105 protein-coding genes, 1 tRNA gene, 1 pseudogene and 1 other annotated feature (2 of these 108 cut by a window edge) are annotated in these 113420 nt (G+C 64.3%); of the genes and pseudogenes, 49 read left to right on the top strand and 58 right to left on the bottom strand.

Annotated features, from left to right (window positions below; translation table 11 throughout):
* The 5 genes in view from NKJ00_RS04645 to NKJ00_RS04625 are tightly spaced (at most 35 nt apart) and all read left to right on the top strand, a layout consistent with a single transcriptional unit that may run on beyond the window.
* Positions 1-548 carry the 3' end of a Tm-1-like ATP-binding domain-containing protein gene (locus NKJ00_RS04645; RefSeq protein ID WP_352628949.1) on the top strand. 733 nt of this gene lie to the left of the window's left edge, so 548 of the gene's 1281 nt are visible here — the last part of the coding sequence; its start codon lies off the left edge, out of view; the stop codon is at positions 546-548.
* Positions 545-1213 carry an HAD family hydrolase gene (locus NKJ00_RS04640; protein ID WP_352628947.1) on the top strand — a complete coding sequence of 223 codons (669 nt, stop codon included), beginning with the start codon at positions 545-547 and terminating at the stop codon, positions 1211-1213. Before NKJ00_RS04645 ends, NKJ00_RS04640 begins: the two co-directional genes overlap by 4 nt.
* 20 nt (positions 1214-1233) lie before the next feature.
* Positions 1234-2583: an aminotransferase class III-fold pyridoxal phosphate-dependent enzyme gene (locus NKJ00_RS04635; protein WP_352628945.1), complete on the top strand. Its 1350-nt coding sequence runs from the start codon at positions 1234-1236 to the stop codon at positions 2581-2583.
* Positions 2584-2618: 35 nt separating this feature from the next.
* Positions 2619-3911 carry an aminotransferase class III-fold pyridoxal phosphate-dependent enzyme gene (locus NKJ00_RS04630; RefSeq protein ID WP_352629076.1) on the top strand — a complete coding sequence of 431 codons (1293 nt, stop codon included), beginning with the start codon at positions 2619-2621 and terminating at the stop codon, positions 3909-3911.
* Entirely contained in the window at positions 3908-4930 is a 1023-nt protein-coding gene (locus NKJ00_RS04625; protein WP_352628943.1) for a phosphotransferase enzyme family protein, read from the top strand. The genes NKJ00_RS04630 and NKJ00_RS04625 overlap by 4 nt, the downstream gene beginning before the upstream one ends.
* A gap of 30 nt (positions 4931-4960) precedes the next feature.
* Here the strand turns inward: NKJ00_RS04625 and hpaH are convergent, their stop codons facing one another.
* The 5 genes from hpaH to NKJ00_RS04600 form a co-directional block, all read right to left on the bottom strand.
* On the bottom strand, positions 4961-5767 hold the full coding sequence (hpaH, locus tag NKJ00_RS04620; RefSeq protein ID WP_023810842.1) for a 2-oxo-hept-4-ene-1,7-dioate hydratase: 807 nt from the start codon (positions 5765-5767) through the stop codon (positions 4961-4963).
* Positions 5764-6636 carry a fumarylacetoacetate hydrolase family protein gene (locus tag NKJ00_RS04615; protein ID WP_352628941.1) on the bottom strand — a complete coding sequence of 291 codons (873 nt, stop codon included), beginning with the start codon at positions 6634-6636 and terminating at the stop codon, positions 5764-5766. Before NKJ00_RS04615 ends, hpaH begins: the two co-directional genes overlap by 4 nt.
* 322 nt (positions 6637-6958) lie before the next feature.
* Positions 6959-7939, bottom strand: coding sequence for a 3,4-dihydroxyphenylacetate 2,3-dioxygenase (hpaD, locus tag NKJ00_RS04610; protein ID WP_023810844.1), 981 nt, complete (start codon positions 7937-7939; stop codon positions 6959-6961).
* 14 nt (positions 7940-7953) lie between these two features.
* A complete protein-coding gene (hpaE, locus tag NKJ00_RS04605; protein WP_352628939.1) occupies positions 7954-9471 on the bottom strand; it encodes a 5-carboxymethyl-2-hydroxymuconate semialdehyde dehydrogenase in 1518 nt (505 codons plus the stop codon).
* Positions 9472-9482: 11 nt separating this feature from the next.
* On the bottom strand, positions 9483-9869 hold the full coding sequence (locus NKJ00_RS04600) for a 5-carboxymethyl-2-hydroxymuconate Delta-isomerase (RefSeq protein WP_023810846.1): 387 nt from the start codon (positions 9867-9869) through the stop codon (positions 9483-9485).
* A gap of 214 nt (positions 9870-10083) precedes the next feature.
* Between NKJ00_RS04600 and hpaR the strand changes: the two genes are divergently transcribed.
* Positions 10084-10479 (top strand): homoprotocatechuate degradation operon regulator HpaR, encoded by a 396-nt coding sequence (gene hpaR / locus NKJ00_RS04595; protein WP_127276380.1) that lies wholly within the window; start codon positions 10084-10086, stop codon positions 10477-10479.
* An 88-nt stretch (positions 10480-10567) separates the two neighbouring features.
* Here hpaR and NKJ00_RS04590 read toward each other — a convergent pair whose 3' ends face one another.
* The 4 genes from NKJ00_RS04590 to NKJ00_RS04575 all read right to left on the bottom strand — a co-directional run bounded on the left by NKJ00_RS04590 (position 10568) and on the right by NKJ00_RS04575 (position 16495).
* Positions 10568-11698: a glycine cleavage T C-terminal barrel domain-containing protein gene (locus NKJ00_RS04590; protein ID WP_031213091.1), complete on the bottom strand. Its 1131-nt coding sequence runs from the start codon at positions 11696-11698 to the stop codon at positions 10568-10570.
* A gap of 52 nt (positions 11699-11750) precedes the next feature.
* On the bottom strand, positions 11751-12527 hold the full coding sequence (locus NKJ00_RS04585) for an ABC transporter substrate-binding protein (protein ID WP_031213093.1): 777 nt from the start codon (positions 12525-12527) through the stop codon (positions 11751-11753).
* A 124-nt stretch (positions 12528-12651) separates the two neighbouring features.
* Positions 12652-14394: a hydantoinase B/oxoprolinase family protein gene (locus NKJ00_RS04580; RefSeq protein WP_352629074.1), complete on the bottom strand. Its 1743-nt coding sequence runs from the start codon at positions 14392-14394 to the stop codon at positions 12652-12654.
* 16 nt (positions 14395-14410) lie between these two features.
* Positions 14411-16495 carry a hydantoinase/oxoprolinase family protein gene (locus NKJ00_RS04575; RefSeq protein ID WP_352440645.1) on the bottom strand — a complete coding sequence of 695 codons (2085 nt, stop codon included), beginning with the start codon at positions 16493-16495 and terminating at the stop codon, positions 14411-14413.
* Between the two features lie 220 nt (positions 16496-16715).
* Here NKJ00_RS04575 and NKJ00_RS04570 point away from each other — a divergent pair, with 220 nt between their 5' ends.
* From NKJ00_RS04570 to NKJ00_RS04550, 5 genes are all read left to right on the top strand, one after another.
* Entirely contained in the window at positions 16716-17543 is an 828-nt protein-coding gene (locus NKJ00_RS04570; RefSeq protein ID WP_127294708.1) for a ferredoxin--NADP reductase, read from the top strand.
* A 153-nt stretch (positions 17544-17696) separates the two neighbouring features.
* Complete coding sequence (deoC, locus tag NKJ00_RS04565; protein ID WP_352628937.1) at positions 17697-18746, top strand: deoxyribose-phosphate aldolase; 1050 nt, start codon at positions 17697-17699, stop codon at positions 18744-18746.
* Positions 18747-18811: 65 nt separating this feature from the next.
* The gene (locus NKJ00_RS04560; protein WP_352628934.1) at positions 18812-21184 is read left to right on the top strand and encodes an aldehyde dehydrogenase family protein; all 2373 of its coding nucleotides are present in this window, start codon (positions 18812-18814) and stop codon (positions 21182-21184) included.
* 268 nt (positions 21185-21452) lie between these two features.
* Positions 21453-22184 (top strand): SDR family oxidoreductase, encoded by a 732-nt coding sequence (locus NKJ00_RS04555; RefSeq protein ID WP_352440647.1) that lies wholly within the window; start codon positions 21453-21455, stop codon positions 22182-22184.
* Positions 22185-22402: 218 nt separating this feature from the next.
* Complete coding sequence (locus NKJ00_RS04550; protein ID WP_127294714.1) at positions 22403-23248, top strand: fumarylacetoacetate hydrolase family protein; 846 nt, start codon at positions 22403-22405, stop codon at positions 23246-23248.
* Positions 23249-23522: 274 nt separating this feature from the next.
* Here NKJ00_RS04550 and NKJ00_RS04545 read toward each other — a convergent pair whose 3' ends face one another.
* From NKJ00_RS04545 to NKJ00_RS04520, 6 genes are all read right to left on the bottom strand, one after another.
* The gene (locus tag NKJ00_RS04545; RefSeq protein ID WP_023810856.1) at positions 23523-24521 is read right to left on the bottom strand and encodes an ABC transporter ATP-binding protein; all 999 of its coding nucleotides are present in this window, start codon (positions 24519-24521) and stop codon (positions 23523-23525) included.
* A gap of 58 nt (positions 24522-24579) precedes the next feature.
* Positions 24580-25641 carry a Gfo/Idh/MocA family protein gene (locus NKJ00_RS04540; protein ID WP_352553262.1) on the bottom strand — a complete coding sequence of 354 codons (1062 nt, stop codon included), beginning with the start codon at positions 25639-25641 and terminating at the stop codon, positions 24580-24582.
* On the bottom strand, positions 25638-26477 hold the full coding sequence (locus tag NKJ00_RS04535; RefSeq protein WP_352628931.1) for a carbohydrate ABC transporter permease: 840 nt from the start codon (positions 26475-26477) through the stop codon (positions 25638-25640). The genes NKJ00_RS04540 and NKJ00_RS04535 overlap by 4 nt, the downstream gene beginning before the upstream one ends.
* Before the next feature lie 223 nt (positions 26478-26700).
* On the bottom strand, positions 26701-27630 hold the full coding sequence (locus tag NKJ00_RS04530) for a carbohydrate ABC transporter permease (protein ID WP_352553266.1): 930 nt from the start codon (positions 27628-27630) through the stop codon (positions 26701-26703).
* Between the two features lie 239 nt (positions 27631-27869).
* The gene (locus NKJ00_RS04525; protein ID WP_352553268.1) at positions 27870-29129 is read right to left on the bottom strand and encodes an ABC transporter substrate-binding protein; all 1260 of its coding nucleotides are present in this window, start codon (positions 29127-29129) and stop codon (positions 27870-27872) included.
* Positions 29130-29131: 2 nt separating this feature from the next.
* On the bottom strand, positions 29132-30091 hold the full coding sequence (locus tag NKJ00_RS04520) for an N-acetylmuramic acid 6-phosphate etherase (RefSeq protein ID WP_352628928.1): 960 nt from the start codon (positions 30089-30091) through the stop codon (positions 29132-29134).
* 198 nt (positions 30092-30289) lie between these two features.
* On the opposite strand from NKJ00_RS04520, the gene NKJ00_RS04515 reads away from it, so the two are divergent.
* The 5 genes from NKJ00_RS04515 to NKJ00_RS04495 are packed head-to-tail and all read left to right on the top strand — an operon-like array spanning position 30290 to position 36277.
* Positions 30290-31171, top strand: a complete 882-nt coding sequence (locus tag NKJ00_RS04515; RefSeq protein WP_352628926.1) for a glucosamine kinase nucleotide-binding domain-containing protein — start codon at positions 30290-30292, stop codon at positions 31169-31171.
* Positions 31168-31950 carry a GntR family transcriptional regulator gene (locus NKJ00_RS04510; protein ID WP_027040192.1) on the top strand — a complete coding sequence of 261 codons (783 nt, stop codon included), beginning with the start codon at positions 31168-31170 and terminating at the stop codon, positions 31948-31950. The genes NKJ00_RS04515 and NKJ00_RS04510 overlap by 4 nt, the downstream gene beginning before the upstream one ends.
* 17 nt (positions 31951-31967) lie before the next feature.
* Positions 31968-33002: an SIS domain-containing protein gene (locus NKJ00_RS04505; RefSeq protein ID WP_352629072.1), complete on the top strand. Its 1035-nt coding sequence runs from the start codon at positions 31968-31970 to the stop codon at positions 33000-33002.
* Positions 32999-34204 (top strand): N-acetylglucosamine-6-phosphate deacetylase, encoded by a 1206-nt coding sequence (nagA, locus tag NKJ00_RS04500; protein WP_352628924.1) that lies wholly within the window; start codon positions 32999-33001, stop codon positions 34202-34204. Before NKJ00_RS04505 ends, nagA begins: the two co-directional genes overlap by 4 nt.
* A gap of 33 nt (positions 34205-34237) precedes the next feature.
* On the top strand, positions 34238-36277 hold the full coding sequence (locus NKJ00_RS04495) for an ABC transporter ATP-binding protein/permease (RefSeq protein WP_352628922.1): 2040 nt from the start codon (positions 34238-34240) through the stop codon (positions 36275-36277).
* Between the two features lie 21 nt (positions 36278-36298).
* On the opposite strand, the gene NKJ00_RS04490 is transcribed toward NKJ00_RS04495, so the two are convergent.
* The 5 genes from NKJ00_RS04490 to NKJ00_RS04470 all read right to left on the bottom strand — a co-directional run bounded on the left by NKJ00_RS04490 (position 36299) and on the right by NKJ00_RS04470 (position 45769).
* Positions 36299-37813 carry a malonate--CoA ligase gene (locus NKJ00_RS04490; protein WP_128305143.1) on the bottom strand — a complete coding sequence of 505 codons (1515 nt, stop codon included), beginning with the start codon at positions 37811-37813 and terminating at the stop codon, positions 36299-36301.
* Between the two features lie 177 nt (positions 37814-37990).
* Positions 37991-38731: a GntR family transcriptional regulator gene (locus tag NKJ00_RS04485; RefSeq protein ID WP_128305144.1), complete on the bottom strand. Its 741-nt coding sequence runs from the start codon at positions 38729-38731 to the stop codon at positions 37991-37993.
* A 410-nt stretch (positions 38732-39141) separates the two neighbouring features.
* Positions 39142-39819: a ribulose-phosphate 3-epimerase gene (rpe, locus tag NKJ00_RS04480; RefSeq protein ID WP_023810869.1), complete on the bottom strand. Its 678-nt coding sequence runs from the start codon at positions 39817-39819 to the stop codon at positions 39142-39144.
* Between the two features lie 216 nt (positions 39820-40035).
* Positions 40036-43773, bottom strand: coding sequence for a DUF7929 domain-containing protein (locus NKJ00_RS04475; protein WP_352628920.1), 3738 nt, complete (start codon positions 43771-43773; stop codon positions 40036-40038).
* A gap of 10 nt (positions 43774-43783) precedes the next feature.
* Positions 43784-45769: an NHL repeat-containing protein gene (locus tag NKJ00_RS04470; protein ID WP_352628918.1), complete on the bottom strand. Its 1986-nt coding sequence runs from the start codon at positions 45767-45769 to the stop codon at positions 43784-43786.
* Positions 45770-46259: 490 nt separating this feature from the next.
* Between NKJ00_RS04470 and dnaK the strand changes: the two genes are divergently transcribed.
* The 9 genes from dnaK (at position 46260) to NKJ00_RS04425 (ending at position 53716) form a co-directional block, all read left to right on the top strand.
* Positions 46260-48176: a molecular chaperone DnaK gene (dnaK, locus tag NKJ00_RS04465; protein WP_023810872.1), complete on the top strand. Its 1917-nt coding sequence runs from the start codon at positions 46260-46262 to the stop codon at positions 48174-48176.
* Positions 48177-48388: 212 nt separating this feature from the next.
* Positions 48389-49519 (top strand): molecular chaperone DnaJ, encoded by a 1131-nt coding sequence (gene dnaJ / locus NKJ00_RS04460; protein WP_013528587.1) that lies wholly within the window; start codon positions 48389-48391, stop codon positions 49517-49519.
* A 167-nt stretch (positions 49520-49686) separates the two neighbouring features.
* The gene (gene pmtA / locus NKJ00_RS04455; RefSeq protein ID WP_023810874.1) at positions 49687-50292 is read left to right on the top strand and encodes a phospholipid N-methyltransferase PmtA; all 606 of its coding nucleotides are present in this window, start codon (positions 49687-49689) and stop codon (positions 50290-50292) included.
* A 305-nt stretch (positions 50293-50597) separates the two neighbouring features.
* Positions 50598-51194, top strand: a complete 597-nt coding sequence (locus NKJ00_RS04450) for an NADPH-dependent FMN reductase (protein WP_127266740.1) — start codon at positions 50598-50600, stop codon at positions 51192-51194.
* The gene (gene pyrF, locus NKJ00_RS04445; protein ID WP_352628915.1) at positions 51191-51904 is read left to right on the top strand and encodes an orotidine-5'-phosphate decarboxylase; all 714 of its coding nucleotides are present in this window, start codon (positions 51191-51193) and stop codon (positions 51902-51904) included. The genes NKJ00_RS04450 and pyrF overlap by 4 nt, the downstream gene beginning before the upstream one ends.
* 32 nt (positions 51905-51936) lie before the next feature.
* Positions 51937-52224, top strand: coding sequence for a DUF1330 domain-containing protein (locus tag NKJ00_RS04440; RefSeq protein ID WP_292636273.1), 288 nt, complete (start codon positions 51937-51939; stop codon positions 52222-52224).
* 258 nt (positions 52225-52482) lie between these two features.
* Complete coding sequence (locus tag NKJ00_RS04435; RefSeq protein WP_127321643.1) at positions 52483-52803, top strand: ArsR/SmtB family transcription factor; 321 nt, start codon at positions 52483-52485, stop codon at positions 52801-52803.
* Positions 52800-53264 carry an SRPBCC family protein gene (locus NKJ00_RS04430; RefSeq protein WP_013528593.1) on the top strand — a complete coding sequence of 155 codons (465 nt, stop codon included), beginning with the start codon at positions 52800-52802 and terminating at the stop codon, positions 53262-53264. Before NKJ00_RS04435 ends, NKJ00_RS04430 begins: the two co-directional genes overlap by 4 nt.
* A 41-nt stretch (positions 53265-53305) precedes the next feature.
* Entirely contained in the window at positions 53306-53716 is a 411-nt protein-coding gene (locus NKJ00_RS04425) for a GFA family protein (RefSeq protein WP_023814191.1), read from the top strand.
* A gap of 43 nt (positions 53717-53759) precedes the next feature.
* On the opposite strand, the gene NKJ00_RS04420 is transcribed toward NKJ00_RS04425, so the two are convergent.
* The 6 genes from NKJ00_RS04420 to NKJ00_RS04395 form a co-directional block, all read right to left on the bottom strand.
* On the bottom strand, positions 53760-54833 hold the full coding sequence (locus NKJ00_RS04420) for a D-alanine--D-alanine ligase family protein (protein ID WP_023814192.1): 1074 nt from the start codon (positions 54831-54833) through the stop codon (positions 53760-53762).
* A 126-nt stretch (positions 54834-54959) separates the two neighbouring features.
* Positions 54960-55841, bottom strand: coding sequence for an SMP-30/gluconolactonase/LRE family protein (locus NKJ00_RS04415; RefSeq protein WP_023814193.1), 882 nt, complete (start codon positions 55839-55841; stop codon positions 54960-54962).
* On the bottom strand, positions 55838-56479 hold the full coding sequence (locus NKJ00_RS04410) for a 2-dehydro-3-deoxy-6-phosphogalactonate aldolase (RefSeq protein ID WP_023814194.1): 642 nt from the start codon (positions 56477-56479) through the stop codon (positions 55838-55840). The genes NKJ00_RS04415 and NKJ00_RS04410 overlap by 4 nt, the downstream gene beginning before the upstream one ends.
* Positions 56476-57429, bottom strand: coding sequence for a 2-dehydro-3-deoxygalactonokinase (locus NKJ00_RS04405; protein ID WP_023814195.1), 954 nt, complete (start codon positions 57427-57429; stop codon positions 56476-56478). Before NKJ00_RS04405 ends, NKJ00_RS04410 begins: the two co-directional genes overlap by 4 nt.
* Positions 57426-58193 carry an SDR family NAD(P)-dependent oxidoreductase gene (locus NKJ00_RS04400; protein ID WP_023814196.1) on the bottom strand — a complete coding sequence of 256 codons (768 nt, stop codon included), beginning with the start codon at positions 58191-58193 and terminating at the stop codon, positions 57426-57428. The genes NKJ00_RS04405 and NKJ00_RS04400 overlap by 4 nt, the downstream gene beginning before the upstream one ends.
* Before the next feature lie 267 nt (positions 58194-58460).
* The gene (locus NKJ00_RS04395; RefSeq protein WP_023814197.1) at positions 58461-59810 is read right to left on the bottom strand and encodes a putative bifunctional diguanylate cyclase/phosphodiesterase; all 1350 of its coding nucleotides are present in this window, start codon (positions 59808-59810) and stop codon (positions 58461-58463) included.
* A gap of 230 nt (positions 59811-60040) precedes the next feature.
* Here NKJ00_RS04395 and gshB point away from each other — a divergent pair, with 230 nt between their 5' ends.
* The 4 genes from gshB to NKJ00_RS04375 all read left to right on the top strand — a co-directional run bounded on the left by gshB (position 60041) and on the right by NKJ00_RS04375 (position 64402).
* Complete coding sequence (gshB, locus tag NKJ00_RS04390) at positions 60041-60985, top strand: glutathione synthase (RefSeq protein ID WP_352442625.1); 945 nt, start codon at positions 60041-60043, stop codon at positions 60983-60985.
* Positions 60986-61218: 233 nt separating this feature from the next.
* Positions 61219-61809, top strand: coding sequence for an NAD(P)H-dependent oxidoreductase (locus NKJ00_RS04385; RefSeq protein WP_128305158.1), 591 nt, complete (start codon positions 61219-61221; stop codon positions 61807-61809).
* Positions 61810-62052: 243 nt separating this feature from the next.
* A complete protein-coding gene (locus NKJ00_RS04380) occupies positions 62053-63585 on the top strand; it encodes a YifB family Mg chelatase-like AAA ATPase (RefSeq protein WP_352628910.1) in 1533 nt (510 codons plus the stop codon).
* Positions 63586-63862: 277 nt separating this feature from the next.
* Positions 63863-64402: a DnaJ domain-containing protein gene (locus NKJ00_RS04375; RefSeq protein WP_127296986.1), complete on the top strand. Its 540-nt coding sequence runs from the start codon at positions 63863-63865 to the stop codon at positions 64400-64402.
* A 66-nt stretch (positions 64403-64468) separates the two neighbouring features.
* Here the strand turns inward: NKJ00_RS04375 and NKJ00_RS04370 are convergent, their stop codons facing one another.
* From NKJ00_RS04370 to cysK (NKJ00_RS04340), 7 genes are all read right to left on the bottom strand, one after another.
* Positions 64469-66637, bottom strand: coding sequence for a malate synthase G (locus NKJ00_RS04370; protein WP_352628908.1), 2169 nt, complete (start codon positions 66635-66637; stop codon positions 64469-64471).
* A 98-nt stretch (positions 66638-66735) separates the two neighbouring features.
* A complete protein-coding gene (locus tag NKJ00_RS04365) occupies positions 66736-68778 on the bottom strand; it encodes a hydantoinase/oxoprolinase N-terminal domain-containing protein (protein ID WP_352628906.1) in 2043 nt (680 codons plus the stop codon).
* Positions 68779-69089: 311 nt separating this feature from the next.
* Positions 69090-69716 carry a CDGSH iron-sulfur domain-containing protein gene (locus NKJ00_RS04360; RefSeq protein ID WP_352628904.1) on the bottom strand — a complete coding sequence of 209 codons (627 nt, stop codon included), beginning with the start codon at positions 69714-69716 and terminating at the stop codon, positions 69090-69092.
* A gap of 114 nt (positions 69717-69830) precedes the next feature.
* On the bottom strand, positions 69831-70202 hold the full coding sequence (locus NKJ00_RS04355; protein WP_352442630.1) for a hypothetical protein: 372 nt from the start codon (positions 70200-70202) through the stop codon (positions 69831-69833).
* A 124-nt stretch (positions 70203-70326) separates the two neighbouring features.
* Positions 70327-70683 carry a hypothetical protein gene (locus NKJ00_RS04350; protein ID WP_352628902.1) on the bottom strand — a complete coding sequence of 119 codons (357 nt, stop codon included), beginning with the start codon at positions 70681-70683 and terminating at the stop codon, positions 70327-70329.
* 49 nt (positions 70684-70732) lie between these two features.
* Positions 70733-72220 (bottom strand): pyridoxal phosphate-dependent decarboxylase family protein, encoded by a 1488-nt coding sequence (locus NKJ00_RS04345; RefSeq protein WP_352628900.1) that lies wholly within the window; start codon positions 72218-72220, stop codon positions 70733-70735.
* Positions 72221-72233: 13 nt separating this feature from the next.
* On the bottom strand, positions 72234-73322 hold the full coding sequence (gene cysK / locus NKJ00_RS04340; protein ID WP_352628898.1) for a cysteine synthase A: 1089 nt from the start codon (positions 73320-73322) through the stop codon (positions 72234-72236).
* A 254-nt stretch (positions 73323-73576) separates the two neighbouring features.
* Between cysK (NKJ00_RS04340) and NKJ00_RS04335 the strand changes: the two genes are divergently transcribed.
* The 3 genes and pseudogenes from NKJ00_RS04335 to NKJ00_RS04325 all read left to right on the top strand — a co-directional run.
* Positions 73577-75562, top strand: coding sequence for a BTAD domain-containing putative transcriptional regulator (locus NKJ00_RS04335; RefSeq protein WP_352629070.1), 1986 nt, complete (start codon positions 73577-73579; stop codon positions 75560-75562).
* 126 nt (positions 75563-75688) lie between these two features.
* Positions 75689-75871, top strand: coding sequence for a hypothetical protein (locus tag NKJ00_RS04330; RefSeq protein ID WP_013528612.1), 183 nt, complete (start codon positions 75689-75691; stop codon positions 75869-75871).
* A gap of 105 nt (positions 75872-75976) precedes the next feature.
* Positions 75977-76291, top strand: a pseudogene (locus NKJ00_RS04325) (YkvA family protein); the annotation flags it as partial.
* 133 nt (positions 76292-76424) lie between these two features.
* On the opposite strand, the gene NKJ00_RS04320 reads toward NKJ00_RS04325, so the two are convergent.
* The 12 genes from NKJ00_RS04320 to NKJ00_RS04265 all read right to left on the bottom strand — a co-directional run bounded on the left by NKJ00_RS04320 (position 76425) and on the right by NKJ00_RS04265 (position 89104).
* Positions 76425-76730 (bottom strand): UBP-type zinc finger domain-containing protein, encoded by a 306-nt coding sequence (locus NKJ00_RS04320; protein WP_352628896.1) that lies wholly within the window; start codon positions 76728-76730, stop codon positions 76425-76427.
* Positions 76730-78415, bottom strand: a complete 1686-nt coding sequence (locus NKJ00_RS04315) for an FAD-dependent oxidoreductase (RefSeq protein ID WP_352628894.1) — start codon at positions 78413-78415, stop codon at positions 76730-76732. Before NKJ00_RS04315 ends, NKJ00_RS04320 begins: the two co-directional genes overlap by 1 nt.
* A 151-nt stretch (positions 78416-78566) precedes the next feature.
* Positions 78567-80051 (bottom strand): SulP family inorganic anion transporter, encoded by a 1485-nt coding sequence (locus tag NKJ00_RS04310; RefSeq protein WP_352628892.1) that lies wholly within the window; start codon positions 80049-80051, stop codon positions 78567-78569.
* 72 nt (positions 80052-80123) lie between these two features.
* Positions 80124-80179, bottom strand: a sequence feature (sul1 is cis-regulatory element that is thought to sense ions involved in sulfur or methionine metabolism; They are found in Alphaproteobacteria).
* A 185-nt stretch (positions 80180-80364) separates the two neighbouring features.
* Positions 80365-80449 (bottom strand) — tRNA-Leu (locus NKJ00_RS04305).
* Between the two features lie 73 nt (positions 80450-80522).
* Positions 80523-81143 carry a 2,3-bisphosphoglycerate-dependent phosphoglycerate mutase gene (locus NKJ00_RS04300; protein WP_127268270.1) on the bottom strand — a complete coding sequence of 207 codons (621 nt, stop codon included), beginning with the start codon at positions 81141-81143 and terminating at the stop codon, positions 80523-80525.
* 41 nt (positions 81144-81184) lie between these two features.
* On the bottom strand, positions 81185-82006 hold the full coding sequence (dapB, locus tag NKJ00_RS04295; RefSeq protein ID WP_352628890.1) for a 4-hydroxy-tetrahydrodipicolinate reductase: 822 nt from the start codon (positions 82004-82006) through the stop codon (positions 81185-81187).
* Positions 82003-83862 (bottom strand): ABC transporter ATP-binding protein, encoded by a 1860-nt coding sequence (locus NKJ00_RS04290; RefSeq protein ID WP_352628888.1) that lies wholly within the window; start codon positions 83860-83862, stop codon positions 82003-82005. Before NKJ00_RS04290 ends, dapB begins: the two co-directional genes overlap by 4 nt.
* Positions 83863-84000: 138 nt before the next feature.
* Positions 84001-85026 carry a glucokinase gene (locus NKJ00_RS04285; RefSeq protein WP_352628885.1) on the bottom strand — a complete coding sequence of 342 codons (1026 nt, stop codon included), beginning with the start codon at positions 85024-85026 and terminating at the stop codon, positions 84001-84003.
* Between the two features lie 200 nt (positions 85027-85226).
* Positions 85227-86315 carry a penicillin-insensitive murein endopeptidase gene (gene mepA / locus NKJ00_RS04280; RefSeq protein ID WP_352628883.1) on the bottom strand — a complete coding sequence of 363 codons (1089 nt, stop codon included), beginning with the start codon at positions 86313-86315 and terminating at the stop codon, positions 85227-85229.
* Between the two features lie 65 nt (positions 86316-86380).
* Positions 86381-87280 carry an SDR family oxidoreductase gene (locus NKJ00_RS04275; protein WP_352628881.1) on the bottom strand — a complete coding sequence of 300 codons (900 nt, stop codon included), beginning with the start codon at positions 87278-87280 and terminating at the stop codon, positions 86381-86383.
* A complete protein-coding gene (gene queG, locus NKJ00_RS04270; RefSeq protein WP_352628879.1) occupies positions 87277-88431 on the bottom strand; it encodes a tRNA epoxyqueuosine(34) reductase QueG in 1155 nt (384 codons plus the stop codon). The genes NKJ00_RS04275 and queG overlap by 4 nt, the downstream gene beginning before the upstream one ends.
* The gene (locus NKJ00_RS04265) at positions 88412-89104 is read right to left on the bottom strand and encodes a glutathione S-transferase family protein (protein ID WP_013528622.1); all 693 of its coding nucleotides are present in this window, start codon (positions 89102-89104) and stop codon (positions 88412-88414) included. Before NKJ00_RS04265 ends, queG begins: the two co-directional genes overlap by 20 nt.
* Before the next feature lie 160 nt (positions 89105-89264).
* Between NKJ00_RS04265 and NKJ00_RS04260 the strand changes: the two genes are divergently transcribed.
* Positions 89265-90071, top strand: a complete 807-nt coding sequence (locus NKJ00_RS04260) for an undecaprenyl-diphosphate phosphatase (protein WP_023814166.1) — start codon at positions 89265-89267, stop codon at positions 90069-90071.
* Between the two features lie 277 nt (positions 90072-90348).
* Here the strand turns inward: NKJ00_RS04260 and NKJ00_RS04255 are convergent, their stop codons facing one another.
* Positions 90349-90726, bottom strand: coding sequence for a YraN family protein (locus NKJ00_RS04255; RefSeq protein ID WP_127269758.1), 378 nt, complete (start codon positions 90724-90726; stop codon positions 90349-90351).
* Entirely contained in the window at positions 90719-91648 is a 930-nt protein-coding gene (rsmI, locus tag NKJ00_RS04250) for a 16S rRNA (cytidine(1402)-2'-O)-methyltransferase (RefSeq protein WP_352628877.1), read from the bottom strand. The genes NKJ00_RS04255 and rsmI overlap by 8 nt, the downstream gene beginning before the upstream one ends.
* Positions 91649-91782: 134 nt before the next feature.
* Here rsmI and NKJ00_RS04245 point away from each other — a divergent pair, with 134 nt between their 5' ends.
* Positions 91783-91974 (top strand): hypothetical protein, encoded by a 192-nt coding sequence (locus NKJ00_RS04245; protein ID WP_352628875.1) that lies wholly within the window; start codon positions 91783-91785, stop codon positions 91972-91974.
* Between the two features lie 73 nt (positions 91975-92047).
* On the opposite strand, the gene NKJ00_RS04240 is transcribed toward NKJ00_RS04245, so the two are convergent.
* The 6 genes from NKJ00_RS04240 to rph form a co-directional block, all read right to left on the bottom strand.
* Complete coding sequence (locus tag NKJ00_RS04240; RefSeq protein ID WP_127297006.1) at positions 92048-92485, bottom strand: EamA family transporter; 438 nt, start codon at positions 92483-92485, stop codon at positions 92048-92050.
* Positions 92486-92510: 25 nt separating this feature from the next.
* On the bottom strand, positions 92511-92834 hold the full coding sequence (locus tag NKJ00_RS04235; RefSeq protein ID WP_352628873.1) for a low molecular weight protein tyrosine phosphatase family protein: 324 nt from the start codon (positions 92832-92834) through the stop codon (positions 92511-92513).
* A gap of 4 nt (positions 92835-92838) precedes the next feature.
* Positions 92839-94002: a radical SAM family heme chaperone HemW gene (hemW, locus tag NKJ00_RS04230; protein WP_352628871.1), complete on the bottom strand. Its 1164-nt coding sequence runs from the start codon at positions 94000-94002 to the stop codon at positions 92839-92841.
* Complete coding sequence (rdgB, locus tag NKJ00_RS04225; RefSeq protein WP_352628869.1) at positions 93999-94646, bottom strand: RdgB/HAM1 family non-canonical purine NTP pyrophosphatase; 648 nt, start codon at positions 94644-94646, stop codon at positions 93999-94001. The genes hemW and rdgB overlap by 4 nt, the downstream gene beginning before the upstream one ends.
* Complete coding sequence (locus NKJ00_RS04220) at positions 94646-95056, bottom strand: VOC family protein (protein ID WP_352628867.1); 411 nt, start codon at positions 95054-95056, stop codon at positions 94646-94648. Before NKJ00_RS04220 ends, rdgB begins: the two co-directional genes overlap by 1 nt.
* 182 nt (positions 95057-95238) lie before the next feature.
* A complete protein-coding gene (rph, locus tag NKJ00_RS04215; protein WP_013528632.1) occupies positions 95239-95955 on the bottom strand; it encodes a ribonuclease PH in 717 nt (238 codons plus the stop codon).
* Between the two features lie 198 nt (positions 95956-96153).
* On the opposite strand from rph, the gene hrcA reads away from it, so the two are divergent.
* The 6 genes from hrcA to NKJ00_RS04185 all read left to right on the top strand — a co-directional run bounded on the left by hrcA (position 96154) and on the right by NKJ00_RS04185 (position 101542).
* Positions 96154-97236 (top strand): heat-inducible transcriptional repressor HrcA, encoded by a 1083-nt coding sequence (gene hrcA, locus NKJ00_RS04210; protein ID WP_027040272.1) that lies wholly within the window; start codon positions 96154-96156, stop codon positions 97234-97236.
* A 24-nt stretch (positions 97237-97260) separates the two neighbouring features.
* Positions 97261-97446, top strand: a complete 186-nt coding sequence (locus tag NKJ00_RS04205; RefSeq protein WP_352628865.1) for a hypothetical protein — start codon at positions 97261-97263, stop codon at positions 97444-97446.
* A gap of 98 nt (positions 97447-97544) precedes the next feature.
* Positions 97545-98897 carry a PQQ-dependent sugar dehydrogenase gene (locus tag NKJ00_RS04200; RefSeq protein WP_352613483.1) on the top strand — a complete coding sequence of 451 codons (1353 nt, stop codon included), beginning with the start codon at positions 97545-97547 and terminating at the stop codon, positions 98895-98897.
* Between the two features lie 111 nt (positions 98898-99008).
* A complete protein-coding gene (locus tag NKJ00_RS04195) occupies positions 99009-99626 on the top strand; it encodes a LysE family translocator (protein ID WP_352613481.1) in 618 nt (205 codons plus the stop codon).
* 177 nt (positions 99627-99803) lie between these two features.
* Complete coding sequence (gene cysK / locus NKJ00_RS04190; protein WP_352613479.1) at positions 99804-100784, top strand: cysteine synthase A; 981 nt, start codon at positions 99804-99806, stop codon at positions 100782-100784.
* Positions 100785-100915: 131 nt separating this feature from the next.
* On the top strand, positions 100916-101542 hold the full coding sequence (locus NKJ00_RS04185; protein WP_352613477.1) for a glutathione S-transferase family protein: 627 nt from the start codon (positions 100916-100918) through the stop codon (positions 101540-101542).
* A gap of 3 nt (positions 101543-101545) precedes the next feature.
* Here NKJ00_RS04185 and NKJ00_RS04180 read toward each other — a convergent pair whose 3' ends face one another.
* On the bottom strand, positions 101546-102790 hold the full coding sequence (locus tag NKJ00_RS04180; protein ID WP_352628863.1) for an RNA polymerase sigma factor: 1245 nt from the start codon (positions 102788-102790) through the stop codon (positions 101546-101548).
* 5 nt (positions 102791-102795) lie between these two features.
* Complete coding sequence (locus NKJ00_RS04175; protein ID WP_031213674.1) at positions 102796-103164, bottom strand: YciI family protein; 369 nt, start codon at positions 103162-103164, stop codon at positions 102796-102798.
* Between the two features lie 260 nt (positions 103165-103424).
* Here NKJ00_RS04175 and NKJ00_RS04170 point away from each other — a divergent pair, with 260 nt between their 5' ends.
* The 3 genes from NKJ00_RS04170 to NKJ00_RS04160 all read left to right on the top strand — a co-directional run bounded on the left by NKJ00_RS04170 (position 103425) and on the right by NKJ00_RS04160 (position 107109).
* Complete coding sequence (locus tag NKJ00_RS04170; RefSeq protein WP_352613439.1) at positions 103425-104384, top strand: TAXI family TRAP transporter solute-binding subunit; 960 nt, start codon at positions 103425-103427, stop codon at positions 104382-104384.
* A 227-nt stretch (positions 104385-104611) separates the two neighbouring features.
* Entirely contained in the window at positions 104612-106729 is a 2118-nt protein-coding gene (locus NKJ00_RS04165) for a TRAP transporter permease (protein ID WP_352613441.1), read from the top strand.
* Complete coding sequence (locus tag NKJ00_RS04160) at positions 106726-107109, top strand: DUF1850 domain-containing protein (protein ID WP_352628860.1); 384 nt, start codon at positions 106726-106728, stop codon at positions 107107-107109. Before NKJ00_RS04165 ends, NKJ00_RS04160 begins: the two co-directional genes overlap by 4 nt.
* Before the next feature lie 180 nt (positions 107110-107289).
* Here NKJ00_RS04160 and NKJ00_RS04155 read toward each other — a convergent pair whose 3' ends face one another.
* Complete coding sequence (locus NKJ00_RS04155) at positions 107290-107751, bottom strand: thiol-disulfide oxidoreductase DCC family protein (protein ID WP_502895849.1); 462 nt, start codon at positions 107749-107751, stop codon at positions 107290-107292.
* A gap of 180 nt (positions 107752-107931) precedes the next feature.
* Positions 107932-108072 (bottom strand): hypothetical protein, encoded by a 141-nt coding sequence (locus NKJ00_RS04150; protein ID WP_023813501.1) that lies wholly within the window; start codon positions 108070-108072, stop codon positions 107932-107934.
* Between the two features lie 149 nt (positions 108073-108221).
* Here NKJ00_RS04150 and NKJ00_RS04145 point away from each other — a divergent pair, with 149 nt between their 5' ends.
* The 3 genes from NKJ00_RS04145 (at position 108222) to ligD (ending at position 111854) form a co-directional block, all read left to right on the top strand.
* The gene (locus tag NKJ00_RS04145) at positions 108222-108386 is read left to right on the top strand and encodes a hypothetical protein (protein ID WP_164893053.1); all 165 of its coding nucleotides are present in this window, start codon (positions 108222-108224) and stop codon (positions 108384-108386) included.
* Between the two features lie 63 nt (positions 108387-108449).
* On the top strand, positions 108450-109319 hold the full coding sequence (ku, locus tag NKJ00_RS04140) for a non-homologous end joining protein Ku (RefSeq protein WP_128305295.1): 870 nt from the start codon (positions 108450-108452) through the stop codon (positions 109317-109319).
* Between the two features lie 12 nt (positions 109320-109331).
* The gene (gene ligD, locus NKJ00_RS04135) at positions 109332-111854 is read left to right on the top strand and encodes a DNA ligase D (protein ID WP_352613447.1); all 2523 of its coding nucleotides are present in this window, start codon (positions 109332-109334) and stop codon (positions 111852-111854) included.
* A 23-nt stretch (positions 111855-111877) separates the two neighbouring features.
* On the opposite strand, the gene NKJ00_RS04130 is transcribed toward ligD, so the two are convergent.
* Positions 111878-112552, bottom strand: coding sequence for an ArsR/SmtB family transcription factor (locus NKJ00_RS04130; RefSeq protein WP_352613449.1), 675 nt, complete (start codon positions 112550-112552; stop codon positions 111878-111880).
* A gap of 68 nt (positions 112553-112620) precedes the next feature.
* Between NKJ00_RS04130 and NKJ00_RS04125 the strand changes: the two genes are divergently transcribed.
* The 3 genes from NKJ00_RS04125 to NKJ00_RS04115 form a co-directional block, all read left to right on the top strand.
* Positions 112621-112833 (top strand): DUF1127 domain-containing protein, encoded by a 213-nt coding sequence (locus NKJ00_RS04125; RefSeq protein ID WP_352628858.1) that lies wholly within the window; start codon positions 112621-112623, stop codon positions 112831-112833.
* Positions 112834-112897: 64 nt separating this feature from the next.
* Positions 112898-113230, top strand: a complete 333-nt coding sequence (locus tag NKJ00_RS04120; RefSeq protein ID WP_127261220.1) for an NIPSNAP family protein — start codon at positions 112898-112900, stop codon at positions 113228-113230.
* Positions 113227-113420 carry the 5' portion of an antibiotic biosynthesis monooxygenase family protein gene (locus NKJ00_RS04115; protein WP_352628857.1) on the top strand. 151 nt of this gene lie beyond the right edge of the window, so 194 of the gene's 345 nt are visible here — the first part of the coding sequence; the start codon lies at positions 113227-113229; its stop codon lies beyond the right edge, outside the window. Before NKJ00_RS04120 ends, NKJ00_RS04115 begins: the two co-directional genes overlap by 4 nt.

The following is a 113420-nucleotide window of genomic DNA, read 5'->3' as shown; positions in this document are numbered from 1 at the left end:
TCTGCGCGGTCTTCGACTTCAGCCTGCAGGAAATCACCAATCATCTCGCGGGATCCGTCGTCAGTTCCGGCACCGACCGGCTGGAGAATGCCGGCGCTCGCGGCACTCCGCAGATCGCCGCCCCCGGGGCGGTCGACATGGTCGATCTGCCGACCTGGCAGGATTTGCCGGCTAAATTCTCGACGCGGCCGTTTCATGCCCACAACAGGCTGATCGCTTCGGTCACCGTCGATGCCGACGATCGCCGCCAGGTCGCCAGGACCATCGCCGCCAAGCTCGGTGCCGCGAAAGGCCGCTCCGCCTTCATCCTGCCAACCGGAGGCATCCAGGAATGGGACGTGCAGGGTGAGCCGCTCTATGAACCCGAGGCTCTCGCGGCCTTCACTGACGAAATGCGCAGGGCTATTCCCGCCGGGGTCGAGTTCCACGAGATCGACGCTCACATCAACAGCGACGACTTCGTCGGCAAGGCGCTCGAGATCTTCGACCGCTGGGTCGAGGAAGGCATCGTCCCGCGCGGCAAGCCGGCCAAGGGAGTGGCAGCGTGAGTGCTGTTCCCGCCCAGGCGCTTGTCCTTGATTTCGGCGGCGTCGTCACCCGCACACTGTTCGAGACCCACGCCTTGACCGAACAGGCGCTCGGCCTCACGCCGGGGACGCTGCAATGGCGCGGGCCGTTCGATCCGGACAGCGATCCGCTGTGGCGCGCCATGCAAGCCGACGAGATCAGCGAGCGCGACTATTGGCGCACCCGCACAAGCGAGGTTGGCCTTCTCGTCGGCGAGGACTGGCAGGCGATGGAAACCTTCGTCCGGCGCGCGCGTGGCGCGGAGCCGGAAAAGGTGGTGCGGCCCGAAGCCGACAGCGCCATTCGCACGGTGCATTCGGCCGGCTTTCGACTGGCCATCCTGTCCAATGAACTCGACCTGTTCTACGGCGCCGACTTCCGCCAGCGGCTGCCGTTGCTCGGCCTGTTCGACACGATCGTCGACGCCACTTACACCGGCATCCTCAAACCCGACCCCCGCGCCTATGCCTTGGTCACCGAAGCGCTCGGCCTGCCGGCGGGTGCTTGCGTCTTCGTCGACGACCAGCAGCGCAATGTCGATGGCGGCTGTGCTGCCGGCATGCGCACGCTTCATTTCGACGTTGCTCACCCGGCCCAATCCTATGCCGAAGCACTCGGCCATTTCGACCTCGTTTCAGCTGCCTGAGATTTTTGCGGAGCCCTTTCATGCGCGACATCAATTTTCTCACCGAAACCAACGCCAAGCCGATCTGGCACCCAATGGCGCATCCGGCCGAGATGCGGGCCAACCCGCCAAAGGTGATCATGAAGGGCGAGGGCGTGATGGTCACCGACATCGCCGGCAACACCGTGCTCGATGCCGTCGGCGGCCTGTGGAACGTCAATCTCGGCTACAGCTGCGACCCGATCAAGAAGGCGATCGCCGACCAGCTTGGCGCGCTGCCCTATTATTCCGGCTTTCGCGGCACTTCGACCGGACCGTCGATCGAACTCGCCTACGAACTCTGCGAATGGTTCGAGCCAGAAGGCATGGTGCGGACCTTCTTCACCTCGGGCGGTTCGGATTCGGTCGAAACGGCACTGCGACTGGCCAGGCAATATTGGAAGATCCGCGGCCAGGCCGACCGCACCAAGTTCCTGGCGCTGAAGAAGGGCTACCACGGCACCCATTTCGGCGGCGCGTCGGTTAACGGCAACGCCAATTTCCGCCGCAACTACGAGCCGCTGCTGCCCGGCGTCTTCCACATTCCCGCGCCCTGGACCTTCCGCAACCCGTTCGATGAGACCGACCCAGTGCGGCTGGCAAAACTCTGCGCCAGGGCGCTGGAGGACGAAATCGCCTTCCAGGGCGGCGACACCATCGCCGCTTTCATCATGGAGCCGGTTCTCGGCGCCGGCGGCGTCATCGTTCCGCATGAGAGCTTCATGCCGCTGGTGCGCGAGATCTGCGACCGCCATGAAATCCTGCTGATCGCCGACGAGGTGGTGACGGGCTTCGGCCGTACCGGCGCCTGGTCGGGCTCGCGGCTGTCGGGTGTGAAGCCGGATTTCATGACCATCGCCAAGGCGATCACCTCGGGCTATTTCCCACTCGGCGCCACGCTGATCGGCGGCAAGGTAGCCGATGTCTTCGAGGCCGACAAAACCAGCTTCGGCGCCATCGGCCACGGCTATACCTATTCCGGCCACCCGGTCGGCTGCGCGGCGGGTCTGGCGGCGCTTGCCGAGACCAAACGGCTGCGCCTGAACGAGAACGCGGCGGCACGGGGCGTCGAACTCGCGGCCGCGCTGGAGGGGCTGAAGGCGAAACACTCGATCGTCGGCGATGTCAGATACAAGGGCCTGATGGCGGCGCTGGAACTGGTCTCGGACCGTGCCACCAAGAAGCCTGCCGACAAGAAGACCATGGCCCTGGTTTCGGAGGCGGCCTATGAGGCCGGTGTCATGCTGCGCGTCTCCGGCAACGCCATCATCCTGTCGCCGCCGCTCATCATCACCGCCGCCGACGTGACGAAAATCGGCGAAGCATTGGATGCAGGCCTGTCGAAGGTCTGACGGTTTAGTGGATGGAACGGAGTTTCGAGATGCAAATGGCTCAATCGCAGGAAGCTCTGGTTAGCCGGCGTTCCCGCCTGCTCGGGGGGAAATCGCAATTGTTCTATGATGAGCCCGTGCACCTGGTGCGCGGTGAAGGCGTCTGGCTCTACGATGCCGACGGCCGCAAATACCTCGACGCCTACAACAATGTCGCGCATGTCGGCCACTGCCACCCGCATGTGGTCGAGGCCCTTTGCCGGCAGGCAAGCCTGCTCAACACCCACACACGCTATCTGCACACCGCCATCCTCGACTATGTCGAGCGGCTGACCGCGACCTTCGATGCCAGCCTGTCGACCGCCATCCTGACCTGCACCGGCAGCGAGGCCAACGACATCGCGCTGCGCATGGCGCAGGCCGCGACCCGCCGCATGGGCATCATCGCCACCGACGCCACCTACCATGGCAACACCACGGCGGTTTCGCAGCTCAGCACCCGCATGCCGCCGGTCGGAGGCCGCGCCCGCAACGTCAGGCTGGTGCCGGCGCCCGACAGCTATCGCCATCCGGATGCGATGGCCAACGGCAAAGCCTTTGGCGACGCGGTGCGCGAAGCCATCGCGTCGCTGGAAGAGAACGGCATCGGCCTGTCCGGCATCATCCTCTGCCCGCTGCTCGCCAATGAAGGCTTTCCGACGCTACCCAGCGGCTTCTTCGACGGTGCCATGCGCGCGGTGCGCGACGCCGGAGGACTGGTCATCGCCGACGAGGTGCAGCCCGGTTTCGGCCGAACCGGCAGCCATTTCTGGGGCCACCAGCGCGCCGGCTTCGTTCCCGACATCGTCACCATGGGCAAGCCGATGGGCAACGGCCATCCGGTCGCCGCCGTGGTCACCACCAAGGACACATTGGCGACCTTCCGCAACGCTTTCCGTTACTTCAACACCTTTGGCGGCAATCCGGTTTCCTGCGCGGTGGCCAATGCCGTCCTCGACGTCATCGAGCAGGACGATCTCGTCGCCAACTCACGCGATGTCGGCGCCTATGCGCTCGGTCTGCTGCGCCCGCTGGCCGAGCGCCATGAATGCATCGGCGAGGTCAGGGGCGCCGGCCTGTTCTTCGGCGCCGAACTGGTTCACGACCGCGAGACGCGCGAGCCGGCGCCCGACATTGCCGAGCAGGCCGCCAACCGCATGCGCCATCGCGGCGTGCTGATGGGCAAGACCGGCATCCACGGCAATGTGCTGAAGATCCGCCCGCCAATGCCGTTCTCGCGCGACAATGCCGACGTCCTGATCGGCGTCCTCGACCAGGTGCTGGGTGAAGTCGGCGGAGTGAAGGCGTGAACGCTGTTTCCACGCAATCCGAGCCCGAGACGGCAGCCGATGTCACCGAGCTTGCCAAGCGCGCGCTCGAACATTGGGGCATTCGTGAGGGTGAGCCGGAGCTGCTGAAATTCCGCGAGAACGCGGTGTTTCGCGTCATCTTGCCAACAGGCCAGCCGGCCGCCATGCGCATTCATCGGCTTGGCTATCACACGGACGCCGCCCTGCGCTCGGAACTGCAATGGATGGGCTTTCTGCAATCGGCCGGCATCGCCACACCCTCGCCGGTCGCCACGCCGGCCGGCGATCTGTTCGTGCTTGTCAGCGCCAACGCCTCAGTGCAACCCCGTCAAGTCGATTGCTTGAGCTGGCTGGGAGGCCGCGCCGTCGGCGCGCGAGGCGTGCCGCTGGATTTTACGCCCGAGCAGGCAAGACAGGTCTTTACCGCGATGGGCCGAACCATCGCCCACATGCACAATGTCACGTCTGCCTGGACGCCGCCCGCCGGCTTTGCCCGCCATGCCTGGGATTTCGACGGCTTCTTCGGTGCGAACCCGATTTGGGGCCGTTTCGAGACCTCGCCCTTCCTCGACGGCCCTCGTCGCGAGCTGGTTTTCCAGTCGCGGGGAAAGGCCGTGAAGGCGCTGTCGGAGCATGAACGCAGCACCCGGAACTTCGGCATCATCCACGCCGACCTGGTGCGCGAGAATGTGCTCGTCCATGACGGCGCGATCCGCATCATCGACTTCGACGATTGCGGCCATGGCTGGCACATGTACGACCTTGCCGTCGCGCTGTACCAGAACCGCGAGGAGGCGATCTATCCGCTGATCGAGGCCGCTCTGCTCGACGGCTATCGGCAGGAGCGGGAGCTGACGGCGCGCGACATCGCCGCGCTGCCGCTGTTTTCGGCTCTGCGCGCCTTCGCCTTTCTTGGCTGGGTGCAGAGCCGCGTCGAAGGCGACATCCCCAGGGATGTCGGCATGCGCATGTCGGCCATCGCAGCCGATGTGGTGGTTGCCTATCTGCGTGGCGAATAGAGGCTGCCGTGCGGGTTGGCGGCGGAACCGTCAGCCCTTCGCGAAGTGAATGCTGACCGTGCCCGAACTGCCGAAATCGGCGACGATTGTGTCGCCGGGCCGCGCCTCGACCGGGCGCACGAAAGAGCCTGACAGCACCACCTCGCCGGCCGCGATCGACATGCCGTAGCGGGCGAGCCTGTCGGCCAGCCAGGCAATGCCCATCGCCGGATGGTTGAGCACGCCGGCGCCGAGCCCGGTTTCCTCGACCTCGGCATTGCGCGAAACGATGGCGCCGATCCAGCGCATGTCGGCCTCATCAGGCCGCTGCGGCCGGCCGCCGATGACGATGCCGGCATTGGCGGCATTGTCGGAAATCGTGTCGAAGAAGGTGCGTGCCTTCTTCGTCTCGGCATTGATGCGTTCGATGCGCGTGTCGAGGATTTCCAGCGACGGGGTGATGTAGTCGGTGGCGTTGAGCACATCGGAGATGGTCACGCCGGGGCCTTTCAGCGGCGCCTTCATGACGAAGGCGATCTCGGCCTCGACGCGAGGCTGGATGAAGCGGCCGGCCGGCACCGTCGCGCCGTCATTGAAGAACATGTCGTCGAACAGCACGCCCGAATCCGGCGTGTCGATGGCAAGCGCGTACTGCATTGCCTTCGATGTCAGCCCGATCTTCCAGCCCTTCGGCTTCAGCCCGGCATCGATCTTGCGCGTCACCAGCGCCGCTTGCACGCGGTAGGCGTCCTCCATCGTCGCATCGGGAAAATCGAGGCTGAGCAGACGGATCTGGCGGCGCGACCGCTCGGCCTCGAACAGCCGTGCCGCGGCGTCTTCCACTTGCTCCGGGGTCATTGCGCTGCCTCGTCGACGACACCGTTTCTGAGCACGCCGATGCCATCGGCCTCCACCTCGATCACATCGCCGGGCTTCAGCCAGATCGGCGGATCGAAGCGGGCGCCGGCACCCGTCGGCGTGCCGGTGACGATGATATCGCCCGGCACCAGTGTGGTGAAGGTCGAGACATAGGCGATAATCTTGCGAAACGAGAAGATCATCCGGCTGGTGCGGTCCTGCTGGCGCAGCTCGCCATTGACGCGGGTGGTCAGCGCGATGTCGGCGATCTGCGCCTCGTCGGTGAACGGTACCAGCCACGGGCCGATCGAGCCGCTGCGGTCGAAATTCTTGCCTTGCGTGACGTTGAACTTGGCGTGCCGCACCCAGTCGCGGATGGTGCCCTCGTTGCACAGCGACAGCGCCGCGATGTGGCCGAGCGCATCGGCCTCCGCGATGCGGCGCCCGCCCTTGCCGATGACGATGACGATTTCGCCCTCATAGTCGAGTTGCGGTGATTCCGGCGGCCGCACCAGCGGCGCGCCATGGCCGACGAAGGAGCGGGGAAAGCGGATGAACAGCGACGGATTCGCGGGCGCCGCCTGGCCGTCCTTGTACTCCTCGTTGCGGTCGGGATAGTTGACGCCAACGCAGATGATCTTTTCCGGCGATAGGATCGGGATTTCATAGGCGATGGCGTCGAGCGGGAAGTCCGGGGCGAAGGCCTCGGCCTCTTCCGCCAGCCGCCGCAAGGCGCCGGCCTCGATCACTTCGCGCAGCGTCGGCCACTGTCTGTGGCGCGCCGACAGGTCGATGACGCCCTTGCTCGTGATCGCGCCATAGCGCGCCTTGCCGCCGGCGGTGAAGGTGGCGAGCCGTGCGGGGTTCATGCTGCGGCTCCGGCTTTGGTGATGTTGATTGCGGGCAAGGTTGGAGCTCTACGGCGCCCCCCTCTGTCCTGCCGGACATCTCCCCCTCTTGGGGGGAGATTGGATATCGTCTCTGCCTTCGCCAATTTCCAGCGTTGCGAGAAGGGCCCGGGCCGCGAGGCCAGCCAATCTCCCCCCTTGAGGGGGGTGAGGAGTGATCCGCGTAGCGGACGGGAAGCCAATTGCTTGGCTTTCCGGACGACGAACGCCCGAAGCGGCAGCGAAGGGCCGGGTCCGGCAGGACAGAGGGGGGCGCCAAGGAACGCAGACATCTCCAAATCCACTAAGGCGCAATGATCGGCGAAGCCGCCAAATCCGGCTGGCGCACCGCAGCTCCGGCAAATACACTACCCTCCTCGAACCAGCTTTTCGGCGCCGGCGCGCCCCACAGCGTCTGGCGCTGCGGGTCCTTGAGGTCCCATTTGATCGGCTCGAGGTCCGGATCGACCGTCTGGTAGTCCGAACAGTAGATCTCGATGCGGTGGTTGTCCGGGTCTCTGACATAGAGGAAGAAGGCATTGGAAATGCCGTGCCGGCCGGGGCCGCGTTCGATGTTCGGCAAATAGCCCGTCGTTGCCATCAGATCGAGCAGGTCGATGATGTTGAGCGGCGTCGGCACCCAGAAGGCGACGTGGTGCAGGCGCGGGCCGATGCCGTTGGTGAAGGCGATGTCGTGCACGCCGCCCTTGCGGTGCGTCCACGCCGCCCACAGTCTTCCGCTGCTGGCGTCCTCGGTATACTCGGTCACCCGGAAGCCGAGCTCGTTGTAGAAGGCGACGGACTCGTCGACATTGGGCGAGAAGCAGTTGAAGTGGTCGATGCGCAGCGGCTTCACGCCCTTGTACAGCGCGTATTTCTGGTGGATCGGCGGCAGCCGCTCCATCTCAGCGTAGAATTCGAGCGGAATGCCGTGCGGATCGCGGGTGCGGAAGGTTCGCGACTGGTAGGGTCGCTCGACCCATTTCACCGGCAGGCCTTTTCCCTTGAAGAAATGCACCGCTTTGTCGAGATCCTCGTCCGAGAAGACCTTGAAGCCGAGGTCGCGGGCTTCGGCCGTGGCCCCCTTCTTCAGCACGATACAATGGTGCCCGCGCTCCTCCAGCGCCCTGAGATAGATGGTGTCCGAAGTCTCGTCGGTGACCTGGAGGCCGAGCGTATCGACATAGAACGCACGGGATTTGGCGAGGTCGGTGACGGCCAGCTCGACATGGCTGAGGCGCACGATGTTGAAGGCGGGATAGAGATTGGGCTTGGGCAAGGGCATCTGATTTCCTCCGGTCAGCCGCCGAGTTTCTGGATCGCGTGCGCGGTCGTCGCGAAGGCTACGTTCTTCGTCTCCATGTAGAAGTCGAAGGAATGGTCCCCGCCGTCGCGGCCGATGCCGGAACTCTTGACGCCGCCGAACGGTGTCGGCAAATGGCGCACATTCTCCGAGTTGACCCAGATCATGCCGGCATCCAACGCATCGGTGAAGCGGAAGGCGCGGGTGACGTCGGACGTCCAGAGATAACCGGTCAGACCGTATTGGGTGTCGTTGGCCAGCGCGAGCGCTTCAGCCTCGTCCTTGAAGGGAATAGCGCTCAGCACCGGCCCGAAAATCTCCTCCTGCGCGATACGCATGCCGTTGGAGACGTTGGTGAACAGGGTCGGGCCGACAAAACAGCCGCCGCCCGGCCCATCGACCTTGCCGCCGCCGACGGCGAGCGTGGCCCCCTCCGACCTGCCGATCTCGATATAGGACAGCACCTTCTTTTCATGCACCGGATGGATCAGCGGCCCGACCACCGTTTTCGGATCGAGCGGATGGCCGACGACGATGCGCTTCGCCCTCTCCGCGACTTTGGCGGTGAAGCTTTCATAGATCGAGGCTTCGACCAGCAGTCGCGACGACGAGGTGCAGCGTTCGCCATTCAGCGAATAGATCATGAATACGGCGGCGTCGGCGGCGCGTTCGAGATCGGCGTCGGCAAAGACGATCACCGGGTTCTTGCCGCCAAGCTCGAAATGCACGCGCTTCAGCGTGTCGGCGCCTTGTTTCATGATCATCGAGCCGGTGCGGCTCTCGCCGACAAAGCCGATCGCCTTGATGTCGGGATGCTCGGTCAACGCCTTGCCGGCATCTTCACCCAGGCCGTTGACCAGGTTCCAGACACCCTTCGGCAGGCCGGCCTCCTCGGCGATCTCGACGAGCAGGCGGGCGGTCAGCGGCGAAAATTCAGCCGGCTTATGAACCACCGTGCAGCCGGCCGCCAGCGCTGGCGCGATCTTCCAGGTCGACAGCATGAACGGCGTGTTCCACGGCGTGATGATGCCTACCGGGCCGATTGGCACCCGCGTGGTGAGGTTGACCTGGCCCGTGGTCCGCAGCGTCTCGCCGTCGCGCGCTTCGGGCGCACGGTCGGCGAAGAAGCGGAAATTCTCGGCACCCCGCAACGCCGCCTTGGCCATAAATTTCAGCGCCTGGCCGGTATCCATGCATTCGACGAAGGCGATCTCCTCGGCACGCGCCTCGATCGCGTCGGCGATTCTGTGCAGCAGCTTCTTGCGTGCCTCGCCAGGCATGGCGGCCCAGGCCGGGAAAGCCGCCTTCGCCGCCCTGGCGGCGCGGTCGATGTCGGCAGCCCCGCCGCGCGCGACGCTTGCCAGCGGCTTCAGGTCGACCGGCGACAGCGTTTCGAACGTCGTGCCGTCGAGCGCCGGCACCGCCTCGCCGCCGATCTGGTTCAACACGCCATCGTGCTTGAAGCGGGCCAGATAGGCCTCGGCCTTATTCAGATTGCCTTGCAGGTCGGACATGTCGGGTTCCGTCACTTGCCGCGCAGTCGCGGGTGGATTGCGTTTCTCTTCCAGCTGAGCACCGGGTCGATTTCCCGGATTTCGAGCGACAGGGCGAAATGCGGGGTCTCGAACAGCGTGCCAAGGTATTCGCTCACCGCCGCGAAGACAGCCTCGCCAGTCCGCTTCTTGTCGTCGGCGCTGCGGCCGGTGCCGATGCGAAACGACATGTCGAGAAAGGCGTTTTCCGGCAGCCTGTCGGCCATCGCGTAGGCCTCGGCGCGAAACGCCCGCACCCGCACGGCGCCGGTTTCGAACAGCCCGGTGTCCAGCACTGTGCGCAACACCAGAGCGCACAATTCGCCCATATCGACCTTGGCATCGAGATTGGCCGAATACTCGATGGAGAAGTGAGGCACGGCGTTTCGTTCCCTGGGTTATTGCCTTGTTGTAGTTAACGCGTTAATTACATGCAGCATGCGCGAAGTCAAGCCTTGCATCGGGCTTGGCGCAACGATACGGGATGGCGGGAACGGGCCCTGGCAGGCGGATTCGGCCGAGGGAGGCCTGTTTCGATCGCAAGCGTGGGAGGCTCTTTTCTTGCTGCCGGAAAATACCCGTCGTTCTCTGCCGATGGCGCTGCTTCATGCCCGCGAAGCGGTGATGGCGCGGTTTCGGCCGATGCTTGCCGCGCATGACGTGACCGAACAGCAATGGCGCGTGCTGCGCGTGCTGAGCGAAGCCGGCCCGGTCGAGGCGACGGAACTCGCCGACCGCGCCTCGGTTTTGCCGCCCAGCCTGACGCGCATCATCAAGGCGCTCGAGGGACGCAAATTCATCACCCGCAACAAGGCCGAAGGCGACGGCCGCCGCGTCGTTCTAACCATTGCGCCCGCGGGTTCCGCCTTGATCGACGCCCTGTCGCCCGAGCGTCGTGTCATTTATGACGACATCGAACAGCGCTTCGGCCACGAAAAGCTCGAGCAGTTGCTCGATTTGCTGGAGACGCTGATCGATGGCGAAAGCTGATCGTTCCGGCTACCGCAGAAGTTTCGACGGTCGCTCGGGTTGACGGACCGCATACCTTGGACAGGCCGAAACACCCGATGGGGGTCAGCTAACCTCGCAACCTCACACCTTCCGGATCGAAGAACGGTATCGGCGCCACGACCGCACGCGTCGGCTGACCACCGATATCAATGTTCAATTCGGTGCCGACAGCCGTGAAGGGCAGCCGCAGATGCGCGGTGGCCAGCACCTTGCCGAGGGAATAGCCGTGGTCGCTGTAGGTGACGATGCCGGCGTCCTCGCCATCGGCCAGAACCTTGGCATCGGTCGCGGCCGGCTTGTCGCCGTCGAGGATCAGTCCGACCCATTGTTCGTCGAGGCCGGTGTCGCGGACCTTGAGAAGCGCCTCGCGGCCGACGAAATCGCCCTTGTCGAACTTGATCCAGCGGTCGAGGCCGACATGGAACGGGGTGCGGCTCTCGTCCATGTCGATGCCGTGCGCCGGGTAGGCCTTTTCCAGGCCCAGCGTGAACATCGCCAGCACGCCATAGGGTTTCAGGCCAAAGTCACGGCCGGTGCGCATCAGCGCGTCCCAGAGCGAGGCCGCCTCGTCGGCCGGCACGAACAATTCGAAGCCGAGTTCGCCGGTCACGCCGGTGCGCGAGATCAGCACCCGCGTGCCGTTGATATGGCCCGACGTGAACGACCAGCGCTTCAGTCCATCCAGATCGGCATCCGCAATCAACGCTTTCAGCAGTTCGCGCGAGCGCGGGCCCTGGATGGTCGGGAAGGCGATGGCCGCCGTGATGTCGGTGACATAGGCCTTGCGGCCCTGGGCGTGATGATGCAGCCAGGGCAGCATCTTCAGGCGGTTGACCGAGCCGGTCACCAGCATGAAGTGCTCCGGGCCCAACCGAAACACGGTGAGGTCGTCCATGATGCCGCCATCGTCGCGACAGACGGTGGAATAGCGCACCTGCCCCGGCTTCATCGCGGCGGCGTCATTGACGATGACATGGTTGACCAGCGCCTCGGCGTCCGGCCCCTTGACGTCCATCTTGCCCATCGTGCTGAGATCCTGCACGCCGACATTTTTGCGGGTGTTCAGGTGCTCGTCGGCAATGTCGGAATAAGTTTTGGCCGAGATGAAATCGCCCCCGACACGACCCATGGTCGCGCCCAGCCCGACGATGCTGCTGTAGAAAGGGGAACGCCGCTCAGCCAAGGAAGTCTCCATCATCCAAGAAAAACGGCAGCGCCAGGCGGCGCTGCCGAAGGTGATTGCGTCAGGATCAGCCGCCGTAGACGTCGAACGAGAAATATTTGTCGTTGATTTCCTTGTATTTTCCGTTGGCGCGCAGCGCGTCGATGGCCGTATTGAGCTTGTCGGCCAGTTCCTTGTTGCCCTTCTGCAGCGCGATGCCGACGCCGGGGCCGTGAATGGCCGGATCGGCCGTCAGAGTGCCGAGCAGCTTGCAGCAGGCGCCGTCGGGCTTCTTCAGCCATTCGGTCAAGATGATCGAGCCGTCCATCATCGCGTCGAGGCGGCCATTGGCCATGTCGGTGCGGGCGTCGTCGCCGGTCGGATAGGCCTTGACGGTGGAGCCTGAATATTTCTGCTCGGCGAATTTCTGGTGGATGGTCGCGGTCTGCACGCCGAGCGCCTTGCCTTTCAGGTCGTCCGGCGAGGTGCCCGCGACGGTTGAGTCCTTCGGTACGGCGATGGCCGGCGGTGTCTGGTAGTATTTGTGGGTGAACTCGACCTTCTCGGCCCGCTCGGGCGTGATGGTGATGTTGATGATGGCGTCGAACTTGCCGGCCTGCAGCGCCGGTATGGAACCATCGAAATCCTGCACGCTGAACTCACACTCGGCCTTCATCTCGGCGCACAGCGCCTTCCCCAAGTCGATGTCGAAGCCACCCAGCGTGCCGTCGGCACTGGCGTAATTGAAGGGCGGATAGGCGCCCTCGGTACCGATCCTGAGTTTTTTGTCCTGGGCGGAGGCGGCGCCCGTGGCAAGGGTGAGAGCGACGGAAGCGGCAAGCACGAAACGACCGGAAAGACGCATGTTCGAGTTCCCCGTTGAAAGCGGGAAGTCTACGGTCTTCCAGGCGTGTGACGGAGACGGAAACGACATGCGCTGCGGCGATCGCGGCGCGGCGGGCGATCCAGGCCAGGCGATCGGTGGTGCGTTACCCGGCGCGCTGCTTGTTGGTCGCCGCCCGGTCGATGGCCAACTCCCCGGCCGAGAGGACAACGCCAAACTTTTCGGTGGCTTCCTCTGATGTGTAGTACCCCAGCGCCACGTCGCGCAGCACCAGATCCGGATCGCGCTGCAGCGGATCGCCGTAGCCGCCGCCGCCCGGCGTGCCGACGCGCACGCGGTCGCCGGCCTTGAGCGCAATGTCCTGCTCCTTCGAAAGGTGCAGCGGCACATGTTCCTCGCCATTGCGGAAGACGGTCACCATGTTGACCGCGCCGTCCTTGCCGCCGAGTGCGCCTTGGGGGCCGAAACGGCCGTGATCCATGACGAAAGAAGCACGGGCGTCGCCGCGCAGGATTTCAACCTCATAGGCGAGGCCGAAACCGCCGCGATGCTTGCCGGCGCCGCCGGAGCCTTCACGCAAGGCGTAGTGGCGGTAAAGCACCGGGAATGCCTGTTCCATGATCTCGACCGGCGGCGATTTGGAAATGCCGATGGTCGAGCAGCCATTGGTCAGCCCGTCATGGCCTGAATTTCCGCCGTAACCGCCGCCGGAGATCTGGTACATGACGTAATCGCGGCCGCGCGCCGGGTCATTGCCGCCGAGCGCGAAATTGCCGCTGGAGCCGGCGGGCGCCGCCGTCACCTTGTCGGGCAGCGCCTGCACCATCGCCGCGAACACCGCCTCGGCGATGCGCTGCGACACTTCGGCCGCGCAGCCCGAGACCGGGCGTGGATATTTGGCGTCGAGGAAAGTGCCTTCCGGCCGCTTGACTTCAAGCGGTTCGAAGGCACCGGCGCTGATCGGCACATCAGGGAAAATGTGGCGCATGGCGAGATAGACCGAGGACAAGGTCGTCGCCAGCACGCTGTTCATCGGCCCGGCGCAGGGCTTTGACGAGCCGGTGAAATCGAAGGTCAGCGTGTCGCCCTGCTTCTCGACGGCGAGCGCGATGGTCAGCGGTTCGTTGACCACCCCGTCGGAATCGACAAACGCCTTGGAATGGTAAGTGCCGTCGGGAATGGCTGATATGTTGGCGCGCATCTGCTCAGCCGCGCGGCGGCGCAGTTCGGCGATCGCCTCGACAACCGTTTCGTCCCCGTAACGATCCAGGATTCCGTTAAGCCTGTCCTGGCCGATCAGCAGTGCGGCGGCCTGGGCCCTGATGTCGCCGATGCGCTGGTCGGCAACGCGGATGTTGGAGCAGATGATGGCGTAGATCTCCGGATCGAGCACGCCCTTCTTGAACAGTTTTACGGGCGGCAGCCGCAGGCCTTCCTGCTCGACCGCGGTCGCAGAGGCCGAAAAACCGCCCGGCACCGAGCCGCCAATGTCTGGCCAGTGGCCGGTGTTGGACAGCCAGCAGAAGATTTTTCCGGCCCGGTAGACCGGCATGGCGAAGCGCACATCCATCAGATGGGTGCCGCCGAGATAGGGGTCGTTGACGATGTAGATGTCACCCGGCTCCGGGGCTAGGCAGCGGCCGTCGGCGATCATCTCGATCACCGTCCTGGTCGAATATTGCATGACGCCGACGAACACCGGCAGGCCTTGGCTTCCCTGCGCGATCAGCGAACCATCGACAGCCGAATAGATGCCGTCGGAGCGGTCGTTGGCTTCGGCGATGACAGGCGAGAAAGCGGCGCGAGAGAACGCAAGGTCCATCTCGTCGCAGACCTGTTGCAGGGCCGCCTGGAGGACCGAAAGGGTGATGGCGTCGAGTTTTGCCATATCAATGTCAGGCATCTCAGGCCTCGCCGATGTCGATGATGATGTTGCCGTCGGCGTCGCAGCGTGCGCGGTCGCCGGGCTCGAGCACGGTGGTGGCGTCCATCTGTTCGAGGATCGCCGGCCCTTCGATTTCAGCGTCAAGCGGCAGTTTTTCGCGTGCATATACCGGCGTATCGTGCCAACGCCCGCCATACCAGACCGGCCGGATTTCGCGCCTTGCCTCATCCAGCGTTGTTGCGCGCCCCGCCGGATCGATCAGCCGCGACAGATCGATCGCCGGACGCACGCCGGTCACCGACGTGTTGAGATTGACGAGGTTGGCGCGGATTTCCGGCAGTTCGACCTTGAAGCGGGCGAAATAGGCCTTTTCGAAAAGCTGCTGCAGTGTTGCCCGCGTCACCGATGAGGACGGCAGCGGCACGTTGATGATGTGGGTCTGGCCGACGAACTGCATGTCGGCGGAGTGGGTAACGCGGATCGTCTCCGGCTTCACCGCTTCCTTGCCGATCAGCTCTTCACCTTCGTTTCGGTGGCGTTCCAATACAGTATGAAGCTGTTTTTCGTCGAGCACCGCCACCGGCTGGTTGATGGTGTTGACGAAGTCATGGCGCAGGTCGGCGACGACGCAGCCGAGTGCGTTGGTGATGCCCGGACGCGCCGGCACCAGCACCTTGGGCAGGCCGAGTTCGCGCGCCAGGGCGGTCGCATGCAGCGGGCCGGCGCCGCCAAAGGCGAACAGCGCGAAATCACGAGGGTCATGGCCGCGCGACACCGAGACCATGCGGATGGCGCCGGCCATCTTCATGTTGCCGAGCCGCAGCACCGCGCCCGCCGCCTCGACGCCGGACAGGCCGGTCGCCTTGCCGATCTTGTCCTCGAAAATGCTGGTGACGCGCTCTGATGTGACGGGATTTTGGACCGCCAGCAGCTTCTTCGGCGCCAGCCGGCCGAGCACCAGATTGGCGTCGGTAATGGTTGGCTCGAGGCCGCCACGTCCGTAGCAGATCGGGCCGGGATTGGCGCCGGCACTTTCCGGACCGATCTGGATCAGGCCGGCCGCATCGACGCGGGCGATCGAGCCGCCGCCGGCGCCAACCGTGTGCACCGCCACCATCGGCACATGGATCGGCATCGCATATTCGATCTCGATCTCGTTCGAGACTGCCGGCTCGGCATTGCGGATCAGCGCCACGTCGGTCGAGGTGCCGCCCATGTCATAGGTGACGAGGTTTTCGAAGCCGGCGCGTTTTCCGGTATAGGCGGCGGCGATGACGCCGGAGGCCGGGCCGGACATGACCGTCTTGGCCGATTCACGTGTGACGAAGCGGGCCGAGATCATGCCGCCATTGCCGTTCATGATCAGGAAGTCGCGGGCATAGCCTTTTGCGCCCAATTCCTTGCGCAGCCGCTCGACATAGCGCTCGAGGATCGGCTGCACGGAGGCGTTGACCGACGCGGTGACGCCGCGCTCGAACTCGCGCGCCTCCGACAGCAGCGCGTGGCCTGCCGTGATGTAGCCGTTCGGCCAGAGCTCGGCGGCGATTTCGGCGGCGCGCCGCTCATGTGCCGGGTTGGCGTAGGAATGCAGGAAATGGATGACGAGGGATTCGCAACCGGCCGCGATCAGCGTCTGCACGGCGTCGCGCATCTCGGTCTCGTCCAGCGGCGTGCGCACCGCGCCCGATGCTTCGACGCGCTCCGAGACTTCGAGCCTGAGATTGCGCGGAATGATCGGCACGAAGCTGCCGGTCATGCCATAGGCCTGCGGCCGCGTGCGCCGACCCAGTTCGATCACGTCGCGAAAACCGCGCGTGGTGATCATGCCGGTTTTCGCCAGCCGGCGTTCCAGCACCGCATTGGTGGTGGTGGTCGTGCCATGCACGATGAGGTCGATGCTATCGATGGCAAATCCGGTGGCGCCGAGTGCCGAAACGACACCGAAAGCCTGGTTGTCCACCGTGGTCGGCGTCTTGGCCAGATACACCCGGCCGCCGTCGCTTCCGTCGATCAGGAGCAGGTCGGTGAAGGTGCCGCCGACATCGATACCGGCGACGACATTTCCCCGGGAATTGCGCGCTTGCGCCGAAATATTCTCTTCCATCGTCGAAACCCGAAATGCGCGGACTACGGATATGCGCCAGTTTGGAAAGCTGTTTTAAGGGAGCATCTTGACGCAAATATCGTTTGTATACTAATAAATTCCGGACACAAGAGCTTGCCGCTTTGCAGTGTGCGAACAGCCCGCCGGGATCTGAATGGTCCGGGCGTGCAGGTGAAAGTTTGGCGCCCGCGTCCACGGTTGGGCCAGAAGGTTGGATTTGATGAACACCACATCCGCTCTCAACACCGTCGGCGCCCGACCGCTGCAGTTCCCGATTCCGGCCAACGTCTATGCCGAAACCGTCGTCTCGGTGAAGCACTACACCGACCGGCTGTTCTCGTTCCGCATCACCCGTCCGCAGTCGTTGCGCTTCCGCTCCGGCGAGTTCGTCATGATCGGCCTGCCCAATGCCGAGAAGCCGGTGTACCGCGCCTATTCGGTGGCAAGTCCGGCCTGGGACGAAGAGCTGGAATTCTTCTCGATCAAGGTGCCGGACGGCCCGCTGACCTCGGAGCTGCAGAAGATCCAGGTCGGCGACACCGTCATCATGCGCCAGAAGTCGACCGGCACGCTGGTGGTCGACGCGCTGACCCCGGCCAAGCGGCTGTTCATGATCTCGACCGGCACCGGCATCGCGCCTTTCGCCAGCCTGCTGCGCGACCCTGACACCTACGACAAATTCGATCAGCTGGTCCTGACCCATACCTGCCGCGACAATGCGGAACTCACCTACGGCCAGGAGCTGGTCGCGGCGTTGGAAAGCGACCCGCTGATCGGTGAACTGACCACTGGGCGCGTCACGCTCTACAATTCGACGACCCGCGAAGAGTCGGCACGCATGGGCCGCATCACCGCGCTGATCGGCTCCGGCAAGTTCTACAGCGATCTCGGCATCGACAAGCTCAGCCCGGAAACCGACCGCATCATGATCTGCGGCTCGATGCATATGCTGAAGGACGTCAAGGAACTGGCCGAAAGCCTCGGCTTCGAGGAAGGTTCGCTGAGCCACCCGGCGACCTTCGTGGTCGAGCGCGCTTTCGTCGGCTGAGCCGCACCTAACATCTCGAAGTCTGCGTTTTTGACCGCGCGGTCAAAAACTGCTGCTTTCGCCGCCTTTTTCGGCTATCACCGTCTGCAGGACTCGTGAAGTACGACTTCGCGGGCTATCTTCGGCACACGTCGCTGAATGAAAGGGCAGTAGATGAGCAGCACAATCCGAGAAGCCGATATCGGCTCGTCCAAGGTGACGCCGCTGCCGGCGCGTGCCGCCGCCAACACAGCCGTTCCACCGGACCATCGCATTGCGCGCAATCCCGGCATGAAGCTCGATCTCGGCTTCATGGAATCGGTGCGCAGCGTCAACCGCTCGGCGCTGGAACGGCGCGTCGCCAGCCTGACCAAGCGGCGCTCGATCAAGGCCGACAACCAGGCCGCCTGGCTGCTAAAGGCCGTCTCCTGCATGGATCTGACGACGCTGAATTCCAACGACACCGAGGAGCGCGTGCGCCGGCTCTGCGCCAAGGCGATCAATCCGTTCCGCCGCGACATCGTCGAGGGCCTGGGCATATCAGGTGAAACCATCCGCCCGGCCGCCGTCTGCGTCTACCATCCCTTCGTCACCACCGCCGTCGATGCCGTGCGCGGCGCCGGCATCCATGTCGCCGCCGTCTCCACCGCCTTCCCGCATGGTCTGGCACCCCTGTCGACCCGCCTGCAGGAAATCGAAGCCTCGGTCCGCGACGGCGCCGACGAGATCGACGTGGTCATTCCACGCGGGCTGGTGTTCGGCGCCAAATGGCGCGAGCTATACAATGAGATCGTCTCGATGCGCGCCGCTTGCGGTGACGCGCATCTGAAGGTCATCCTCGGCACCGGCGACCTCGCCACGCTGCGCAATGTCATGCTGGCCTCGATGGTAGCGATGATGGCAGGCGCCGACTTCATCAAGACCTCGACCGGCAAGGAAAGCGTCAATGCGACGCTGCCCGTCGGCCTCGCCATGGTGCGCGCCATCAGGGCCTATTTCGAGGAAACCGGCTATCTCATCGGCTTCAAGCCGGCCGGCGGCATTTCCACGGCCAAGGCCTCACTCGACTGGCTGGTGCTGATGAAGGAAGAACTCGGCCGCCCATGGCTGGAGCCGGACCTGTTCCGCTTCGGTGCGTCGAGCCTCTTGACCGACATCGAGCGCCAGCTCGAGCACCATCTGACCGGACACTATTCGGCCAATCATCGCCACGCGATGGCTTGAGCGCACCACACCCGATCGGCTTTGCCGATCGACCCTCCCAGGCGGGAGGGTGAAGGAGGCACCTGATGAACATCCTCGATCGCTATCATGCCATGGAGTACGGCCCGGCGCCGGAAGCCCGCAACGAGGCCGATGCATGGCTTGCCGCGCGCGATTTCGGCAAGGCGCTGTTCATCGGCGGCGACTGGAAAGCCGCGTCCGGCGGCAAGACTTTCGAAACCAGCGAGCCGTCTTCCGGCAAGCTGCTGGCCAAGATATCCGACGCCAATGCCGTCGACATCGACGCGGCGGTTGCGGCGGCCACCAAGGCGCTGCCGAAGTGGTCGGCAGCCTCGGGCTATCAGCGCGCCAAGGTGCTTTATGCCATCGGCCGCGCCATGCAGCGCCACCAGCGCCTGTTCGCAGTGCTTGAGACCATCGACAACGGCAAGCCGATCCGCGAAAGCCGCGACATCGACGTGCCGCTGGCGATCCGCCATTTCATACACCATGCCGGTTGGGCGCAGGCGCTGGACAAGGATTTCCCCGGCCACAAGGGTGTCGGCGTGGTCGGCCAGATCATCCCGTGGAACTTTCCGCTGCTGATGCTGGCCTGGAAGATCGCGCCGGCCCTCGCCGCCGGCTGCACCGTGGTGCTGAAGCCGGCCGAGTTCACGCCGCTGACATCAATCCTGTTTGCTGAGATCTGCGAGCGCGCCGGCGTGCCGAAAGGTGTCGTCAACATCGTGCAGGGCGGTCCTGAGGCCGGCGGGGCCATCGTCAACCATCCCGGCATCCAGAAGATCGCCTTTACCGGTTCTTCCGAAGTCGGCAAGATCATCCGGAAAGCCACCGCCGGCTCGGGCAAGAAACTGTCGCTGGAACTTGGCGGCAAGTCGGCCTTCATCGTCTTCGAGGATGCCGATCTCGACAGCGCCGTCGAAGGCTTGGTCGACGGTATCTGGTTCAACCAGGGCCAGGTATGCTGCGCCGGTTCGCGACTGCTGGTCCAGGAAGGCATCGCCGACGCCCTGATCGCCAAGGTCAAGACGCGGATGAGCCGGCTGCGCGTCGGCAGCCCGCTCGACAAGAACACCGATATCGGCCCGCTGGTCGACGCCACACAGCTCGAGCGCGTCAAGGGCCTGGTCGCCGAAGGTGCCAGGCAGGGCGCCGTCTGCTGGCAGCCGGATGCGGCGCTGCCGTCTTCCGGCTACTACCATCTGCCGACGCTCGCCACAGGTGTTTCGCCGGCTAACATATTGGCGCAAGAAGAGGTGTTCGGCCCTGTTCTGGCGACCATGACCTTCCGCAATACCGAGGAAGCGATCGAGCTCGCCAACAACACGCGCTATGGCCTCGCCGCCTCGGTGTGGAGCGAGAATGTCAACCTTGCCCTGCACGTCGCGCCGCAATTGAAGGCCGGCGTGGTCTGGGTCAACGGCACCAACATGTTCGACGCCGCCTGCGGCTTCGGCGGCTACCGCGAGAGCGGTTTCGGTCGCGAAGGCGGGCGCGAGGGCATGTTCGAATATCTCGCGGCGAAACTGCCGCTCGGCCAGATCATCAAGCCGGCGACGACCTCCGCACAGCCAGTCGAGCAGGCCGACGGCTCGGCAATCGACCGCACGGCAAAGCTATTCATCGGCGGCAAGCAGGTACGGCCGGACGGCAATTATTCGCTGGCTGTCGCCACCGCCAAGGGCAAGCTGGCCGGTGAGGTTGGTCTCGGCAGCCGCAAGGATATCCGCGACGCTGTCTCCGCAGCCCGCGCCTGTAGGGGCTGGCCCGAGGCGACCGCCTATAACCGCAGTCAGGTGCTTTACTATCTGGCCGAAAATCTCTCCGGCCGCGCCGCCGAGTTTGCCGCCCGCCTCACCGAGCTGACCGGCGCCAGCGCCAAGGCCGCGCGGGAAGAAGTAGAACAGTCCATAGAGCGCCTCTTCCTCTATGCCGGCCTTGCCGACAAGTTCGAGGGCCGCGTGCACCAGCCACCGGCGCGTGCCGTGACGCTGGCGCTTCATGAACCGGTCGGCGTCGTCGGCATCGTCGCCCCCGACAGCTCGCCGCTGCTCGGCCTGATATCGCTGGCCGCACCGGCTCTGGCCATGGGCAACACCGTGGTCGCCGTGCCGTCCGAGCGCTACCCGCTGCTGGCGACCGATCTCTACCAGGTCATCGAATATTCCGACATTCCCTCAGGCGCCATCAACATCGTCACCGGTCGCAGCGCCGAACTTGCCGGCGTGCTGGCCAAGCATGACGATGTCGACGGGCTCTGGGTGTTCGCCGATGCCGAGACCTGCGCCCAGGCCGAAGCCGAGTCCGTCGGCAACCTCAAGCGCGTCTGGAGCGGCAATGGCCGCGGCGTCGACTGGGCATCCGACGAAGCCGCCGGCGACGCCTTCCTGCGCCGCGCCGTCGAGGTCAAGAATGTCTGGGTGCCTTACGGCGATTAATGTATGTCGCCCAAAAGTGCGCAGCGGTTTTGGGGGCAACATATATAAAGGCAAAGAGCCAAAGCGCGTCGCGCGCTTTGATCTCCCCCCGGCGCTGTAGAGACCGTGTTCGGGGTTGACGCATGGACAGATGTTCTTTAACGAGAAAAAACATCTTTATCAGTGAACGATCAACGGGGCAGGCTGCACGATCATGCGCGACTGGCACATGACGCCTTGGCCAGCCGCGGGTAGACCCGGACTATCCCTAGCGGACGAGGAGAACAGTATGGCTGATCTGGCAGGCAAGGTCGTTGTCGTCACGGCAGCGGCGCAAGGCATCGGCAAGGCGAGCGCGCTGGCTTTCGCAAAAGCTGGCGCCACCGTCTACGCCACCGACATCAACGAGGCACTGCTGGCGGAGCTCGCCAAGACGCCGGGGATCAAGACCCGCAAGCTGGACGTGCTCAACGACGAAGCCGTCAACGCCGCCTTCGCCGAGATCGGCGTCGTCGACGTGCTGTTCAACTGCGCCGGTTTTGTCCATTCGGGCTCGATCCTTGAGATGAAGGACGGCGACCTCGATTTCGCGCTGAACCTCAATGTTCGCGCCATGATCCGCACCAGCCGGGCCGTGCTGCCCGGCATGCTGGAACGCGGCGACGGATCGATCATCAACATGGCCTCGCTGGCCAGTTCGACCAAGGGCGTGCCCAACCGGTTCGTCTATGGCCTGACCAAGGCCGCCGTCATCGGCCTGACCAAGGCGATCGCCGCCGACTATGTCGGCAAGGGCATACGCTGCAACGCCATTTGCCCCGGCACGGTCGAGAGCCCGTCGCTGCAGGACCGCATGCACGCGCAAGGCGACTACGATGCCGCCCGCGCCGCCTTCATCGCCCGCCAGCCAATGGGCCGGCTCGGCACGCCGGAGGAAATCGCCGATCTCGCCGTCTATCTGGCCGGCGCCACCTACACGTCCGGGCAGGCCTACAATATCGACGGCGGCTGGTCGATCTGACTGCGGAAATCATACGCGAGCAGGACGATCTGGCCCTTTCCCGGCGTTTAACAGGGGATCGAAGAGTCTGAAAATCCCGCGCGCCGGCTATCTTGTATGGCGATCGCGCTTGTCCGTAGTCAGGTCGATGGGTACGGTCCGCCGGTTCCTTAAAGGAGCATCGCCTTGGCGGAAAGTTTGCAAAGGGCCACGAGGCCGCAATCAGGAGAAGGATTTAGATGAAACTGCTGCGCTATGGCGAGGTGGGAAGCGAACGTCCCGGCCTGCTCGATGCGGATGGAACGATCCGTGATCTCTCCGCTCACGTCACCGATATCGGCGGCAAGACGCTCGACCCGGCATCGCTGGCTGCACTGGCCAAGCTGGATCCCAAGTCGCTACCGGCGGTTTCCGGCAGCCCGCGCCTCGGCGCCTGCGTTGCCGGAACCGGCAAGTTCATCTGCATCGGCCTCAACTATTCCGACCACGCCGCCGAGACCGGCGCCACCGTGCCGCCGGAGCCGATCATTTTCATGAAGGCAAGCTCGGCCATTGTCGGGCCGGATGACGACGTGCTGATCCCGCGCGGCTCGGAGAAAACCGACTGGGAAGTCGAACTGGCCGTGGTCATCGGCAAAACCGCCAAATATGTCAGCGAGGCCGATGCGCTCGACTATGTTGCCGGCTATAGCGTTGCCCACGACGTCTCCGAACGCGCCTTCCAGGCCGAGCGGCAAGGCCAGTGGACCAAAGGCAAGTCCTGCGACACGTTCGGCCCGACCGGCCCATGGCTGGTGACCAAGGACGAGGTAGCCGACCCGCAGAACCTCAAAATGTGGCTGACCGTCAACGGCAAGACGATGCAGAACGGCTCGACCAAGACCATGGTCTATGGCGTCAAATACCTGGTTTCCTACCTCAGCCAGTTCATGTCGCTGCACCCCGGCGACATTATTTCGACAGGCACGCCGCCCGGCGTCGGGCTCGGCATGAAGCCGCCGGTGTTTTTGAAGGCAGGCGATGTGGTGGAGCTCGGCATTGAAGGCTTGGGGCAGCAGAAGCAGACGTTCAAGGCTGACGTGTAGGCTTCTCTGTTCTCTCCTTGTGTCTCTGGAATGAGAAGAGGAAGGGGCGGTTTCGCGCCTTTCCTCTACCCCCGTCGATCGGGGGAGAGGTGGCGAGCGAAGCTCGACGGAGTGGGGGCTCGATCCGCTCGTCTGTCGAAGCGACTGTACTGACACGTCAGTCCCTATCCTATGGCGGTTTTGGCTTGGGTCCAGGTCTTCCCCCACTCCGTCGCCGCTTCGCGGCGCCACCTCTCCCCCCTCCGGAGGGAGAGGAAAGGAAGAGGGTGTCAAGCTACTTCAACACCTTCCCATCAGCGCCAAACCGATACGTCTTCGCCGGATCCGGCGTCGCATAGAGCGTCGCACCCGGCTCTGCATCATAGACGCCGAAAATGCGCACGGTAATCAGCCCCGCCTTCTCGCAATCGAGATACAGATTGGTGTCGGCGCCGAGGTGCTCGGCGTGCACCACCGTTCCCTTCCAGGCGCCGGATTTCGGATCGACGGTCAAATGTTCCGGCCGCACGCCGATGGTCTTGGCGGTTTCGCCGAGGCGGGCGCCGTCGACGAAATTCATCTTCGGTGAGCCGATGAAGCCGGCGACGAACTCATTTGCCGGCGAATTGTAGAGCTCCATCGGGCCGCCGATCTGCTCAATCCTGCCGGCATTGAGCACGACGATCTTGTCGGCCAGCGTCATCGCCTCGACCTGGTCGTGGGTGACGTAGATCATCGTTGCCTTCAGCCGGCGATGCAGCTGCGCGATCTCCAGCCGCGTGTTGACGCGCAGTGCCGCATCGAGGTTCGAAAGCGGCTCGTCGAAGAGAAAAAGCTTTGGCTCGCGCACCACGGCGCGGCCGATGGCGACGCGCTGGCGCTGGCCGCCGGAGAGTTCGGCCGGCCGTCTTTCGAGATAGGGCTCCAGCGACAGCATCGATGACGCGATGCCGATGCGGCGCTCGATTTCGGCCGCCGGCGTTCCTGCCTGCTTGAGGCCAAGGCCCATATTGTTCTTCACCGTCAGATGCGGGTAGAGCGCATAGGTCTGGAACACCATGGCGATGCCACGCTTGGCCGGCGGCGTGGCCGAGACGTCCGCGCCGTCGATGACGACGCGGCCCGAGGTCGAATCCTCCAGTCCGGCAATGACTCTGAGCAAGGTCGACTTGCCGCAGCCAGACGGGCCGACGAAGACGACGAACTCGCCGTCGTTCACTTCGAGGTTGATGCCCTTCAGCACCTCGACCGGCCCGAAGGCCTTCTTCACGTTCTCAATGTTCAGCGAGCCCACGGCAGTCCTCCAAATTGGAATGTGGGCGCGAATGCAACCCGTGACGACAATTCTGCGGTCACAATCGCACCGCCTTTCCACTGCGCACGCTCTCGTCTGCGGCAAGGCAGACGGCGAGCGATTTGACCGCGTCGTCCATATGTTTGGTGAGATCCAGATCCTCGCGGATCGCCTTCAGCACGAAGGCCTGTTCGAGGTCGCAGAGGTCCTGATGGCCGGGTTCGCCCTCCATTGACAGCATCTCGTCGGCTTTGAGAAACTTGCCGTCCGCGCCGGTCGCCGCATTGTGCAGGCGGATGGTGGAGGTCTTGGTGTGGGTGTCGATGTCGTCGGACTTCACACCTTCCTTCATGACGATCGACACGCAGCCATTGGGCGAGATGACGTCCTTCACAAAGAACGCCGTTTCCGAAATCATCGGCCCCCAGCCGGCCTCATACCAGCCGACCGACCCGTCATCGAACAGCACCTGCAGATGGCCGTAATTGTACATCGAGGGTGCCACCTCCTCGGTCAGCCGCACGCCCATGCCACGCACCTCGATCGGTTTGGCATCGGTGATCTGCAGCATGACGTCGAGATAGTGCACGCCGCAGTCGACGATCGGCGACGTCGTCTGCATCAACTGCTTGTGCGTCTCCCAGGTGTGGCCCGAGGATTGCTGATTGAGGTTCATGCGGAAAACGTAGGGGCCGCTTAGCTTGCGCGCTTCGGCGATCAGCCTGATCCAGGACGGGTGATGGCGCAGGATATAGCCGATCACCAGTTTTCTGCCATTGGCCTTCGCCGCCGCGACGACGCGCTTGGCGTCGGCCACCGTCGTTGCCAGCGGCTTTTCGACGAAGACATGGCAACCGGCCTCGAACGCCCTCACCGCATAGTCGGCATGGCTGTCGGAATAGGTGGCGATGCAGGCGACATCGGGCTTTTCGTCACGCAGGGCTTCATCGAAGGAGCGCCTTATGCCGTAACCCGACAGCCTGTCCGGCAGCGGCACGTCGGAGCGGTTGATCAGCGCTGCGATCTGAAAACCTGGATTGGCATGGTAGGCCAGCGCGTGGCTGCGGCCCATATTGCCGAGGCCGGCAACGACGACGCGAAGAGGTGTTTCAGAGTTCACTTGACGGCTCCCGACGTGATGCCGCGGATCAGCTGCCGCGAGAAGATGACGTAGAGGATCAGCACCGGCATGATCGCCAGCGACAGTGCGGCCAGGATGGCATTCCAGTTGGTGACGAACTGGCCGAGGAAGAGCTGTGCGCCAAGCGTCACCGTCTTGGTTTCCTCCGATGGCGCCAAGATCAGCGGGAACCACAGGTCGTTCCAGATCGGGATCATGGTGAAGACGGCGACGGTTGCCATCGATGGCCTGACCAGCGGCAGCACCAGGCGGAAGAAGATGGTGTATTCGGACAGGCCGTCGATGCGGCCGGCATTCTTCAGATCGTCCGAGACCTGCTTCATGAATTCCGACAGGATGAAGACGGCAAGCGGCAGGCCCTGCGCGGTGTAGACCAGGACCAGCGCCGTCAGCGTGTTGACCAGCCCGCTCACCACCATCAATTGCAGGATGGCGACGGTGCCCAGCCGGATCGGGATCATAATGCCGAGCGCCAGATAAAGCCCCATCAGCGAGTTGCCGCGGAAGCGGTATTCCGACAGCGCGAACGCCGCCATGGCGCCGAACAACAGCACGAAGAACAGCGAGGCGACGGTGACGACGAGGCTGTTCTGGAAATAGTGGATGAAGTCGCCCTGGCCGATCACCGTCGTGTAGCCGATCAGGTCGAAGGTTTTGGGCGTCGGCGGCGTCAGCGGCGCGCCGAAGATGCCCGCGCGCGACTTGAACGAGTTCATGATGACGAGGATCACCGGAAACAGCGCGATCGCCGTGTAGGTCAACAGGATCGCGTGGGCGCCGATGGTGCGGGGCACGGAACGGGTGGCGGTGCTCATTGGGAGGTCTCCTGACGCACACTTCCAAGGAATGGCGCCAAGGCACCCCCCTCTGTCCTGCCGGACATCTCCCCCGCAAGGGGGGAGATCGGATGTCGCGACTGCTTTCGCCAATCACCAACGCAGCAAGATGGCCGGCAAGGCCAACGCTGCCAATCTCCCCCCTTGCGGGGGAGATGGCCGGCAGGCCAGAGGGGGGTGTTCAAGCTCGACATCTCGCCCCTCAGAACTGGTAGCGACGCAGGCGCGTCTGGACGAGGAAGAGGTAGACGCAGACGCCGCCGAGGATGATCAGGAACATCATCGTGGCGATCGCCGCGCCCATATTGGGGTCGCCGACCTGCAGCTGGAAACCGAAGAAGGCGCGATAGAGGAAGGTGCCGAGAATGTCGGTCGAATAGTTTGGCCCGGCGAGCGCCCCTTGCGCGGTGTAGATCAGGTCGAAGGCGTTGAAATTGCCGACGAAGGTGAGGATCGAGATGATGCCGATCGATGGCAGGATCAGCGGCAGCTTGATCTTCCAGAACTGCGACAGGCCGGTAATGCCGTCGCATTCGGCCGCCTCGATCACCTCTTCGGGAATCGACAGCAGGGCTGCGTAGATCAGCATCATCGGGATGCCGACGAACTGCCACACCGAGATCAGGCTAAGCGCCGTCAGAGCATATTGCTCCTTGCCCAGCCACGGCGTGAACAAGCTTTTCAGGCCGACAAGATCCATCAGATGCGGCGCCACGCCCCACAGCGGCGACAGGATCAGCTTCCAGGCGAAGCCGACGATGACGAAGGACAGGATCGTCGGAACGAAGATCGCCGTGCGGTAGAAGGCCGCGAATCTCAGTCTCGGGCTGGACAGCAGCGCGGCCAGCATGACGCCGATCGGGTTCTGCACCAGCATGTGGATGATGAAGAACCAGGTGTTGTTCCTGAGCGCGTTCCAGAAACCCACCGACCAGTTGGGGTCGCCGAACAGGGTGCGGAAGTTTTGCAGCCCGACGAAGACCTGGTGCTGCTCGATGTTGCGGAACAGCGACAGCTGCAGCGTGCCGGCGAGCGGCAGGATCATGATCGCCGTGTAGACGAGCACCGCCGGCGCCAGGAAGATGCCGATGTGCCAGCGGAACGGTCTTTTCGGTCGTGTTTCTGCGGCCATGAGTTCGGTCCCCGCCGTCTCTCGGTTCCAAAGGGTATCGATCTAGATGATGCCTCGATGCACGGCCCGACCGTTCTTGCCCGATGCGGCAAGAACAAAGGCCTGCGACTGGTCAGCTAGCCTTTCCCCACAACAGCGAGGGTAAGGCCGAGAGGCGGTGCCGACAATCGCAATCTGAAAAACCAGGATAGTCCGAGACCGGCCAGGCATACGCCCGGCCGATCTCGTTGCCTGAGCGCTTACTTGGCCGGCTTGTACCAGCTGTCGAGACCGGTCTGCAGCTTCTTGGCTGCAGCGTCCGGGGTGTCGGTGCCGTTGATGACGTTGGCCGATTCAACCCAGGTCTCGTTCTCGAGGTTCGGCGTGCCGCGCGACAGGATCTGGTAGGTCGAGCGGATCGTCGACTTGCACTTGCCGCGCCAGGAGACGAATTCCTGCGCCAGCGGGTCTTCCATCTTCACCGGCGCGGAGTTCAGGCTGAAGAAGCCCGGCAGCGCGTTGGCATAGATGGTGGCGAAATCCGGCGAAGCGACCCAGGACAGGAAGGTCTTGGCCGCATCGGCGTTCTTCGAAGCCGCATTCAGGCCCATGCCGATATCGGTATGGTCGGAGATGTAGCAGGTGTCGCCGGCCTTTTCGACCGGCGGCGGGAAGGCGCCCATCTTGAACTGGGCCTGGGTGTTGAACAGGCCGATTTCCCACGAGCCGGCCGGGTAGATGGCGGCGCGGCCGAGCGTGAACAGGTTCTGGCTGTCCGGATAGGTCTGCGCCTCGAAACCGTCACCCAGATAAGGCTTCCACTTGGCCAGTTCCTCATACGGCGCGACCCAGTCCTTGTCGGTCAGCTTCTGATCGCCCTTGATCAGCGCTGCGCGGCCGTCCTCGCCCTTCCAGTAGTTCGGGCCGATGTTCTGGTAGCCCATGGTCGCGGCTTCCCAGAGATCCTTGGTGCCCATCGCCATCGGGATGTAGGTGCCGTCGGCCTTGATCTTCTCGAGCGCGGCGAAGAACTCGTCGCGGGTCTCCGGCACCTTGATGCCGAGCTTTTCGAAGGCGTCCTTGTTGTAGATGAAGCCGTGAATGACCGAGGCCATCGGCACGCAGAAGCTCGCCTTGCCGTCGTCGGTCTGCCAGGCGGACTTGGCCACCGGCGAGAAGTTCTCCATGCCGGGCAGCGCCGAGAGGTCGGCAAGGTTGCCCTTCTTGAACAGTTCAAGCGACTTGTCGAACGGGCGGCAGGTGATCAGGTCGCCCGCCGAGCCGGCGGCGAGCTTGGCGCCAAGTGCGGCGTCATACTCGGTCGGGGCCGACGGTGCGAACACCACCTTGATGCCCGGGTTCTTGGCTTCGAAGGCCGGGATCAGCTTGTCCTTCCAGATGGCAAGGTCGTCGCCGCGCCAGCTTTCGATGTTGAGTGTTACGTCGTCGGCATAAGCAACCCCGGCCGAGCCGAGAATGCTGGTGCCCAGAAGCAGTGCCGTCAGTAGTTTCGTTGTCATGCTCAGTCTCCCTGTTGACCTTTTTCAGGTTCGGTTTTGATGAGAACGGAGGCAGTGCGCCCCTTGCTCCCCTCTATAGCGGAAAGGGCCGGCCGCAGCTTCTGGCCGGCCTCTTCCAGTATTTTCTGCGCCGCGTCAGCGCTGGCGGCGCCGGCGGCGAGCAGAATGGCGGTCTTGACCGCGCCGCCGCTCTTCTCGAGCAGGCGGGCCGCCTCGTCCGTGTCGCGCCCGCTGACGGCGGCGACGATGCGCGCCGCGCGGTCGCGCAGCTTGATGTTGTCGGCCATGAGATTGACCATGTAGCCGTCATGCACATGGCCGAGATGGATTGCGGTCAGCGTCGACAGCATGTTGAGCGCGATCTTCTGGGCGGTGCCGGCGCCCATGCGCGTCGAACCGGCGATCAGCTCCGGCGGCGTTTCGAGCAGGATGGCGGTTTGTGCCTGGCGCAGCAGCGCACAGTCCCTGTTGTTGGCGATGCCGATGGTGGCAGCGCCACGGCGGGCAGCCTCCTCGATGGCCTTGACGGCATAGGGCGTCGTGCCGCTGGCGGAAATGGCGATCAGGCAGTCGCCCTTGCCGAGGCCCGCCTCGGCGACCGCTGCCGCAGCCTCCTCGGTATCGTCTTCCGGCCCGCCGGCCAGCGTGCGGAAAGCGTCGGCGCCGCCGGCGATCAGGATGGCAATACGGTCACGATGAATGCCGAAGGTGCCCGGAAGCTCCAGCGCATCGGCCAGTGCCATCAGGCCTGAGCTGCCGGCCGCGGCGTAGGCAAGCTTGCCCCCGCTCTTCAGCCTGCCCGCGATGATTTCGGCTGCCCTGGCAATGGATGGAATGGCATGGCGCACGACCTTCGCGGCTTCGATCTGCGCGTCGGCCAAATAGGAAAGGACGGTGTCCGGGGCCTGGATATCCAGCCCCTCGGCATTTTTGTGAAGCGCTTCGGTGCGCGTTTCGGCCATCCCGGTTCCTCCAATACCAGAACAATACCAAAAAAATACCACTTGTCCACACGCATTAACGAATTCGCTGGTCGGAAATCGCTGAGCCGACGAGATACGCAGATTTTCCAATAAAATACGGCTTAATCTTTTTGAAACGGAAATTAACCCTTGGCTATTGGTATTTTATTGGTATTATCCGCATGGAGGAGAAATCACGTGAATTTCGTGCTCGGAATCGATGGCGGCGGCACCAGCTGCAGGGCCGCCCTGGCAACGGCGGACGGCATGGTGATCGGCCGCGCCAAAAGCGGCGCCGCCAACATCCGCACCGACCTGACCGGCGCCCGCTCGAACATCGTCGAGGCCGCGCGGCAGGCGTTCCTCGCCGCCGGGCAGGATGCGGAATTGATCCCGCGAACTCCCGCAATTCTCGGCCTTGCCGGCGCCAATGTCGGCACCTACCGTCAGCAGCTCGAAGCGATCCTGCCGTTCAGCATCAGCCGCGTCGAGACCGACGCCGAGATCGCACTGGAAGGCGCTGTCGGCTCCGGCGACGGCGCCATGGCGATCCTCGGCACCGGCACCGCCTATATGGCGCGCAGACAAGGCAAATCGCGCGCCATCGGCGGCTGGGGCTTCCAGGTTGGCGACCAGGGCAGCGGCGCCCGTATCGGCCGCGACCTGCTCGAACAGACACTGCTTGCCTATGACGGCGTCCGCGAAGGTTCGCCGCTGACGCAGAGCATGCTGGCCGTGTTCCGCAACAACCCGGAGGACGTCGTCGAATTCACCACCAATGCCAAGCCGGGTGACTTCGGCGGCTTCGCACCCAAGGTGTTCGAGCATGCCGGGAAGGGCGACAGCGTCGCCAACTGGATCCTCGACAGGGTGGTCGCCGATGTCGAAGCCTCGCTCGGCGCGCTCGACCTCTCAGAAGACGCGCCGCTGTGCCTGCTCGGCGGGCTGGCGCCGCTCTACGCGCCGCGGCTGTCTGCCCGCTACCGGGCGCTGCTGAAGCCGCCGCTCGACGACGCGCTGGGCGGCGCGGTGCAGATGGCGGTTCGCCTTTTCGCCGGACACGCGGAGGCAACTCGATGAGCGAGGCCGCCGACCAGATCTTCGCCACGCTCAAACATCAGGCGCAAAGCGGCGCGCCGCTTTATCTGCAGCTTCGCAAGAGCATCGAGGACGCGGTCAATCGCGGCCTGATCGGGCCGGGCGACGCGCTGCCTTCCGAGCGCGACATCGCCACCAAGGCCGATATTTCGCGGGTCACCGTGCGCAAGGCGGTGCAGGACCTCGTCAAGGGCGGCATCCTGGTGCAGCGCCACGGCTCCGGCACTTTCGTGGCGCCGCGCATGGAGCGTGTCGAACAGTCGCTGTCGCGGCTGACCTCGTTCACCGAAGACATGGCGCGGCGCGGCATGGCTGTGCGTTCGGCATGGCTCGACCGAGGCCTTTACGCACCTTCGCCCGACGAGATGATGGTGCTCGGCCTGTCGTCGAGCGAACTCGTGGCGCGCGTGGCGCGCCTGCGCATCGCCAACGACACACCGCTGGCGATCGAGCGCGCCTCGCTGTCGGCCAGCGTGTTGCCCGACCCGGCCGATATAGGCTCCTCGCTCTATGCGGCGCTGGAATTGACCGGCAACCGGCCGGTGCGCGCCGTGCAGCGCATTTCCGCCGCCAATCTCGGCGACAGCGACGCGCGCCTGCTCGAAGTGCCGCCAGGCATTGCCGGCCTGCACATCGAACGCATTTCCTATCTGGCGAGCGGCAAGGTGATCGAATTCACCCGCTCCATCTACCGGGGCGACGCCTATGATTTCGTCGCCGAACTGCGGCTGACAGGGCCGAGCGAAGAGGGCCGACCATGAGCACGACAGAGCCGACCATGTCGGCAGAAATGACCCATATGCGGCGCGAGATCGAGGAGGTCCCGCAAGCGGTCGCCCGCCTGCTCGACGGCTCCGGCGCCGTGCTGACCGAGGCCGGGCGCGGCATCCGCGAACGCGACCCGCAGTTTGTCGTCACCGTGGCGCGCGGCTCGTCTGACCATGCCGCCACCTTCATGAAATATGCCGTCGAACTGACCGCCGGCCTCGCCGTCGCATCGGTCGGACCGTCCATCGCCTCGATCTATGGCCGCAAGCTCAGGCTGGCCGGCTCGGCCTGCCTGGCGATCTCGCAGTCGGGCAAGAGCCCCGATATCGTCGCCATGGCCGAGACGGCACGGGCGGGGGGGGCGCTGACCGTCGCCATCACCAACACCGCCGATTCGCCGCTGGCGCGTGCTTCGGACTATGCGATCGATATCCTGGCCGGCCCCGAGCGCAGCGTGGCGGCCACCAAGACCTTCATCAATTCGGCCGTCGCCGGCCTCGCTCTGATGGCGCACGCCACCGGTGACGATGCGCTGTTGGCCGCACTTGCCCGCCTGCCGGAGCATTTCGGCAAGGCGATCGCCTGCGACTGGATGAGCGTGCTGTCTGAGACGATCGAGAAGCAGAAATCGCTGTTCATCCTCGGCCGCGGACCGTCGGCGGCGATGGCCAATGAGGCGGCGCTGAAATTCAAGGAAACCTGCGGCATGCATGCCGAGGCCTATAGTGCGGCCGAAGTCATGCATGGCCCGCTGGCGCTGATCGGCCCCGACTTTCCGGTGCTGGCGCTGGCCGCGCGCGATGCGTCCGAACCGTCCATTGCCGAGGCCGCCGACAGCCTGGCGGCCAAGGGCGCGCCGGTGTTCGTCACCTCCGCACTAGCCCAGCGCGCCGTGCGCCTGCCGCATGTCGCTACCGGCCATCCGCTGACCGATCCGCTGACGCTGATCGTCTCCTTCTACATGTTCGTCGAGGCCTTTGCCCGCCATCGCGGTCTCGACCCGGACACGCCGCGCAATCTTCGCAAGGTGACGGAGACAGTATGAGCGATCGCTTTGCCCTGACTGGCGCCCGGATTTTCGACGGCGACGACTGGCATGAAGGTCACGCACTTGTCGTGCGCGACGGTCTCGTCGAGGCCATTTTGCCCACGGGCGCCGTCCCCTTGGATATCCGCGTCGTCGATACCGACGGCGGCCTGCTGACGCCGGGCTTTGTGGATGTACAGGTCAACGGCGGCGGCGGCGTCATGCTCAACGACCACCCCGATGTCGCTTCCATCGAGACCATCTGCCGCGCGCACGCGCCCTTCGGCACGACGGCGCTGCTGCCGACGCTGATCACCGACACGCCTGCAATCACGGCCGCCGCTATCGCCGCCGGCGAGGCAGCGGCGCGCCAGAAGGTGCCTGGGTTTCTCGGGCTGCATCTCGAAGGCCCGCATTTGTCGGTTGCCCGCAAGGGTGCGCATGATCCGGCGCTGATCCGGCCGATGACGGACGCCGACCAGGCGATGCTGATCGCGGCGCGGCAAAAGCTGCCGGTGCTGCTCACCACCATAGCGCCGGAATCCGTCGAACCGGCGCGTGTCTCGGCACTCGCCAAGGCCGGCATCGTCGTCAGCCTTGGCCATTCCGACACCGGCTACGCCACCGCCAGTACCTTTGCCGAGGCCGGCGCCTCGATGGTCACCCATCTGTTCAACGCGATGAGCCAGATCGGCAATCGCGAGCCCGGACTGGTCGGCGCGGCCATCGACATCGGCAGCTTGTCGGCCGGTCTCATCGCCGACGGCATCCATGTCGATCCGGCCACGATCAAGATCGCGCTGCGCGCCAAGCAAGGTCCCGGCAAAATCGTGCTGGTCACCGACGCCATGGCGACAATCGGCACCGACATGACGTCGTTCACGCTCAACGGCCGCACCATCTATCGAAGGGATGGCAGCCTGAGGCTCGCCGACGGAACGCTGGCGGGCGCCGATCTCGATATGATCTCGGCCGTTCGTTTCATCCACCGCGTCGTCGGGGTCGAGCTTTCCGAGGCCTTGCGCATGGCCTCGCTCTATCCGGCGCAAGCAATCGGCCAGTCGCACCGGCTGGGCCGATTCGCCAACGGCACGGCCGCGGACATGGTCGCGCTGTCGGACGATCTCGACACGAAGGGCGTCTGGATCGGCGGCGAAAAGGTTTTTGCGGCCGGTTCCGCCACTGCGTTGATTTCAGGTTCAAGTCGGCTGACGTCATGAAACCTTTTGATTTTGAGGTCGTTGTCGGAGCGTATGTCCGAGGCGAAACCCAAATTGAAACAGGCCGACGGCATCAAACCGCGCGGTGCCTTGAAGCCGCGACAGCAAGCGCCGCGTGACCAGAGGCCACGCCACGAGGAGTTGCGCGAAAAAAAGCCGTCGGCCGCCGAAGCTGCCCCCGAGGTCGACGGCCAGCCGGGACCGCCACCGGAGGCTGTCGAGCCCGATCCGCAACTGACGCTCGAAGAGGCCGAGCAGGCGCGCAAGAAATATCTGCTGCGGCGTTTCTGGATCAGCGCGCGCGGTTACTGGAGCCGGCGCGGCGACCGGCTCGCCTGGCCGTTCACGATCGGGGTTTTGCTTCTAATCTGCATCAATATCGGCTTCCAGTATGGCATCAATGTCTGGAACCGCTCGATGTTCGATGCGCTCGAGCAGCGCAACGCCCGCAGCGTCTACTTCCTCAGCGCGGTATTCGTGCCGCTGGTGATCTGCAGCGGCAGCCTTGTCGTCGCGCAGGTTTACCTGCGCATGACGATCCAGCGCCGCTGGCGTTCCTGGCTGACCACCGCGGTCATTGCGCGCTGGCTGGCAAGCGGTCGCTACTACCAATTGAACCTCGTCGGCGGCGACCACCAGAACCCCGAGGCCCGCATGACCGAGGATTTGCGCATCGCCACCGAGTCGCCGGTCGATTTCATCGCCGGCGTCCTCAACGCGTTCCTGTCGGCCTCGACCTTCATCGTCGTGCTGTGGACCATCGGCGGCGCGCTCACCCTGCCGATCGGCAGCGAGAGCATTACCATTCCCGGCTTCCTAGTCATCACCGCGATGATCTATGCCGCCATCACCTCGACCTCGATGGTGGTCATCGGCCGCCATTTCGTCCGGCTCTCCGAGCAGAAGAACCAGGCGGAAGCCGAATTGCGCTACACGCTGACGCGCGTGCGCGAAAACGGCGAGAGCATCGCCTTGCTGGGCGGCGAGGAGGAGGAGCGCAGCGGCATCGACAGGAATTTCGGCCATGTGCTCAGGCAATGGGCGCTGCTGACGGGCCAGCACATGCGCACGGCGGCGGTGTCGCAGGGATCGAGCCTGTTTGCGCCGGTCGTGCCGATCCTGCTGTGCGCGCCAAAATTCCTCGAGGGCTCGATGACGCTTGGCGAGGTGATGCAGGCAGCGTCTGCCTTTGGCATCGTGCAAGGCGCGTTCGGATGGCTGGTCGACAACTACCCGCGTCTTGCCGACTGGAACGCCTCGGCGCGGCGCATCGCCTCGCTGATGATGTCGCTCGACGGGCTCGAGCGTGCGGAGCAGAGCGACGCGCTCGGACGCATCCAGCACGGCAAAACCGAAGACGGTGCGATGCTCAGCCTCGACGATCTCTCCGTCACGCTCGACGACGGCACCTCCGTGGTCAAGGAAACCGAGGTTGCGATCGAACCGGGTGAGCGCGTGCTGGTGGCTGGCGAATCCGGCTCGGGCAAGTCGACGCTGGTGCGGGCCGTTGCTGGCCTGTGGCCATGGGGCGGCGGCAGCGTCAATTTCCACGCCGACAGGCGACTGTTCATGCTGCCGCAACGCCCCTACATCCCCTCGGGCACGCTTCGCCGCGCGGTCGCCTATCCCGCGGCGGCGGACAAGTGGACGATCAAACAGATCAAGGCCGCCCTCGACGAGGTCGGCCTTGCCTATCTTGCCGAAAGGATCAAGGAAGAAGCGCCATGGGACCAGACGCTGTCGGGCGGCGAAAAGCAGCGCCTCGCCTTCGCGCGCCTGCTGCTGCACCGCCCCGATATCGTCGTGCTGGATGAAGCAACCTCGGCGCTCGACGAGAAGAGCCAGGACACCATGATGGCGACGGTGATCCGCGAATTGCCTGATGTCACCATCATCAGCGTGGCGCACCGGGCCGAGCTGGAAGCCTTCCACAGCCGCAAGATCACCCTCGAACGGCGCGAGGGCGGCGCCAAGCTTGTCAGCGACATCAATCTCGCCCCACGCAAGCGCAACCTGCTGAAGCGCGCCTTGTGGGGTTCCGGCAGTCGGGCCGAAAGGCCGCGCAAGGAGTAAGGCGCCCCTGCCCCAGCGCAACTATGATGCGTATATGTCCTTGTAGGTATCGCGCAGCAGGTTCTTCTGTACCTTGCCCATGGTGTTGCGCGGCAGCTCATCGACGAAGATCACCCGTTTCGGGTGCTTGTATTTCGCCACCCGTCCGGCGATGGCGCCGAGAATTTCGGCACCGGTGATCCGCGATGACGGCGCCCGCACGACGACAGCGGTGACGCCCTCGCCGAAATCCGGATGGGCAACGCCGATGACGGCGCTTTCGCTAACCCCGTCGAGGGCGTCGATCTCGCTTTCGAGTTCCTTCGGATAGATGTTGTAGCCGCCCGATATGATCAGGTCCTTGCCGCGGCCGACAATGTGGACGTAGCCGTCGGCGTCGACCATACCGAGATCGCCGGTGATGAAAAAACCGTCGGCGCGGAATTCCGCCTTGGTCTTCTCCGGCATGCGCCAATAGCCGCCGAAGACGTTGGGGCCTTTGACCTCGATCATGCCGACCTCACCCTGCGCAAGTGCTGCGCCGCTGTCGGGATCGGCGATGCGAAGCGTGACGCCGGGCAAGGGGAACCCGACCGTACCGGCGCGCCGCTCGCCCTCATAGGGGTTCGAGGTGTTCATGTTGGTCTCGGTCATGCCGTAGCGTTCGAGGATCGCGTGGCCGGTGCGCTCGCGCCAGGCCTTGTGCGTCTCTGCCAGCAGCGGCGCCGAACCGGAAATGAACACGCGGATGTTTTTCGCCGCCTCACGGTCCAGTCCATCCTGCTGCAGCAGGCGTACGTAGAAGGTCGGCACACCCATCAGGGCCGTGGCACGCGGCAGCAGCGAGACGATGCGGGCCGGATCGAACTTCTGCTCGAACAGCATCGAGGCGCCGGCCATCAGGACGACGTTGGTGGCGACGAACAGGCCGTGCGTGTGGAAGATCGGCAATGCGTGGATCAGCACGTCGTCTCCAGTGAAACGCCAGTGCTCGACCAGCACGCGCGCGTTCGAAGCAAGGTTCTCGTGGCTGAGCATGGCGCCTTTCGAACGGCCGGTGGTTCCCGACGTGTAGAGGATTGCCGCGAGGTCATCCGACCCGCGCGCCACGTCATGAAAATCCGTCGGCAGCCGCGAGGCCTGGTCGGTCAGCGATCCCCGGCCGTCGCGGCCGAGCGTGACGGTGATGGCGCCCGTCTTTTCCGCCAGCGCGCCGATGTCGGCCGCTCTTGCCGGGTCGCAGACGACCAGGCGTGGTTCCGCGTCGCCGAAGAAATACTCCAGCTCGGCCAATGTGTAGGCGGTGTTGAGCGGCAGGAAGACGGCGCCGGCTCGCAGGCAGGCGAGATAGAGCATAATCGCTTCCGGGCTCTTCTCGACCTGCACGGCAATGCGGTCACCGGGCTCGACATCCAGTTGCAAGAGCGCATGCGCAAGCTGCGCCGAGCGGGCCAGCATATCGCCATAGGTGAGCAAGCGGCCATCATCGGTCTCCATCAGCAAGCGCGCTGGCGCCGGCATCCGGGACCGGAACGCATCGAACAGATGATTGCTCATGAAGACTTCCTGGGGTGCTACGGCGCTGAGCATGCGCCTGTCGCGGCATGCCTCGGCGGCGAGAGTTCGCGGTTCTTGGCCGCGCCGTCAAGCCCGCCGACAGCAGTTCACGCCAGCCGCTCTCCACGCAGGCTGAGCGCAAGAAACGAGCGCAAGAGACCCGCCAGGAAACGACTGCTATCGCCGAGCGCGTTTGCCGGCGAGTTCCTTCGTTTCGTCGTCCTGCTCGAAGCGCTTCATGCACATGGCGGCAGTCAACCGGTAGTGGTTGAGCAGTGCCTCGACGGCACCGTCGGCATTGCCGTCCAGGGCACATTCGGCGATCAGGCGATGCTCGCCGAAATCGTCGCGCTGGACGCCTTCGCCATCATTGGCCATTTGCCGGTAGCGATAGGCGTGATCGGAGAGCTGGTCGCAAAACCCCACCAGCCATTGCGACCGGCAGGCCGAAATCAGCACCCTGTGAAAGATGCGATGCAGCCTCTCCCAATCGGGATTGAGCGAGACGAGGTTCTGCGGCGAAAAACGTGACGCACGGCCCAGGCGATGCAGCGCCAGCACGAGTTGTTCTTCCCATTCGGCGGTGCGGTGGACGATGGATTCGCGAAGCGCCCGCTCCTCGAGCCAGCAGCGGGTGCGCGTCAGCTCTTCGAGTTCCGGCGCACTGACCGGCATGATGAAGAAGCCGCGCTGGTCGTGCCGGCCGAGAAGTCCTTCCGAGGCGAGGCGATTGAGAGCCTCGCGGACAGGTGAGGCGCCGGCCCCATATTTGGAGACAACCCATTCGACCCGCAGTTTGCTCTCGGTTTCAAGGACACCGCCGAGAAGATCGTCCCGCAATTGCTGATAGACCGTACTCGCAAGCGTGCTCTTCGGTCCCGCAGCGTCGTCGTTCAGATTGGCAGCTCCGTATGTCATAGCGACTCCTTGTCCCCAAGACTTGGCCTGGGCGATTCGAGTCTGAAAGCATTCGCCGTCTCGTACTTGTACCATACAGCGCGAGCATTCGCCTGCTCAAGCAGAAGATCACGCTATTGTACTTTAGCACGAAGGAATATGCGGCATTCCGGAGCTCAATGCTGTAATTCCGCGCATTTTCACAACCTGTGGAAACTTAACATGTTTTGTATGCACGCAGGAGAATCTGTCTTTCTGTTCTTTTGTATGCGCGCGAGATCAACTGTCTGCTTTGGGCATAGGCCGGCGGACCTTGAGACCGAATCAGGCAACCGCTCAGCCCGATGCCGTTGCGCATCAGATTTTCACAAGCCCCGCCCGGGACCAGAACCTTAGCCGGCATGTCGGGCCGACCGCGGGAACACCGCTGGTCAGCCGGCTGCGTTGTCGGCTGCCGTCCTGATCGCCTGGATGTTCTGACGATAAGCCTCGACGCTGCCGCCTTTGAAGATGGCGGCGCCCGCCACCAGCACGTCGGCGCCGGCAGCGGTGACCAGCGGCGCGGTCTCGGCTGAAACACCGCCGTCGATCTCGATGCGGATCGGCCGGCCGCCGATCAGGGCCTTGACCCGCTTCACCTTGTCGACGACCGCCGGGATGAAGGCCTGGCCGCCGAAGCCCGGATTGACGGTCATGATCAGGATCAGGTCGAGCCGGTCGAGCACGTATTCGACCACGCTTTCCGGCGTCGCCGGATTGAGCGACACACCGGCCTTCTTGCCAAGGTTCCTGATGGTCTGCAGCGAGCGGTCGAGATGCGGGCCGGCCTCGGCATGGACGGTCAAACCGTCGCAGCCGGCCTCGGCGAAAGCGGCCAGATAGGGGTCGGCCGGGGCAATCATCAGATGGCAGTCGAAGAAGGCCTTGGTGCGGTTGCGGATCGCCTTGATCACCGGCGGGCCAAAGGTGATGTTGGGCACGAAATGCCCGTCCATCACATCGAGATGGATCCAGTCGGCGCCTGCCGCCGCCACCGCTTCGACCTCATCGCCGAGTTTGGAAAAATCCGACGCCAGCACCGATGGTGCAATCAGGGTCTTTCTGCTCATGGGTGCGGCCTTTCCGAGTGTCCTTCTCGTTCGGCCACCCTATCGACTGCCTAATGCGCCACAGCCGACTTGTCGAGGGTGCAGGCGCGGGCACCGCGCAGGCTGACGTGCCAGCATCCCCGATCACGTGCGGCCAATTCCCGCTTGCCCCCACAGCTACGAAGAAAAACCCGCCGAATTGCTCCGGCGGGTTTCTGGTTTCGTGTCGAGCAGTGGTTATTGCTGCTGGAGTTTCAGGATTCTGTCTGGAACCGGATCCTGTTGCTGTTCGACCTGCGGCCTGCGCCGTGGCAATACCTGCTGCAGCAGCAGGCCGGGGTTGAGCTCCAGCGACGGTTGTCCGCGGACGGGCCGGCAGTTCGGATAGCGCCCGATCGTGCCTTCCGGGCAGCGCCGCCTGATGATCGGCTGGCATTGGCCATTGATCATCTGCGAGCCCGGTGCGCATTCCACCTCCTGTCTGGGCTTGCGGCATGCGCCGTTGATCACCTGCGTCCCACGCGGACAGACACACTCGCCACGCTTGTTGTGGACCTGGCCGCGTATGTCGCATTGCTCTTGCGCCGGCTGCTTGCGCCGGCAGGCATTGCCCCGCACCTCGGTACCCCTCGGGCAGACACAATTGCCGTTGGTGTCGTGGACCTGACCACGGATGGTGCACTGGTCAGGCTTTGGCCGGATCGGACGACAGGCGCCGTTGCGCACCTCGGTCCCTCTCGGGCAGACGCAGTCTCCATCCGCGTCGTGAACCTGACCACGGATCGTGCACTGCTCAGGCTTTGGCTGGATCGGGCGGCAGGCATTGCCCCTGATCTCGGTTCCCCTGGGGCAGACACAATCGCCATCCGCATTGTGGACCTGGCCACGGATGGTGCACTGCTCGGGCTTGTCGGTCCTGACACATCTGCCGTTCTCGAGCCCGGTTCCGCGTGGGCAGACGCAACGGCCGTCCTCGGTGCGGATCTGGCCTTCGAGCAGCACACAGCGCTTCGGCTGTTCCGGCTTCGGCACGATACCACCGCCCGGCGAGCACTGGCCGTTGCGGTAGGTGGTGCCTTCCGGGCAAACGCAGCGGCCGGCATCGTTCATGACGAAGCCTTGCGAGCATTCCTTCTTCGTCTCCTGGCCAATGGTGAAGGGATGGCAGGCATAGGCCTTGCCGCGATCGCCCTCGATGTTGGCCTGGTCGTCGGAAAGCACGTCGCCACCGCCTTGCACCCGTGTGTCGGGAGAGAGCACGCCGACGCAGTTCTGGCCGCTGACATTGCCCTGCAGATTGGCCAGGCGACCGTCGTCGGGAATGACCACGGTGACATGGTGCACCCGGCTTTCGCCGGCGCCGAGCGACAAATTGGCAATGCAGGATAGTGGCAAGATTGCCGGTTCCGGCGAACAGCCAAAGGGCGGATCGATCGACGTGATCTCAACGCCTTCCAGCCTGCCGAGACCCTCCACGCCGATCGCATCGCCAATGCGGACCGGCCCGGAGAAGGGGGTCGTTCCGTCATTGGTGATGGTGATCTCGAACGAACAGGGTTGGCCGAGCCTGCATTCACGGTCGCCGGTCTTTTCGACACGGATGGTCGAAGAACCGCCGCCCTTGGCGCAGGCCTGGCCAAAGGGATAGACGACATCGTCGCCCGGTGCCGGCCCATAGGAGCCGCGCGCGCAGTTTTCGAACGCGCCATTGGCCGAGACCGTCACGTCGAAGTGGCGGCTGGTTCCAGGTACCATGACGGCACCGGGAATCTGGCACGACAGCGCGTTGGCCGGAACCGGTCCACACGCCCATTCCGCACCGTCAGGGGTGACGGTTTGGATCTGGACAGGCGCGCCGCCGGCAACCAGCGTGGCGGCATCGTTGACCCGCACCGGGCCGGTGGGGGCAGCGGTGCCAAGGCTGATGACGGTGATGCGGCAAGAGATGACCGCAGCGCCGGCGAGCGAGCCGTTGCACACCTTGGTGATGCGCAAGGTCGGCTTGCCGCCATTGGGATGACGGAAGCGTTCCTTTGCGCAGGCCTTGTTGTTGGTGAGATCGTTTTCACCGGGGATGGGCTTCACCGTCGCGCAATTCTCGACAGTGTCCGACTGGTAGCCGGCCGGCATGACCGCCTTGACGACGATCGGCGTCGAGCCGCCCGGAGGCAGCGAGATGCCCGCATGGTCGCAGCGGAACAGGCCGGGACCTGTCGGTACGCAGGTCCATGGCGGGCTTGGGCCGAAGGTCGAGGAGGCCGGCGCGCCGGCCGGGTAGCTGTCGATCACCGTCAGCGGCCCGTTATAAGTCGATGTGCCGTTGTTGATGATGTCGATCACGAAGTGGCAGATGCCGTCGGCCGTGCAGACCGGGACGCGGGCACGCTTCTTCAGGATCAGGTCGACCTTCTTCTCGACCGGCGGCCGGCAGTCGCGGTCACGATCGCCACGCCGGCAGATCGGGATCGAGGCGCAGCCGCGATCGTTCGACTGGCTGCCGAACAGCGGCTTGCCGCTGGCGCCGTAATTATAGGTGGCGCAGTTACGCAAGACGCTGCCTTGCCAGCCTCCGGCCGGCTTGAAGCCGAGCTTGAGGTTGACGGAGGCCCCCGGATTGAGCGTGGTTACTGGGTAGGTGCAAATCATCGGGGTGGCGCCGGGTACGCAGACCCAGGGCGGATTGGGTCCTGAATCGAGCGTCGATCCGGCCGGCAGCGTCACCTCGTCGAGCACGATCTTGCCGTGGTAGGCACCGGTGCCGACATTGGTGACCCTGATGGTGAAGTCGCAGCCGCCACCCATCGTGCAACGCGTCACGTCGGCGCGTTTCTCGACCTTGAGGTCCGGCTCCTTGTCCTTGGGCGGGCACCTCTGGTCACGCGGGATGACGATGTCGATCGTCTGCGTGCAGCAAAGGCCCCAGCCTTCCTTCGGACCGGCATAGGTTTCGATGCCGGTGACGATGAGGTGGATGACGTCGCCGGGCGATGCGCCGACGATCTTCCAGTTGAGCACACCGCCGCCCGCCGGCACCAACTGGGTGTCGGGGATGATGGTGACGCCTGATGTGGTCGTCGACACCTGCACCCACTTGCCGCCCATCTCCGGGCCGACCGGCATATGGTAGATGAAGGCGCCGCCGCCGGGCACGCAGTCCACCGTGCCGCGTTCCACCTTGAAGCATTCCCGGTCGGGAGGCGGTGGCCGCTTATCACAGTTGGTGAGGTCGATCTTGATCGAGGTCTTGGCCCCGGACTTGTAGTCGCCATCGTCGGGCTTGCCCGGATCCTGCGACGGGATAATGGTCCCAGGGCCGGCTCCGTTGCTGACCTTGATCACACCCTGGTTGTCGATCACGGTCGGCGAAGGAAACGCCGCATGGTCGATCTTGGCCGTGATCTGGAAGTTGATGACGCGTTCATTGGCGGCACCGGCGCCGTCGAGATCAGCGGCGGAGAGCCGGAAATTGGACACCGTTGCCGTGTCGTTCGGACCGGCCGAGGTGCTGATCGAAACGCCGGGCAATGGTCCGCCCGAAGCGTCCGTGCCGTCGCCCGACACATTCGCGCTGACGATCGAAAGGCCGTGTGGAAGCTGGTCCTTGAACTCGATCTTGAGCGTTTTCAGCAAGGCTGTCAGGTCGGCGAAGGCTTGCGCATCGCCGCGCAGGCCAAAGCTCAGGGAGTAGACGACATAGTCGCAGCTCCGCTGGGTGCCTTTCTTGGTGAAGAAGGGCACCGCCCGCTCCGGCCTCGGATTGACGATCTTCGAATTGTCGAGATCGAGCCTCAGTTCCGGGGTGATCGGGGCGGCGTCTTCCGCGTGGCTTGCCACAGGGGTGAACATGGCGACCGCGATACCGGCCGCCATCAGCCAGCGCGCGCCGCGCCTGGCGTATGACAGGGGTTTCATGATCGTCTCCATGACGGTTTCTTGAGTGTTGGTTGCGAGCGGGGAGAGTGCGAGATTTTTCATCTTCCCCTCCTCAACGTTCGCAGCTGACGGCTGGGGTTCGGAGCGGCAAGATCATCTTGCAGCAAGGGTAGTAGCCACCCTTGTCCTTGTCGGACTTCCTGTAGAAGCAAAGTCCAACATCCACTCTGTCGCCCGGATAATGGCCGGTGATGTCGACCGTGTAAGGCTTGCCGGGCGCATGCGACTGGGATGATGTCACCCCGACGCCTGGCGTCCTGGACTTTGTCTCATTCGAAGGTTGGGCCTTGATCGAATCGCCGCCGAAGCCGGCATGGTCATGGAGATAGAGATCGGCCTGGAGGCCACGAGGCGTACAGTAATACCTGATATCCTCGACATCGATGCACGGGGGCAGGTTGCCGGGTGGTGGGAAATCCGGCGGGTAGAAGGGGGGCAGGTAGCCGCCCGGGATTTCCTCGTAATAGCCGGCGCGGCCTTCGCAAGGGCGCCAGACGGCAACGTCGCCGACATGGCCCTCGACCTCCGGGTCTTCAAAATAACCGTCGAAATCGACGAACCAGGAGCCGAAGGGCGGCACGTTGGCCGGCTTGACCAGCTCTTTCGGCGTGATCTGCACGCCATGCACGGCCAGTGGCCCGCCGGCGGCGAGCTGTTCGGCGAGTGAAGGATTGTCGCGCAGCTTGTCGCCTGTGTTGACCAGCGTCTGCGTGCACACAGACGTGTCGAGATTGCCGTCGGCATCATAGCCATATTGCAGGTCTAGACCGCCGGCCGACTGCCGGTTGTCCTGCGGGAAACCGACCGCATATTCCTGCGGCACTTCGACCCAGACCGATTCCGTTTCCGGATCGTCCGGGTTCTCTCTGAAGTAGCGGATGACCTCGCCTTTGCCGGAATCGGCGAACTGGCTGTAGTCGTAGCGGTTCTCGACTGGGCCGCGCTGGGCCAGGTACATGAAGCCGCTATTGTCGAAGGCGATGTCGGTGACGGCGTAGTCCTTGTCGGCCTTGACCGTCAGTTCCCAGCGCGGGTCGCCGGCAAAACTGCCATCGCGGGCAATGCCCACCGACCAGATTTCCGACTTTTCGCCGACCGAGTAGTAGAGCCGGCCGCCATGGTAGGAGACGCCCCAGACGCGGCGCTCATCCTGCGTGTAGCCCCAGCTGTCGGGGTCTTCGCTGTCGAAGGCCGCGCCCTTTATGTCCATCACCGAACCATCGTCGGCGACTGGAGCAAGCCCATGCGCGGGACGGCCGGCAACGCCGTGATCGAAGCTGTCGATCAGCCTGCCTTCGGCGTCGATGCGATGGATCAGGCCGGTATCGAGATCGGACGCGAAGAACTCGCGGTGAGTGGCGTCGAAAGTGAGATTGCCGATGCCGGGACCGCTGTTGGTGTCGATGTCGGCGAATTTGGAGACCTGGCCGGTGATGCCGTCGATCTTCCAGACGGTGCCCGGCCCGCCGCCGTTTTCGGTGCCGAACTGGCCATCCATGAAGGTGGCGCCGGCAGCGCCGCGGCGCTGCCGCTCGGGACGGCCGTCATCGTCGGCGTCCGGGGTTACGATACGGATGCCGTGCAGCGAGGTGGCGCCGGCATAGAGATTGGGAATGCCCGATGGAACGCCGTCGCGCATGCCGTCATCGTAGGTGACGCCGAACACCTGGCCGACCTGCTCCGCCGTCACCTCGAAGGGCGGTGGCGTGTTGACGAGCTGGCCGGAGGCTGGCCCACCCAGACGTGAGACGTCGAACACGCGCAAGGTAGCGCGCGTGGTGTCGATGAAGGTTTCGTCGACCGGATCGACGCCGGGCGGCAAGCCCCCTTTTTCGGAATCAGGGGGGTCGAAATTGGGAATGATGGTGCCGGAGAATCCGGTCACCGCCATCGAACCGGGATAGATGATCCGGGTTTCCTGCGCCTGGGCGGCGCCCAGCCACAGGCCGAATGCCAGCGCCAGCAACCCGCCTGGATGCACAGTGCGGCGCAAGCCGCCATCAAGAGACGACACGAACGAGCCGCGGATGCGAGACATGACACTACCCCCCGTAGTCGACGGGAGAACGTCGGGTCTGGCCGCGCAAATCAGGGCAAGGCGCGGCGGTCCGGCTCGTTCTTCCCTGATCGAATTGTCTGCTTTCCTCAAGATGACGATACGCCTGCTCTTACGCAGGGTCAACGGAATCAACAGAAAGCCCAGCGCATCGACCTCGTCCCGAAGGCGGTGGTCGCGCCGAGCTCCTGTTGTTCCCGGAGACCTGGGAGCCTCTGGGTTATTGGTCATGGGGGGCTTCCTTTCCGGGCCGCACCATGCGGCACCTGGAGATCAGTCGCAGGCGGAGGTGGAAAGGTTCATGGAAGCCTTGCGCAGAATGCTTGCGCGCGATGCCGCCTGTTCTTATATACGCGCCAAGCCGTTCGGCGCCGGAATGCCGGTTGCCGGAACGGGATTTCTTGTGAACAGGGGCTTTCGTCGGAACGCCTGTACGGGTCCTGAGAGCCTGCTTAGCGGAGAGACTAGAAAAATGGCAAAAGTAATCGGTATCGATCTCGGCACCACCAACTCGTGCATCGCCATCATGGATGGCAAGGAGCCCAAGGTGATCGAGAATGCGGAAGGCGCGCGCACGACGCCTTCCATCGTCGCCATCTCGGGCGACGACGAACGTCTGGTCGGCCAGCCGGCCAAGCGCCAGGCGGTCACCAATCCTGAAAACACCATCTTCGCGGTCAAGCGCCTGATCGGCCGCCGCTATGACGATCCGGTGACGGAGAAGGACAAGAAGCTTGTCCCCTACAAGATCGTCAAGGGCGACAATGGCGATGCCTGGGTCGAAGCCGGCGGCAGGAAGCAGTCGCCCTCGCAGATTTCGGCCATGATCCTGCAGAAGATGAAGGAGACGGCGGAAGCCTATCTCGGCGAAAAGGTCGAGAAAGCGGTCATCACCGTTCCAGCCTATTTCAACGACGCCCAGCGCCAGGCGACCAAGGATGCCGGCAAGATCGCCGGCCTTGAAGTGCTGCGCATCATCAACGAGCCGACCGCGGCAGCGCTTGCCTATGGCCTCGACAAGAAGGAAGGCAAGACCATTGCCGTCTATGACCTTGGCGGCGGCACGTTCGACATTTCGGTGCTCGAAATCGGCGACGGCGTGTTCGAAGTCAAGTCGACCAATGGCGACACCTTCCTCGGCGGCGAGGATTTCGACATGCGCCTGGTCGAATATCTGGCGGCCGAGTTCAAGAAGGAACAGGGCATCGACCTGAAGAACGACAAGCTTGCCCTGCAGCGCCTCAAGGAGGCGGCTGAAAAGGCCAAGATCGAGCTGTCGTCGACCACCCAGACCGAAATCAACCTGCCCTTCATCACCGCCGACGCGACCGGGCCGAAGCACCTGACGCTGAAGCTGACGCGCGCCAAGTTCGAGCAGCTGGTCGACGACCTGGTCCAGCGCACGATTGCCCCTTGCAAGGCTGCATTGAAGGATGCCGGCCTGAAGGCCGGCGAGATCGACGAAGTCGTCCTGGTCGGCGGCATGACCCGCATGCCCAAGATCCAGGAGATCGTGAAGCAGTTCTTCGGCAAGGAGCCGCACAAGGGCGTCAATCCGGATGAAGTCGTCGCTCTCGGTGCCGCCATCCAGGCCGGCGTGCTGCAGGGCGACGTCAAGGACGTGCTGTTGCTCGACGTGACGCCGCTGTCGCTCGGCATCGAGACGCTGGGTGGCGTGTTCACCCGCCTGATCGAGCGCAACACGACGATCCCGACCAAGAAGAGCCAGGTGTTCTCGACGGCCGAGGACTCACAGTCGGCCGTGACCATCCGGGTCTTCCAGGGTGAGCGCGAAATGGCCGCCGACAACAAGGCGCTCGGCCAGTTCGACCTGGTCGGCATCCCGCCGGCGCCGCGCGGCGTGCCGCAGATCGAGGTCACCTTCGACATCGACGCCAACGGCATCGTCAATGTTTCGGCCAAGGACAAGGGCACCGGCAAGGAACACCAGATCCGCATCCAGGCATCGGGCGGTCTTTCGGACGCCGACATCGAGAAGATGGTCAAGGACGCCGAGGCCAACGCCGAGACCGACAAGAAGCGGCGTGCGCTGGTCGAGGCCCGCAACCAGGCCGAAGCGCTGCTGCATTCCTCGGAGAAGTCACTGAAGGAATATGGCGACAAGGTTTCGGAAGGCGAGCGCACGGCGATATCCGACGCGATCGCGGCGCTGAAGACCGCGACCGAAGGCGACGACCCGGCCGACATCGAAGCCAAGAGCCAGGCGCTTGCCGAGGCTTCGATGAAGCTTGGCCAAGCCATGTACGAGGCTTCGCAGAAGGAAGCGGCGGAAGCCGACGCCAAGGCGGATGCCGCCAAGGACAGTGACGTTGTCGACGCCGATTTCGAGGAAATCGACGAGGATGACGACAAGAAGAAGTCGGCCTGAACCGTTTGACGGCAAGATAAAGCGAAAAGCCCGGCGAAGGCCGGGCTTTTTTGCAACCCCTTGCAGAAAAACAGCGGGCCTTGCTGAAAAAATGCAGGCAAAGCCGCGTCGACACTGGCATCCCCCTTCCATCGCACCTAAATCGAAGCGTCAGTGCCGGCAAGAGACGCAACAATGCTTCAAGACGTTGAGCATCCGGACAGCGGGAAAAAATGAAAGCTGATTTCTACGAGACGCTGGGCGTCCAAAAAGGCGCCGACGAGAAGGAGCTCAAGAGCGCTTTCCGCAAGCTCGCCATGCAGTTCCATCCCGACCGCAACCCCGGCGATCATTCCTGCGAGCACAAGTTCAAGGAAATCAACGAAGCCTACGAGACGCTGAAAGACCCGCAGAAGCGCGCGGCCTACGACCGCTTCGGCCACGCCGCTTTCGAACAGGGCGGCATGAATGGCGGCGCGCAAGGTTTTGGCGCCGGCGGTTTCGCCGATATCTTCGAGGACATTTTCGGCGACATGATGGGCGGGCGCCAGCGCCGTTCGTCGGGCGGCCGCGAACGCGGCGCCGACCTGCGCTACAACATGGAAATTACCCTGGAAGAGGCTTTTGCCGGCAAGACCGCGCAGATCCGGGTGCCGGCGTCGATCTCCTGCTCTGAATGTTCGGGCAGCGGCGCCAAGCCCGGCACCCAGCCCGTCACCTGCTCGATGTGCAACGGCCACGGCAAGGTGCGCGCCACGCAAGGTTTCTTCTCGATCGAGCGGACCTGCCCGCAATGCCAGGGGCGCGGCCAGACAATCAAGGATCCGTGCCCGAAATGCGCCGGCCAGGGCCGCGTCACCGAGGAGCGTTCGCTGTCGGTCAACATCCCGGCCGGCATCGAGGACGGCACCCGCATCCGCCTTGCCAATGAGGGCGAAGCCGGCCTGCGCGGCGGGCCATCGGGCGACCTCTATATTTTCCTGGCGGTCAAACCGCACGAGTTCTTCCAACGCGACGGCGCCGACCTGTATTGCAAGGTGCCGATCTCGATGACGACGGCCGCCCTTGGCGGCTCCTTCGAGGTGACGACGCTGGACGGCACGCAGACAAAGGTCAAGGTGACCGAGGGCACGCAGAACGGGCGCCAGTTCCGTCTCAAGGGCAAGGGCATGCCTGTGCTGCGTCAGCCCAATGTCGGCGACCTCTACATCCAGACCGCGGTCGAGACGCCGCAGAACCTGACCCGCCGCCAGCGTGAGCTGCTGGAGGAGTTCGAACAGCTCTCCTCGCAGGACAATTCGCCCCAATCGAGCGGCTTTTTTGCCCGCATGAAGGATTTTTTCGAGTCCTTTGGCGAACGTTGATGCACTTTGGCCAGCCTAAGCCGATTTGCAACGCGTAAATCCTTGAATCGCGTCACCCCTTGAGACGCGACGAAAATTATCTTATCCACGACATGCGTCCGGCCGCGCCTTGCCTAGCACCGCTCAGGTGCTAAGTAACTTTGCGGGGAGCGCTGAGGAGAGCTTGCATGACACGTGGCCCTGGACTGCGGAAGGCGCTTGTCGAAAAGTTCGACGACGAACTCAAATTCTTCAAGGGCTGGATTGACAAGCCGAAGGCGGTTGGTTCGATCGTGCCCACCAGTTCGGTCACCGCGCGCAAAATGGCCTCGATCGTCAATCCGAAATCCGGCCTGCCGGTGCTTGAGGTCGGCCCCGGTACCGGCGTCATCACCCGCGCCATCCTCGCCCAGGGGGTCCGGCCCGAAAACCTCTACGCGGTCGAGTATTCCGCGGATTTCGTTCGTCACCTGCGGCGGCTTTATCCCGGCGTCAACGTCATCGAGGGCGATGCCTTCAATCTCAACGCCACGCTTGGCGACAAGAGCGGGATGATCTTCGATTCCGTCGTTTCCGGCGTGCCGCTGCTCAACTTCCCGGTCGCCCAGCGCATTGCCTATATCGAGAGCCTGCTCGACCGCATCCCGGCCGGACGGCCGATCGTGCAGCTGACCTACGGCCCGATGTCGCCGATCCCGGCCGGCCGTGGCAATTATACGGTCAAGCATTTCGATTTCATCCTTCGCAACATCCCGCCGACCCAACTGTGGATCTACCGCCGCGAAGCGCATTAATTTCTCGGCGCGGGGTTGTTCGCGGATCGCCAGTGCTCACCGCATACCTTGGCAATGGCGGGAACGTCCCTCGCTTCGTCATCCACGGGCGGAGCAAGGAGCGTAGCGACGCAGCGCAGACCCGAGGATCCATGCCGCGACTTCCGAGCGCCGCTACGGCGCAGAATTCTGTTCCGCTGCACTCCTGGATAGCTGTCACGGAATGGATTCCAGGGTCTCCATGACGGAGCTTCGCCCAGGGATGACGAAGTTGGCGTTGATTTGCTCGGTCCTTGGCTGTACCTGTCCGGGAGCAAGGGTGGCCAATGGCAGTGATCCCGAAAATCCTCGTCTTCGCCGGCTCGGTGCGCAGCGGCGCCTATAGCGGCAGGACAGCCGACGTGGCGCAGAAGGAACTTGCCATGCAAGGCGCCGAGGTGACCCGCATCTCGCTTGCCGACTATCCCTTGCCGATCCTGGACGAGGATCTGGAAAAGGAAAAGGGTGTTCCCGAAAACGCCCAGAAACTCGGCCGTCTGGTGATCGCCCATGACGGGCTGCTGATCGCCACGCCCGAATATAACGGCTCCATTCCGCCGCTGCTCAAGAACACGATCGACTGGGTGAGCCGGGTGCGCAGGGATGGCGGGCGGCCGGTGAGGCCACTTGCCGGCAAGGTCGTTGGCCTCTGTTCGTCCTCCAGCGGGCACTTTGCCGGCATCCGCTGCATCAACCATCTGCGCGCCGTGTTGGTACGTTGCCAGATGGAGGTGGTGACGCCGGAATGCTCGGTGCCCGAGGGTGGCAGCGCCTTCGACGAGGACGGCAATTTCCGTGACGAAAGACTGTACAAATCGATGGAGCATCTATGCCGCACGCTGATCGAAACCTCGCGCATGCTGTCCACCCGGATAGAGACATGATTGCCAGCACCTTGCAGGCCCGATCCATGCAGGAAAGGCTGATCGTCGGCCTCGACGTGCCGACAGTGAGAGAAGCCGAGCAGGCGGTGCGCGAACTCGACGGCGTCGTCTCCTTCTACAAGATCGGCTACCAGCTTGCCTTCGCCGGCGGGCTCGATTTCGCCAGGGAACTGACCAGCGGCGGCACCAAGGTCTTCCTCGACATGAAGCTGCTCGACATCGACCACACGGTGGCCAAGGGCGTCGAGAACATCGTCAAGATGGGCATGACCATGCTGACCATCCACGCCTATCCGAAGGCTATGCAGGCCGCCGTAGAGGCGGCCAGAGGCAGCGACCTTTGCCTGCTTGCCGTCAGCGTGCTGACCTCGATGGACGAGCAGGACATGATCGATGTCGGTTACGAGTACGACCCGCATACGCTGGTGCTGCGGCGCTCGGAACAGGCGCTGCATGCCGGCATGGGCGGCATCGTCTGCTCGGCCGCGGAGGCCGAGGCGGTGCGCCACATCGTCGGGCCCGACATGGCGGTGGTGACGCCCGGCATCCGGCCGGCCGGCAGCGACCATGGCGACCAGAAGCGCGTCGTGACGCCGGGCCAGGCGATCCGCAACGGCGCCAGCCACCTCGTCGTCGGCCGGCCGATCATTGCTGCGGCCAACAAACGGGAAGCGGCCGAAGCCATCCTCGACGAGATGCGCTCGGCCTGAGATTTCCAAGAACAAGTTCGGAGACCAAGAAAATGCCCAAGGGATACTGGATCGCCCGTGTCGATGTGCGCGACGCGGAAGGCTACAAGGACTATGTCGCCGCCGCCAGGCCTGCCTTCGAGCGCTTCGGTGCGAAGTTCCTGGCGCGCGGCGGCGAGCATGAAAAGGCCGAAGGGCCCGGCCGCGCACGCAACGTCATCATAGAGTTCGAATCGCTTGCCGCCGCGCATGATTGCTACCATTCGCCGGAATACCAGCGCGCCGTCGCCATCCGTCAGAAGGTCGCCGACGGCGAAATCGTCCTGGTCGAGGGCGCCTGAGGTCCTTGCAAGCATAGTTCCGAAGAAAGTCATTCCGGTTTCACCGGAGATCATGCTCAAAATCGGATAAAGCCTGGCGGCGTTTGAAGCCCCGCAGGCCCATTTTACATCTCTTTGCTCCGCGATTTCACGGTGATCTGCCTGGCGCAGTTGCCGGGTGCGGAGCCGTGCCGACGAGCGGTCATTCAACGCGGGTCGGATTGCCGGTTGACATGCAGGTATTTACCTGCATATTGTGCCTACAACAAGGTGAGGCAGATGGACGCCGACAAGGTTTTCAAAGCGCTGGGCGATCCGACACGCAGAAGGCTGCTTGACCTTCTGTGCGAGCAGAACGGGCAGACGCTCAGTCAGCTTTGCGACCATCTGGACATGGCCAGGCAATCCGCCACCCAGCACCTCGACCTGCTGGAGGCGGCCAATCTGGTGAGCACGGTCAAGCGCGGCCGCGAAAAGTTGCATTTCATCAATCCCGTGCCGCTGCACGAAGTCTACGAGCGCTGGGTACGGAAATTCGAACGGCAGCGGCTCAGCCTGCTGCACGACCTGAAGCAAGAACTCGAAGGAGAAGACCGATGACCAGGGAAACGACCAGCTTTGTCTACGTGACCTATATCCGCTCGACGCCGCAGAAGGTGTTCGAGGCCATAATCAAGCCCGAGATCGCGAAGCGCTACTGGGGCCACGAGAACGTCTCCGAATGGACGCCGGGTTCGAAATGGGAACATATCCGCGCCAATGACGAACGGACCGTAGAGCTCGTCGGCAAGGTCGTCGAGATTTCGCCGCCGACCCGCCTTGTCATCACCTGGGCGAATGCTTCGCAGGCCGACGATCCGTCGAAAACCAGCCGGGTGACGTTCGCCATCGAGGAATACGACACCATGGTGCGGCTGACCGTCAGCCATGACGAGCTCGAAGCCGGCAGCGGCATGGCGAAGGGCGTCAGCCAGGGCTGGCCGGCGGTGCTGTCGAGCCTGAAATCTTTCCTCGAAACCGGCAGCGGCATCGACATTTTCGCCAAGCCGAAATCGGCCTGATGCTGCGACCTCAAGCAGAATCAGGCCCGTGGAGAATGACAATGACCAAGCGTTATACCGGCGGCTGCGCATGCGGCGCGATCCGTTACGAAACCAATGACGAGCCGATCTTCCAGAACCACTGCCAGTGCAGCGATTGCCAGAAGCGCTCAGGCACCGGCCACGGATCCTACCTGACCTTCGGCCAACGTGCCGATATGGCCATCACCGGGGAGGTGAGCACCTGGCGCGTGGCGGGCGCCAGCGGCAATGAAAAAATCCACACCTTCTGTCCAACCTGCGGAACGCCGGTCTTTCTGATACCCGTCGCCATGCCCGAGCTGATAGTGGTCCACGCGGCCAGCCTCGACGATCCGGAACAGTTCAGCCCGCAGATGGTGACCTACACGAGCCACGGCCATGCCTGGGACAAGATGGATCCGTCCTTGCAGGCGGTCGAGCGAATGCCGTAGTGGAACGCGTCCGCCGGTCGGCCCGCGATCTGCCGTCGCGCCTTCAGGCGCGATGCTCTTGGCCGATCAGCCGGCTCGCCGCTGTCTCGGCCATGGCGTCGGCCAGCTCGAGGCCCCATTGCTGGCGGCAATAGGCGCGAAAATCGAAGCAGGGCAGGCCGGGGCAGACCTCGAACTCGATGAGGTGGACGGTATTGTCGGCCTCTACCCTGAGATCGATCGAAAACACGTCGCGCAGGCCGAGCCCGCTCATCAGCCGCCCGGCGATCGCACGTATCGTGGCGTCGGCGGCCGGCTGGCTGTCGGCAACCGCGACGAGTTCCGGCTCGGCGTAATGTCCCGCCGCTTTCGCTGCCTCGCCGGTGTCGCCATAGAGCGCCAGGCTGTCGGCCATGGTCTGGAAATCGGCGCCTGAATCGACAAAGGCCACGCCAAGCGCTTCGACCCCGGCACCTGGCACCAGGCCGAGGAAACTGGCGCGCACGTTGCGGCCGGCGACATAGGGCTGGACGACGACATCGTCGCGATAGGCCGAAAAGACGCGCCGGCTAAGCTCCAGCGCATGGCCGAGGTCGGCCACACGCGAGTCCGGCCAAATACCGATCTTGGCGCCGAGCCGGTTGGGCTTGACGAACCAGCCGGCGGGCGAGGCCGGCGGCTCGGCCAGCCATTGGCCGTCGCGCGCGAGCCCGGCCTGCGGCACCGGCATGCCGAGTGCGCCGAGCACGGCTCCGGAGCGGAACTTGTCCTGACAGAGCGCGAACAGCGCATCATCTGCGCCGATCGTCTTGAAACCGCCCAATCGCGCCAGAGCGGGCGCCGCGCCGCCGCGGAAATAGGCGATGCCGTCGGTCAGCGTCCAGACCAGCGTTGTGCTGGGATGCTCGCCGGCGAGGACGCTTGCGGCATCGTCCAGCGCCACCGGCGCGAAAGACAGGCCGCGTGCCCGGCAGGCGCGGCCAAGCATGTCGAATTCGGGGGCGAGGTCGGTCGACTGCCCTAGATAGGACGCGATTTCGCCGGCACGCTGCGGCGCATGACCGTCGGCGACCAGACGGTCGAAACAAGCCTTCTCCGGCTCATGGACGAGGATCAGTCTTGGCTTGCGGCTCGACATGAGATGAACGATTCCGGCAGTAGGATTGCCTACCATCGCATGGTCAAGGCGTCAGGCTCTCGCGAAACCGACACGGCGCGGGCGGTTGCGTGACAACGCACCGTCCGACCGCAGAATCCAGTTCGCTCAGGCGATCAGCACGCGCGGCTCGAAGCGGCCGTTGACGGGAATATCGAGCAGAAAGGTCATGCCGCCCTGCAGATCCAGCAGACGCTGCTTCTCATCCTTGCCCGACCAGGCGGAGGTGACCGCCAGCCGATCGGCCTTGGCGCCGACAAAGGCCGGGCAGGACGGCTGCGTCACCGGCATGGCGACCGTGCGGACGAGCTTGCCGTCGGGCCCATAGGCTTCGATGACGCTGCCGCCCCAGACGGCATTCCACAGGATGCCGTCGCGGTCGAGCACGGATCCGTCGACATAGCCCTTGGCCGAGCGGTGATCGACGAACAGCTTTGGCTCACCGGCAGGCAGGCCGGTCGCCGGGTCGCAGGCGACGCGCATCAGCAGCCCGGTCGAGGTGTCGGTGTAGTAGGCGATTGCGCCATCCTCGGTAAAACAGATCGAATTGGAGACGGTGATGTCCGAAAACAGCCGGCGCAGTTCGCCTCTGAAAAACCAGTAGATCGAACCCGCACCCTTTTCCTCGCCCTTGCCCATGGTGCCCATCCACAAGGCGCCGCAGGGGTGGACCCGGGAATCGTTGGAGCGCGTGACCGGATTGTCGGCCTCGACAGGCGTGTGCAGCGTCAGTTTGCCGGTCGCGACATCGCGGACATAAAGGCCGGTTTCGGCGGCGATAAGCTGGCGCTTGTCGTCGATGATTGCGATGGCGCTCGCCATTTGGCCAAGCTCATGGACGGTGGTCGCGCCGCCGGACAGCTGCTTTTGCAGAAGCTGACCGTTGACGATGTCGAACCAGTAGAGCGTATCGGTGGCGGGATCGTAGCTCGGCCCCTCGCCGAGCTGGCAGACGTGATCGGAAAAAACCGAAACGATGGCTTCGCTCATCCTGCTTCTCCGAACACCGCATCCCAGGCCGCGACGGCAGCTTGCGCACGCGCGGCCACCTCGTCGACGCTCATGCCAGGCTTGAACAGGCTGGAGCCCAGACCAAAGGCGGTCACGCCGGCCGCCTTGTAGCCGGCAAAATCTTTTTCGGAGACGCCGCCGACGGCGCCGACCAATGTCTGCGCCGGCAACACGGCGCGCATCGCGGAAATGCCGCCGGCACCCAGCACGCTCGCCGGGAAGAATTTCAGCGCCGAGGCGCCAAGCTTGATCGCCAGGAAGGCTTCGGTCGGCGTGAACACTCCGGGCATCGTCACCATGCCGTAATGCATGGCGCGCGCCATCACCTCGGCATCGATGTTGGGACTTACCAGCAGCCGCCCTCCGGCCTGGTGCAAGCCATCGACATCGGCTGGCATCAGCACCGTGCCGGCGCCGACCAGTGCCGTTTTAGGCAGCACTTGGACGATGCGGGCGATCGACGAGAACGGTTGCGGTGAGTTCAGCGGCACTTCGATCGCCTCGATGCCGGCGTCGAACAGTGCCTGGCCCATGGCCATCGCCTCGGTGGGCTTGAGCCCGCGAAGGATGGCAACCAGGCCGCGCTTGAGTTTTGGAAACGGTGCGGTCTGGCTCATCGAGCTGCTCCAATTCTGGCGATCATGCCGTTCTCGCGCGCCGCCTCGACGAGACCTGCACGCACCGCCTCGTCCGCGTCGACGGCCCGGACCTCAAGTCCGGCAAGGCCGAGTGCCTCGCCGTACAGCGTTCCCAGCGCGCCGGAGGCGACCAGCACCACGGGTTCGGCACCGGCGCCGTGCCGGCGGCCGGCAGAGGCGATCTCGCCGCCGATCAGAAGGCCGGACAGGCAGGCGGCGGCATCGTCGGCTTTCAAATCCTGCAGCAGGCCGGCGGCGCGGATGGAAAACAGCCGCGAGGTGACATCGCCGCCATCGCTCAATGCGGTTTCGCACCAGCGGCGGAAGAACGGATTGTCCGATGTGACGGGCTTTGGATGTTCGCCGAGCGAATGGCGCAGGATCGAATGCGAGGCAAGCACCGAAAACAGCTCGCCGGTCGGCCAGGTGCCGAAGCCGGTGACAGTACCGTCCTCGACCAGCACCCATTTCGAATGGGTGCCGGGCATGCAGACCAGCTGACGTCCCTTGGCCGGCAGCCCGGCGCCGGCAAGCTGGGTTTCCTCGCCGCGCATGACGTCGGGCGCATCGGCCAGTCGCTGGGCAAGGCCCGGAACGATGCGGATGTCGCGGCTCTGGCCGGGCACGCTGGCGGCACCCGCAAGGATGGCGCTAAGCGGCGCCGGCACGGTGACATAGGGTGCTTCGAGCCAGCCCTGGCGGGATCCGGCCATACCGCAGATGATGACGGGCAGCGCCGCTGGTGCTCCCATCGCCGCCAGATGCCCTTCGAGGATGGTCGAAAAGCCCTTCTGCTGCGCCGTGATCAGGCCATCGTCGCCACGGCGTTCGGCAAGCACCTTGCCTTGCCCGTCTATCAGCCAGACCCGCATGCGGGTCGTGCCCCAGTCGACGGCGGCGACCGCCGGTGCGTTGCCGGCTGGGTTCACAGGAAACCTCCATCGACGACCAGCATCTGCGCTGTCAGCATGCGCGAGGCGTCCGAGGCCAGGAACAGCACGGTGCCGACAATGTCGTCGGGCTGCATCACCTGTTTGATGCACTGCTTGGCAACATGGGCGGCAAGCCCCTGTTCGGTCACCCAGAGCTCCTTCTGCCGCTCGGTGATCACCCAGCCGGGCGCAATGGCGTTGACGCGGATGCCGTCGACACCGAGCTTGCCGGCCAGCCCCTTGGTCAGACCGAGGATACCGGCCTTGGCGGCCGTGTAGGACGGCATGTCGGGGTGGTTGATCAGATAGGATGTCGAGGTGAAGTTGATGATCGAGCCGCCGCCCGCCCGCTTCATGCCCGGTGCCACCGCTTGCGCGGTGAAGAAATGCGGCCTGAGATTAATGGCCTGGTTGTTGTCCCAGAACTCGACCGTCACGTCCTCGACGGCGTGGCGTTCATCCCAGGCCGCATTGTTGACCAGCACGGTGACATCGCCATGCGCCTCGGCGGCCTTCGCGGCGGACGCCCGCAGGGCCTCGACGTCGCGTAGGTCGGTCTTGAGATAGAGCGGCCGCTTGCCGAACGCTTTCTCGATGCGGTCGGCAAGAGCCGTGCTTGGGCCGTCGGCGATGTCGATGAAGGCGACATTGGCGCCCTGGCGCACAAACCCCTCGGTCAGGGCAGCACCAATTCCGGAACCGCCGCCGGTGATCAGCACCGAGGCTCCTTCGAGGTCGGCAAAATGCGCCGATGGCATCATCGTTCCTGTCTCCCAGCGCATGACCCCGAAAATCGGATCGATTTTCGGAAAGGGATCATGCGCAAGATGTAAATTGCTACAGCGTCCTTTGCGCGTCCGAAAGGACGCGCGGCGCTGTAGCGTGATCGGCGCGCATCCTAGCCACGCAAGGCGCGTGGGCAAGGGCGAAAGATCGGATTTCTGGGCTTATGTCAGACAAAACGACAATGCGCCGCACCGGATGCGCATGGCGGCACCGTCGGGATTGCGGATCGCGGGGATCGCCGGTCAGATCGCCTTGGCGCGCAGGGCGCCGCGGAAGGAATCACGGAGATAGCCGAGCGTGGCGTCGGCATCGACGGGCTTGCCGAACAGATAGCCTTGCCCGCCGGCACAGCCGAACTGGACGAGGCGGTCGGCCTGCGCTTCCTGCTCAATGCCTTCGGCGACGACGTCCATGCCGAGCCCCTCGCACATTGCGAGAATGGCGCGGATGATGTGCTCCGAGGGACGGTCGTCGAGAATGGAGGAGACGAAGGCGCGATCGATCTTGAGCTTGTCGAAATGGAATTCGCGCAGACGGCCGAGCGAGGACTGGCCGGTGCCGAAATCGTCGAGCGAGACGCGGATGCCGACGCGGCGCAGATCCTCGACGATCTGCGCGGCAGAGGCCGGGTCGTTCATCAGGCCGGTCTCGGTGATCTCGATCTCCAGCCGGCGCGGATCGAAGCCGGTGCGATCGAGGATCGCCAGTATGTGCAGGCCGGTGTTCTGGTCGACGAGCTGCGATGGCGACAGGTTGAAGGACAGGAACAGATCCTTCGGCCAGCTTCTGGCGGCCTCGGTCGCCTTGCGCAGCACCAGCTGCGACAACGGGCCGATGATGCCACGCTCCTCGGCGATGGGAATGAAGACGGTCGGCGGCACGGAACCCAGGTCGCGATCCGTCCAGCGCGCCAGCGTCTCGAAGCCGATGGTGCGGCGCGTGTTGAGGTCGACGATGGGCTGGAAATGCGGCTCCACCTCGCCGGCCGAGACAGCCCGGCGCAGCGCCTGTTCGATGCGGGTGACGCGCTTGGCCGCTTCTTCCATCTCACGGGTGTAGACGACGACGCGGCCACGGCCGGAACGCTTGGCGTGATAGAGCGCCGTCTCGGCCTTGTTGATGAGGATCTCGGTGGTCTCGTCGCCCGAATAGAACAGCGAGCAGCCGACCGAGGCCGAAAGCCTGGCGGTGCGTTCGCCGACATCATAGGGCGCCGACAGGATCTCGATCAGCATGCGGGACTTTTCGGCCGCTGCATCCTCGCTGAACACCAGGGGATAGAGAAAGGCGAATTCGTCGGCGCCGATGCGGCAGACCGTGGAATGGCCGTCCATCGAGGCGCGCAGCCGCATCGCGACCTGGATCAGGATGTCGTCGCCGGCCTTGTGGCCGAACAGATCGTTGATCGGCTTGAAGCCGTCGAGGTCGAGAATGCCGACGGTAAAGGGCGCGGGATCGTCGGCACGATCGGCGATCAGCCGATCGACCTTGTCGAAGAAGCGGCGATGGTTGCCAAGCCCGGTCAACGGATCGGTGAATGCCAGATCCGTGCTCTCCCTGTTTGCCTGACCGGTGCCAAACGAAGTTTGCATCGGTGTCCCTGTTTTGTGACGTCGGAATTTATTTTCAGACTGGCAGCAAACCCTTTAGGAAACGTATCGCGAGATCGATTTTCCACGGGCAACCGCGACTGTTTCGAAGGATCGATGAAAGCAGCGCATTCGGGTGTCGGATGCCAATCCTAGGAATGTCGCGATTGGCAGACGGGCAGTGAGCCTGTACAGGCAAGACAGTCGTCCATCCGAGCCGCCGGAGACCCGCCATGAAGCTGAAAATCGCCGTCCAGATGGACCACATCTCCACCGTGTCGATCGCCGGCGACACCTCATTCGCGCTGTCGCTGGAAGCGCAGCGGCGTGGCCATGAGCTGTTCCACTACACGCCGGATCGGCTGTCGTTGCGCGACGGCAAGGTGTTTGCCCGCATCGAGGAAATGCAGGTGCGCGACGAGAAGGGCAGCCACTATTCGCTGGGCGAGAAGGTGCGCACCGATCTGTCGGAGATGGATGTCGTGCTGCTGCGCCAGGATCCACCCTTCGACATGAACTACATCACCACCACGCACATCCTGGAGCGCATCCATCCGAAAACGCTCGTGGTCAACGACCCGGCCTGGGTGCGCAACAGCCCCGAAAAGATCTTCGTCACCGAATTTGCCGACCTGATGCCGGACACGCTGATCACCAAGGATCCACTCGAAGTTGCCGCCTTCCGCAAGGAGTTCGGCGACATCATCATCAAGCCGCTGTACGGCAATGGCGGCGCCGGTATCTTCCACATGCTGGAGGCCGACCGCAACCTTGCCTCGCTGCTGGAAATGTTCGGCCAGATGTTCCGCGAACCCTATATCGTGCAGCGCTATCTCAAGGACGTGCGCAAGGGCGACAAGCGCATCATCCTGATCGACGGCGAGCCGGTCGGCGCCATCAACCGGGTGCCGGCCGAACACGATTCCCGCTCCAACATGCATGTCGGCGGCCGCGCCGAAAAGACCGAACTGACGGAGCGCGAACGCGAGATCTGCGCCCGCATCGGGCCGTCGCTGAAAGAGCGCGGCTTCATCCTCGTCGGCATCGACGTCATCGGCGACTACATGACCGAGATCAACGTGACCTCGCCGACCGGCGTGCGTGAGGTCAAGCGTTTCGGCGGCGCCGACATCGCCAGCCTGTTCTGGGACGCGGTCGAGGACAAGCGGCGGACGTAACCGTTTTCACTTTGTCTTAACCATGTTCCGGTTTCTGCAACCGGCCACAACCCAGCCGCGACCGGCGCGGCTGCATATTCTTGTAATGTTCCATTTGATCGGGCGATTGCATAAGCCCGCTACTGATCGACACCGGCGATGGGCTTTCCCTCCCCGCCACTGACCTTGCTGTTTCCACTTGGTTGCGCGACGGCTAATATGTGCGTGTAGTTCGAAGCCTGAAGGCCCGCGCCATGAAAATCAATGTCGTCTACGCGCATCCACTAGCCGACAGTTACCAGGCGGCGCTCCACAAACGGGTCGTTCAGACCCTCAAAGCCAGGGGTGACGAGGTCGTTGATTTCGATCTCCATCAGATGAAGTTCGATCCTGTGATGCATGCCGAAGAAAGACATGGCCACTTTGACCCTGCCCAGGCACCCAGCGACTTGCAGGTTTACATCGACGCGTTGAGATGGGCGGAGGCATGCGTTTTCTGCTTTCCGACATGGTGGTCAGGCATGCCCGCAATCTTGAAGGGTTATTTTGATCGAGTTTGGCGACCGGGGGTGGCTTACGAGTTGCCGGCAGACGGTGGCGTGATCAAGCCGGCGCTATTGAACATCCGGCGGATGGGCGTTGTTACCACATGCGGGTCGCCGTGGTGGTATACTGAACTGTACATGCAAAACCCGGGAAGGAAGGTGCTGCTGCGCGGTCTCAAGACTATGTGCGGCCGCAACGTGAGGCACCTCTACCTGACGAGATATTCCGTCGAAAACATCTCTGATGACCAGAGGGAAATGTTCGCCCGCAAGGTGGAGCGCCTGTTCGACAAATTCTAGCCATCTATGCTCGGGTATGTCATCTTTGATGCCAGCGAGCCTTTGACGGAGCGGGCGCTCAAGCTTCCGATCAAAGCCTAGCTTATGGACGGCGCTCCTTGCCGGCAGAATTCCTCACCGTGGTGAAGCTATATGTTCTCGTAATGTTCTTGCTTAACTCCGAAATCTGTGGTTGTCTTCTTTGACTTCGCTCACACCCTGATCGCCAGGGCATGGGCGAACTACTGTCCGGGGGTACAAAAAATGGTGGCGCGGGTTCGCACGGTCGCTTTCCAAGGCATCGAGGCCGTGCCGGTCGACGTGCAGGTGATGATCGCGCCCGGCAAGGTCAACATGCATATCGTCGGCCTGGGCGACAAGGCGGTGGCCGAAAGCCGCGAGCGGGTGCAGGCCGCACTGCATGCTTCCGGCCTGTCGATGCCGTCGAAGAAGGTGACTGTCAATCTGGCGCCGGCCGACCTGCCGAAGGAAGGCAGTCACTACGACCTGCCGATCGCGCTTGGCCTGATGGCTGCCCTTGGCGCCATCCCGGGCGACATGCTAGCCGGCTATGTCGTGCTTGGAGAATTGTCGCTCGATGGCACGATTGCCGCGGTCGCCGGCGCCTTGCCGGCGGCGATCGCGGCCAATGCCGAGGGCAAGGGCCTGATCTGCCCGTTCGCCTGCGGACCGGAAGCGGCCTGGGCTGGAAAGGATTTCGACATTCTGGCGCCGCGCAGCCTGATTGCCGTCGCCAATCATTTTCGTGGCACGCAGGTGCTGTCGCGCCCCGAGGCCGGCATCCACGCCGCGGCGCTGGATCTGCCCGACCTCGCCGACATCAAGGGCCAGGAGACCGCCAAGCGGGCGCTGGAGGTGGCGGCGGCCGGTGGTCATAATCTGCTTATGATCGGACCGCCAGGATCGGGCAAATCGATGCTGGCGCAGCGGCTGCCGTCGATCCTGCCGCCGCTGGCGCCGAAGGAATTGCTCGAAGTCTCGATGATCGCCTCGGTGGCGGGGGAACTCGGCGAAGGCAAGCTGACCGACCGGCGGCCGTTCCGCGCGCCGCACCACTCGGCCTCGATGGCGGCGATGGTCGGCGGCGGCATCCGCGCGCGGCCGGGCGAGGTGTCGCTGGCCCATCACGGCGTGCTGTTCCTCGACGAGTTTCCCGAGTTCACGCCGCAGACGCTCGATGCGCTGCGCCAGCCGCTGGAGACCGGCGACTGCATGATCGCGCGGGCCAACCATCGCGTCACCTATCCGGCGCGTATCCAGCTGGTGGCGGCGATGAACCCGTGCCGCTGCGGCATGGCCGGCGAGCCGGGCTATCGCTGCCTGCGCGGCGAGCGTTGCCGCACCGACTATCAGGCGCGCATTTCGGGCCCGCTGCTCGATCGCATCGATCTCAGGATCGAAGTGCCGGCGGTCTCGGCCAGCGACTTGATCCGGCCCGACCGGGCGGAGAAAAGCGCCGATGTGGCGATGCGCGTGGCACGCGCCCGCACCATCCAGCGCGAACGCTTCGAGCGGCTCGGCGCCACCCGCGCCACCACCAACGCGCATTGCTCACCGTCGATCATCGAGGAAATCGCCATGCCTGACGTCGCCGGCCTGTCGCTGCTCAAGGACGCCAGCGAAAAGCTCGCCTTTTCGGCGCGGGCCTATCACCGTGTGCTGAAGGTGGCACGGACGCTTGCCGATCTCGACGCCAGCGAAACCGTCGGCCGAATCCATCTGGCCGAAGCGATCTCCTACCGCATGAGCTCGGAGCGGATGGCGCAGGCGGCGTAGGTCACTCGCCGCCCGACAAGCCGACCTCGCCACATTGCCTTCCGCGATCACGCCATAACACCGCCTCTGCGAATCGATCATCTCCACGGTGCGGCGGACCTGATTGTCCGCTTGGCCGGCGTCCTCACCACCCAACGGCCCCACCGAGCGGGCGCCGGCCATTTTCTTCCTCTTCCAGAAGCGTGGATGTCATCGACGCCGGACCAAAGTCTTGGTCTCTGCATTGGACATTCCTTATTTAGACAATGCGAATATGGTTCCGGTCGGGGAGCCCGCTATGTTCATTGACTACTACGAAGTTTTGGAAGTTAGCCCGAACGCCAATTCGGAAACGCTGGAGCGCATATTTCGCTATTTTGCGATGCGCTATCATCCCGACAATCGCGAAACCGGCGATGAAGCCCGCTTCAGTGAAATCGTGGAAGCCCACAACACGCTCAAGGATCCGGTCAAACGCGCTCAATACGACATCGCGTACAAGGACCATGCCGGCCTTCGCCGCGAGCTGACCGAGGAAGCCAGCAGCACCAAGGGCGTCGAGCGGGATGTCGTGATCCAGGCCAGGCTGCTGTCGCTGCTTTACGCGAAGCGCCGGCACGACGTCAGCAATCCCGGGATCGGAGATGTGGAGCTCGAACGCTTGTCAGGCTGTCCGCGAGAGCATCTCGAATTTCATCTCTGGTATCTGAAAGCGAAGGGCTGGATAGCAAGAGTGGAAAACGGGACAATCGCGATTACGGTGGAAGGCGTCGATAGGGTCAACTCCGAACACCGTCGCGATCCCACCATCCGGCTCCTGGACCATACAGCTTCCTGACGCCTCACCTCCGGAGGAAGCCAGGCCGAAGACCTGCCGCTCCATTCACGGCAGGGACTGGGCTCTTCAGCTCAGTTGCGCCTTCAGTTCCAGCCGCCGCGCGTGCAGCACCGGCTCGGTGTAGCCGTTGGGCTGGACGCGGCCCTTGAAGACCAGGTCGCAGGCGGCGAGGAAGGCTATCGACTTGTCAAAGTCGGCCGCCATCGGCTGGTAAAGCGGGACGCCCGCGTTCTGGCGGTCGACGATGTCAGCCATGCGCTTCATCGTCGCCATCACCTGGTCCTCGCTGCACACGCCGTGGTGCAGCCAATTGGCGATGTGCTGTGAGGAAATACGCAGCGTGGCGCGGTCTTCCATCAGGCCGACATCGTTGATGTCAGGCACTTTCGAGCAGCCGACGCCTTGGTCGATCCAGCGCACGACATAGCCAAGAATGCCCTGCGCGTTGTTGTCGAGTTCCTTCTGGATGTCTTCAGGCGACCAGTTCGGCCGCACCGCGACCGGCACCGACAGGATGTCGTCGAGCTTTGCCTTGGGCCGGTTCTTGAGTGCGGCCTGCACGGCATGGACATCGACCTTGTGATAGTGCGTGGCATGCAGCGTCGCCGCCGTTGGCGACGGCACCCAGGCGGTGTTGGCGCCGGCCCTGGGATGGGCGATTTTCTGTTCCAGCATCGCAGCCATCAGATCGGGCATCGCCCACATGCCCTTGCCGATCTGGGCGTGGCCGGCCAAACCGCATTCCAGCCCGATGTCGACATTCCATGCCTCGTAGGCGGAAATCCAGGCGGCCTGCTTCATGTCGCCCTTGCGGATCATCGGGCCGGCTTCCATCGAGGTGTGGATCTCGTCGCCGGTGCGGTCGAGGAAGCCGGTGTTGATGAACACGACGCGCTCTTTTGCGGCGCGGATCGCCTCCTTGAGGTTGACGGTGGTGCGCCGCTCCTCGTCCATGATGCCCATCTTGATGGTACTTCTGGCCATGCCGAGCAGGGCCTCGACACGGTCGAAGATCTCGACGGCGAAAGCGACTTCGTCGGGCCCGTGCATCTTGGGTTTCACGACATACATCGAGCCGGCGCGGGAATTGGCGCGGCGGCCGTTCGGCCCGACATCGTGCAGCGCGATCAGCGCCGTCATCGCAGCATCCAAGATGCCTTCCGGAACCTCGTTGCCGTCGTGATCAAGGATCGCCGGGTTGGTCATGAGGTGGCCGACATTCCTGATCAGCATCAGCGAACGGCCGGGCACGGTCAGCGTGCCGCCGGCGGGCGCGGTGTAGGAGCGGTCGGGATTGAGCTTGCGGACAAAACTCTTGCCGCCCTTGGTGATCTCTTCCGCCAGATCACCCTTCATCAGGCCGAGCCAATTGCGGTAGACGACGACCTTGTCCTCAGCATCCACCGCGGCGATCGAATCCTCGCAGTCCTGGATGGTGGTCAGCGCCGATTCCAGGATGACATCGGCGATGCCAGCCGGATCGGTGCGGCCGATCTGGTTGTTGCGGTCGATCACGATCTCGATGTGCAGGCCGTTGCGCACAAGCAGCACGGTATCGGGATTGGCGGCATCGCCACGATAGCCGACGAATTGCCTGGGGTCGGCCAGCGTCGTCGAGCCGGCGCCGGCGCTTAGCCGCAGGGCGCCTTGCGCCAATGACAGACCGTTGACCCCGGCCCATTTGCCCGAGGTGAGCGGGGCAGCCTCGTCGAGGAAGGTCTTCGTCCAGGCAACGACCTTGGCGCCGCGCGCCGGATTGAAGGCTTTGCCCTTTTCGGCGCCATCCGTTTCGGGGATGGCATCGGTGCCGTAGAGCGCATCGTAGAGCGAACCCCAGCGCGCATTGGCGGCGTTGAGCGCATAGCGCGCATTCATCACCGGCACGACCAGCTGCGGTCCGGCAACATCAGCGATTTCGGGGTCGACATTGTCGGTCGACACGCTGAAGGGCGGGCCCTCCAGAACGATATAGCCGATCTCTTTCAGGAAGCCCTTGTAGGCCTCCATGTCGACCGGCGCGCCGTGATCGCGATACCAGCCATCTACCTGTTCCTGGATGGCGTCACGCGCTGCCAGCAGCGCCCGGTTCTTCGGCGCCAAATCATGGATGATGGCCGAAAAACCGTTCCAGAAGGCGTCCGCTTCGATCTCCGTGCCCGGCAGCGCTTCCCTGGCCACGAACTCATGCAGCTCGCGGGCAATCCGCAATCCGGCGATCTCGATGCGGTCGGTCATCAGGCTACTCCAGATGAAAGGCTTTGCGGGCCTTTGGCATGTCAGGTTTGCCGGGTCAATTCAGCTTAGGGTGAAGGTGGCGTATTTCGCCGCCCCGCTCAAACCGCAATGCGCGGCCTTCCCGAGGCCACGGCCACGACATGCGCCTCGATGAACATGCGCTGGGCTTCGACGGTCGAGACCCGGAATTCGGTGGCGACGTCGATCTCGGCGCTGTCGGTGCCGGCATCCCTGGCGCGCTCCGCGACGATGGCGCGGACATCGGCCTCGGCCGCCGCGATCGCCGTCGCCTCGTCGAGGAAATCGCGCACGGTCTCGCCCGAGGCGAGACGAAACAGCCCTTCCATGGGCTGGCTGACCCGCGCCTCGGCCGAAACCCTGACCTGGCCGACGACGGCGCCGAGCGCGTTGGCGACATCGGTATCCCTGGGCACCACGCAGTCATTGCCGATCAGGTCGGCCAAGCCGGCATAGTGCAGCGGCGCCGAGGCGCCCAGGCCGATGACCGGGCGGTCGAGCGCCACGCTCAGCCGGGCGATGCCGGGATGCGCGTCGACCGCGCGCTGCACCAGGGCGTGCGCCACCGTCGACGCGCCATCGAGCCCATCCTCGGCAAAGGCGGTCTCGAGGATATATTCCGCCGACCAGCGCGTCAGCGTCACCAGCACCCGTTCCGAAATCGCTTCCGGCGAAGCGGCGATGAACTGGCCACGGCCGTCACGCTTGCGGGCGAACAGTTCGGCACCGAGGCGCGCGGCGATGGGATCCCAGTTCGCCTGCTTGCCGAGCACATGGGCGGCGTCCGACGGGGTGAAGCCGGCGACATGCACCAGCCCGCGCGACACCAGCCGGTGCAGCGTCGCGTTCTGGGCGTTCGAGGTCAAAAGCCTGTCGACGGCGAGCGGGACAGTGCCGATCAGCTCGTAAAGCCTGGCTTCGGCGCCGGTCAGGCCGGCGGCGAGCCGGTCGGGCACGCCGGTGCGCACCGCGAAGCGGCCGTCCATACGGCCGGGATTGGGGGCGCGCAGCTGACGCTCCAGCTCTGAGGTCACCGCCGCGCCATGCGCCATGCCGGCCAGCGCCAACGGCACCAGGCGGCGCGGCCCGAGCAGGATCTTCGGGTTGAGCGCGCCATCTTCCAGCGCCACTTCGGAATCGCCGCCGAGGCCGAAGGTGCGCATGGCGACGGCCTCGACCATGGTGCGGAAGCCGCCGACGGTGGCGCCTTCCGGATCGAGCCTGGGGCGGCCGCCGTCGAGCACGGCGACGTCGGTGGTGGTGCCGCCGATGTCCGACACCATGGCGTTGTCGAGCCCGGTCATGTGGCGGGCGCCGACCAGGCTGGCGGCCGGGCCGGACAGGATGGTCTCGATCGGCCGCTGGCGGGCAAAGGCGGCCGAAACCAGCGCGCCATCTCCGCGCACCACCATCAGCGGTGCCGCGATGTTGCGCGCCTCGAGAAAGCCTTCGGTCGCCGCCACCAGCCGGTCGATCATCGAGATCAGCCTGGCGTTGAGCAAAGTGGTCAGCGCCCGGCGCGGGCCGCCGAGCTTGGCCGACAGCTCGTGGCTCGATGTGACCGGCAGGCCTGTCTTCTCGCGGATCAACTCGCGGGCGGCGATCTCATGTGCCGGATTGCGGGTGGCGAAGTAGGCGCAGACGGCAAAGCCGGACACCGAGGCACCGAGTTCCGGCAGCGCCGCTTCCAGTCCGGACAGATCGAGCTTGGCGGCATTGCCATGGACGTCGTGGCCGCCCGGACAAAAAACCACCGGATCGGTGCCGAGCGCCGCCTTGAGCCCGTCGCGGGCGAGGTCGCCCTCGGAAAAGCCGATCATCACCAGCGCGACGCGGCCGCCCTGGCCCTCGACGAGCGCGTTGGTGGCAAGCGTCGTCGACATCGACACCAGCTTGATATCAGCCGGATCGGTTCCGGCTTTCTGCAGCACCGCGTCGACGGCGCCGGAAATGCCGACGGCAAGATCATGCCTGGTGGTCAGCGCCTTAGCCTTGGCCAGCACCTTGCCCTTGTTCGGCCCCTCTTGCGGGCCTTCCGTCTCAGACCACAACACGGCATCGGTATAGGTGCCGCCGGTGTCGATCCCGAGGAACAGCGGCTTTGGCTTGGTCTTGGCTGTCATCTTTTTGGCGGCGGTCCGGGTGGCAATTTATTTGTCCCTGCCCTTAGCCGATACGGAACGGACGATAAAGCCGCGAGCGCTGGGCCACGGTAGGTAGGTTGGTGGTGGTGAACAAGCGAGGTCGGCGGGACAGCACCCCCCTCTGCCCTGCCAGGCATCTCCCCCGCAAGGGGGGAGATCGGATGTCATCCCCGCTTTCGCCAATCTTCAATGCCGAAAAGGGCGCCGCCGGCGGAAACTGCCAATCTCCCCCCTTGCGGGGGAGATGTCCGGCAGGACAGAGGGGGGTGCTGTCCCGCCGGCCAAAACAGCTACCCCACAAACCCCACCTTCTTGTGCGTGCCATCGCAGAACGGCTTGTTGGCGGAATGGCCGCAGCGGCAGAGGAAGGTGCGTTGTGTGCGGTCGACCGTATGGCCTGTTCCGGTGACGATCTCGAGATTGCCCTCAAGCTTGAGCGGGCCATTGGTGGTCGGCGTCACTTTCAGCGGACCATTCCTCGCTTCGAGCGCCGGCGTGTCCTTCAGCGGCGGCTCGCCGGTGGCGGCAAAACCGGACTTGTTGTGGCTGCCGTCGCAAAACGGCTTGTTTTCCGAAGCGCCGCAGCGGCAAAGCGTGGCACGATAAGAAGTCTCGCCGTCGAGCACGATCTCGGCGTGTACCGCCAGCGGGCCGTTTTCCCGCAGCCGCACCGTGTTGACCACCGGCGATTGCTCCTGCGGCCCGCCATCCTTCCGGACATAGGTGATGGCGCCCGAGGGGCAGCTTTCGGCGATGGCAACGATCTTCTCGACGCTGGCCGCCTCGGGATGGATCCATTGGCCCGGCGCGTTGGGCACGAAGACATGCGGATCGCCGAGCACGCAGTTGCGCGAATGGATGCAGCGCTTGCCGGAAAACCCGACGTCGATCTTGTCGCTTTCGACCATGCCGGCCATAGCTGGGCTCCTTTTGCCTGAAGCACGTCGCGTCTGAACAGTTCGAGGCGGCGCGCGCTGGGTATTTGCACAGGCTATGGCTCCGGCCCGAAGACCGTCAAGCTGGCAAACCGGTCAGGGGACCAGCTCGATCTCCTCGGTCTCGCCGCCGCTACAGGTGTAGCAGCAATCCTCGCATTTTTCCGTGTTGCCGGGACCGACGCCCCAATAGGTGCCCTCGTCGCCATCGACCCAGGCGCCGTAGCAGATCGCTTCGCCCGCGTTGCAGGATATCGGCAGCTGCTTGGTCTCGCCGTCGTCGAGGAAATAGTCCTTGTCCTCGCCCGGCCAGACATAGTCGCGATCCTGGCTGTAGAGCTCGACGCGCATGGCGTTCGGGTGGCTGTTCTTGATGGCGAAGGTGACATCGTCGGCTTGCGCCGCCGACGCAACCAGCATGACGAAGGACAGCGCGGCCAGCATGCGGCGCGCATAGGCATGAAACATGATAACCCCCGAATAAGCGGCCCACCCGGCCGCAGGGCGACCATTGCATGCAGCGCTGAACCGCGGAAGTGGACCGGACGGGCCGATCCCCGACTTAATTTGGGTCCAACGAAACTTCCGCGCTCTACGGCACCAGATCGATCGTCTCGGTCGAGTGTTCCACGCAGATGAAGCAGCAAGTGTCGCAGGGCTGGTCATTGTCCGGCCCGACGCCGGCCGAGAGGCTGTCATTGCCGTCAACCCAGGCGCCATAGCAGATATGTTCGCCCTGATTGCAGGACAGCGGCACGGATTTCTGCGACCCGGGTTCGATCAGGAACACCTTGTCATTGCCCGGCCAGACCGTCTCACGGTCGCGGCTGAACAGCTCGACCGCGACAGATTCCTTGCGCAGGTTCTTGACGAAAAAGGCCATGTCGGCGGCCTGCGCCGGGGCGGTGAAGACCAGCGCTGCCAGTGCAACCATACGAAACAGCGTCACGGCCTGGATCTCCCGAATCATCGCGGCAGAATCGCATGCCTGCCCGTAACTAGGAAGGCGCGGAACCCTGCGTTGCGATGTCATGCCCCAGCCGCACCGTTTCATGCACCAGAAGGTCGAGATCCTCGCGCCGTGTGCGATGGTTGGTGATCGCCACGCGCAACCAGTGCTCGCCATGCACCGTGGTGTCCGAAAGGGCCGCAATGCCCTGTTCCTGCAGCCGCAGCATGATCTCCGTGTTGAGCGCCTTCAGAGCCTCGCCTGTCAGACCGGGCTGATAGCGGAAGCAGACGATGTTGACGGTCGGCGATGCCGCCAGCTGCAACCGCGGCGCGGCCTCGATCAGGCCGGCAAGATAGACGGCCTGAGCAATGTTCTGGTCGATCAGGCGGCCGAATTTCTCGACACCGTGCTCCTTCAGTGCCATCCACACCTTCAGCGCGCGAAAACCGCGCGATGTCTGCAGGCCGTAGTCGTGCAGCCATTCGCCGGAAGCAAGGCCGCGCGGCGTCGATTCCAGATATTCCGGCGTCACCGCGAAGGTCCCCCGATGCGCGGCGGCATCCCTGACCAGGGCGCAGCCGACCTCGAACGGCGCGTGCAGCCATTTGTGCGGATCGAGCGCGACCGAATCCGCCCGTTCGATGCCGGCGACGCGATGGGCATTTTCAGGCGCAATCGCGATCAGCGCGCCGATGCAGCCGTCGACATGGAACCAGAGGCTTTCCTCATGTGCCAGCTTCGCTAGCGCCTGCAAATCGTCGATCGCCCCGGTGTTGACCGTGCCGGCCGTACCGATGACGCAGGCCGGCTTGAACCCTGCCGCGCGGTCCTCAGTGATCGCCGCACGCAAGGCATTGATATCGATGCGCAGCCCGGCATCGGTCGGGATGCGGCGCAGTGCCCGGTTGCCGAGGCCGAGTGCCTCCATCGCCTTGCGGTGGCACGAGTGTATCTGCTCCGAGCCGTAGAAGCGCAGCGGCTTTTCGATGGCGGCGACACCGTGCTCACGCACGTCGATGCCGGCCTTGACGTTGCGCGCCACGGTCAGCCCTATGATGTTGGCCATCGAGCCGCCGCTGACCAGCGTGCCGCCGGCAGAAGCTGGAAAGCCCAGCATCTCCTTGCACCAGTTCACCACCTGGCTGTCCATCAGCCCGGCGGCGTGGTTGCCGCCGCCGAGGTTCGAGCCCTGTATAGCCGCCAGGAAATCGCCGAGCGCGCCGGTGAAGTTGCTCGACCCCATATACCAGGACCAGAAGCGCGGATGGATATTGCCCATCGGATAGGACATCACCGTGCGGGACACCTCGGCATAGACAGCATCCAGCGGCGCCGGGGAGCGCGGCAGCGGCGCCGAGAAGGCCTTTCTCACATCGGCCGGCATCTCCCGCCAGACCGGGCGGTCGCGCACATCGCGGAGATAATCGACCGCATCGTCGATGACCCGGTGCGACAGGGCCTGCACATCGGCCCAGTCCAGGGGATCGAGCGTTTCCTCGGCCACCAGGCCGAGGTTTTCTTGCACGGCGTCCATACCAGATCTCCCGTCAAGCCGCGGGAAACTGACAGCCGGGCGTCGAGCGCGACAGGGCGGCCTCCTCGGCATCCATCTCGGCCTCGATGCCGTCGAACAGCGGCGTCGACATGTAGCGCTCGCCGGTGTCGGGCAGCATGCACAGGATCACCGCCCCGGCCGGCGCCTTCTCCGCGACCTGCCGTGCCACGGCGAAAGTGGCGCCGCCGGAGATGCCGGTGAAGATGCCCTCTTTCCGCGCCAATTCCCTGGCCCATTTGATGCCCTCGGGTCCGGCGATCGGCATCACCTCGTCATAGAGGCTGGTGTCGATCGCCTCCTGCAGCACGTTGGGGATGAAATCCGGCGTCCAGCCCTGGATCGGGTGCGGCTCGAAGGCTGGATGGCTGGCGGCCGGGGCACCATCGGTGCCGCGCTGCTGCACCTTGCCGCTGCCGATGAGCTGCGCGTTGGCCGGCTCGGAGAGCACGATGCGGGTTTCCGGACGCTCGCGGCGCAGCACGCGCGCCACGCCGACCACCGTGCCGCCGGTGCCATAGCCGGTGACGAAGCAATCGAGCCGCGAGCCGGCGAAATCATTGACGATCTCGCGCGCCGTCGTTGCCTCGTGGATGGCGGCGTTGGCCGCTGTTTCAAACTGGCGGGCAAGGAACCAGCCATTGGCCTCGGCCAGTTCCACCGCCTTCTTGTACATGCCGAAACCTTTTTCGGCGCGCGGCGTCAGCACCACCTTGGCGCCCAGCATGCGCATCAGCTTGCGGCGCTCGACCGAAAAACTGTCGGCCATGGTGACGACCAGCGGATAGCCCTTTTGCGCGCAGACCATGGCGAGGCCGATGCCGGTGTTGCCGCTGGTCGCCTCGACCACCGTCTGGCCCGGCTTCAGCGCACCGCTGCGCTCGCCCTCCTCGATGATGTTGAGCGCCAGCCGGTCCTTCACCGAGGCGCCGGGATTGAAATACTCGGCTTTGACGTAGATCGTCGCGTGGGACGGTCCGAGATTGTTGATGCGAACCACCGGCGTGTCGCCGACGGTGTCGAGAATGCTGTCGAACAGGCGGCCGCGCCCGGCCGTGGTTCTGATCTTCTGCTGCTGCAACATCTTGGTCTCCCTGATTGTCATCGTGTTTTGTCTTCACGGGCCGGTTACAAGCCAGCGGGTTGGGCGGCGAGGTTTGGTGACCTTGCCGCGCTAGGACTGACATGCCGCACAGCGGCAATGGCTGTATCCGGCGCTGAAATCCGCTGCCGGATGCGCCGTGTCGTGTTTGGTGATACAGGAGAGGCCGACAGGCCAGCGTGGGAGCAGGCGTGGAAACGCACGTGGAATCCAACCGATCGAGGCTGGACGGCGACATGCCGGACCTGTCGGTGCGCCTGCTCGGGCCGCTGATGATCTCCCACGACGGCGCTCCGGTAGCCCTCCCCGCGTCACGCAAGCTGCGCGCGCTGCTCGCCTATCTGGCGCTGGCGCCGCATCCGGTCGGCCGCAGTCGCCTGTGCGAGTTGTTGTGGGATGTGCCGAACGACCCAAGGGGCGAACTGCGCTGGTGCCTGAGCAAGCTGCGGAGCGCGCTCGACGCGGTGGGCCGACACCGGGTTGCGACACAGGGGGACACGGTCGCACTCGATCTGAGCGATTGCCTGGTCGATGCGCTGGAGGTGAGCCGCGCCGCCACGCAAGGGCTCGGCAGCCTTGATGTCGAGCGCTTGCGGACGCTGGCCAAACTGTTTGCCGGCGATTTCCTCGACGGGCTGGAGCTCGAGCGCAGCCCGCATTTCAACAGCTGGCTGACCGCGCAGCGCCGCCGCTTCCACTCGTGCCACGTCGCCGTGCTGGAGCAACTCGTCGGCAGCCTGGCGGCAGACAGCGACGAGGCAATCGCCCATCTCGACACATGGGTGGAACTGGCGCCGTTCGACCGGCGTGCACATGCGGCACTTTTGGCAGGTCTGGCCGGACGCGGCGAGATCGGCGCGGCTGAAGAGCATCTGGCGGCGGCAGAACAGTTGTTCAAATCGGAAGAACTGGATTTCGCACCGCTTCGCGCGGCCTGGCGGGCGATCCGTGACCGACAGTCGGGCATCTCGCTTCGGACGGCCTGCCTGTCCACACTATCGCCATTGGTGGCCACGCCGACCGCACCCGGCCCGGTCGAGCCCAGCCATGCTTCGCTGGCGGTGATGCCGTTTGTCGAGGAGGTCGGCGGCGCACGCGGCGGATTGGCCGACGGTTTCACCCACGACATCATCACCCGCCTGGCCAAGCTCAGGGACTTCTTCGTCATCGCGCGCGGATCGGTGTTTGCGCTGGCAGAGCAGAACATCGCGCCCGAGGATGCCGGCCGCCGGCTGAATGTCGACTATGTCGCCACCGGCACGGTGCGCAGCCCGTCCGGCCGCCTCATCGTCAGCGTCGAACTGATCGAGGTGCGCAGCGCCAGGATCGTCTGGGCCGAGACCTTCGAGCGCAGGCCCGATGACATCTTTTCCGTGCTTGACGACATCGGCAACAGCATCGTCTCCTCGATCTCGGCCGAGATCGAAACGGTCGAGCGCAACCGCGCCATGCTGAAGGCGCCCTGCTCGCTCAACGCCTGGGAGGCCTATCATCGCGGCCTCTGGCACATGTACCGCTTCACCCAGGCCGAAAACGAGCAGGCGCGGCATTTCTTTGCCCAGGCCTTGCAGCTCGACCCGACCTTTGCGCGCGCCTATGCCGGCCTGTCCTTCACCCACTGGCAGAACGCCTTCCAGCGCTGGGGCGACCGCGACCGCGAAAGCGCGCTGGCCTTCGAGAGCGCCGGACACAGCCTGCTGGTCGACGACCACAATCCGGCCGCGCATTGGGCAATGGGCCGGGCGCTGTGGCTGCGCGGCGAGCAGGACGGTTCGCTGCTCGAACTGGAACGGGCTGTCGATCTCAGCCCCAACTTCGCGCTCGGCCACTACGCGCTGTCCTTCGTGCATTCGCAGTCGGGCGACCCGCGAGCGGCGATAGGCTCTTCCGATCATTCGCGCCATCTCAGCCCGTTCGACCCGCTGCTGTTCGGCATGCTGGGCGCACGCGCCATGGCGCATGTCCGGCTCGGCCAGTTCGAGGAAGCGGCCGAATGGGCGCTGAAGGCGGCGGCGCGGCCCAACGCCCACGCCATCATACTGGCGATCGCCGCACACTGCCTGGCGCTGGCCGGACGGCTCGACGAGGCGCGCGGCTTCGCCGCCGCCATTCGCAAGACAAGGCCGGACTATTGCGCCGACGATTTCATCGGCACCTTCCGCTTCGAGCCGGATGCCGTGGCGCTGTTCCGGCAGGGCGCCAAGCTTATCGGGCTGAACTGAAGCTGGCATCGCCATCTGGGGCATCGCTTGGGAATTTCGCCTCAATTCCGCTGGGTTAACGAAGTCGGAAGGAGTTGTTTAACCGTTCGCGGCTATGTCACCGCGTGGGGGACCGACAAAGTGAGTATGATGAGCAACAGCCCCGACAAGCGCAATGAATGGCGCGCCATCTTTTACGTGCAAGCTCGCGTCGCCATCCTGTTTGTCCCGGTGGTTGCCAGCCTGCTGATCATAGCGGCGCTTGCCGGAAACGAACGCAAGTCCGTTCCCAGCATGATCGACCCGACCGTCACCGGCTCCGTGCGGTAGACCAGCGGTCATCGGTTCTTCGAGACGCTCCCGGAGGCGGGCGCCTGGCGTGCGCTGTCGGCGGTTTTCATTTGGCGCTAAAATCATCCAATGGCACTGAATGAGTGGGCCCGAACGATCAAGCGCGATGTGCATGCGCTCTACCTCGCCGCTCGCGATCCCCGAACGCCCTGGTACGCCAAGGCGCTTGCCGTGTGTGTTGCAGGCTATGCCTTGTCGCCAATCGACCTGATCCCCGATTTCATTCCGGTGATCGGCTATCTCGACGACGTCATCCTTGTCCCTTTGGGCGTCCTTGCCGTGGTCAGGATGATACCGCCCGAGGTGATGGCGGAACACAGAAAGACCGCCGCGCTGGCCGCCGACAGGCCGGTGAGCCGCTACGCGGCGGTGATCATTGTTTGTATCTGGACTGCCTCCATCGTGCTGGCCGGGTGGCTGGGATATCTGTATTTCGCCGACCGACTGCCAAGCCGTTCAGCAGGGAAACCGCCGCCAAAGAAGCCCGGACGGATCGCGCTTTTCTCGGGATTCCGTCGCCATGCGGCGCCGCTCAAACAAAGTGCGGGATCGGGCCGTTCTGCGGGGTCACGTCGTCGCCGAGGTCGACAAACACCTCGTCGACATAGCACCATGCCCAGCCTTCCGGCGGATCGTAGCCCTCGATGATCGGATGCTTGGTGGCGTGAAAATGCTTGGTGGCGTGGCGGTTGGGCGAGTCGTCGCAGCAGCCGACATGGCCGCAGGTGCGGCAGAGCCGCAGATGTACCCATTGCGATCCACTCTTCAGGCACTCCTCGCAGCCGAGGGCGCTCGGCGTCACCTTCCTGATGTCGCGCGTATGTCTGCATTCATCCATTATGGTCTCCCGGCCATTCGAGGTGTGTCGGCGTTGCCGCGCGCGAGATATGCATGCAATGCCGCGACCACCTGGGCGCCTTCGCCGACAGCCGCCGCGACCCGTTTCACCGAGCCGGCGCGAACGTCGCCTATGGCGAACACGCCGCTGCGGCTGGTCTCCATCTGCGCCGATCCTATGTCCGATCCGGTGCGCACGAAACCCCTGGCGTCCAGCGCCACATCGCAGTTCGCCAGCCAATCGGTATTCGGATCGGCGCCGATAAAGAGGAAGAGATGGCGGATCGAGCGCGTCGTTTTCGCGCCGCTGGCGCGGTTGCGCCAGCGCACTGTGGCAAGATTGCCCTCTTCGCCCTCCAGAGCCTCGATTTCGGTCCCGGTCAGCACCTCGATGTTCGGTTGCGCCCGGATGCGCTCGACCAGATAGCGCGACATGCTGGCATCGAGGCTGCCGCCGCGCGCCAGCAGCGCCACCTTCCGCGCATGGCTGGCCAGATAGACGGCCGCCTGTCCGGCCGAGTTGCCCGCGCCGACCAGCGCCACTTCCTGGTCCGCGCAAAGCCGACCTTCGATGGGCGACGCCCAGTAATGCACGGACGTCCCCTCGAACCGCGCCAGATTGGCGATGTCGAGGCGGCGATAGCGCGCGCCGCTGGCGATCACCACGCTGCGCGTGCGCACGGTCTCGCCGTCGCCGACATCGAGCAGATAGCGGGCGCCTGACGCGTCGGTGGCGGTGCTCAAAAGCTTCGCCTCGTCCGGGATGACCATTTCGACGCCGAATTTCTGCGCCTGGTTGTAGGCGCGCGCCATCAGCGCCATGCCGGTTATGCCTGTGGGGAAACCGAGGTAGTTCTCGATGCGCGAGGAGGCGCCAGCCTGTCCGCCGAAGGCACGGCAATCGAGCACGATCGTCGACAGTCCTTCGGATGCCGCATAGACCGCCGCCGCCAGCCCTGCCGGGCCGGCGCCGACGATGGCCACGTCATACACCGCATCGGCATCGATCGGCCGCAGCAGGCCGATGCAGCGGGCGAGGTCCTTTTCGCCGGGGTTCATCAGCAGCCTGCCGTTTGGACAGAGCACGATCGGCAGGTGGTGAGGATCGACCTCGAAGCGTTCGACCAGGGTTTTGGCGCAGGGATCGCTGTCTGAATCGAGCACGCGGTGCGGTTGGCCGCTGCGGGCGAGGAAACCCTGCAGCCGCAACACGTCGGCATTGTCCTGGGGTCCGATGATGATCGGCCCGCTGGTGGCGCTCTCCAAAAGCCCGACGCGGCGCAAGATCAGCGCCCGCATGATGCGCTCGCCGAGATTGGCCTCCTGCACCATCAGGTCGCGCAGCCGCTGCGAGGCGATGACGAACGCCTCCACCGGTTCGGCGGCCTGCGCATTGACCAGCGAGGGACGGGCCGAAAGCTGCGCCAGTTCGCCGACAAAGCTGCCTGGACCGTGGGTGACGATCGTCTCGTGCCGGCCGAGCCCCCCGTCCTGGGTGATATCCACGCTGCCCGACAGCACGACGATCAGACCGGGCGCCACATCGCCCGCCGTGACGATGTTCTCGCCGGCCGCATAGGCGCTGGCCTCGCCGAACCGGCGCATGCGGTCGATGTCCATCTCGGCCAGCGTGGGGAACGCCTGGTCGCGGCGGGCACCGAAGATCTGGGTGGTGGATTGAGCCATGGTTGAGCGTAGCGAAGCGGGCGCGGAGTTTGAAGCGGTTTGTTGGAGCCCTGACCAGGGGGGTCTGGCTGGTAGACACCACGCCGTCGTCATCTCGGGCGAGGAACCAAACCGAGACACCAGCCGAAGAACCTCAGTCGGAAGGCCTTCGTCAGTGGCTGAAGACTCGTTCCAAAGCACCCGGTTCATTGTGCATGGCAAGTTTGTCCATGATGGTGACGCTGGCCTCGTTGAGACCTACCACCTCCACCTCGACGCCCTCGCGGCGGAACTTGAGAACGGCGGTGTCGACTGCGCTGACGCCAGTGAGGTCCCAGATATGAGCGTGAGTGACGTCGATGAGGGCGCGCTGGAGGCGCTCCTTGAAATCGAACGCGTTCAGGAAATCCTCCGCTGAAGCGAAGAATAACTGACCCTCGATAAGGTAATGGCGCTCCGCGCCGTCGCCACTGAGGGTCGAGGTGACGCGGAAAATCTGCGACACCTTCCAAGCGAAGAAGATGCCCGAGAGCAGCACGCCCACCCCGACACCAAGCGCGAGATTGTGGGTCCCGACCACGGTGATCACTGTCGCCAGCATGACGATGCTTGAACGACGGGGGTGCTTCCTGAGATCGTTCAGAGAAGACCAGCTGAACGTGCCAATCGATACCATGATCATGATGGCGACCAGGGCCGGCATGGGAATGACGCGCAGCCAGTCGCCAAGCGATATGAGCATGAACAACAGGAACGCCCCGGCCACAAATGTGGAAAGCCGCGTGCGCCCACCAGATTTGACGTTGATAACCGACTGGCCGATCATGGCGCAACCGGCCATGCCGCCCAGGAACCCGGTTACGAAGTTGGCGATACCCTGGCCAACACATTCACGGTTCTTGTCGCTTTTTGTGTCGGTCATCTGGTCGACAATGGACGCCGTCAGTAGGCTTTCGAGCAGGCCAACCGCGGCCACACCGAGTGAATAAGGCAAAATGATCCACAGCGTTTCCAGCGTGAAAGGCACGTCTGGCAGCAGGAAGGTCGGCAGGCTCGACGGCAGTTCGCCGAGGTCGCCCACCGTCCGCACGTCGATGTGAAGCAGCAGCGATAGGGTGGTGAGCACGATGATGCACACCAGAGGCGAGGGCACCGCCTTCGTGATGCGGGGAAACAGATAGATGATGGCAAGGCCGAGACTGATCATCGCATAGGTTTGCCACGGCATGCCGACCAGTTCCGGCAGTTGGGCCATGAAGATCAGAATCGCAAGCGCGTTGACAAATCCGGTCATCACCGAGCGCGACACGAACCGCATCACATAACCCAGCCTGGCGAAGCCGGCCGCGACCTGGACCACGCCGGCCAGAATGGTTGCCGCGAGCAGGTATTGCAGACCATGGTCGCGCACCAATGTGACCATAAGCACGGCTGTCGCCGCGGTGGCAGCTGAAATCATCGCCGGCCGGCCGCCGGTGATGGAGATAATCATGGCGATGGAGAAAGAAGCGTAGAGCCCAATCTTGGGATCAACGCCGGCAATGACAGAAAACCCGATGGCTTCTGGTATCAGCGCCAGGGCGACAACAATGCCCGCGAGCACGTCGCCGCGCAGGTTGCCGCGCCACTCGTCGCGGTAGGTTTTGAATGTGAGCATGGAATTCCGGTCAATCATTTCCAGACCGCGACGGACCGCAGCCCATCATTGTCAGCGCAGATCTGGTTTTGTTGTTGTCCGGCGGATCGGCGGCCGGAAGAGCCACCCGGAATTGCACCGGGTCCATCTTGGATATCTGCACATAGCCGCAAATTTTGGTGCAGCGCAACAAGTCTTTGCTGCACGGCGCAGGCGCTGGCCTCGCTGAAACGGCCGTTTTAGGAGTGACCTTGAGCCGCGCAAAGAAAAAGCCCGGACGAACCGGGCTTTTTCTTTAAGTTTCTGAACCGTCGAAGGGTTCGGAACGGGAATTTGGTGCCCAGAAGAGGACTCGAACCTCCACTCCTTGCGGAACACGGACCTGAACCGTGCGCGTCTACCAATTCCGCCATCTGGGCTGGTGCGGGCTCATGTAAGCGGGCAAGCGATTGCTGTCAACGCGCTTTTTTCGCGGTTGCTCCGTTCGCCGGCTCAGTCGTCCAGCACTTCCTTGGACGCGACGGTGGAATCGGCGTTGAGCTGGTAGATGACCGGCACGCCGGTGCCGAGTTCCAGCTTGACGATCTCCTCGCCCGACTTGCCGTCGAGCGCCATGATCAGCGCGCGCAGCGAGTTGCCGTGCGCGGCGACCAGCACGGTGCCGCCACGCAGCACATGCGGCTGCAGATCGTGCAGGTAATAGGGCCAGACGCGGGCGCCAGTGTCCTTAAGGCTTTCGCCGGCGGGCGGCGGCACATCGTAGGACCGGCGCCAGACATGCACCTGCTCCTCGCCCCATTTCTTGCGGGCGTCGTCCTTGTTCAGGCCGGAGAGGTCGCCATAGTCGCGCTCGTTGAGCGCCTGGTCGCGGATGGTCTTCAGGTCGCTCTGGCCGACCGCGTCGAGGATGTGCTGGCAGGTCTTTTGCGCCCGGATCAGCGCCGAGGTGAAGGCGATGTCGAATTTCAGGCCGCGCGCCTTGAGTTTTTGGCCGGCGGCCTTGGCCTCGGCGTGGCCCTGCTCGGTCAGGTCGACGTCGCGCCAGCCGGTGAACAGGTTTTTCAAATTCCATTCGCTCTGGCCGTGGCGCACGAGCACGAGGGTTCTCGACATGTTTGCTCCCTTCAGGTTGGGCAAGTTGGCAGATTGGCCGCTCAGCTGAGGCCGAGCACGTCCCGCATCGAATACAGCCCCGGCTTCTTGCCACGAGCCCAAAGCGCCGCCTTGACGGCGCCCCGAGCGAAGATGGCGCGGTCCTCGGCGTGGTGGGCAAGCGTGATGCGCTCGCCGGTGCCTGCCAGCATCACGCTGTGGTCGCCGACGACAGAGCCGCCGCGCAGCGTGGCAAAGCCGATCGAGCCCGTCTTGCGCACGCCGGTGTGGCCGTCGCGGACGCGTACGTCATTGCCTGAAAGCTCGATACCACGCCCGGCGGCGGCGGCTTCACCCAGCAGCAGCGCTGTGCCCGATGGCGCGTCGACCTTGTGCTTATGGTGCATTTCGAGGATCTCGATGTCGAAATCGTCGGCATCGAGCGCGCGTGCCGCCTGCTCGACCAGCACCGCCAGTAGATTGACGCCGAGGCTCATATTGCCCGACTTGACGATCGTCGCATGGCGCGCCGCCGCCGCGATTTTCGCATTGTCGTCGGCCGTGCACCCGGTCGTGCCGATGACGTGAACGATGCGCGCTTGCGCGGCGTAGCCAGCGAATTCGACTGATGAGGCCGGGGTGGTGAAATCGAGCACGCCGTCTGCCTTGGCGAAGACCGGCAACGGGTCGTCGCCGATCGGCACATTGATGATGCCGATGCCCGCCAGTTCGCCCGCGTCCGTGCCCAGATAGGGCGAACCCGCCCGCTCGACCGCGCCGATGACCCGCGCGCCGGGGATGGTATGGATGGCACGGATCAGCGTCTGACCCATGCGGCCGGCAGCGCCCACCACCACAAGGCCCATATCGCCTGCTTCGCTCATGCGCTCCTCACAGAAGTCTTCTTCGCACGCGTGGCCCGGATCGGAGTTTGGATCGGCTCGCGGTCCTCGACAAGCCCCAGTCCCTTCTTGCCCTGGATGCGGTGGAAGCGGGAATAGATGCTGTCCGGGTCGGCCATCAGCGTCGCATGGGTGCCTTCCTCGACCAACCGGCCCTCTTCCAGCACGATGATGTGGTCGGCATTGACCACCGTCGACAGCCGATGCGCTATGACTATGGTCGTGCGGCCTTGCATGACTTGGGTCAGCGCTTCCTGGACGCGCGCCTCAGCCTCGTTGTCGAGCGCCGATGTCGCCTCGTCGAGCAGCAGGATCGGTGCCTGGCGCACGATGGCGCGGGCGATCGAGACGCGCTGGCGCTGGCCGCCGGAAAGGGTCGAGCCGCCTTCGCCGACCGGCGTGTCGTAACCTTGCGGCTGCTGGCGGATGAACTCGTCGGCTGCCGCCTGTTTCGCCGCCTGCTCGATCTCGGCGTCCGTGGCCGACAGACGGCCGTAGCGGATGTTGTCGCGGATCGTGCCCTCGAACAGATAGGGCGCCTGCGCCACATAGGCGATCGACTGCCGCAGCGAATGCTTGGTTACCTTCGAGATGTCCTGGCCATCGACCTCGATGCTGCCCCGGTCGACGTCGTAGAAGCGCTGCAAGAGCGCCACCAGCGTCGATTTGCCGGCGCCCGACGCACCGACGATCGCCGTCACCTTGCCGGCCGCGGCGGTAAAGCTCAGGTCCCTAAGCACCGGCATGTCGGCGCTGTAGCCGAACGTCACATTATCGAAACGCACCTCGCCGGTGGTGATCCTCGCCTCGACGGCATCGGGTGCGTCGCCCTGTTTCGGCTCCAGGTCGAGCAACTCGTAGATCATGCGCGCGTTGACCAGGGCACGTTCCATGCCCACCTGTGTGCGCGCCAGGCGTCTTGCCGGATCGTAAGCCATGATCAGTGCGGTGATGAAGGAGAAAACCGCGCCCGGCGGCTGCCCAAGATACAGCGCCCGGTAGCCGGAATAGGCAAGCACGGAGGTGATGGCGAGACCGCCCAGAATCTCGGAAATCGGCGACAGCCGCTCCGAGACGCGGGCGATCTTGTTGTTACGCTGCTCGGCCGTGTCCGCCATGATGCCGATGCGGCGCGCCAGCTCGGCCTCCAAGGTGAAGGCCTTGACGATGGCGATGCCTTGCGTGGCTTCCTGCACGGACCCGTTCAGCCGCGAATTGATCAGGACGGATTCCCGGTTGATACGCCGCAGTCGGCGGGTGATGTAGACGACGGCCCAGATCAGTGGAGGGCCGATCAGCAGCGAGCTGAGCGACAACACCGGATCCTGGTAGATCATCACGCCGACGAGAGCGACCAGCGTGACCGCGTCGCGGCTGATGGAGGTCAGTGTCAGCGACAGCAGATCGCGAACGCCGCCGACATTCTCGCTGACCTGTGCCGCCAGCCGACCGGAACGCGTATCGTTGAAGAAGTTGACGCCGAGCTTCATCAGATGGTCGAAGCTGCGCTTCTGGTAGCGCGCGACCAGATTGTTGCCGATACTGGCCAACGCGACTGCTTGGCCGTAACCGGCGAAGCCGCGCAGCAGGGAGGCTCCCATGAAACCGGCGCAGATCAACCAGAGCATATCGCCGCGTCGTTCGTAGAAGATCTGGTTGATCATCGGGGCCATGATCCACGCCGTGAAGGCAGTGGTGCCGGAAACGATCAGCAGGCAAGAGACGGCGACGACATAGGTCCAGCGATACTCGTTGCCGTTTTCAGCGAGGATGCGGCGGAGCACCGCTGTGACCTCGCCGGGCCGGGCTTTTTGTTTGTTTGGAGCTTGAAGTGTCAAATCGGGAGCGCTTTGTGGTTTTCCGCCTCGTGGGACCGGGGCTGCAAATTCGGCACCCCTCTTAACGCCCTGCGGCCTAATTGCCTATGCCCGCACCTGATTAACTTCGTCGCGGGGGCGCGAGCGCTTCGCTGGCTTTCAGGCCTGCCAGCGCCGGCCCTCGGTCTGGACGCCGAACAGCGAGGGGTTCCTGGCATAGGCGGCAAGGCCCAGAAGTGCGGCCAGCGGGTGGGTGATGACATAGACCGGCATGGTGCGCATCATCGCGCTGTGCGGCGCCTTGTCCTCGAAAGCGGCGCGGAAATTGCCGGCTTTCAGCGCCGGCACGATCTTCTGCGCGATGCCACCGGTGAGGAACACGCCGCCGCGGCTCATGAACACCAGAGCAAGGTCGCCTGCGGTGCGCCCAAGGCAGGTGACGAAGATCTCCAGCGCTTCCTCGGCAACCGGATCGGTTTTCGCAAGTGCCGCGGCAGTGATCTCCGCCGGCGTCGTGAAGGGCGACGCCTTGCCGTCCGCCTTGGCCACCGCCCGGTAGACATTGACCAGACCGCGCCCGCACAGGATCTGCTCGCCCGAAACGCGGCCTTCGAGCTTCTCGATATGCGGAAAAACCTCGAAATCGCGCGGTGTGCGCGGGCCGATGTCCATATGGCCGCCCTCGCCGGGGACCGGTATCCAGTGGTGCAGCGCATGGACCAGCCCGGCGACGCCGAGCCCGGTTCCCGGACCGAGCACGACGCGCCCGGCATTGGGCTCCGGCGTGCCGCCGCCGATCTTTTCCATGTGCTCCTCGCCGAGCGCGACGACGGCCAGCGCCTGCGCCTCGAAATCGTTGAGCACGACGATGTCGCTCAGGCCGAGGCTGGCGAACATTTTCCTCGGCTTGACGATCCAGGGGCAGTTGGTCAGCTCGATCTCGTCGCCGTCGACCGGGCCAGCCACCGCCAGCACCGCCGAATTGGGACGCACCGACGAGCGGTCGAGCACGGCCGCCTGGATCGCCTCGTCGATGGTGTTGTAGTTCGCCGTCTGGACGATGGTCGGCTCGCCTGCCTCGGAATTGGCGTCGAGCACGATCGAAAAGCGCGCATTGGTGCCGCCGATGTCGCCGATCAGGATCGGAAACCGCAGCAAAGTGTCGTCGTCGCCTGTGCGTGGCATGCTCTCGTCCGTCTCCGGCGCCCCCGACGGCATCTGGCCGTTCTTCCGTTGACTAGCGCATGGGTTTGAAAAGGGAAACGGTTTTCGACCCCGGCGGCGCGCTGAGGCCGGCTCTGCGGCCAAACCGCCACGGTTTCGCAAAAATGAGGCGTTGAACCGATTGAGCCTGCCTATAAGCTGTAAGCTATAAGCCGTGATCGTCAGTTTCCAGGCGGTCGCGGTCTCGGCAGCGGCACGCCGATCTCGGGAGTCGCCGTGAAAGCGTTCCCCGTGCTTGGCAGGCCGGCGGCGGCCGGGGTGGCGGGCAATGACGGCGCTTCGGATTCGGGCGCCGCGGCCGCGACCGGCACGCCGCCGCCATGGTAGGTAGCCGCCTCGGCCGACGACGGCCCCGGCGCGTCGAGCACGGCGCGGCATTCGCTCGGCAGGTTCGCCATCGTCATCAGGTCGCGGGCCTTGGGCGCATCGGGGTTCTTGTTGGGGCGCCAGGGCTCCTGCGTGAACCACCAGGCCAGCGGCTTGCCGCAACCGTCATCGTCCGGCGTCGCTTCCTGCGCCTTGCAGCCGGGCGATCCGGGCTGACAGCCGATGCGCATGTGGAAATGATAGTCGTGGCCCCAGAACGGCCTGACCTTACGCAGCCAGAAGCGGTCGCCCTTGACGGTATCGCAGAGCTTTTTCTTGATGCCCGGATTGACCAGGATGCGCTCGACCTGGCTGTAGCTTGCCGCGCGCTTCAAAAGCCTTGTGTGCGCTGGCGTCCACAGCGCGTCCTTCACCAGATGGGTCTTCTCATCGACCATCAAGGTGGCGCTCATCGATTCGCGCTGCGCCATCGACAGCGGGCGGCTGGGCATCGGCGTCAGCCAGATGTCGGCGTCGAGCCCGATCTGGTGCGAGGCATGTCCTGTCAGCATCGGGCCGCCGCGCGGCTGCGAAATGTCGCCGATCAGCAGGCCTGGCCAACCATCGGCCGCTGCGTCGCGCGACAATTTCTCGACTACCGCGATCATCGCCGGATGGCCCCAGCGGCGGTTGCGCGACGGCCGCATCACCTGCCAGGTCGGACCGTCCAAGGGAATGGCGACGCCGCCGGCAAAACAGCCCTTGGAATAGAATCCGATCGACTGCGCCGCGGTGGCGGCCGGCAGTTTCTTGGCGCCGAACAGGTCTTTTGCCCGCTCCTCGGCGGTCGCCGGCTGAACGGCTAACCCAAGCACGGCAAGCAGGCCGACCGCAGCGGCCAACAGGGGCGTTTTGCCGAAAGATGGCCTCATCGCTGTCTTCATGAACCCGGTTCTCCACCGCAATCCCAAGGCCGAATCATAGCACGCCGCGCCCGCGGCTTCGATCGTCAGCGCTTCATCGGGCTGCGCGCTTCGCCGTCACGCCAATCGCCGCTTGCCCACATATGATCGAAGGCGGCGCGGTAGTCGCGAAAGCGCAGGGAATAGCCCGCCGCCTTGATCGCCGCGTTGGCGACACGCTTGTTCTCGCCATAGAAGGACCGCGCCATGGGCGAAAGTTGGGCGGCGTCGAAGGGAATCTCGGGCGGCGGCTCTATGCCCATCAATGAAGCGGCATAGGCGACCACATCCTGCGGCGGCGCCGGCAGGTCGTCGGTGACGTTGAAGATGCCGCCTGTATTGCCTTCGATGAGCTGCCACAGGGAGCCTGCAATGTCCTCGCAATGAATGCGGTTGAACACCTGGTCCGGCTTGACCAGCCGTCTTGCGGTGCCTTTTTCCAGATTGACCAGCGCGTTGCGGCCGGGGCCGTAGATGCCGGACAGGCGCAGGATCGCCCCCGGTCGGCCGATCTCGCGGCCCAGCTCCAGCCAGTCCTGTTCGGCGGCAACCCGCATCACCGAGCGCTTCGACACCGGCCGGCATTCTGCCGTTTCATCAACCCAGGCGCCGTCATAATTGCCATAAACCCCGACCGTAGAGAGATAGCCGATCCATTCCAGCAAAGGCATTTGAGCGATTGCCGCGCGCGCGGCATTCAGAACGGGATCGCCGGCCTCTTCCGGGGCAACCGAAATCAGCAGATGCGTTGTTTTTCCCAATGCATCACCGATTTCGCCGGTCATCGCGCCGTCGAACAGGAGCGGCGCGATGCCGGCCTGCCGCAGCGTCTCGAATTTTTCCGGCGAGCGTGTCGTGCCGAAGATCGTCGCGGCGCCTTTGTTATCCCGAGCAAAAGCCCTGCCGGAATAGCCGGCGCCGAATATGAAGATCTGCTTTTCGCTCATGCATTCGCCCTGGTTGGCCGCGCCAGACGCCATTCGTCGCGCACGGCTTCGTCGCTCTCGGTTTTCAGGCCGATGGCTGCCCTTTCTGAATATTCGGCGTCGAGCACCAGCCGCGCCAGCGCCCATATTGCCGCGCCCCGCACCAGCGGCGAAGCATCGTCCAGCAAGACGCGCACAGTGTCGGCAAGAGAGGCATCGCCGGAATTGCCGGCGGCGATCAGCACGTTGCGAATGAACCGGTCGCGGCCGATGCGTTTTATCGGCGAACCGGAGAAGAAAGCGCGGAAGGCCGCGTCATCGAGACCCAAAAGGTCGGCGAGCGGCGGCTGGCGCAAATCATCGCGCGCGACGAGTTTTGCTTCGGAAGCCGCCTTGGCGAATTTGTTCCACGGGCAGGCGGCAAGACAATCGTCGCAGCCATAGATGCGGTTGCCGATCTTTTCACGGAACTCATGTGGGATCGGCCCCTTGTTCTCGATGGTGAGATAGGAAATGCAGCGCCGCGCATCGAGCCGGTAGGGCGCCGGAAAAGCATCGGTCGGGCACGCGTCGAGGCAGGCGCGGCAGGAGCCGCAATGATCGATCTCGGCGCGGTCGGGCACGAGTTCGGCGGTGGTGAAGATGGTGCCGAGGAACAGCCAGGAGCCGTGCTCGCGGCTGACCAGATTGGTGTGCTTGCCTTGCCAGCCGAGCCCGGCGGCCTCGGCCAGCGGCTTTTCCATCACCGGCGCAGTGTCGACGAACACCTTCACATCACCGCCGGCGCGCGCCACGAGCTTGCCGGCGATCTCCTTCAGCCGCCCCTTCATCACATCGTGATAGTCGCGGTTTTGCGCATAGACCGAGATGGCGCCACGGTCGCGCTTGGCCAGCACGCCGCGCGGATCATGGTCGGGGCCGTAGTTCATCGCCAGCACGACGATCGACCGCACCTGCGGCCACAGTGCCGCCGGTTCGGCCCGGCGTTGCAGCGTCTCGGCGATCCAGTCCATCGAGCCGTGAAAGCCATCGGCGACGAATTCGGCCAGGCGCGCCGGCGCCAGCGGGATCGCATCGGGGGAGGTGACGGCAACGGCATCGAAGCCGGCGCGCTGCGCCTCCGCGTCGATCAGCGCGCGCAGTTTTGCGGCGTCAGAAGTCGAGGTCCGCATAATGCGACACCGGTGACAGGCCACGCACCCGGTCGGTCAAAAGCGGCCGGAAAGAGGGCCGCGACTTGACCCGTGTGTACCATTCGCGTGCAGCGCTGTGCTCGCGCCAGTCGATCTCGCCGAGATAATCGAGCACCGACAGCGTCGCCGCGGCCGCGAGATCGGCATAGGTGACCCTCGAACCGGCCAGCCAATGGCGGGTGCCGGCCAGCCAGTTGGTGTATTTCATGTGCTGGCGGATGTTGGCGCGCGCGGCACGGATCGCGCCCGAATCGGGCGAGCCGCCGCCCGCCGTTTCCGGCATGACCGGCTTCAGCACGCGCTCGCGCACCAGATGGCGGGTGACTTCGCTTTCAGCCTTGTTGAGATACCAATCGATGAGCCGGCGGATTTCGGCGCGCTGCATCGGGTCCTCGGCGAACAGCCGCTTGTCGCGCTTCAGCACACCGCGCGTTTCATCGAGATATTCCGATATGACCGTCGCGCCGACGATCGGCACGTCGCCTTCGGCCAGCAGGATCGGCAGCGTGCCGGCCGGGTTCAGCGCCAGGAACTCCTTGCGCCGGGTCCACGGCTTTTCCTCGATCAAAGCCAGCTCCTCGCCATACTCGCCGAATGCGAGGCGGACGAAGCGACAGGTGGCGAACATGGGATGGTGGAAAAGCGTCAGCATGGTTCCGCGATGATAAAGCGCACTGGCGAATCGCAGGGCGCACCGGTAAGTCTTGGCCGCCCGGTTAGCGGGCCGTCAGGGTGTTGCGACCTATAGGGGGACTTCAACGCCATGACAAGCAAGCCCTTCTGTCAGCCGTCACGCCAATGCCGAGGTAGCCATGGAAAGCCAGACCATCGTCGAAGCCCTGCTGCTCGGCCTGCTGGAGGGGCTGACCGAGTTCATCCCGGTGTCGTCGACCGGCCATATTCTGCTTGCCGGTCATTTCCTCGGCTTCCATTCGACCGGCAAGGCCTTCGAGATCCTGATCCAGCTCGGCGCCATCCTGGCGATCCTCAGCGTCTATTTCCGCCGGCTGTGGAAGATGCTGCTCGACCTGCCGCATGACCGGCTGACGCGGCATTTCGCCATCGGCATCCTGATCGCCTTCCTGCCGGCGGCGATCATCGGCGCGCTGGCGCATGATTTCATCAAGACGGTGCTGTTCGAATCGCCGAGGCTGATCTGCATCATGCTGATCATCGGCGGCGTCGTGCTGCTGGCGGTGGACCGCATGAACCTCAAGCCGGTCTACCGCGATGTCGAGCGCTTCCCGACCCGGCTTTACCTGCAGATCGGGCTTTTCCAGTGCCTGTCGCTCATTCCCGGCACATCGCGTTCGGGCTCGACCATCGTCGGCGCCCTGCTTTTGGGCGTCGATAAGCGCGCGGCTGCGGAATTTTCCTTCTTCCTTGCGATCCCGACCATGGTCGGCGCCTTCGCCTTCGACCTGTTCAAGAACCGCAACGTGCTGAGCAGTGCCGACCTGCCGATCATCGCCGTCGGCTTCGTCGCCGCCTTCGTCACGGCGCTGATTGTCGTGCGCTTCCTGCTCGACTACGTCTCGCGCAAAGGCTACGCGCTGTTCGGCTGGTGGCGGCTAGTGGTCGGCGGTGTCGGGTTGGTGGCGCTGATGATCTGGGGATGAGGAGTGATCCGCGAAGCGGACCCTACGCTTCGTCATCCACGGGCGGAGCAAGGAGCGTAGCGACGCAGCGCAGACCCGAGGATCCATGCCGTGACGTCGATCGGAGGGTTCGGCGATCGAGAATAGCCATCGCCAAGCTCGCCAAATCCGGCGAAAAGTCTCCCAATTCCTGCACCGTAGAGGCGCTTAGAGGTCGCGGCATGGATCCTCGGGTCTCCGCGACGGAGCTTCGCTCCTGCTCCGCCCGTGGATGACGAATGAAGGAGGGCTGCCCCCTCTAACTCCTCCCATAAAACGCGTTCTCGACATGCACCGGCCAGCGCCAGGGCAGCACCGCGACCATGTCGAAGCGCATCGACAATCTGCCGTAGTCCGCTTGGCGTGACAGCCAGATGTCAGCCGCGCCTTCTATGCGACGCTCCGATTCGTGACCGATCGCCTCCATGGCTTCCATCAGCGTGCGGCGCGCCTTGACCTCGACGAACAGCACCAGATCGCCGCGCCGCGCGATCAGGTCGATCTCGCCGAAGCGTGTGCGGTGGCGGCGCGCAAGGATTCTGTAGCCCTTCATCATCAGTGCTGCCGCCGCCAGCCATTCGCCGCGATGACCGCGTCGATAGGCCTTTTGGCGGCTGACGCTTGGGCGCTCAGCCACTGTCGCTTTCTCCAGAAGTCTCCCTGAGGTCAAGCAGCCGCCGATAGAGGGCCTGTTTCTGGCCGCCGGTCATCTTCGCGGCTTCCGCGGCCGCCTTGGAAGCGGGCATTTCGGCGGCAAGCGACAGAAGCAGACGGTCGATGTCTTCAGGCTCGTCGACCCTGGCCTCGGCCGGACCGACGCAGACGACGATTTCGCCTTTCGGCGTATCGGCCGCAGCATAGTGGTCGGCCAGCGCCTGCAGCGTGCCGGTTCGCATCTCTTCGAAGGTCTTGGTCAATTCCCTGCCGATAGCGGCCTTGCGCTCGCCGCCGAGCGCTTCGACCATGGCAGCCAGGGAGTCAGCCAGCCGGCGCGGCGATTCAAAGAAAATCAATGTCGCCGGCACGGCCTTCAGTGCTTCCAGCCGTGTCAGCCGCTGCCCTGATTTGACCGGCAGGAAGCCGGCGAACAGGAAGGCATCGGAGGGCAGGCCGGATGCCGTCAGTGCCGCAAGCGGCGCCGACGGGCCGGGGATCGGCACGACGCGAATGCCGTGGTCGAGCGCCTCGCCGACCAGCCGGTAGCCGGGATCGGATACCAGCGGCGTGCCGGCATCGGAGATCAGCGCCACGCTCTGCCCGGCCTGAAGTGCCGATATCAGCTTCGGCCCGGCCTCGCCGGCATTGTGTTCATGATAGGCCGTGGTGCGGCGGCGAATGCCGTAGCGCTCGAGCAGCACGCGCGACACCCGCGTGTCTTCGCAGGCGACGATGTCGGCCGCGGCCAGCGTCTCCAGCGCGCGCAGCGTGATGTCGGCGAGATTGCCGATCGGCGTCGCCACCAGATAGAGCGCCGGCTCCAATGGCCGTGCCGCGATCTCGGTCTGCCCGACCACATAGCTGCGCTTGCTCGTCTCTGCGGTCACCGATGACTTCTCCATTCAGCCCTGTTTGGCACGGCTGACGCGGGCTTGCAAAAGCTGACGCCGATGTAAGGAATTCGCCTTTCCTTTGCCACAGTGGGGAACCAAACCGGCGTTGGCAGATTAGCCCCCTGATTCCGGAGGAGGACAGGATGGACAGCCTGAAGATACAGGACGCTTTCGAGCCTTACTATGCCGGCCGCAAGCGCGGTGCCGCGCCCACGGCCAAGCGCCTGCCTGCCAAGACCGAGAACAGCCTGACCAAAGAGCGGACCGCGAGCACCTCGCCGACGAAGGGCAGGCATCCCGACAGCAACAAACCAGACAGCACGACGGAGCACTGACCGGACGATGCCCAATCGCTTCGACATCTTCATCACCCGTCTTGAAACAAAGAATGCCCGCAACGGCGCGCAACTAGCCTCGATAGGCGACCAGCACCGCGCCCGCCGCGATAAGGGCGACGCCAAGCCAATTCGCTCCGGACAACCGCTCGCCGAGAAAGGCCGCGCCAAACACCGCCACAAGCACGACGCTTAGCTTGTCGATCGGCGCCACCTGCGCCGCATTGCCGATCTTGAGCGCGCGGAAGTAGCAGAGCCATGACGCGCCGGTGGCCAGACCGGACAGGCCGAGAAAAGCCCAAGTCTTTCCCGAGATCGTGGCCGGCGACTGGAATTGGCCGCTGGCAAGCAGGATCGCACCGAGCACGATCAGTATGATGACCGTGCGGATGAAGGTGGCGAAATCGGAATTGATGTTCTCGATGCCGACTTTGGCGAAGATCGCCGTCAAGGCCGCGAAGGCAGCCGACAGCAATGCCCAGAATTGCCAGGAGGATACGGTCAGGTTCATGCCGGTGGCCTTTGCGGATGGCGTCTTAACCGAGATACCGTGAAACGCGTGCCTTCAGAAGGCCAATCAGCTCCAGGTCCATGAATTCATAGTTATCAGGTATATCGAGGCAGATCACACGGGCCTTCTTCAGGCTGGCCTTGAATTTTTTCTGCAGCTTGGTGCGGTGCGCCTTTTCCATGACAAAGATAATATCGGCTCGGGCGACGAGTTCATGCGTCAGCGGCGTGTCCGCATCGTGGTTTGTCCCCGCCGAGGCCACCTCGATATCCCGGCGCGTTGAAAACACCTGTTCGGCGGTGGGGCTGCGCAAGCGATTCTGGCTGCAGACAAAGAGGACGTTCTTCAAAGGGTTAGCGCGCCAGATCGGCGACCACGGCGTCGAGCACGATCATACCGGCCGGCGTGGCGCGCAGGCGCGAATTGCCGATCGGCGCCACCAGCCCCTCTCCCTGCAGCATCGACAGCCGCGAGCTCGACAGGCCGCGTCCGGAGAACGCTTCGTAGCGGGAGAGGTCGATGCCTTCGGCGAGCCGCAGGCCCATCAGCAGGAATTCGTCGGCCTCTTCCGAACGCGTCAGGATTTCGCCGCCGGTGACGCCATGGCCCTTGGCCTCGACCAGATTGGCCCAGGTTTCCGGCATCCGCTCGGCGATCGTCACCGTGCGGCGACCATTTTCGACGAAGCGGCCATGCGCGCCCGGCCCGACGCCGACATATTCGCCATAGCGCCAATAGGTGAGGTTGTGCCGGCTCTCGGCGCCCGGCCTTGCGTGGTTGGAGATCTCGTAAGCCGGCAAACCATGCGCCGATGTAATCTCCTGCGTCAGCGCATAGAGGTCAGCGGCGTGGTCATTGTCGGGAATGATGAATTTCTTTGCCGCGTGCAGGGCGTGGAAGGGCGTGCCTTCCTCGATGGTCAGCTGGTAAAGCGACAGATGGTCGGCGGCATGGCCGATCGCCTGTTCCAGCTCCGATGCCCAAGCCTCCGGCGTCTGGCCGGGCCGGGCATAGATCAGGTCGAAGGACAGCCTTGGGAATATTTCCCGCGCGAGGCCGATGGCGTGCAGCGCTTCCTCGACATTGTGCAGCCGCCCGAGGAAGCGCAAATCCTTGTCATCCAGCGCCTGCACGCCGAGCGACACGCGGTTGACGCCGGCTGCCCGGTAGCCGCGAAAGCGTTCGGCCTCGACCGAGGACGGATTGGCCTCCAGCGTCACCTCGATGCCGTCAGGCACAGTCCAGTTCTTCGCCACGGCGTCCAGAACCCTGGCCACCGTTTCCGGCTTCATCAGCGACGGCGTGCCGCCGCCGAGAAAAATGCTGGTCACCTCGCGCGGCCCGGTGCGTTCGCGCATCGTCGCCAGCTCGGCCTCGAAGGCGCTGGCAAAGCGCTCCTGGTCGACCGGCTGGTGGCGGACATGGCTGTTGAAGTCGCAATAGGGGCATTTGGCCGCGCAGAACGGCCAGTGGACATAGACGCCGAAACCGGGCGTCCGGTCGAGCAGCATGCTCATGCCGAGCCCAATCTCGCCTTGGCGAACTTCTGGAAGGCGCGAGCGCGATGCGACAGCGCCGTCGGCTGGCCGGGCTTCCAGCCGTGCTTTTCCTCGGCCGTCATCTCACCAAAAGTCTTGTCGAAGCCGTCGGGGAGGAAGACCGGGTCGTAGCCGAAGCCGAGTTCGCCGCGCGGCGGCCAGACCAGCGTGCCTTCGGCCTCGCCGCGATAATATTCCGCCTCGCCGTCGGGAAACGCCAGGCAGATGACGGCGACGAAGCGTCCCTTGCGCTGTTGCGGCAAGGCCGCGCCGACTTCCTGCAACGCCACTTCGGTGCGCTGCATGGCCATGCCGAAATCGCGCGATCCATCCGGGGTTTCGGCCCAGTTGGCGGTGTAGACGCCGGGCGCGCCGTCGAGCGCGTCGACGCACAGGCCGGAATCGTCCGACAGCGCCGGCAGGCCGGTCGCCTTGGCGGCGGCGAGCGCCTTGATGTAGGCGTTCTCCTCGAAGGTGGTGCCGGTCTCGTCAGGCTCCGGCAGGCCATACTCCTTGGCCGACTTGGCTTCGAAGCCGAACGGCCCCATCAGCTCGGCGAATTCGCGCAGCTTGCCGTCATTATGGCTAGCGACGACGATCTTCTTTCCGTCGAGAGAATGCATCAAAGGCCCCAGATTCGTGGCTCGGCGAATTCGATCGAATTGCCCGAGGGGTCGCGTATATAGATCGAACGGCCGCCCTGCGGCCATTCGAATTCGCTCTCGATAGCGATGTGCTTCGCCTCGAGATGCGCTTTCCAGCGCACGATTTCGTCGGCGGTCGCCGCAAAGCAGAGATGGCCTTCCCCGACCGTGCCGTGCGGCGGCACCGGCAGCCTGGCGTCGGACGCCGGCGGGATTTTGGTCGCCTCGGCGTTGAAGACGAGCAGCACGCCGGGGCCGCAGCGGAAGAAGAGATGCCGGCCGGCCACCTTGCCGAGGAGGGGGAGGCCGAGGATGTCGGTGTAGAAGGTTTCCGCTGCGGTCAGGTCGCTGACGTAGAGAGCTGATTCAAGGATGGCAGAGGGCATCACGAGGCACCCCCCTCTGCCCTGCCGGGCATCTCCCCCGCAAGGGGGGAGATTGGCAGCCTCCGCATCGCCGCGCCCTTTGCAACGTTAGAGATTAGCGAAGCCCGAAACGACATCCGATCTCCCCCCTTGCGGGGGAGATGCCCGGCAGGGCAGAGGGGGGTGTTCAAGCTCGGCATTTAATCCTAAGCCACTGCCATCTGCTGCAAACTCACCAACCGCTGGATGCCTTTCTTGGCCAGGCCCATCAAGTCCGCGAACTGCTCTTCGGAGAAAGGCTCGCCCTCGGCGGTGCCTTGGATCTCGACGATGCCACCCTTGCCGGTCATGACGAAATTGGCGTCGGTGCCGGCCGCGGAATCCTCGATATAGTCGAGGTCGATAACCGGCTGACCGTCATGGATGCCGCAGGAGATCGCAGCGACATGGTCCTTCAGCACCTTGGCGACGCTGGCCATCTGGCGCGCTTCCATCCAGCGCAGGCAGTCATACAGCGCCACCCAGCCGCCGGTGATCGATGCGGTGCGGGTGCCGCCATCGGCCTGGATGACGTCGCAGTCGACGGTGATCTGCTGCTCGCCCAGCGCCTGCAAATCGACCACGGCGCGCAGGGAGCGGCCGATCAGCCGCTGGATTTCCAGCGTGCGGCCGCCCTGCTTGCCGGCCGAAGCCTCGCGGCGCATGCGCTCGCCGGTCGAGCGCGGCAGCATGCCGTATTCGGCCGTCACCCAGCCCTTGCCGGAATTGCGCATCCAGCCAGGCACTTTTTCCTCAAGGCTGGCCGTGCACAGGACATGCGTGTCGCCGAACTTCACCAGGCACGAGCCTTCGGCATGCTTGGAGACGCCGCGCTCGAAGGAGATGGCACGCATTTCGTCGAATTGGCGTTTGGAAGGGCGCATTCAGGCTGCTTTCTTGTCATTTTTCGGAATCTTGGCCGGCTTGTAACCGCATGGGACGCGTGGCGCAAAGGAAAATGGCCTGACGATCTGACGCAGACACCGGGTGATCTCACACAGACACCGGGTGATCTCACAAAGACACCGGGTTGCGCGGGTGCAGTGTAAGTCTATATCGTTGGGCCGGAGGTTTTTGGCCGTATGACCAAGGCAGTCGATCCCGCTTCGCAGTCGCCCGCGCTTCAGTCGCTCGATATGCGTTCCCGCGACATCTTCCGGCGCATTGTCGATTCCTACCTCAGGGACGGTGAACCGGTGGGCTCGCGCAGCCTGTCGCGTATCCTGCCGTCCTCGCTGTCGCCGGCGACCATCCGCAACGTGATGAGCGATCTCGAGCATCTCGGCCTGATCTACGCGCCGCACATCTCGGCCGGCCGGTTGCCGACGCAGGCCGGCCTGCGTTTCTTTGTCGATGCCTTCATGGAGCTTGGCGACCTTTCCGACGAGGAGCGCCGCGCCATCGAGGCACAGGTTCGGGCGTCCGGCTCGGGCGCGACGCTGGAGCACATGCTGACCGAGGCCAGCCAGATGCTGTCGGGCATGTCGCGCGGCGCCGGCCTGGTTCTGGCCGCCAAGAACGAGGTGGCGCTGAAGCACATCGAATTCATCCAACTCGAACCGACCAAGGCGCTGGCGGTGCTGGTGTCGCAGAATGGCGACGTCGAGAACCGCGTCGTCGAGCTGCCTGCCGGCATCACCGTCTCGCAACTGCACGAGGCCTCAAATTTCCTCAACGCCCATATACGCGGCCGAACGCTTGCCGAGGCGCGGATCGAGATCGCCCGCATCAAGGAAGAGACCAGGGCCGCGCTCGACACGCTGTCGCAGGACCTGGTCGAGAAGGGGCTGGCGGTGTGGGCCGGCGCCGACAGTGGCCTGCCGGCACGGCTCATCGTGCGCGGGCGCGCCAATCTGCTCGAAAACGTCACCGCCCAGGCCGACATCGAACTGCTGCGCCATTTGTTCGAGGACATGGAGACGCAGGACGGGCTTATCCAGTTGCTTGACCTCGCCGAAGAGGGATCGGGCGTGCGCATCTTCATCGGCTCGGAAAACAAGCTGTTTTCGCTGTCGGGCTCGTCGCTGGTTGTCGCGCCCTATCGCGACAAGGATGCCCGCGTCGTCGGCGCGCTCGGCGTCATCGGCCCGACCCGGCTGAACTACGCGCGCATCGTCCCAATGGTCGACTATACGGCGCAGCTGATTTCCCGCATGCTGCGCTGAGCTGATCCAACCGAGGAGACGATGATGGCGCTCGAAGAATTCAAGGCCCGGATCAGCCTGCTGCTGGAAGAGATGGTCAACCAGCCGGAGATCCAGGAGCAGTTGCGTGAAAAACTGCAGGAAATGCGCGCCATGGGATTGCCGCTGCCGGCTGACCTCGTCGAGTTGGAAAAACGCCTCGACGACGATTTTTACGCCGCCGGGACCTGAGCCGGGAAACCGGAAGCTTCCTCCACCTCATCGTGTGCCGTGGAACGATCGACGAGACCGCTCGTTCCTGTTCTCACGCCCAAACATTGGAGGACCGAATGATGCGTTTTGCCGGCCCCGCAATTTCCGCCGCACTGTTTCTCTCGACCGCTTCATTCGCCCAGCAGGCGGACGATCCGGTGCTCAAAGGCGCGGCCGCATTCGGCGACTGGCGAGCGGACAAGCCGGGCACACGCCGCCTGATCAGACCGGACGATCTGCCTAAGCCCTATGCCACCCGGTCGACCTCGAACAGCGCCGGCGTTGCGGACATGCCGGCAGACGCGAAGCTGCAACTGCCGCCGGGGTTCTCGGCCGAGCTGGTTGCATCGGGCATCGACAATCCACGCGTCGTGCGCGTCGCGCCGAATGGCGACCTGTTCGTCGCCGACAGCGAGGCCAACCAAGTCCGCATCTACCGTCTGGCCGAAGGCAGTGCGAAGCCTGCGCAGGACGGCATCTTTGCCGGCAATCTCAACCAGCCCTATGGTATTGCCTTCTATCCGCCAGGCGCTGACCCGCAATGGGTCTATGTCGCCAATAGCGACAGCATCGTGCGTTTTGCCTACCGCAATGGCGACCTGAAGGCCTCCGGCGATCCAGAAACCATCGTCGACAACATCCCGGCCAATCACCACTGGACCCGCGACATCGCTTTTTCGCCGGACGGCAAGACGCTTTATCTGTCGGTCGGCTCGGGATCGAATGTCGCCGAGGACATGGGCCAGGAGCCGAAGGGCGGACTCGACGCCTGGGCGGCGTCGCAGGCGCTCGGCGCGCCATGGGGATCCGAAGATGGCCGCGCCGATGTGCTGGCCTTCGATCCCGATGGCAAGAGCGGCCGCATCTTTGCCACCGGCCTGCGCAACTGCTCGGGCATGACCGTGCAGCCGGCGACCGGCGCGCTGTGGTGCGTCGTCAACGAACGGGATGCGCTTGGCGACAATGTGCCGCCCGAATACGCGACCGTGGTCAAGGACGGCGCCTTCTATGGCTGGCCGTGGTATTATATCGGCGACAATGAGGATCCGCGCCACAAGGGTGAGCGCCCCGATCTTGCCGGCAAAACGACCGTTCCCGATGTGCTGATGCAGGCGCATTCGGCGCCGCTCAACATCGCCTTCTACGATGGGAAGAGCTTTCCGGCCGAATACAAGGGCGATGCTTTCGTCGCTCTGCACGGGTCATGGAACCGCGGCAACCGGACCGGCTACAAGGTGGTGCGGTTGCTGTTCAAGGACGGCAAGCCAACCGGCGAATATGAGGATTTCATCACCGGCTTCGTCGTCTCGAACGGTGAGGTCTGGGGGCGGCCGGTCGGCGTGGCGGTGGCCCTGGATGGCGCGCTGATCGTCACCGAGGACGGCAACGGCACCATCTGGCGTGTCACCCATGGCGACGGTCGTTCCTGAGCGCAGTTCGCACAGGCGTGGTGCAATCGAATCCGAGTTTCAGGGAATTCACGCCCGCCGGACTTTGTGCGATAGGATGCCGTGATAGCAGCGTCGCGCAAGGCCGCAACCATGACCCTCACCGGATTCCTCGCCTACAGCGCCGCTCTCGGCATCGCCGCCGCGATTCCTGGTCCCGGCATCACCGCGCTGGTCGCCCGTGCGCTCGGCTCCGGCTTCCGCTCGTCGCTGGCGATGTCTTTTGGCCTGATGGTTGGCGACATCACCTATCTGACCGCCGTGGTGCTTGGCCTCGCCTTCGTCGCCCAGAGTTTCGGCATGGTTTTCCTCGCTATCAAATGGCTCGGCGTCGCCTATCTCGCCTTCCTCGGCTGGCGCTTCTGGAACAGCGGCATCACGCCCGAGACCGTCGAGGCCAGAAAAGGCAAGGGCGGCTTGCTGTCGAGCTTTGCCGCCGGCCTGACCCTCACGCTCGGCAATCCGAAGACGATGATCTTCTATCTCGCCATCACGCCGACCATCGTCGACCTGAAAACCATCACGCTGGCCGACTACGGCATTCTCGTCGCGCTGACGATCGTCGTGCTTCTGGTGGTGCTGGTGCCGTATCTGGCGCTGGCCGCCAAGGCGCGCTGGTTCCTGAAGTCGCCGCGCGCGCTCAAGGCGCTGAACCGTACGGCTGCCGGCTTCATGGTCGGTGCCGCTGCAGCGATTGCCGCCCGCCAATAGCGGGCTTTCGGCCAAAGCATTTCGCAAACAGGCCTTTGCGGGAAATGCTTTTCCGAGACGGCACTGTTTTAGACACAGGTCTCACTCGGATATTTTCAATCGACAGTCTATCTTGCGCGGTCGAAGGTCCTATGTTGCCCGCAAATCCACTTGCCTGAAATTCTGGGAGCGAAACCAATGAACAAGCCCACCACATCAGCCCGCGTGCCCGGCCGCGGCCGCGTCTACGATTCCATCACCGACACGATCGGCGATACGCCTCTGGTGCGGCTCGACAAGTTCGCTCGGGAAAAGGGCATCGTCGCCAATCTCATCGCCAAGCTCGAATTCTTCAATCCGATCGCCTCGGTCAAGGACCGCATCGGCGTGGCGATGATCGAGGCGCTGGAGGCGTCAGGCAAGATTTCTCCCGGCAAGACCACGCTGATCGAACCGACGTCGGGCAACACCGGCATCGCGCTTGCCTTCGCCGCTGCCGCCAAGGGCTACAAGCTGATCCTGACGATGCCCGAAACGATGTCGATCGAGCGCCGGAAAATGCTGGCGCTGCTCGGCGCGGAGCTAGTGCTGACAGAAGGCCCGAAAGGTATGAAGGGCGCCATCGCCAAGGCCGACGAACTGGCAGCGACGATCCCCAACGCGATCATCCCGCAGCAGTTCGAGAACCCGGCCAATCCGGAAATCCACCGCACGACGACGGCCGAGGAAATCTGGAACGATACGCATGGCGAGGTCGATATCTTCGTCGCCGGCATCGGCACCGGCGGCACCATCACCGGCGTCGGCCAGGTGCTGAAGAAGCGCAAGCCCTCCGTGCATGTCGTCGCCGTCGAGCCGGACTCCTCGCCGGTTCTGTCGGGCGGCCAGCCCGGCCCGCACAAGATCCAGGGCATCGGCGCCGGCTTTGCGCCCAAAATCCTCGACACGACGATCTATGACGAGATCGTCAAGGTGTCGAACGAGGATTCGGTCGCCAATGCCCGCCTCGTCGCCCGCCTCGAAGGCGTGCCGGTCGGCATCTCTTCGGGCGCCGCCCTGCAGGCGGCCATCGTCGTCGGCTCGCGGCCGGAGAACAAGGGCAAAAATCTTGTGGTGGTCATCCCGTCCTTCGCCGAGCGTTACCTGTCGACAATCCTGTTCGAGGGGCTGGGATCGTAATCCGACGCTTCTTCGTGACCAAGCTGGCCCGCTGAAAAAACGCCCGTGGCCGCCATGGGCGGCTTGAGCGCCACACCGCTTCCGGTTCATATTTCCCCCGGCCTGCTTTGCGCGGGCCGGGGGAGAATTTCATGTACAAGCTTTATACCCGTCCCGGCAGCGGCGGCTTCGTGGTGGAGGCGGCGCTGGCGCTGGCCAATGTACCATTTGAGCAGATCGACGTGCCGAAGACCGACCGGCCCGATCCCGCCTTCCTCGACATCAGTCCGTTGAACCAGGTGCCGGTGCTGACCCTGCCGGACGGAAGCTCGATGACCGAATCGGCAGCGATCTGCATTGTGCTTGCCGAGCGCCACCCCGACGCCAATTTGGCGCCGGGAGCAGAAGCGCCTGCCCGCGCGGATTTCCTGCGCTGGATGGCCTTTATGTCGTCTGTTCTCTATTCGGCAGTGCTGCGTTTCTACTACGCATACCGCTACACGGCCGATCCCGAAGGCACCAAGGCGGTCAAGCTGGCGGCCGTGGCCGAGATGGACCGCGGCTTTGCCGTTCTCGATGCCGCGCTCGAGGGCCGTGACTGGCTGGTCGGTGACCGGATGTCGCTGGCCGACATCTATCTGGTCATGCTGGTGGCCTGGCATCCCGACATCGACAGCGCGCGGACGGCATGGCCGAACATCGAACGCCTGTGGGCGCGGCTGCGCGACCATCCGCTGATGAAGACGCTCAACACCTCGCACGAGATGTGGCCGGGCTGAAGCTCAATTTCTGAGCACCGCCCGTTTTCCCTGCAGGAACCGGCGCACCGCCGGGTCTCGCTCGAGGCCGATCGCCCGGTCGTAGGCTTCGCAGGCTTGCGGTACCTGACCAAGCCTGGCCAGGAGACCGGCGCGTGCGGCCCAATAGGGCTGGTACTCGTCAAGCCGCTTGTCGTCGCCCAGCACGTAAAGGGCCGCCAATCCGGCCACTGCGCCCTCGGCCTCGGCGATCGCCACCGCGCGGTTTATCGCCACCACCGGCGATCCTGCGATCGAAAGCAGCGCGTCGTAGAGTTCCTGGATCGCCACCCAGTCGGTGCGGCCGGTGAACCTTCGTGCCGCATGCGCGGACTGCACGGCCGCCTCAAGCTGGTAACGGCCGATGACGCCCTTGGACGCGGCGTGGGAAAGCAGCGCCTCCGCCTCATCGATGAGGGCGCGGTCCCATAGAAGGCAATCCTGTTCCGCCAGCGGCACGAAGTCGCCTTCGGCACTGCGCCGTGCGGCGCGGCGGGACTCAGCAAACAGCATCAGCGACAAGAGGCCCAGTGCCTCCGGCTCCTCCGGCAACAGCGAAGCCACCAGCCGGCCGAGCCAGATGCCTTCGGTCGCCAGGTTGCGGCGCCGCGTTTCGGTGCCCGCCGGGTCGGTCCAGCCTTCGGCGAAGGCGGCGTAGATCGCTTCCAGCACCGCATCCAGCCGTTCCCCGAGTTCGGCCCGCTCCGGCACGCGGAACGGAATGCCGGTTTCACGGATGCGGGACTTGGCCCGCACCAGGCGCTGGCCCATGGTTGCGGGCGAGACCAGGAAGGCGGAGGCGATCGTCGCGGCGTCGAACCCCAGCACCGTCTGCAGGATAAGTGGCGAGCGTACGCTCGATTCGATCGCCGGATGGGCGCAAGCGAACATCAGCCGCAGCCGATCGTCGGGCAGATCTTCCTCGGTCATGCGTGCCTCCGCCTCCTGCGCAATCAGCTTGAGATGCTCGCGGCCGGCCTCGCTGGTGAGCCGCCGCCGCACCGCATCGACGCGGCGCCGCCGCGCCACCGCCAGCAGCCAGGCTTCCGGCTTTTCCGGCACGCCGGTTCGCGGCCAGCGCTCGAGGGCGGCGGCAAAGGCATCGGCCAGCGCGTCCTCGGCGGCGGCCACGTCGCGCGTGCGGGCCGCGAGCCAGGCGACCAGCTTGCCGTAGCTCTGCCGCGCGGCCGCCGCGGCGGCCGCCCGGGCGATGTCCGGGCGACTGTCCATCACCGTCATTTCTTGGGCATGTAGTCGGCCATTTCCCAGATCGGCCGCAATTCGACCGTGCCGGTGCTGGCTGCCGGACAGCGTGCCGCCCATTCGATGGCTGTATCGATGTCAGCCGCCTCGATCATGTAGAAGCCGGCAAGCTGCTCCTTGGTGTCGGCATAGGGGCCGTCGATCACGTTGGTCTTGCCGTCAGCGATCCGCACCGAGGTGGTGGCCTGGGTCGGGCGCAGCCTTTCGCCAGCCAGCCACGCACCGGATTTCTTCAACGCTTCGGTATAGGCGCCATAGGCCGCGCTCATCTGCTGGGCCTTCTCGATCGGCGTGTTCGCCAATGCGGCTTCGTCGCTATTGATCAAAATCATGTATCGCATGGTCTTCTCCCGTTTTGCGAAGGCCGCGTCCTTGCGAGGCCGGACGTATGTCGCGCGGCAGTGGCCGATTTCGACAGGCTGCTCAAAAAACTTTCGGCCCCGATGGCTTTTTGTGCAAGCCGCCATCTGTTTCCTGATCCCTCAACCGTTCGTCTAACGAGCGCAATTGCGGGTTGGCATTTGCGGCTCGCTGTCTAAACTCGCCCCGGTTCGCATCTAGGAGGCGGTGCGGTCGTCGATATTTTCAGGGAGGAGATCCGATGTTCAATTTCAAAACGAAATTCGTTGCAGCCGGCGCCGTGGCGCTCTCGCTTGGCCTGGGCACCATCTCAGCCAGGGCGCAGGAATTCATCAATGTGCTGACCGGCGGCACATCCGGCGTCTATTATCCGCTCGGCGTGGCGCTGTCGGAAATCTACGGCAAGGGCATCGAAGGCGCACGCACCCAGGTACAGGCGACAAAGGCTTCGGTCGAAAACCTCAATCTGTTGCAGCAGGGCAAGGGCGAGATTGCGTTTGCGCTGGGCGATTCCGTCAAGCTGGCCGCCGAAGGCAATGCCGAGGCCGGTTTCCCCGGCAAGCTCGATAAATTGCGCGGCATCGCCGCCATCTATCCCAATTATATCCAGATCGTCGCCAGCCAGGAGTCCGGCATCAAGACGCTGGCCGACCTCAAGGGCAAGAGCCTGTCGGTCGGCGCGCCTGCCTCCGGCACCGAGCTCAACGCCCGCGCCATCTTCGCCGCCGCCGGGCTGAAATATGAGGATCTCGGCCGGGTCGAATACCTGCCCTTCGCCGAATCGGTCGAACTGATCAAAAACCGGCAGCTCGACGCCACGCTGCAATCGGCCGGGCTCGGCGTCGCCTCGATCCGCGACCTCGCCACCTCGGTGCCGATCAATGTCGTGGCGGTGCCGGCCGAGGATGTCGCCAAAATCGGCTCGCCCTATCTTTCGGTGGTCATTCCCAAGGGCACCTATGAGGGCCAGAGCGAGGATGTCGCGACCGCCGCCGTCGGCAATTTCCTCATCACCCGCGCCGATGTCTCCGACGAAACCGCCTACCAGATGACCAAGCTTTTGTTCGAGCATCTCGACCAGCTTGCCGCGGCGCATGCCGCTGCCAAGGCGATCGACCCGGCCAAGGCGCTCGACGGCATGCCGGTGCCGCTGCACCCCGGTGCCGAGCGTTATTACAAGGAGAAGGGGCTGTTGAAGTAAGACGCGTGGCAACCTGACATGTCTTCGCCAGGCGCCCCCCTCTGCCCTGCCGGGCATCTCCCCCTCAAGGGGGGAGATTGGACGTCACCACACCCTTCGCCAATCGCTAACGTTGCAGGACGTGCGCAGACACCAACGCTGCTGATCTCCTCCCTTGAGGGGGAGATGCCCGGCAGGGCAGAGGAGGGCGCCACGCACTACACTTCGCTCCTTTTGGAGACCGTCGGATGAGCGAAGCAACGTCTGGAACAATACCCGACGGCAAATCCGCCACCTTCCATCTTCCTGTCGTCGAAGAGCAGGTTGAAGGGCTGCCGCCGGGCTTCGGCGACGGCCTTGCAGGCAAGGCCGCTTTTCTCATCGCTGTCGCCTTTTCCGTGTTCCAGATCTATGTCGCCGCCTATGGCAGCATTCCGAGCCAGGTGGTGCGGGCCATGCATGTCGGCTTCCTGCTGCTGCTCGGCTTCGGCCTGATCGCCAATCTGCGCGCCAAAAGCATGCCGGCCAAAGCCGCGTTCTGGACGCTCGGCGTGCTCGGTTTCGGCACCGGCCTCTACAATTGGGTGTTCTACACCGACCTCATCCGGCGCTCCGGCTTCCTGACCACGCCGGACCTGATCGTCGGCGCTGTGCTGGTGGTGCTGGTCTTCGAGGCGGCGCGGCGGCTGATGGGCCTGCCGCTGGCGGTCATCGCCTTCATCTTTCTCGCTTACTGCTTTTTCGGCAACCATCTGCCGCCGCCGCTCATCCATCGCGGCTATGATTTCGCCCAGCTGGTCGACACCTTCGCCTACGGCACCGAAGGCATCTACGGCACGCCGATCTATGTCTCGGCCGCCTACATCTTCATCTTCGTCGTCTTTGCCGCCTTCCTCGAACGTGCCGGCATGATCGCGCTGTTCAACGATTTCGCGCTGGGCCTTGTCGGCACATGGCGCGGCGGCCCGGCGCAGGTCTGCGTGCTGTCGTCGGCGCTGATGGGCACCATTTCCGGCTCGGGCGTCGCCAATGTGGTGGCCAGCGGCCAGTTCACCATCCCGCTGATGAAGCGCTTCGGCTTCCGCTCGGCCTTTGCCGGCGCCGTCGAGGCGACCTCCTCGATGGGCGGCCAGATCATGCCGCCGGTGATGGGCGCGGTCGCCTTCATCATGGCCGAGACGCTGAACGTGCCTTATGCCGAAGTGGTCAAGGCGGCGATCATCCCGGCGCTGCTCTATTTCGGCGCCTGCTTCTGGCAGGTGCATCTGGAAGCCGGCAAGGCCGGCCTGCACGGCATGGCCAAGGCCGAGCTGCCCAACCCGTGGGACGCGGTGCGGCAACACTGGCCGCTGGTGCTGCCGCTGGCAGCGCTGATCTATCTGCTGTTGGCCGGCTACACGCCGATCTTCGCCGGCACGATGGGCCTGGCGCTGACCATCGTGCTCATCCTCGGCACGCCGCTGGCGGCGGCGATCGGACCGCTCGCCTTCCGCATCGTCTTCTGGATCGCGCTCGGGCTTGCCGCCGCCTCGTTCATGAAGTTCGGCGTCAACCTCCTCGGCCTGGTGATCGCCGCACTGGTCGTTGCCTGCTTCACGTTCAAGGGCGGCCGCGAGACGTTGCAAATCTGCGTCGACTCGCTTGCCGAAGGCGCCAAGAACGCGCTGCCGGTCGGCATTGCCTGCGCCATCGTCGGCATCGTCATCGGCACGCTGACGCTCACCGGCATCGCCTCGACCTTCATCGGCTGGATCATCTCGATCGGCCAGGACAATCTGTTCCTGTCGCTGGTGTTGACCATGGTCACCTGCCTGGTGCTCGGCATGGGCATCCCGACCATCCCCAACTACATCATCACCTCGTCGCTGGCCGGGCCGGCGCTGCTGGAACTCGGCGTGCCGCTGCTGGTCAGCCACATGTTCGTGTTCTATTTCGGCATCATGGCCGATTTGACGCCGCCCGTGGCGCTGGCCGCGTTTGCCGCCGCACCGATGGCTAGGGAAAGCGGCCTCAAGATCGGCATCCAGGCGACCAAGCTGGCTATTGCCGGCTTCGTCGTGCCGTTCATGGCGGTCTATACGCCGGCGCTGATGCTGCAGGACGCCGGGCCAATCGCCGCCCAGTTCGGCTATCCCGCCGAGGTCGCATACATCGTCGCCAAGGCGTGCATGGGCATCGTGTTGTGGGGTGCCGCCGCCGTCGGCTTTCTCGCCCGCCGCATGGCGTTGTGGGAACGGCTCATCGCCTTCGCGGCCGGCGTGCTTCTGGTCGCTGCGGTGCCGCTCACCGACGAGGCCGGCTGGGTGCTGGCGCTGGCCTGGATCGGCTGGCACTGTTTTCGCTCACGGCAGGCCGCTAAAGCATGAGCCTGTGCATCCTGGCCGCCGGCAAGACGGTGACGCTCTCCGTTGCCGCCTTCACCCTGTCCTGGACGCATTCGGTGGAACGGACGCGGTGGGAGGAAGACTGGAAGGTCACGCCTACCGGCCTGCAGTTGGTCGAAGCCCGGATCGAGGGCTCGGGCGCCGGCATGGAGCCACCGGAAGGCGCGCTGCTGAAGGAGGGTTGGTGGAGCTATGCGCCAGAGATCGACCCACAACGACGCGTTGTGCTCGCCGCTTCCGGCGCGACCGGCGACGGCTGGACACTGTGCACGGTTCAGGGCTGCAGGGAACTGGGCATGGCTGCAGGCGGACCGATCGTGCTGGAGCCGTGCGGGCCGGATGGCACGAGCCAACCACGATAATGCGTGATCGGCCTTCAGAGCAGATGAGAAATCTCGCCGGGAACGCGGAAGCGGCTTCCTCGGCGGCTTCGAACAATGTGGGCAGCGATCACAGCCACCTTGGCAACGCAAATGGACAATGCAGCCGCCAGAAGCCGTCGGTGTTAGATGAGACGCTTCACGCGCTGCTCCCCACGTTTTCTAGCCAAGGAACCGTTCCCGCAGCTCGGGTGCGGGGATCTCGCAGCTGTCCTTCCTGCCGAACAGGGCGTAGCGGTTCTTGGCGATGCGATCGTAGAGCCAACCACGCAGCGGGCGCGGCAGCAGCAGCAGTGTTTTTGCCGCCCGCCAGGGCCAGCCGAGTTCCGCCATGACGGCGACGAAGCTGTCCAGCCGCGTGAAGGCGACGCCGTCGATCAGGACGAGATTGGTTTCGTAAGAGTCCGTGCGCAGTCCATGCTTCCGAAACAGCGTTTCACCGAAGGGCGACTGCGCGCTGGCGAAGCGGAAACGGCCTTGGCGGTCGAGCCTGACCACCATGCGCACGAAGCCGGAACAGAGCACGCAGACGCCATCGAAAACGATCAATGGATGGCGTGCGTCGAGAGTTGTTCCGGAGGGACGGTTTGACTTGGGTCGACTGGGTTGGGAATGGTCGGTCAAGCTGGCCTCGGCTGCTCGTGTCCTACGACACTAAGCCGGGCCAGCGTCGGTATCAAAGCCGTGGCGATGTCGCACGGCGCCTGTCGGCGAGAGCGGGACGCTCGGCGCGATAGGTGGTGGCGCGGGTAGAGGCGGCGGGCCTGCAGATCCGGCTGTCGTGGCGATTTTCGAAAGCCATGATCAGTGCGCGCCCAGCGAGTTGCCGCGACGGGCGCAGGCCGGGCCGGGGCCGCGCATGTAATAGCGCTCGGGCCGATAAGTCGGCGCGATGAATTCGCGGATTGCGGCGGCATAGCCGATGAGGTGCGCGAGGAAGTTCATTACCCTGGTCCCTGTCCCGATTTCGGATGTCCCTTCCGAATTGCGGTCATCATAGCGTCGAGGCGTGAATAGTCGGTGAACGTGATGTTAATATCTGGTCGAAAATGCCTCGCTTCGTGGCTGGAATGCGGCTGATTCGGGGTCTTTCGGTGCAGTTGGTCGGCATTCCGGTCAATGTGACTTTTGCATCACATATGTTTCGTTTGAATGTCGCCCGTGCGCGGTTCTGTTTCAACTTTTGCCGCGCTCGCGAAATTTCCGTGCTGGCGGCCAGAACGCCACGGGTGGCCCTCGGCATCCAGATCGGCGCGTGAGCGCGGAACTGGAGCGCGGTCTGTCCGTTCTCACCTTCATCTCGTTCTGGAAGGGAAGAGCTCATGGCGCCGCGTCCGGCCTGGAAGGGCTATCTGAAGCTATCGCTGGTCACCTGTGCCGTCGAACTGACCAATGTCGTCACCCACACGGAGCGGGTCTCGTTTCGCATTCTCAACCGCAAGACCGGCAACACGGTGAAGCGGCTCTATGTCGATGCCGAAACCGGCAAGCCGCTGGAGGAGGATGAGGAGGTCAAGGGCTATGAACTCGACGATGGCGATTTCATCCATATCGAGGAGGACGAGATCGAGGCGGTACAGATCGAATCCTCGCACACGATGGCGCTGGACGGTTTCGTCGACAAAGCTTCGATCCAGCAGATCTATCTCGATACGCCCTATTATGTCGCCCCGGCCGACAAGGTGTCGGAAGAGGCGTTCGCCGTCATCCGGGATGCGATGGCGGGCAAGAAGATGGCCGGGTTGGCGCGTATCGTGCTCTACCGACGCGAACGGCCGGTGGTTATCGAGCCGCTCGGCAAAGGGATGGTGCTGACGACCTTGCGCTACGACAACACGGTGCGCCAACCGGAAACCGTGTTCGGCGACATCGAGTCCGTGAAGACCGATCAGGAGATGACCGACCTCGCCGAGTTGATCATCGACAAGAAGAAGACGAAGTTCGACCCCTCGAAATTCGACGACAAATACGAGGAGGCGCTGCTGGAGCTGATCCGCGCCAAGAAGGCCGGCCACAGGGCGCCGAAGGCCAAAGCGGCGCCCAAACCTTCCAATGTCGTCAATCTGTTCGACGCGCTGAAGAAGAGCCTGTCGGACTCCGGGTCATCGAAAAAGCCTTCTTCGGCGAAAGCCAAGCCGGCGGCCAAACGCGCCAAGCCGAAAGGCAGCGCGCCCAAACGCAAATCGGCCTGAGGAACCCAACGGATGGCCAGCCTCGAACAATATCATTCCAAGCGCGATTTCAAGAAGACCGCCGAACCGGCCGGCAAGGTTGCCCTGGCCAAGAAGGGCGAGGCCGGCGGCATCTTCGTCATCCACAAGCATGCCGCGACGCGGCTGCATTACGACCTGCGGCTCGAGCATGACGGCGTGCTATGGAGCTGGGCGGTGACGCGCGGCCCAAGCCTCGACCCGCATGAGAAGCGGCTCGCCGTGCATGTCGAGGACCACCCGATCGACTATGCGCCGTTCGAGGGCACCATTCCCAAGGGCGAATATGGCGGCGGTTCGGTCATCGTCTGGGACGAGGGCACCTGGACCCCCGAGATCGACCCGGCCAAGGCGATGAAGAAGGGCCATATCAGCTTTGAGCTTGAGGGCCACAAGCTGCATGGGGCATGGCATCTGGTGCGACTGAAGCCGCGTGCGGGTGAAAAACGCGACAACTGGCTGCTGATCAAGTCGGACGATGCCGCAGCGCGTCCTGGCGAGGATATTCTCAAGGAGGCGCCAGAATCGGTGAAGTCCGGCCTGACCATCGAGGAGGTCGGCGAGGGCAAGTCCGCAAAGGGTGAGAAGCCGAAAGTATGGCATTCCAACAAGCCGGCCGCCGGCAAAGCGAAACCCGGCAAACGCCTCGACTTCATCGAGCCGCAGCTGGCCACGCTTGAGCGCGATGCACCGCCGGGCAAGGACTGGCTGCATGAGGTGAAGTTCGACGGCTACCGCATGCAGGCGCAGATCGCCGGCACCGATGTGCGGCTGCTGACCCGGACCGGCCTCGACTGGACAAAGAAACTCGGCAGCGAGATCGTCGCGGAGCTGGCCGGGCTGAAGTGCAGCGACGCCATCATCGATGGCGAGGTGGTCGTGCTCGCCGACAGCGGCGTCTCGTCTTTCGCGCTGCTGCAGCAGGACCTGTCGGCGAAGCGGACGCATCGGTTCGTCTATTACGTGTTCGACCTGATGCGCCTCGACGGAAGGGATTTGCGCCGCGAGCCGCTGGTCGAGCGCAAGCAGGCCTTGCAGGAGCTGCTCGGCGAACAGTCCGACAATCCCGCGGTCCGCTTCAGCGACCATTTCTCCGAACCTGGCAAGATCATGCTGGAGCATGCCTGCCGCATGGGCCTGGAAGGCGTCGTCTCAAAGCGTGCCGATGCCCCCTATCGCAGCGGCCGAGGCCCGACCTGGGTGAAGTCGAAATGCACGGCGCGGCAGGAATTCGTCATCGGCGGCTATCTGCCGTCGGACAAGACCGGGCGCGGATTGCGCTCGATCCTCGTCGGCTTCCATGAGGGCGGCAAGCTGCATTATGCCGGCCGCGTCGGCACCGGTTTTTCGGGCAAGGGCGCCAATGAGCTGAAGGCAAAACTCGATGCATTGACGGCAAAAACATCGCCCTTCGCAACCGCCGTGCCGAAGGGAAAGGGCCTGGTCTGGGTCAAGCCCGAGCTTGTCGGCGAAGTGGAGTTTCGCAGCTGGACCTCGGACCGTATAATACGCCACGCCTCGTTCCAGGGATTGCGCGAGGACAAGGCGGCGGAGGAAGTCGTGCAGGAAAAGCCCAAAGCGTCGACAGGCAAGCCATCGACAGGCGAGAGCACGGCCAAGCCGGCACCGGGTGGCAAAGCCGCTAGATCGATGACGACCACGGTAAAACTCTCGCACCCCGACAAGCTGCTGTGGCCGGACGAAAACATCTCAAAGCGGGGCCTGCTCGACCATTACGCGCAGGTTTGGCCGCGCATGGAACAGTTTGTCGTCAACCGGCCGCTCAGCCTGGTGCGGGCGCCGGACGGTGTCGGCGGCCAGCGTTTCTTCCAGAAACATGCCTCGGCCGGCATGAGCGACAAGATCGCCCGCATGAAGGACCCTAGTGACGGCGAGGAGATCCTGTACATCCGGGATTTCGATGGTGTTGCCGCACTGGTCCAGTATGGCGTGGTCGAGATCCACATTTGGGGGTGCACGATCGATGAGATCGAAAAGCCCGACCAGATCATCTTCGATCTCGATCCCGATGAAGGTGTGGACGTGAAGGCGGTGCGCGAGGCTGCACTCGATATCAGAGGCAAGCTCGACGAGCTGTCGCTGCCGAATTTCGTCAAGACGTCGGGCGGCAAGGGTTTTCACGTCATGGTGCCGCTGAGACCAGCGGCGGATTGGGAGGAGGTCAAAACCTTCGCCCATGATTTCGCCAGGGCGCTGGAGCAGGGTGCCCCCGACCGCTACACGGCGACGCTGTCGAAAAAAGCGCGCACCGGAAAGATCTTCGTCGACTATCTGCGCAACGGCAGGGGCTCGACGACGGTCGCGCCCTATTCGTCGCGCGCCAAGAAGGGCGCCACCGTGTCGATGCCGGTGAGCTGGCCAGAGATCGAGGCCGGCTTGGCGCCGAACGCTTTCCCGATCGGCGACAAGACGACGCTGAAGCAATTGGCGAAAGCCGATCCGTGGAAGGAGTTTTTCGGGCGGGGGAAGGTGTTGAAGCGGGGGGGAGCCTCGTGAAGGTGTGAGCGAGCGCCAACACCTCAACTCAAAAACACCCTCTCAAACGCCTGCTTGCCCGGCGGCGAGAAGATCACCGCGCGGCTGTCCTTCTCGCGGCGCGCCCATTTCTCGGCAAGGATCTTGTCGAGGATGGCGGCGCCCAGCGTGCCGGCGAGGTGTGAGCGCCGCACGCTCCAGTCGAGGCAAGCGCGGCACACCGGCCGTCGCGGCTTGGTGTAGACGTCGATGCCTATCGCCGCGAAATGCGAAGCCGCCGATGGCCCGAGCCTGATCTCCTGCTCGTCGCGGACCAGTACGTTCTTGGCGACGAGCCGATCGAGCATCGCCACCGCCTGCTCGCCGGCGAGGTGATCGTAGCAGACGCGCGCCACGCGCATGGCGCCATCGCGCGGACCCGGGCGCACACGCTTTGGACCGACGGCTTCCGCGACGCCTGTGATGGCTTCGATCATGCCCGCCACCTGCGGTCCGGCGAGGCCGTAATAGCGATGCCGGCCCTGGCTCGCCACCGTGAGCAGCCCGCCTTCCATCAGTTTGCCCAGGTGCGAGCTGGCGGTCGGCAGCGAGACGCCGGCCTCGAGCGCCAGCTCGCTCGCCGTCAGCGCCGTGCCGCCCATCAGGGCATTCAGCATGTTTGCCCGTGCCGGGTCGCCGACCAGGCTGGCGATGCGGGCGATGTCGGGTCCTTCACGCATAGTTCGTTCCTCATCGAAGCGTTCTCGTCAGATAACCACTATTCTCAGGTGAGATCAAGGAGACGACGATGGCCGCACGAACCGCTTTCCCCTCGGCGCTCCCCAGCCGACAATCGTTCCCGTTCGTCACCTGGTTGCGTTCGCGGCTGCTGGCCCGCTGGTATGACCGTCATCTGCAGCGCCTCGACCTTGCCGAGATCGACGATCATCAGCTGCGCGATCTTGGGCTGACGCGGCGAGACGTGTGCCGCGAATGCGCGAAGTCCTTCTGGCAGCCATAGCAGACCAGACGACACAACGTTTCGATGCCGCCCGAACTATCGACGCAACTCCAAGGAGACCACAATGACCATCACCTGCTTCATCCGCTACGAGATCGACCCGTTCGGCAAGGCGGCCTTCGAGGAGTACGCCCGCAACTGGGGCCAGGCCATTCCACGCTGCGGCGCCGATTTGATCGGTTATTACGCGCCTCATGAAGGCTCGGCGACAACGGCCTATGCCGCCTACAACATCGACAGCCTGGCGGCCTATGAGGCCTACCGCGCGCGACTTGCCGCCGATCCCGCCGGCAAGGCAAACTACGAGTTTGCCAAGCGTGAAAGATTCATCCTCAAGGAGGACCGCATGTTCCTGAAGCACGTCTCGGGCCCGCACGCGAAACTGGTGCTGCCGTGATTGCCGTCATCTTCGAGGTCGAGCCGGCGGCGGGCAGGCGCGATGCATATCTGAGCATCGCCGCCGATCTGCGGCCGCTGCTCGACGGCATCGACGGCTTTCTGTCGATCGAGCGTTTCCAGAGCCTGGCCGATCCGAACCGGATCCTGTCGCTGTCATTCTGGCGCGACGAGGAAGCCGTGAAGGCCTG

The organism is Mesorhizobium sp. M0227 (assembly GCF_040321855.1).
Classification (GTDB): Bacteria; Pseudomonadota; Alphaproteobacteria; order Rhizobiales; family Rhizobiaceae; genus Mesorhizobium.
The sequence above is the reverse complement of the archived record's forward strand: the minus strand, read 5'-3'. Positions and strand labels throughout refer to the sequence as shown.

Coding starts and splice junctions, on each gene's coding strand:
- ligD (WP_352613447.1), top strand. CDS start 109,332: ATGGCCAGCCTCGAACAATATCATTCCAAGCGCGATTTCAAGAAGACC.
- NKJ00_RS04245 (WP_352628875.1), top strand. CDS start 91,783: ATGGACAGCCTGAAGATACAGGACGCTTTCGAGCCTTACTATGCCGGC.
- NKJ00_RS04315 (WP_352628894.1), bottom strand. CDS start 78,415: ATGGCTCAATCCACCACCCAGATCTTCGGTGCCCGCCGCGACCAGGCG.
- NKJ00_RS04365 (WP_352628906.1), bottom strand. CDS start 68,778: ATGACAGCCAAGACCAAGCCAAAGCCGCTGTTCCTCGGGATCGACACC.
- NKJ00_RS04525 (WP_352553268.1), bottom strand. CDS start 29,129: ATGACAACGAAACTACTGACGGCACTGCTTCTGGGCACCAGCATTCTC.
- NKJ00_RS04180 (WP_352628863.1), bottom strand. CDS start 102,790: ATGGACAGTCGCCCGGACATCGCCCGGGCGGCCGCCGCGGCGGCCGCG.
- NKJ00_RS04505 (WP_352629072.1), top strand. CDS start 31,968: ATGTCGGCAGAAATGACCCATATGCGGCGCGAGATCGAGGAGGTCCCG.
- NKJ00_RS04580 (WP_352629074.1), bottom strand. CDS start 14,394: ATGGCAAAACTCGACGCCATCACCCTTTCGGTCCTCCAGGCGGCCCTG.
- NKJ00_RS04160 (WP_352628860.1), top strand. CDS start 106,726: ATGAGCCTGTGCATCCTGGCCGCCGGCAAGACGGTGACGCTCTCCGTT.
- gshB (WP_352442625.1), top strand. CDS start 60,041: ATGAAGCTGAAAATCGCCGTCCAGATGGACCACATCTCCACCGTGTCG.
- NKJ00_RS04585 (WP_031213093.1), bottom strand. CDS start 12,527: ATGCGTCTTTCCGGTCGTTTCGTGCTTGCCGCTTCCGTCGCTCTCACC.
- NKJ00_RS04490 (WP_128305143.1), bottom strand. CDS start 37,813: ATGAGCAATCATCTGTTCGATGCGTTCCGGTCCCGGATGCCGGCGCCA.
- NKJ00_RS04345 (WP_352628900.1), bottom strand. CDS start 72,220: ATGGACGCCGTGCAAGAAAACCTCGGCCTGGTGGCCGAGGAAACGCTC.
- NKJ00_RS04360 (WP_352628904.1), bottom strand. CDS start 69,716: ATGGCCGGCATGGTCGAAAGCGACAAGATCGACGTCGGGTTTTCCGGC.
- NKJ00_RS04575 (WP_352440645.1), bottom strand. CDS start 16,495: ATGGAAGAGAATATTTCGGCGCAAGCGCGCAATTCCCGGGGAAATGTC.
- NKJ00_RS04570 (WP_127294708.1), top strand. CDS start 16,716: ATGAACACCACATCCGCTCTCAACACCGTCGGCGCCCGACCGCTGCAG.
- NKJ00_RS04285 (WP_352628885.1), bottom strand. CDS start 85,026: ATGCCACGCACAGGCGACGACGACACTTTGCTGCGGTTTCCGATCCTG.
- hemW (WP_352628871.1), bottom strand. CDS start 94,002: ATGAGCATGCTGCTCGACCGGACGCCCGGTTTCGGCGTCTATGTCCAC.
- NKJ00_RS04630 (WP_352629076.1), top strand. CDS start 2,619: ATGGCTCAATCGCAGGAAGCTCTGGTTAGCCGGCGTTCCCGCCTGCTC.
- NKJ00_RS04330 (WP_013528612.1), top strand. CDS start 75,689: ATGATGAGCAACAGCCCCGACAAGCGCAATGAATGGCGCGCCATCTTT.
- NKJ00_RS04200 (WP_352613483.1), top strand. CDS start 97,545: ATGATGCGTTTTGCCGGCCCCGCAATTTCCGCCGCACTGTTTCTCTCG.
- NKJ00_RS04395 (WP_023814197.1), bottom strand. CDS start 59,810: ATGCAAACTTCGTTTGGCACCGGTCAGGCAAACAGGGAGAGCACGGAT.
- NKJ00_RS04495 (WP_352628922.1), top strand. CDS start 34,238: ATGTCCGAGGCGAAACCCAAATTGAAACAGGCCGACGGCATCAAACCG.
- NKJ00_RS04450 (WP_127266740.1), top strand. CDS start 50,598: ATGGCAGTGATCCCGAAAATCCTCGTCTTCGCCGGCTCGGTGCGCAGC.
- mepA (WP_352628883.1), bottom strand. CDS start 86,315: ATGAAGACAGCGATGAGGCCATCTTTCGGCAAAACGCCCCTGTTGGCC.
- NKJ00_RS04205 (WP_352628865.1), top strand. CDS start 97,261: ATGGCGCTCGAAGAATTCAAGGCCCGGATCAGCCTGCTGCTGGAAGAG.
- NKJ00_RS04150 (WP_023813501.1), bottom strand. CDS start 108,072: ATGAACTTCCTCGCGCACCTCATCGGCTATGCCGCCGCAATCCGCGAA.
- NKJ00_RS04415 (WP_023814193.1), bottom strand. CDS start 55,841: ATGAGCGAAGCCATCGTTTCGGTTTTTTCCGATCACGTCTGCCAGCTC.
- NKJ00_RS04355 (WP_352442630.1), bottom strand. CDS start 70,202: ATGTTTCATGCCTATGCGCGCCGCATGCTGGCCGCGCTGTCCTTCGTC.
- NKJ00_RS04320 (WP_352628896.1), bottom strand. CDS start 76,730: ATGGATGAATGCAGACATACGCGCGACATCAGGAAGGTGACGCCGAGC.
- NKJ00_RS04175 (WP_031213674.1), bottom strand. CDS start 103,164: ATGCGATACATGATTTTGATCAATAGCGACGAAGCCGCATTGGCGAAC.
- NKJ00_RS04165 (WP_352613441.1), top strand. CDS start 104,612: ATGAGCGAAGCAACGTCTGGAACAATACCCGACGGCAAATCCGCCACC.
- cysK (WP_352628898.1), bottom strand. CDS start 73,322: ATGTTGCAGCAGCAGAAGATCAGAACCACGGCCGGGCGCGGCCGCCTG.
- rdgB (WP_352628869.1), bottom strand. CDS start 94,646: ATGCATTCTCTCGACGGAAAGAAGATCGTCGTCGCTAGCCATAATGAC.
- NKJ00_RS04475 (WP_352628920.1), bottom strand. CDS start 43,773: ATGAAAAATCTCGCACTCTCCCCGCTCGCAACCAACACTCAAGAAACC.
- NKJ00_RS04240 (WP_127297006.1), bottom strand. CDS start 92,485: ATGAACCTGACCGTATCCTCCTGGCAATTCTGGGCATTGCTGTCGGCT.
- NKJ00_RS04430 (WP_013528593.1), top strand. CDS start 52,800: ATGACCAGGGAAACGACCAGCTTTGTCTACGTGACCTATATCCGCTCG.
- NKJ00_RS04265 (WP_013528622.1), bottom strand. CDS start 89,104: ATGCTGACGCTTTTCCACCATCCCATGTTCGCCACCTGTCGCTTCGTC.
- NKJ00_RS04590 (WP_031213091.1), bottom strand. CDS start 11,698: ATGATGGAGACTTCCTTGGCTGAGCGGCGTTCCCCTTTCTACAGCAGC.
- nagA (WP_352628924.1), top strand. CDS start 32,999: ATGAGCGATCGCTTTGCCCTGACTGGCGCCCGGATTTTCGACGGCGAC.
- NKJ00_RS04375 (WP_127296986.1), top strand. CDS start 63,863: ATGTTCATTGACTACTACGAAGTTTTGGAAGTTAGCCCGAACGCCAAT.
- NKJ00_RS04185 (WP_352613477.1), top strand. CDS start 100,916: ATGTACAAGCTTTATACCCGTCCCGGCAGCGGCGGCTTCGTGGTGGAG.
- NKJ00_RS04440 (WP_292636273.1), top strand. CDS start 51,937: ATGCCCAAGGGATACTGGATCGCCCGTGTCGATGTGCGCGACGCGGAA.
- cysK (WP_352613479.1), top strand. CDS start 99,804: ATGAACAAGCCCACCACATCAGCCCGCGTGCCCGGCCGCGGCCGCGTC.
- NKJ00_RS04260 (WP_023814166.1), top strand. CDS start 89,265: ATGGAAAGCCAGACCATCGTCGAAGCCCTGCTGCTCGGCCTGCTGGAG.
- NKJ00_RS04550 (WP_127294714.1), top strand. CDS start 22,403: ATGAAACTGCTGCGCTATGGCGAGGTGGGAAGCGAACGTCCCGGCCTG.
- hrcA (WP_027040272.1), top strand. CDS start 96,154: ATGACCAAGGCAGTCGATCCCGCTTCGCAGTCGCCCGCGCTTCAGTCG.
- NKJ00_RS04385 (WP_128305158.1), top strand. CDS start 61,219: ATGAAAATCAATGTCGTCTACGCGCATCCACTAGCCGACAGTTACCAG.
- NKJ00_RS04470 (WP_352628918.1), bottom strand. CDS start 45,769: ATGTCTCGCATCCGCGGCTCGTTCGTGTCGTCTCTTGATGGCGGCTTG.
- deoC (WP_352628937.1), top strand. CDS start 17,697: ATGAGCAGCACAATCCGAGAAGCCGATATCGGCTCGTCCAAGGTGACG.
- NKJ00_RS04370 (WP_352628908.1), bottom strand. CDS start 66,637: ATGACCGACCGCATCGAGATCGCCGGATTGCGGATTGCCCGCGAGCTG.
- pmtA (WP_023810874.1), top strand. CDS start 49,687: ATGACACGTGGCCCTGGACTGCGGAAGGCGCTTGTCGAAAAGTTCGAC.
- NKJ00_RS04555 (WP_352440647.1), top strand. CDS start 21,453: ATGGCTGATCTGGCAGGCAAGGTCGTTGTCGTCACGGCAGCGGCGCAA.
- NKJ00_RS04425 (WP_023814191.1), top strand. CDS start 53,306: ATGACCAAGCGTTATACCGGCGGCTGCGCATGCGGCGCGATCCGTTAC.
- NKJ00_RS04170 (WP_352613439.1), top strand. CDS start 103,425: ATGTTCAATTTCAAAACGAAATTCGTTGCAGCCGGCGCCGTGGCGCTC.
- dapB (WP_352628890.1), bottom strand. CDS start 82,006: ATGAGCGAAGCAGGCGATATGGGCCTTGTGGTGGTGGGCGCTGCCGGC.
- NKJ00_RS04420 (WP_023814192.1), bottom strand. CDS start 54,833: ATGTCGAGCCGCAAGCCAAGACTGATCCTCGTCCATGAGCCGGAGAAG.
- NKJ00_RS04615 (WP_352628941.1), bottom strand. CDS start 6,636: ATGAACCCCGCACGGCTCGCCACCTTCACCGCCGGCGGCAAGGCGCGC.
- NKJ00_RS04310 (WP_352628892.1), bottom strand. CDS start 80,051: ATGCTCACATTCAAAACCTACCGCGACGAGTGGCGCGGCAACCTGCGC.
- hpaH (WP_023810842.1), bottom strand. CDS start 5,767: ATGACCCCGGAGCAAGTGGAAGACGCCGCGGCACGGCTGTTCGAGGCC.
- queG (WP_352628879.1), bottom strand. CDS start 88,431: ATGCGGACCTCGACTTCTGACGCCGCAAAACTGCGCGCGCTGATCGAC.
- NKJ00_RS04275 (WP_352628881.1), bottom strand. CDS start 87,280: ATGAGCGAAAAGCAGATCTTCATATTCGGCGCCGGCTATTCCGGCAGG.
- hpaE (WP_352628939.1), bottom strand. CDS start 9,471: ATGTCCGACCTGCAAGGCAATCTGAATAAGGCCGAGGCCTATCTGGCC.
- NKJ00_RS04435 (WP_127321643.1), top strand. CDS start 52,483: ATGGACGCCGACAAGGTTTTCAAAGCGCTGGGCGATCCGACACGCAGA.
- ku (WP_128305295.1), top strand. CDS start 108,450: ATGGCGCCGCGTCCGGCCTGGAAGGGCTATCTGAAGCTATCGCTGGTC.
- NKJ00_RS04520 (WP_352628928.1), bottom strand. CDS start 30,091: ATGGCCGAAACGCGCACCGAAGCGCTTCACAAAAATGCCGAGGGGCTG.
- NKJ00_RS04635 (WP_352628945.1), top strand. CDS start 1,234: ATGCGCGACATCAATTTTCTCACCGAAACCAACGCCAAGCCGATCTGG.
- NKJ00_RS04125 (WP_352628858.1), top strand. CDS start 112,621: ATGGCCGCACGAACCGCTTTCCCCTCGGCGCTCCCCAGCCGACAATCG.
- hpaD (WP_023810844.1), bottom strand. CDS start 7,939: ATGCCCTTGCCCAAGCCCAATCTCTATCCCGCCTTCAACATCGTGCGC.
- rsmI (WP_352628877.1), bottom strand. CDS start 91,648: ATGGAGAAGTCATCGGTGACCGCAGAGACGAGCAAGCGCAGCTATGTG.
- rpe (WP_023810869.1), bottom strand. CDS start 39,819: ATGAGCAGAAAGACCCTGATTGCACCATCGGTGCTGGCGTCGGATTTT.
- NKJ00_RS04530 (WP_352553266.1), bottom strand. CDS start 27,630: ATGGCCGCAGAAACACGACCGAAAAGACCGTTCCGCTGGCACATCGGC.
- NKJ00_RS04300 (WP_127268270.1), bottom strand. CDS start 81,143: ATGTCGAGAACCCTCGTGCTCGTGCGCCACGGCCAGAGCGAATGGAAT.
- NKJ00_RS04560 (WP_352628934.1), top strand. CDS start 18,812: ATGAACATCCTCGATCGCTATCATGCCATGGAGTACGGCCCGGCGCCG.
- rph (WP_013528632.1), bottom strand. CDS start 95,955: ATGCGCCCTTCCAAACGCCAATTCGACGAAATGCGTGCCATCTCCTTC.
- NKJ00_RS04335 (WP_352629070.1), top strand. CDS start 73,577: ATGCCGGACCTGTCGGTGCGCCTGCTCGGGCCGCTGATGATCTCCCAC.
- dnaK (WP_023810872.1), top strand. CDS start 46,260: ATGGCAAAAGTAATCGGTATCGATCTCGGCACCACCAACTCGTGCATC.
- NKJ00_RS04130 (WP_352613449.1), bottom strand. CDS start 112,552: ATGCGTGAAGGACCCGACATCGCCCGCATCGCCAGCCTGGTCGGCGAC.
- NKJ00_RS04485 (WP_128305144.1), bottom strand. CDS start 38,731: ATGACATACGGAGCTGCCAATCTGAACGACGACGCTGCGGGACCGAAG.
- NKJ00_RS04120 (WP_127261220.1), top strand. CDS start 112,898: ATGACCATCACCTGCTTCATCCGCTACGAGATCGACCCGTTCGGCAAG.
- hpaR (WP_127276380.1), top strand. CDS start 10,084: ATGGCGCTGCTTCATGCCCGCGAAGCGGTGATGGCGCGGTTTCGGCCG.
- NKJ00_RS04535 (WP_352628931.1), bottom strand. CDS start 26,477: ATGAGCACCGCCACCCGTTCCGTGCCCCGCACCATCGGCGCCCACGCG.
- NKJ00_RS04380 (WP_352628910.1), top strand. CDS start 62,053: ATGGTGGCGCGGGTTCGCACGGTCGCTTTCCAAGGCATCGAGGCCGTG.
- dnaJ (WP_013528587.1), top strand. CDS start 48,389: ATGAAAGCTGATTTCTACGAGACGCTGGGCGTCCAAAAAGGCGCCGAC.
- NKJ00_RS04195 (WP_352613481.1), top strand. CDS start 99,009: ATGACCCTCACCGGATTCCTCGCCTACAGCGCCGCTCTCGGCATCGCC.
- NKJ00_RS04400 (WP_023814196.1), bottom strand. CDS start 58,193: ATGATGCCATCGGCGCATTTTGCCGACCTCGAAGGAGCCTCGGTGCTG.
- NKJ00_RS04510 (WP_027040192.1), top strand. CDS start 31,168: ATGAGCGAGGCCGCCGACCAGATCTTCGCCACGCTCAAACATCAGGCG.
- NKJ00_RS04410 (WP_023814194.1), bottom strand. CDS start 56,479: ATGAGCCAGACCGCACCGTTTCCAAAACTCAAGCGCGGCCTGGTTGCC.
- pyrF (WP_352628915.1), top strand. CDS start 51,191: ATGATTGCCAGCACCTTGCAGGCCCGATCCATGCAGGAAAGGCTGATC.